Annotated in this window: 111 protein-coding genes and 3 tRNA genes (2 of these 114 running past the window's edge); 53 read left to right on the forward strand and 61 right to left on the reverse strand. The window is 69.2% G+C overall.

Going from position 1 to position 113,286, the window contains the following annotated elements:
- The 3 genes in view from FCG67_RS12820 to FCG67_RS12830 are tightly spaced (at most 48 nt apart) and all read right to left on the reverse strand, a layout consistent with a single transcriptional unit that may run on beyond the window.
- Positions 1–601, reverse strand: the 5' portion of a protein-coding gene (locus FCG67_RS12820; RefSeq protein ID WP_136910152.1) for a vWA domain-containing protein. The gene continues 842 nt to the left of window position 1, outside the view; the window shows 601 of its 1,443 coding nt (coding positions 1–601); the start codon lies at positions 599–601; the stop codon falls past the left edge of the window.
- 29 nt (positions 602–630) lie between these two features.
- Positions 631–1,509, reverse strand: coding sequence for an AAA family ATPase (locus tag FCG67_RS12825; protein ID WP_077042074.1), 879 nt, complete (start codon positions 1,507–1,509; stop codon positions 631–633).
- A gap of 48 nt (positions 1,510–1,557) precedes the next feature.
- Positions 1,558–2,865 (reverse strand): glutamate-5-semialdehyde dehydrogenase, encoded by a 1,308-nt coding sequence (locus tag FCG67_RS12830; protein ID WP_136910153.1) that lies wholly within the window; start codon positions 2,863–2,865, stop codon positions 1,558–1,560.
- A gap of 72 nt (positions 2,866–2,937) precedes the next feature.
- On the opposite strand from FCG67_RS12830, the gene FCG67_RS12835 reads away from it, so the two are divergent.
- From FCG67_RS12835 to FCG67_RS12860, 6 genes are all read left to right on the forward strand, one after another.
- Entirely contained in the window at positions 2,938–4,332 is a 1,395-nt protein-coding gene (locus FCG67_RS12835; protein WP_136910154.1) for an amino acid permease, read from the forward strand.
- A 30-nt stretch (positions 4,333–4,362) separates the two neighbouring features.
- The gene (locus FCG67_RS12840; protein ID WP_136910155.1) at positions 4,363–5,229 is read left to right on the forward strand and encodes a ribokinase; all 867 of its coding nucleotides are present in this window, start codon (positions 4,363–4,365) and stop codon (positions 5,227–5,229) included.
- 34 nt (positions 5,230–5,263) lie between these two features.
- Positions 5,264–7,372, forward strand: coding sequence for a RecQ family ATP-dependent DNA helicase (locus tag FCG67_RS12845; RefSeq protein ID WP_136910156.1), 2,109 nt, complete (start codon positions 5,264–5,266; stop codon positions 7,370–7,372).
- Between the two features lie 121 nt (positions 7,373–7,493).
- A complete protein-coding gene (gene ectA / locus FCG67_RS12850; protein WP_136910157.1) occupies positions 7,494–8,030 on the forward strand; it encodes a diaminobutyrate acetyltransferase in 537 nt (178 codons plus the stop codon).
- Entirely contained in the window at positions 8,027–9,289 is a 1,263-nt protein-coding gene (gene ectB / locus FCG67_RS12855; protein ID WP_136910158.1) for a diaminobutyrate--2-oxoglutarate transaminase, read from the forward strand. The genes ectA and ectB overlap by 4 nt, the downstream gene beginning before the upstream one ends.
- Positions 9,290–9,302: 13 nt before the next feature.
- Positions 9,303–9,701 (forward strand): ectoine synthase, encoded by a 399-nt coding sequence (locus FCG67_RS12860; RefSeq protein WP_136910159.1) that lies wholly within the window; start codon positions 9,303–9,305, stop codon positions 9,699–9,701.
- A 19-nt stretch (positions 9,702–9,720) separates the two neighbouring features.
- Here FCG67_RS12860 and FCG67_RS12865 read toward each other — a convergent pair whose 3' ends face one another.
- Both FCG67_RS12865 and FCG67_RS12870 read right to left on the reverse strand, forming a co-directional pair.
- The gene (locus FCG67_RS12865; RefSeq protein ID WP_136910160.1) at positions 9,721–10,164 is read right to left on the reverse strand and encodes a nuclear transport factor 2 family protein; all 444 of its coding nucleotides are present in this window, start codon (positions 10,162–10,164) and stop codon (positions 9,721–9,723) included.
- Positions 10,161–10,931, reverse strand: coding sequence for an SDR family NAD(P)-dependent oxidoreductase (locus FCG67_RS12870; protein ID WP_136910161.1), 771 nt, complete (start codon positions 10,929–10,931; stop codon positions 10,161–10,163). Before FCG67_RS12870 ends, FCG67_RS12865 begins: the two co-directional genes overlap by 4 nt.
- A 345-nt stretch (positions 10,932–11,276) precedes the next feature.
- Here FCG67_RS12870 and FCG67_RS12875 point away from each other — a divergent pair, with 345 nt between their 5' ends.
- Positions 11,277–12,200, forward strand: coding sequence for a D-isomer specific 2-hydroxyacid dehydrogenase family protein (locus FCG67_RS12875; RefSeq protein ID WP_136910162.1), 924 nt, complete (start codon positions 11,277–11,279; stop codon positions 12,198–12,200).
- On the opposite strand, the gene FCG67_RS24960 is transcribed toward FCG67_RS12875, so the two are convergent.
- On the reverse strand, positions 12,194–12,367 hold the full coding sequence (locus FCG67_RS24960) for a hypothetical protein (protein ID WP_169310510.1): 174 nt from the start codon (positions 12,365–12,367) through the stop codon (positions 12,194–12,196). The genes FCG67_RS12875 and FCG67_RS24960 overlap by 7 nt on opposite strands.
- Before the next feature lie 72 nt (positions 12,368–12,439).
- A complete protein-coding gene (locus FCG67_RS12880) occupies positions 12,440–12,931 on the reverse strand; it encodes a VOC family protein (protein ID WP_136910163.1) in 492 nt (163 codons plus the stop codon).
- Positions 12,932–12,999: 68 nt separating this feature from the next.
- Here FCG67_RS12880 and FCG67_RS12885 point away from each other — a divergent pair, with 68 nt between their 5' ends.
- A complete protein-coding gene (locus FCG67_RS12885) occupies positions 13,000–13,851 on the forward strand; it encodes an NAD-dependent protein deacetylase (RefSeq protein ID WP_136910164.1) in 852 nt (283 codons plus the stop codon).
- Between the two features lie 9 nt (positions 13,852–13,860).
- On the forward strand, positions 13,861–14,028 hold the full coding sequence (locus FCG67_RS24965; RefSeq protein WP_169310511.1) for a hypothetical protein: 168 nt from the start codon (positions 13,861–13,863) through the stop codon (positions 14,026–14,028).
- Between the two features lie 3 nt (positions 14,029–14,031).
- On the opposite strand, the gene proB is transcribed toward FCG67_RS24965, so the two are convergent.
- The 10 genes from proB to FCG67_RS12935 form a co-directional block, all read right to left on the reverse strand.
- Positions 14,032–15,132, reverse strand: a complete 1,101-nt coding sequence (gene proB / locus FCG67_RS12890; protein WP_136910305.1) for a glutamate 5-kinase — start codon at positions 15,130–15,132, stop codon at positions 14,032–14,034.
- A 20-nt stretch (positions 15,133–15,152) separates the two neighbouring features.
- Entirely contained in the window at positions 15,153–16,613 is a 1,461-nt protein-coding gene (obgE, locus tag FCG67_RS12895) for a GTPase ObgE (RefSeq protein WP_136910165.1), read from the reverse strand.
- A 131-nt stretch (positions 16,614–16,744) separates the two neighbouring features.
- On the reverse strand, positions 16,745–17,008 hold the full coding sequence (rpmA, locus tag FCG67_RS12900; RefSeq protein WP_031938324.1) for a 50S ribosomal protein L27: 264 nt from the start codon (positions 17,006–17,008) through the stop codon (positions 16,745–16,747).
- Between the two features lie 28 nt (positions 17,009–17,036).
- Positions 17,037–17,348: a 50S ribosomal protein L21 gene (rplU, locus tag FCG67_RS12905; protein WP_077042085.1), complete on the reverse strand. Its 312-nt coding sequence runs from the start codon at positions 17,346–17,348 to the stop codon at positions 17,037–17,039.
- A 241-nt stretch (positions 17,349–17,589) separates the two neighbouring features.
- On the reverse strand, positions 17,590–20,655 hold the full coding sequence (locus FCG67_RS12910) for a translation initiation factor IF-2 N-terminal domain-containing protein (protein WP_246045036.1): 3,066 nt from the start codon (positions 20,653–20,655) through the stop codon (positions 17,590–17,592).
- A gap of 426 nt (positions 20,656–21,081) precedes the next feature.
- Entirely contained in the window at positions 21,082–21,501 is a 420-nt protein-coding gene (gene ndk / locus FCG67_RS12915) for a nucleoside-diphosphate kinase (RefSeq protein ID WP_097211416.1), read from the reverse strand.
- An 18-nt stretch (positions 21,502–21,519) separates the two neighbouring features.
- Entirely contained in the window at positions 21,520–21,954 is a 435-nt protein-coding gene (locus FCG67_RS12920; protein WP_136910167.1) for a DUF4233 domain-containing protein, read from the reverse strand.
- Positions 21,951–23,387 (reverse strand): bifunctional tetrahydrofolate synthase/dihydrofolate synthase, encoded by a 1,437-nt coding sequence (folC, locus tag FCG67_RS12925; protein WP_136910168.1) that lies wholly within the window; start codon positions 23,385–23,387, stop codon positions 21,951–21,953. The genes FCG67_RS12920 and folC overlap by 4 nt, the downstream gene beginning before the upstream one ends.
- The gene (locus tag FCG67_RS12930; RefSeq protein WP_425467834.1) at positions 23,384–26,035 is read right to left on the reverse strand and encodes a valine--tRNA ligase; all 2,652 of its coding nucleotides are present in this window, start codon (positions 26,033–26,035) and stop codon (positions 23,384–23,386) included. Before FCG67_RS12930 ends, folC begins: the two co-directional genes overlap by 4 nt.
- A 74-nt stretch (positions 26,036–26,109) precedes the next feature.
- Positions 26,110–26,721, reverse strand: a complete 612-nt coding sequence (locus FCG67_RS12935) for a GNAT family N-acetyltransferase (protein WP_136910170.1) — start codon at positions 26,719–26,721, stop codon at positions 26,110–26,112.
- Positions 26,722–26,756: 35 nt separating this feature from the next.
- Here FCG67_RS12935 and FCG67_RS12940 point away from each other — a divergent pair, with 35 nt between their 5' ends.
- The 3 genes from FCG67_RS12940 to FCG67_RS24970 all read left to right on the forward strand — a co-directional run bounded on the left by FCG67_RS12940 (position 26,757) and on the right by FCG67_RS24970 (position 27,718).
- Entirely contained in the window at positions 26,757–27,083 is a 327-nt protein-coding gene (locus tag FCG67_RS12940) for a DMT family transporter (RefSeq protein ID WP_246045037.1), read from the forward strand.
- Positions 27,080–27,463 (forward strand): DMT family transporter, encoded by a 384-nt coding sequence (locus tag FCG67_RS12945; RefSeq protein ID WP_136910171.1) that lies wholly within the window; start codon positions 27,080–27,082, stop codon positions 27,461–27,463. The genes FCG67_RS12940 and FCG67_RS12945 overlap by 4 nt, the downstream gene beginning before the upstream one ends.
- Positions 27,464–27,547: 84 nt before the next feature.
- Positions 27,548–27,718 carry a hypothetical protein gene (locus FCG67_RS24970; protein ID WP_169310512.1) on the forward strand — a complete coding sequence of 57 codons (171 nt, stop codon included), beginning with the start codon at positions 27,548–27,550 and terminating at the stop codon, positions 27,716–27,718.
- Between the two features lie 17 nt (positions 27,719–27,735).
- On the opposite strand, the gene FCG67_RS12950 is transcribed toward FCG67_RS24970, so the two are convergent.
- A complete protein-coding gene (locus tag FCG67_RS12950; protein WP_136910172.1) occupies positions 27,736–29,136 on the reverse strand; it encodes a DUF222 domain-containing protein in 1,401 nt (466 codons plus the stop codon).
- 104 nt (positions 29,137–29,240) lie between these two features.
- Here FCG67_RS12950 and FCG67_RS12955 point away from each other — a divergent pair, with 104 nt between their 5' ends.
- A complete protein-coding gene (locus tag FCG67_RS12955) occupies positions 29,241–29,852 on the forward strand; it encodes a nucleotidyltransferase family protein (protein WP_136910173.1) in 612 nt (203 codons plus the stop codon).
- Positions 29,853–29,903: 51 nt separating this feature from the next.
- A complete protein-coding gene (locus FCG67_RS12960; protein ID WP_136910174.1) occupies positions 29,904–30,905 on the forward strand; it encodes a zinc-binding dehydrogenase in 1,002 nt (333 codons plus the stop codon).
- 24 nt (positions 30,906–30,929) lie between these two features.
- Here FCG67_RS12960 and FCG67_RS12965 read toward each other — a convergent pair whose 3' ends face one another.
- Positions 30,930–31,934: an iron-siderophore ABC transporter substrate-binding protein gene (locus FCG67_RS12965; RefSeq protein WP_136910175.1), complete on the reverse strand. Its 1,005-nt coding sequence runs from the start codon at positions 31,932–31,934 to the stop codon at positions 30,930–30,932.
- A 105-nt stretch (positions 31,935–32,039) separates the two neighbouring features.
- Between FCG67_RS12965 and FCG67_RS12970 the strand changes: the two genes are divergently transcribed.
- The 5 genes from FCG67_RS12970 to FCG67_RS12990 all read left to right on the forward strand — a co-directional run bounded on the left by FCG67_RS12970 (position 32,040) and on the right by FCG67_RS12990 (position 38,168).
- Entirely contained in the window at positions 32,040–34,352 is a 2,313-nt protein-coding gene (locus tag FCG67_RS12970) for an FdhF/YdeP family oxidoreductase (RefSeq protein ID WP_136910176.1), read from the forward strand.
- Positions 34,352–35,176, forward strand: a complete 825-nt coding sequence (gene fdhD, locus FCG67_RS12975) for a formate dehydrogenase accessory sulfurtransferase FdhD (RefSeq protein ID WP_136910177.1) — start codon at positions 34,352–34,354, stop codon at positions 35,174–35,176. Before FCG67_RS12970 ends, fdhD begins: the two co-directional genes overlap by 1 nt.
- 123 nt (positions 35,177–35,299) lie before the next feature.
- Positions 35,300–37,483 (forward strand): MMPL family transporter, encoded by a 2,184-nt coding sequence (locus tag FCG67_RS12980; RefSeq protein ID WP_136910178.1) that lies wholly within the window; start codon positions 35,300–35,302, stop codon positions 37,481–37,483.
- A gap of 21 nt (positions 37,484–37,504) precedes the next feature.
- Positions 37,505–37,735 (forward strand): YgaP family membrane protein, encoded by a 231-nt coding sequence (locus FCG67_RS12985; RefSeq protein ID WP_136910179.1) that lies wholly within the window; start codon positions 37,505–37,507, stop codon positions 37,733–37,735.
- A gap of 28 nt (positions 37,736–37,763) precedes the next feature.
- Positions 37,764–38,168, forward strand: coding sequence for a DUF302 domain-containing protein (locus FCG67_RS12990; RefSeq protein WP_136910180.1), 405 nt, complete (start codon positions 37,764–37,766; stop codon positions 38,166–38,168).
- Here the strand turns inward: FCG67_RS12990 and aroQ are convergent.
- The 6 genes from aroQ to FCG67_RS13020 form a co-directional block, all read right to left on the reverse strand.
- A complete protein-coding gene (gene aroQ / locus FCG67_RS12995) occupies positions 38,148–38,612 on the reverse strand; it encodes a type II 3-dehydroquinate dehydratase (protein ID WP_136910181.1) in 465 nt (154 codons plus the stop codon). The genes FCG67_RS12990 and aroQ overlap by 21 nt on opposite strands.
- A 160-nt stretch (positions 38,613–38,772) precedes the next feature.
- A complete protein-coding gene (gene clpX / locus FCG67_RS13000) occupies positions 38,773–40,053 on the reverse strand; it encodes an ATP-dependent Clp protease ATP-binding subunit ClpX (protein WP_077042099.1) in 1,281 nt (426 codons plus the stop codon).
- Between the two features lie 311 nt (positions 40,054–40,364).
- On the reverse strand, positions 40,365–41,027 hold the full coding sequence (locus tag FCG67_RS13005) for an ATP-dependent Clp protease proteolytic subunit (protein WP_027499880.1): 663 nt from the start codon (positions 41,025–41,027) through the stop codon (positions 40,365–40,367).
- Positions 41,028–41,073: 46 nt separating this feature from the next.
- The gene (locus FCG67_RS13010; protein ID WP_257017433.1) at positions 41,074–41,718 is read right to left on the reverse strand and encodes an ATP-dependent Clp protease proteolytic subunit; all 645 of its coding nucleotides are present in this window, start codon (positions 41,716–41,718) and stop codon (positions 41,074–41,076) included.
- Between the two features lie 91 nt (positions 41,719–41,809).
- Positions 41,810–43,165: a trigger factor gene (gene tig / locus FCG67_RS13015; RefSeq protein WP_077043770.1), complete on the reverse strand. Its 1,356-nt coding sequence runs from the start codon at positions 43,163–43,165 to the stop codon at positions 41,810–41,812.
- 78 nt (positions 43,166–43,243) lie between these two features.
- A tRNA-Pro gene (locus FCG67_RS13020) sits at positions 43,244–43,320 on the reverse strand.
- A 200-nt stretch (positions 43,321–43,520) separates the two neighbouring features.
- Here FCG67_RS13020 and FCG67_RS13025 point away from each other — a divergent pair.
- A tRNA-Gly gene (locus FCG67_RS13025) sits at positions 43,521–43,594 on the forward strand.
- A 61-nt stretch (positions 43,595–43,655) separates the two neighbouring features.
- Here the strand turns inward: FCG67_RS13025 and dinB are convergent.
- The 3 genes from dinB to FCG67_RS13040 all read right to left on the reverse strand — a co-directional run bounded on the left by dinB (position 43,656) and on the right by FCG67_RS13040 (position 46,415).
- On the reverse strand, positions 43,656–44,906 hold the full coding sequence (dinB, locus tag FCG67_RS13030; protein ID WP_136910182.1) for a DNA polymerase IV: 1,251 nt from the start codon (positions 44,904–44,906) through the stop codon (positions 43,656–43,658).
- 27 nt (positions 44,907–44,933) lie between these two features.
- Positions 44,934–45,494 (reverse strand): GNAT family N-acetyltransferase, encoded by a 561-nt coding sequence (locus FCG67_RS13035; protein ID WP_246045038.1) that lies wholly within the window; start codon positions 45,492–45,494, stop codon positions 44,934–44,936.
- 111 nt (positions 45,495–45,605) lie between these two features.
- Positions 45,606–46,415, reverse strand: coding sequence for an AraC family transcriptional regulator (locus FCG67_RS13040; RefSeq protein WP_136910184.1), 810 nt, complete (start codon positions 46,413–46,415; stop codon positions 45,606–45,608).
- Between the two features lie 83 nt (positions 46,416–46,498).
- Here FCG67_RS13040 and FCG67_RS13045 point away from each other — a divergent pair, with 83 nt between their 5' ends.
- Positions 46,499–46,909, forward strand: a complete 411-nt coding sequence (locus FCG67_RS13045) for an SRPBCC family protein (RefSeq protein WP_136910185.1) — start codon at positions 46,499–46,501, stop codon at positions 46,907–46,909.
- A 101-nt stretch (positions 46,910–47,010) separates the two neighbouring features.
- Positions 47,011–47,853, forward strand: coding sequence for a DUF1542 domain-containing protein (locus FCG67_RS13050; RefSeq protein ID WP_136910307.1), 843 nt, complete (start codon positions 47,011–47,013; stop codon positions 47,851–47,853).
- Between the two features lie 72 nt (positions 47,854–47,925).
- Here the strand turns inward: FCG67_RS13050 and FCG67_RS13055 are convergent, their stop codons facing one another.
- Positions 47,926–48,723 (reverse strand): Fpg/Nei family DNA glycosylase, encoded by a 798-nt coding sequence (locus FCG67_RS13055; RefSeq protein WP_136910186.1) that lies wholly within the window; start codon positions 48,721–48,723, stop codon positions 47,926–47,928.
- Positions 48,724–49,197, reverse strand: coding sequence for a ribose-5-phosphate isomerase (locus FCG67_RS13060; RefSeq protein ID WP_136910187.1), 474 nt, complete (start codon positions 49,195–49,197; stop codon positions 48,724–48,726). It abuts the gene before it with no gap.
- Positions 49,198–49,259: 62 nt separating this feature from the next.
- On the opposite strand from FCG67_RS13060, the gene FCG67_RS13065 reads away from it, so the two are divergent.
- A complete protein-coding gene (locus FCG67_RS13065) occupies positions 49,260–50,132 on the forward strand; it encodes a M48 family metallopeptidase (RefSeq protein WP_425467826.1) in 873 nt (290 codons plus the stop codon).
- Here the strand turns inward: FCG67_RS13065 and FCG67_RS13070 are convergent.
- Positions 50,129–50,452, reverse strand: a complete 324-nt coding sequence (locus FCG67_RS13070) for a hypothetical protein (RefSeq protein WP_136910188.1) — start codon at positions 50,450–50,452, stop codon at positions 50,129–50,131. The genes FCG67_RS13065 and FCG67_RS13070 overlap by 4 nt on opposite strands.
- A gap of 113 nt (positions 50,453–50,565) precedes the next feature.
- Here FCG67_RS13070 and FCG67_RS13075 point away from each other — a divergent pair, with 113 nt between their 5' ends.
- The 3 genes from FCG67_RS13075 to FCG67_RS13085 all read left to right on the forward strand — a co-directional run bounded on the left by FCG67_RS13075 (position 50,566) and on the right by FCG67_RS13085 (position 53,648).
- Positions 50,566–51,204 carry a TetR/AcrR family transcriptional regulator gene (locus tag FCG67_RS13075; protein WP_136910189.1) on the forward strand — a complete coding sequence of 213 codons (639 nt, stop codon included), beginning with the start codon at positions 50,566–50,568 and terminating at the stop codon, positions 51,202–51,204.
- A 183-nt stretch (positions 51,205–51,387) separates the two neighbouring features.
- The gene (locus tag FCG67_RS13080) at positions 51,388–52,590 is read left to right on the forward strand and encodes an LLM class flavin-dependent oxidoreductase (RefSeq protein WP_246045039.1); all 1,203 of its coding nucleotides are present in this window, start codon (positions 51,388–51,390) and stop codon (positions 52,588–52,590) included.
- Positions 52,587–53,648, forward strand: coding sequence for an alcohol dehydrogenase catalytic domain-containing protein (locus tag FCG67_RS13085; protein WP_136910190.1), 1,062 nt, complete (start codon positions 52,587–52,589; stop codon positions 53,646–53,648). Before FCG67_RS13080 ends, FCG67_RS13085 begins: the two co-directional genes overlap by 4 nt.
- A 68-nt stretch (positions 53,649–53,716) precedes the next feature.
- On the opposite strand, the gene FCG67_RS13090 is transcribed toward FCG67_RS13085, so the two are convergent.
- Complete coding sequence (locus tag FCG67_RS13090) at positions 53,717–54,328, reverse strand: DsbA family oxidoreductase (protein WP_136910191.1); 612 nt, start codon at positions 54,326–54,328, stop codon at positions 53,717–53,719.
- 213 nt (positions 54,329–54,541) lie between these two features.
- Between FCG67_RS13090 and FCG67_RS13095 the strand changes: the two genes are divergently transcribed.
- From FCG67_RS13095 to pepN, 4 genes are all read left to right on the forward strand, one after another.
- A complete protein-coding gene (locus FCG67_RS13095; protein WP_136910192.1) occupies positions 54,542–55,774 on the forward strand; it encodes an NAD(P)/FAD-dependent oxidoreductase in 1,233 nt (410 codons plus the stop codon).
- Positions 55,775–55,879: 105 nt separating this feature from the next.
- On the forward strand, positions 55,880–56,281 hold the full coding sequence (locus FCG67_RS13100; RefSeq protein WP_136910193.1) for a YciI family protein: 402 nt from the start codon (positions 55,880–55,882) through the stop codon (positions 56,279–56,281).
- Complete coding sequence (locus FCG67_RS13105; RefSeq protein WP_136910194.1) at positions 56,278–57,525, forward strand: RNA polymerase sigma factor; 1,248 nt, start codon at positions 56,278–56,280, stop codon at positions 57,523–57,525. The genes FCG67_RS13100 and FCG67_RS13105 overlap by 4 nt, the downstream gene beginning before the upstream one ends.
- 80 nt (positions 57,526–57,605) lie before the next feature.
- Positions 57,606–60,182, forward strand: a complete 2,577-nt coding sequence (gene pepN, locus FCG67_RS13110) for an aminopeptidase N (RefSeq protein ID WP_136910195.1) — start codon at positions 57,606–57,608, stop codon at positions 60,180–60,182.
- Positions 60,183–60,270: 88 nt separating this feature from the next.
- On the opposite strand, the gene FCG67_RS13115 is transcribed toward pepN, so the two are convergent.
- From FCG67_RS13115 to FCG67_RS13125, 3 genes are all read right to left on the reverse strand, one after another.
- Entirely contained in the window at positions 60,271–60,741 is a 471-nt protein-coding gene (locus tag FCG67_RS13115; protein ID WP_136910196.1) for a DUF5130 domain-containing protein, read from the reverse strand.
- Positions 60,728–60,985: an aa3-type cytochrome oxidase subunit CtaJ gene (ctaJ, locus tag FCG67_RS13120; RefSeq protein ID WP_097211443.1), complete on the reverse strand. Its 258-nt coding sequence runs from the start codon at positions 60,983–60,985 to the stop codon at positions 60,728–60,730. Before ctaJ ends, FCG67_RS13115 begins: the two co-directional genes overlap by 14 nt.
- Before the next feature lie 63 nt (positions 60,986–61,048).
- Positions 61,049–61,711 (reverse strand): HNH endonuclease, encoded by a 663-nt coding sequence (locus tag FCG67_RS13125; RefSeq protein ID WP_136910197.1) that lies wholly within the window; start codon positions 61,709–61,711, stop codon positions 61,049–61,051.
- 153 nt (positions 61,712–61,864) lie between these two features.
- Between FCG67_RS13125 and FCG67_RS13130 the strand changes: the two genes are divergently transcribed.
- Both FCG67_RS13130 and FCG67_RS13135 read left to right on the forward strand, forming a co-directional pair.
- Entirely contained in the window at positions 61,865–62,260 is a 396-nt protein-coding gene (locus FCG67_RS13130) for a globin (RefSeq protein ID WP_092667846.1), read from the forward strand.
- A gap of 67 nt (positions 62,261–62,327) precedes the next feature.
- Positions 62,328–63,917: a glycoside hydrolase family 13 protein gene (locus FCG67_RS13135; protein ID WP_136910198.1), complete on the forward strand. Its 1,590-nt coding sequence runs from the start codon at positions 62,328–62,330 to the stop codon at positions 63,915–63,917.
- Between the two features lie 6 nt (positions 63,918–63,923).
- Here FCG67_RS13135 and FCG67_RS13140 read toward each other — a convergent pair whose 3' ends face one another.
- The 9 genes from FCG67_RS13140 to FCG67_RS13180 form a co-directional block, all read right to left on the reverse strand.
- Positions 63,924–64,610: a DUF8185 domain-containing protein gene (locus tag FCG67_RS13140; protein ID WP_136910199.1), complete on the reverse strand. Its 687-nt coding sequence runs from the start codon at positions 64,608–64,610 to the stop codon at positions 63,924–63,926.
- Positions 64,603–65,031: an acyl-CoA thioesterase gene (locus FCG67_RS13145; protein WP_027499849.1), complete on the reverse strand. Its 429-nt coding sequence runs from the start codon at positions 65,029–65,031 to the stop codon at positions 64,603–64,605. The genes FCG67_RS13140 and FCG67_RS13145 overlap by 8 nt, the downstream gene beginning before the upstream one ends.
- A gap of 41 nt (positions 65,032–65,072) precedes the next feature.
- Positions 65,073–69,962 (reverse strand): NAD-glutamate dehydrogenase, encoded by a 4,890-nt coding sequence (locus tag FCG67_RS13150; RefSeq protein ID WP_136910200.1) that lies wholly within the window; start codon positions 69,960–69,962, stop codon positions 65,073–65,075.
- Positions 69,963–70,056: 94 nt separating this feature from the next.
- Positions 70,057–70,479: an acyl-CoA thioesterase gene (locus FCG67_RS13155; protein ID WP_136910201.1), complete on the reverse strand. Its 423-nt coding sequence runs from the start codon at positions 70,477–70,479 to the stop codon at positions 70,057–70,059.
- A 3-nt stretch (positions 70,480–70,482) separates the two neighbouring features.
- Positions 70,483–72,162, reverse strand: a complete 1,680-nt coding sequence (gene ettA / locus FCG67_RS13160) for an energy-dependent translational throttle protein EttA (protein ID WP_027499846.1) — start codon at positions 72,160–72,162, stop codon at positions 70,483–70,485.
- 111 nt (positions 72,163–72,273) lie between these two features.
- A complete protein-coding gene (locus FCG67_RS13165) occupies positions 72,274–73,440 on the reverse strand; it encodes a lipase family protein (protein ID WP_136910202.1) in 1,167 nt (388 codons plus the stop codon).
- A gap of 149 nt (positions 73,441–73,589) precedes the next feature.
- Positions 73,590–74,717, reverse strand: coding sequence for an alpha/beta hydrolase family protein (locus FCG67_RS13170; protein WP_246045040.1), 1,128 nt, complete (start codon positions 74,715–74,717; stop codon positions 73,590–73,592).
- Between the two features lie 74 nt (positions 74,718–74,791).
- Positions 74,792–75,262: a single-stranded DNA-binding protein gene (locus FCG67_RS13175; protein WP_136910203.1), complete on the reverse strand. Its 471-nt coding sequence runs from the start codon at positions 75,260–75,262 to the stop codon at positions 74,792–74,794.
- 163 nt (positions 75,263–75,425) lie between these two features.
- Positions 75,426–76,079 carry a TetR/AcrR family transcriptional regulator gene (locus tag FCG67_RS13180; protein WP_136910204.1) on the reverse strand — a complete coding sequence of 218 codons (654 nt, stop codon included), beginning with the start codon at positions 76,077–76,079 and terminating at the stop codon, positions 75,426–75,428.
- Between the two features lie 138 nt (positions 76,080–76,217).
- On the opposite strand from FCG67_RS13180, the gene FCG67_RS13185 reads away from it, so the two are divergent.
- The gene (locus FCG67_RS13185) at positions 76,218–77,174 is read left to right on the forward strand and encodes an oxygenase MpaB family protein (RefSeq protein WP_136910205.1); all 957 of its coding nucleotides are present in this window, start codon (positions 76,218–76,220) and stop codon (positions 77,172–77,174) included.
- Positions 77,175–77,177: 3 nt separating this feature from the next.
- Here FCG67_RS13185 and FCG67_RS13190 read toward each other — a convergent pair whose 3' ends face one another.
- Both FCG67_RS13190 and FCG67_RS13195 read right to left on the reverse strand, forming a co-directional pair.
- The gene (locus tag FCG67_RS13190) at positions 77,178–78,116 is read right to left on the reverse strand and encodes a serine/threonine dehydratase (protein ID WP_136910206.1); all 939 of its coding nucleotides are present in this window, start codon (positions 78,114–78,116) and stop codon (positions 77,178–77,180) included.
- Positions 78,113–80,143 carry a bifunctional copper resistance protein CopD/cytochrome c oxidase assembly protein gene (locus tag FCG67_RS13195; protein WP_136910207.1) on the reverse strand — a complete coding sequence of 677 codons (2,031 nt, stop codon included), beginning with the start codon at positions 80,141–80,143 and terminating at the stop codon, positions 78,113–78,115. Before FCG67_RS13195 ends, FCG67_RS13190 begins: the two co-directional genes overlap by 4 nt.
- A gap of 123 nt (positions 80,144–80,266) precedes the next feature.
- Between FCG67_RS13195 and FCG67_RS13200 the strand changes: the two genes are divergently transcribed.
- Positions 80,267–80,340 (forward strand) — tRNA-Arg (locus FCG67_RS13200).
- 35 nt (positions 80,341–80,375) lie between these two features.
- On the opposite strand, the gene FCG67_RS13205 is transcribed toward FCG67_RS13200, so the two are convergent.
- Both FCG67_RS13205 and FCG67_RS13210 read right to left on the reverse strand, forming a co-directional pair.
- Positions 80,376–81,803 carry a DUF2252 domain-containing protein gene (locus tag FCG67_RS13205; protein WP_136910208.1) on the reverse strand — a complete coding sequence of 476 codons (1,428 nt, stop codon included), beginning with the start codon at positions 81,801–81,803 and terminating at the stop codon, positions 80,376–80,378.
- Between the two features lie 138 nt (positions 81,804–81,941).
- A complete protein-coding gene (locus FCG67_RS13210) occupies positions 81,942–82,466 on the reverse strand; it encodes a DUF1269 domain-containing protein (RefSeq protein ID WP_246045041.1) in 525 nt (174 codons plus the stop codon).
- A gap of 481 nt (positions 82,467–82,947) precedes the next feature.
- Here FCG67_RS13210 and FCG67_RS24975 point away from each other — a divergent pair, with 481 nt between their 5' ends.
- The 3 genes from FCG67_RS24975 (at position 82,948) to FCG67_RS13220 (ending at position 85,106) form a co-directional block, all read left to right on the forward strand.
- Entirely contained in the window at positions 82,948–83,085 is a 138-nt protein-coding gene (locus tag FCG67_RS24975) for a hypothetical protein (RefSeq protein ID WP_169310513.1), read from the forward strand.
- Positions 83,086–83,398: 313 nt separating this feature from the next.
- Entirely contained in the window at positions 83,399–83,788 is a 390-nt protein-coding gene (locus tag FCG67_RS13215) for a hypothetical protein (protein WP_136910210.1), read from the forward strand.
- 175 nt (positions 83,789–83,963) lie between these two features.
- Positions 83,964–85,106 carry a N(5)-(carboxyethyl)ornithine synthase gene (locus FCG67_RS13220; RefSeq protein WP_136910211.1) on the forward strand — a complete coding sequence of 381 codons (1,143 nt, stop codon included), beginning with the start codon at positions 83,964–83,966 and terminating at the stop codon, positions 85,104–85,106.
- A gap of 60 nt (positions 85,107–85,166) precedes the next feature.
- Here FCG67_RS13220 and FCG67_RS24980 read toward each other — a convergent pair whose 3' ends face one another.
- The 4 genes from FCG67_RS24980 to FCG67_RS13235 all read right to left on the reverse strand — a co-directional run bounded on the left by FCG67_RS24980 (position 85,167) and on the right by FCG67_RS13235 (position 87,970).
- Positions 85,167–85,337, reverse strand: a complete 171-nt coding sequence (locus FCG67_RS24980) for a hypothetical protein (RefSeq protein WP_169310514.1) — start codon at positions 85,335–85,337, stop codon at positions 85,167–85,169.
- A gap of 113 nt (positions 85,338–85,450) precedes the next feature.
- Complete coding sequence (locus tag FCG67_RS13225) at positions 85,451–85,702, reverse strand: hypothetical protein (RefSeq protein ID WP_136910212.1); 252 nt, start codon at positions 85,700–85,702, stop codon at positions 85,451–85,453.
- A 14-nt stretch (positions 85,703–85,716) separates the two neighbouring features.
- Entirely contained in the window at positions 85,717–86,889 is a 1,173-nt protein-coding gene (locus FCG67_RS13230) for a fatty acid desaturase family protein (protein ID WP_136910213.1), read from the reverse strand.
- Between the two features lie 25 nt (positions 86,890–86,914).
- A complete protein-coding gene (locus FCG67_RS13235) occupies positions 86,915–87,970 on the reverse strand; it encodes a ferredoxin reductase (protein WP_211243201.1) in 1,056 nt (351 codons plus the stop codon).
- 187 nt (positions 87,971–88,157) lie between these two features.
- Between FCG67_RS13235 and FCG67_RS13240 the strand changes: the two genes are divergently transcribed.
- Together FCG67_RS13240 and FCG67_RS13245 are read left to right on the forward strand one after the other, a co-directional pair.
- Positions 88,158–88,781 carry a TetR family transcriptional regulator gene (locus FCG67_RS13240; protein ID WP_136910312.1) on the forward strand — a complete coding sequence of 208 codons (624 nt, stop codon included), beginning with the start codon at positions 88,158–88,160 and terminating at the stop codon, positions 88,779–88,781.
- 66 nt (positions 88,782–88,847) lie between these two features.
- Entirely contained in the window at positions 88,848–89,000 is a 153-nt protein-coding gene (locus FCG67_RS13245; RefSeq protein WP_211243186.1) for a hypothetical protein, read from the forward strand.
- On the opposite strand, the gene FCG67_RS13250 is transcribed toward FCG67_RS13245, so the two are convergent.
- Positions 88,975–89,691 (reverse strand): HNH endonuclease family protein, encoded by a 717-nt coding sequence (locus FCG67_RS13250; protein WP_246045042.1) that lies wholly within the window; start codon positions 89,689–89,691, stop codon positions 88,975–88,977. The genes FCG67_RS13245 and FCG67_RS13250 overlap by 26 nt on opposite strands.
- Positions 89,692–89,828: 137 nt before the next feature.
- A complete protein-coding gene (locus FCG67_RS24985) occupies positions 89,829–90,395 on the reverse strand; it encodes a hypothetical protein (protein WP_169310515.1) in 567 nt (188 codons plus the stop codon).
- A 163-nt stretch (positions 90,396–90,558) separates the two neighbouring features.
- Here FCG67_RS24985 and FCG67_RS13260 point away from each other — a divergent pair, with 163 nt between their 5' ends.
- A complete protein-coding gene (locus tag FCG67_RS13260) occupies positions 90,559–91,362 on the forward strand; it encodes a TetR/AcrR family transcriptional regulator (protein ID WP_136910214.1) in 804 nt (267 codons plus the stop codon).
- On the opposite strand, the gene FCG67_RS13265 is transcribed toward FCG67_RS13260, so the two are convergent.
- Both FCG67_RS13265 and FCG67_RS13270 read right to left on the reverse strand, forming a co-directional pair.
- The gene (locus FCG67_RS13265) at positions 91,344–92,327 is read right to left on the reverse strand and encodes an endonuclease/exonuclease/phosphatase family protein (RefSeq protein ID WP_136910215.1); all 984 of its coding nucleotides are present in this window, start codon (positions 92,325–92,327) and stop codon (positions 91,344–91,346) included. The genes FCG67_RS13260 and FCG67_RS13265 overlap by 19 nt on opposite strands.
- A gap of 78 nt (positions 92,328–92,405) precedes the next feature.
- A complete protein-coding gene (locus FCG67_RS13270; RefSeq protein WP_211243187.1) occupies positions 92,406–93,647 on the reverse strand; it encodes a PucR family transcriptional regulator in 1,242 nt (413 codons plus the stop codon).
- Positions 93,648–93,893: 246 nt separating this feature from the next.
- Here FCG67_RS13270 and FCG67_RS13275 point away from each other — a divergent pair, with 246 nt between their 5' ends.
- Together FCG67_RS13275 and FCG67_RS13280 are read left to right on the forward strand one after the other, a co-directional pair.
- Entirely contained in the window at positions 93,894–94,739 is an 846-nt protein-coding gene (locus tag FCG67_RS13275) for an alpha/beta fold hydrolase (RefSeq protein WP_425467827.1), read from the forward strand.
- The gene (locus tag FCG67_RS13280; RefSeq protein WP_136910217.1) at positions 94,736–95,317 is read left to right on the forward strand and encodes a DUF4203 domain-containing protein; all 582 of its coding nucleotides are present in this window, start codon (positions 94,736–94,738) and stop codon (positions 95,315–95,317) included. The genes FCG67_RS13275 and FCG67_RS13280 overlap by 4 nt, the downstream gene beginning before the upstream one ends.
- Here FCG67_RS13280 and FCG67_RS13285 read toward each other — a convergent pair.
- The gene (locus tag FCG67_RS13285) at positions 95,290–96,624 is read right to left on the reverse strand and encodes an MFS transporter (RefSeq protein WP_136910218.1); all 1,335 of its coding nucleotides are present in this window, start codon (positions 96,622–96,624) and stop codon (positions 95,290–95,292) included. The two genes, FCG67_RS13280 and FCG67_RS13285, sit on opposite strands and share 28 nt — an antisense overlap.
- 10 nt (positions 96,625–96,634) lie before the next feature.
- Entirely contained in the window at positions 96,635–97,843 is a 1,209-nt protein-coding gene (locus FCG67_RS13290; RefSeq protein WP_136910219.1) for an amidohydrolase family protein, read from the reverse strand.
- Between the two features lie 62 nt (positions 97,844–97,905).
- On the opposite strand from FCG67_RS13290, the gene FCG67_RS13295 reads away from it, so the two are divergent.
- The 4 genes from FCG67_RS13295 (at position 97,906) to cmrA (ending at position 102,836) form a co-directional block, all read left to right on the forward strand.
- Positions 97,906–99,279: a type I glutamate--ammonia ligase gene (locus tag FCG67_RS13295; RefSeq protein ID WP_136910220.1), complete on the forward strand. Its 1,374-nt coding sequence runs from the start codon at positions 97,906–97,908 to the stop codon at positions 99,277–99,279.
- Between the two features lie 90 nt (positions 99,280–99,369).
- A complete protein-coding gene (locus FCG67_RS13300) occupies positions 99,370–99,897 on the forward strand; it encodes a PadR family transcriptional regulator (RefSeq protein WP_136910221.1) in 528 nt (175 codons plus the stop codon).
- 87 nt (positions 99,898–99,984) lie between these two features.
- Complete coding sequence (locus FCG67_RS13305; protein WP_136910222.1) at positions 99,985–102,015, forward strand: NADPH-dependent 2,4-dienoyl-CoA reductase; 2,031 nt, start codon at positions 99,985–99,987, stop codon at positions 102,013–102,015.
- A 17-nt stretch (positions 102,016–102,032) separates the two neighbouring features.
- Complete coding sequence (gene cmrA, locus FCG67_RS13310; protein WP_136910223.1) at positions 102,033–102,836, forward strand: mycolate reductase; 804 nt, start codon at positions 102,033–102,035, stop codon at positions 102,834–102,836.
- A gap of 316 nt (positions 102,837–103,152) precedes the next feature.
- Here cmrA and FCG67_RS25185 read toward each other — a convergent pair whose 3' ends face one another.
- Positions 103,153–103,380 (reverse strand): RGCVC family protein, encoded by a 228-nt coding sequence (locus FCG67_RS25185; RefSeq protein ID WP_246045043.1) that lies wholly within the window; start codon positions 103,378–103,380, stop codon positions 103,153–103,155.
- 182 nt (positions 103,381–103,562) lie between these two features.
- Between FCG67_RS25185 and FCG67_RS13320 the strand changes: the two genes are divergently transcribed.
- The 6 genes from FCG67_RS13320 to lysA all read left to right on the forward strand — a co-directional run bounded on the left by FCG67_RS13320 (position 103,563) and on the right by lysA (position 109,678).
- On the forward strand, positions 103,563–104,621 hold the full coding sequence (locus FCG67_RS13320; protein WP_211243188.1) for an ankyrin repeat domain-containing protein: 1,059 nt from the start codon (positions 103,563–103,565) through the stop codon (positions 104,619–104,621).
- The gene (locus tag FCG67_RS13325; protein WP_136910224.1) at positions 104,611–105,180 is read left to right on the forward strand and encodes a DUF4274 domain-containing protein; all 570 of its coding nucleotides are present in this window, start codon (positions 104,611–104,613) and stop codon (positions 105,178–105,180) included. Before FCG67_RS13320 ends, FCG67_RS13325 begins: the two co-directional genes overlap by 11 nt.
- Positions 105,180–106,187 carry a YcxB family protein gene (locus tag FCG67_RS13330; RefSeq protein ID WP_136910225.1) on the forward strand — a complete coding sequence of 336 codons (1,008 nt, stop codon included), beginning with the start codon at positions 105,180–105,182 and terminating at the stop codon, positions 106,185–106,187. Before FCG67_RS13325 ends, FCG67_RS13330 begins: the two co-directional genes overlap by 1 nt.
- On the forward strand, positions 106,180–107,040 hold the full coding sequence (locus FCG67_RS13335) for a hypothetical protein (RefSeq protein ID WP_136910226.1): 861 nt from the start codon (positions 106,180–106,182) through the stop codon (positions 107,038–107,040). Before FCG67_RS13330 ends, FCG67_RS13335 begins: the two co-directional genes overlap by 8 nt.
- A 168-nt stretch (positions 107,041–107,208) precedes the next feature.
- Positions 107,209–108,243 (forward strand): beta-ketoacyl-ACP synthase III, encoded by a 1,035-nt coding sequence (locus FCG67_RS13340; protein ID WP_136910227.1) that lies wholly within the window; start codon positions 107,209–107,211, stop codon positions 108,241–108,243.
- A gap of 91 nt (positions 108,244–108,334) precedes the next feature.
- The gene (gene lysA, locus FCG67_RS13345) at positions 108,335–109,678 is read left to right on the forward strand and encodes a diaminopimelate decarboxylase (protein ID WP_136910228.1); all 1,344 of its coding nucleotides are present in this window, start codon (positions 108,335–108,337) and stop codon (positions 109,676–109,678) included.
- Here the strand turns inward: lysA and FCG67_RS13350 are convergent.
- Both FCG67_RS13350 and sigJ read right to left on the reverse strand, forming a co-directional pair.
- A complete protein-coding gene (locus FCG67_RS13350; RefSeq protein WP_136910229.1) occupies positions 109,675–110,865 on the reverse strand; it encodes an NAD(P)/FAD-dependent oxidoreductase in 1,191 nt (396 codons plus the stop codon). The two genes, lysA and FCG67_RS13350, sit on opposite strands and share 4 nt — an antisense overlap.
- A gap of 80 nt (positions 110,866–110,945) precedes the next feature.
- Positions 110,946–111,887 (reverse strand): RNA polymerase sigma factor SigJ, encoded by a 942-nt coding sequence (gene sigJ, locus FCG67_RS13355; RefSeq protein ID WP_136910230.1) that lies wholly within the window; start codon positions 111,885–111,887, stop codon positions 110,946–110,948.
- Positions 111,888–112,026: 139 nt separating this feature from the next.
- On the opposite strand from sigJ, the gene FCG67_RS13360 reads away from it, so the two are divergent.
- Positions 112,027–113,286, forward strand: partial view of an AMP-binding protein gene (locus FCG67_RS13360; RefSeq protein WP_342775485.1) — the 5' portion only. It continues 471 nt past the right edge of the window; only the first 1,260 of its 1,731 coding nucleotides appear in the window; its start codon is at positions 112,027–112,029; its stop codon lies off the right edge, out of view.

The following is a 113,286-nucleotide window of genomic DNA, read 5'->3' on the forward strand; positions in this document are numbered from 1 at the left end:
GCGCGGCGGTCCGGCGCGCGACCTCGGTGGCGTAGTCGCCGTCCGGGTGCTCACCGTTCACGCTGTTGCCGATCAGTCCGTCGAGGATCCGGGCGAGCAGCGTCTCCGGCGCCACATCCCGCAGCGCCTGGTAGGCGGAGAAGGACGGCCCCTTGGAGGACTCGTACTTGCCGAGCTCCTCGACGAGTTGCCCGGTGAGCAGCTCGGTCAACGCCAGCGACTCGGGCGATCCGTCGGCGAGCAGCCCGGCGATCAGCTCCCGCAGGGCGTCGAAGTCCACCAGACCCTCGGGGGTGCGCGGGATCGACACCTCGGCGCCGCCGTCCGCGCGCAGTCCCACACCTGCGGGGAACCAGAGGTCGAACAGCGCGTCGAAGGTCGCGCGGTGGGTCGGCCTGCGCAGCAGCGAACAGGCCAGGCCCTCGCGCAGCGACTCCCGGTCGAGCAGGTCGAGCACGGCCATCACCCGACCGGCGTCGACGGTTTCCGAGGGCCCGACCGCGATCCCCCGCTTACGCAGCGCCTCGACGAAGTCGACGAGGTGGCCGGGCAGCCCGTGCGGCGACGCGAGGGCACCGGGCGTGTGGGGCGTTGCGGCCATATCGGTTCCGTCCTCTCGGTTGCGGCGAGCTAGTTCAGCCGGAGTTCGGACGCCGCCCGCTGCTGATCGGACTGGTGCTTGAGGATGACGCCCATCGTGGCGCGGACCGCATCGTCGTCGAGCGTGTCCATGCCGAGCGCCAGCAGCGTGCGGCCCCAGTCGATGGTCTCGGCGACCGAGGGCAGCTTCTTGAGCTGCATGCCGCGCAGGACACGGATGGTCCGCACGAGCTGCTCGGCCATCGCCTCGGGCAGCTCGGGAACGCGGCTGGCGAGGATGCGCCGCTCGAGGTCTGCGTCCGGGAAGTCGAGGTGCAGGAACAGGCAGCGGCGCTTGAGCGCCTCCGACAGCTCGCGGGTCGCGTTCGAGGTCAGCACCGCGAACGGCTTGCGGGTGGCGACGATGGTGCCCAGCTCGGGGACGGTCACCGCAAAGTCGCTGAGCACCTCGAGCAGCAGGCCCTCGATCTCGACGTCCGCCTTGTCGACCTCGTCGATCAGCAGCACGGTGGGGTCCTCGCGGCGGATCGCGGTGAGCAGCGGCCGCGGCAGCAGGAACTCCTCGGAGAACACGTCCTGCTTGGTCGAGTCCCAGTTGTCGCTGCCCGCCTGGATGCGCAGGATCTGCTTGGCGTGGTTCCACTCGTACAGCGCGCGGGACTCGTCGACACCCTCGTAGCACTGCAGACGCACCAGTTCCGCGTCCGAGACCTGCGCAACGGCCCGGGCCAGCTCGGTCTTGCCGACACCTGCGGGCCCCTCGATGAGCAGCGGCTTGCCGAGCCGGTCGGCGAGGAACACCGCCGTAGCGGTGGCCTTGTCGGAGAGGTACCCGGTCTCGGCGAGCCGGGTGATCACCTCATCGACGCTCGCGAAGATCGGCGGCGTCGTCGGAAGTGCGCGGTCCACACTCGCTCCTTGTGCTTGTCGGGGTCTGTCAGTCCTGCGGGGCCGGCACTACACCGGTCGGGTGTGCCCGTCGCCCCAGACGGTCCACTTGGTGGAGGTCAGCTCGGGCAGGCCCATCGGACCGCGAGCGTGCAGCTTCTGCGTGGAGATGCCGATCTCCGCGCCGAACCCGAACTGCTCGCCGTCGGTGAACGCGGTGGAGGCATTGACCATCACGGCGGCCGCGTCGACCCGGGCGGTGAACTCGCGGGCCGCGGCCAGGTCCGCGGTCACGATGGCCTCGGTGTGACCGGTGCCGTAGCGGTTGATGTGGTCGATCGCGTCGTCGATCCCGTCGACCACCTTGAGCGCGACGTCGAGAGAGAGGTACTCCTCGGCCCAGTCCGCCTCGGTGGCGGGCACCTGTCCGGGCAGGTCACCGTGGATGATCACGCCCTGCGACTGCAGCGCCTGGGTCACCGCGGGCAACGCGGTCTCCGCGACGGCCTTGTCGATGAGGACGGTCTCGGCGGTGTTGCACACGCTCGGGCGGCGGGTCTTGGAGTTCAGCACGATCTTGACGGCCATCGGGAGGTCAGCCGCGGCGTGCACGTACACGTGGCAGTTGCCGACGCCCGTCTCGATCGTCGGCACGGTGGCGTCGCGGACCACGGCGTTGATCAGGCCCGCGCCGCCGCGCGGGATCACGACGTCGACCAGGCCGCGGGCCTGGATCAGGTGGGTCACGCTGGAGCGGTCCTCGCTGGAGAGCAACTGCACGGCGTCGGCGGGCAGGTCCTGCGCGGCGAGCGAGGCGCGCAGCACCTCGACGAGCGCGGCGTTGGAGTGCACAGCGGACGAGGAGCCGCGCAGCAGCGCCGCGTTCCCGGACTTGAGGGCGAGACCGAACGCGTCGACGGTGACGTTGGGGCGGGCCTCGTACACCATGCCGATCACGCCGAGCGGCACCCGCACCTGACGGATCTCCAGGCCGTTGGGCAACGTCGCGCCGAGGACCACCTCGCCGACCGGATCCGCGAGCCCGGCGACCTGACGCAGGCCCGCCGCGATGCCGCCGACCCGGTCGGCGGTCAGGCGCAGCCGGTCGAGCAGGCTCTCCTCCGTGCCGGTCGCCTTGGCGGCCTCGATGTCGAGGGCGTTGGCGGCGAGCACCGCGTCAGTGGCGGCGAGCACGGCATCGGCCGCCGCGTGCAGGGCCGCGTTCTTCTGCGCGGTCGTCAGCTGGGCCAGCACCCGCGACGCCACACGCGCGTTGCGGGCGGCCTCGTGGACGGCCGCGCGGGCCACGTCCCCGCGCCCGTCGTCGTCGCCCTTGGCAGCACCGTTCGTCTCCACCGTCTTGCTCACCGCGGTCATGAGTACAGGGTAACGACCGGCCCGGCGCATAATCGTTCAGCCCAAGTCGTTAACAGAGGAAATCAAGCTCCCATGACCCAGTCCCACACCGAGGTGCTCACCGAGGAACCGTCCGAGGGCTACAGCCGCGGGCTCAGTTCCCGGACCATTCAGATGATCGCCCTCGGCGGCGCCATCGGAACCGGCCTGTTCTACGGCGCGGGCGGCGCGATCGAGGAAGCCGGACCGTCGCTGATCCTGGCCTACCTCGCGGCCGGGCTGGTGATCTTCGTGATCATGCGGGCGCTCGGTGAGCTGCTCAGCTACCGGCCCGTCTCAGGGAGCTTCGGCGAGTACGCGGAGGAGTTCCTCGGCCGCTTCTTCGGGTTCGTCACCGGCTGGACGTACTGGGCGGTGTGGGTGGCCACCTGCATGGCCGAGATCACGGTGGCGGGCAAGTACGTCGAGTTCTGGTGGCCGTCCGTGCCGACCTGGCTGACGGCGCTGGTGGTGCTGGTCGTGCTGTTCGGCGCCAACCTGATCTCGGTGAAGCTGTTCGGCGAGGCCGAGTTCTGGTTCTCCGCCATCAAGATCACCGCGATCCTGGGCATGATCCTGATCGGCATCGGCGTGCTCACCCTCGGCTTCGGCCACGCCACCAACCCGACGGTGACCAACCTGTGGGCGGACGGCGGGGTGTTCCCCAACGGGTTCGGGGCCGCGCTGATGAGCCTGCAGATCGTGATGTTCGCGTACGTGGGTGTCGAGCTGGTCGGCGTGACCGCGGGCGAGGCGAGGGACCCGAAGCCGACCCTACGCAAGGCGATCAACACCCTGCCGTTCCGGATCGGCCTGTTCTACATCGGCTCGCTGGTGGTCATCATGTCGGTGGCGAGCTGGCGCGATTTCCACGCGGGCGTGAGCCCGTTCGTGGAGGTCCTACAGCAGATCGGCATCCCGGCCGCGGCGGGCATCATGAATTTCGTGCTGCTGACGGCGGCGCTGTCCTCGTGCAACTCGGGCATCTATTCCACCGGCCGGATGCTGCGCAGCCTGTCGCAGCGCAACGAGGCCCCGGCCGCGCTCGGCGCGCTCAGCAAGCGGTCGGTCCCGTTCGCGGGCATCACGCTGTCCGCGGGCGCGATGGTGATCGGCGTGATCGTCAACATCGTCTCTCCCGACCGCGCGTTCCTCTACATCACCTCGGTGTCCACGGTGGGCATCATCTTCGTGTGGGGCACCATCCTGGTCTGCCACCTCAAGTTCCGGGCGGCGGTCCGGGCGGGCCTGCTGCCTGCCGCGGAGTACCGCCTGCCGGGGGCGCCGGTGACCAACTGGTTGGCCCTCGCCTTCCTGGCGATGGTCGTGGTGCTGCTCTTCTTCAGCTCCGCGGGGCGCACCGCGCTGGTCGTCGGCGTCGTGTTCGGGGCCGCCGTGTGCGGCGGATACGCCCTGCTGCGCGCGCGTGTCCCCGCCGACACGAACTGAGAGCCCGCGGAACCCGGCTAGCCTCGGCCCATGTCCGCTCCCCGGATCACCGTCCTCGGCAGCATCAACATGGACCTGGTCACCACCACCCCCCGGCTGCCCGCGCCCGGTGAGACCATCCTCGGCCACGGCTTCTCGACCGGGCCGGGAGGCAAGGGCTCCAATCAGGCCATCGCCGCGGCCCGCGCGGGCGCCCAGGTGCGGTTCCTCGGTGCCGTCGGCGACGACACCTTCGCGCCGGAACTGAGGAGCGCGCTGGTCGTCGCGGGGGTGGACGCCACCCTGCTGCGCGAGACCGAGGGGCCGAGCGGGGTCGCGGTCATCTCGGTCGACGACTCCGGCGAGAACTCCATCGTCGTGGTGAGCGGCGCCAACGCCGCCCTGCGCGAACCGACGGACGCCGAACTCGGCGCGATCACCGACGCCGACCTCCTGCTGTCCCAGCTGGAGCTGCCGCTGGCCGCGGTGACCGCGGGCGCTCGGCACGCCCGGGCGAACGGGACCACGGTGATCCTCAACCCGTCGCCTGCGGCGCCCCTCCCCGACGAGCTGATCGCGTGCGTGGACGTGCTCGTCGTCAACGAGACCGAGGCCGCGCAACTCGGCGCCGAAACCCTGGCACGGGTGCCCGATGTGGTCACCACCCTCGGCGCACGGGGCGCGACCCTGCGCGGTCCCGGCGGGGTGCAACTGCGCAGCGAGCCGCCCGCCGTCGAGGTGGTGGACACCACCGGCGCGGGCGATGCCTTCGCCGGAACCCTCGCCGCGTGCTGGCACCTCGGGCGGGAGGTCGCGCTCGCCCGGGCCTGCGCCGCCGGAGCCCTCGCCACCACCAGGGCGGGGGCCGGCTCGGCGCCGACCAGCGCCGAGGTCGACGCCGCGCTCGGGCGGCAATGACCTGATGTCGTGGTCGTCGGGCACCATGGGAGCCATGACCACAGCCACCGAGCCCGCCACCCTCGATCTCCGCGCCGACGCGGAACGGCTGCTGCGCGAGCTCGCCGGCCCCGACGCCACGCTGCGCGAGGATCAGTGGACGGCGATCGAGGCGCTGGTGGTGCAGCGCAAGCGCGCGCTGGTGGTGCAGCGGACCGGCTGGGGCAAGTCCGCCGTCTACTTCATCTCCGCCAAGCTGCTGCGGGCGCGCGGCCACGGGCCGACCGTGATCGTCTCCCCACTGCTGGCCCTGATGCGCAACCAGGTGGCCTCCGCCGAGCGTGCCGGGGTCCGTGCCGCGACGATCAACTCCGGCAACGTCACCGAATGGGACGAGATCCACGCCGCCATCGCCGACGGGACCGTCGACGTGCTGCTGGTCAGTCCGGAGCGGCTGAACAATCCCGACTTCCGCGACCAGGTGCTGCCCTCGCTGGCCGCGGACGCGGGCCTCGTCGTGGTCGACGAGGCGCATTGCGTCTCCGACTGGGGCCACGACTTCCGTCCCGACTACCGACGGATCCGCACCCTGATCGGTGAGCTGGGCGAGGGCATCCCCGTGCTCGCCACCACCGCGACCGCGAACGACCGGGTGGTGGCCGACGTGTCCGCACAGCTCGGCGTCGGCGGCTCCGAGACCCTGGTGCTGCGCGGCGGCCTCGAGCGGGAGTCGCTGCGGCTGTCGGTGGTGCACATCGACGAAGCGAGCAAGCGCGCCGCCTGGCTCGGCCAGCAGCTCAGCCGGCTGCCCGGGTCCGGCATCATCTACACCCTCACGGTGTCTGCCGCCCGAGACCTGGCCGGGCTGCTCGCCGAGCAGGGCCACGAGGTGGCCGCCTACACCGGCCAGACCGACCCGGCCGAACGCGAGAGCCTCGAGGCCGACCTGCTCGAGAACCGGGTCAAGGCCCTGGTCGCGACGTCGGCGCTGGGCATGGGATTCGACAAGCCCGACCTCGGGTTCGTGGTCCACCTCGGCGCACCCTCCTCCCCGATCTCCTACTACCAGCAGGTCGGCCGCGCAGGCCGCTCCACGGACCGGGCCGAGGTGGTCCTGCTGCCCGGCTTCGAGGACCGGCAGATCTGGAGCTACTTCGCCAGCATCGCGTTCCCGCGCGAGCATCTGGTGCGCAGGGTGATCGAGGTGCTCGACGCCGAACGTCCGCAGTCCACCCAGGCGCTCGAACCGCTGGTCGAACTCAGCCGGAACCGCCTGGAGATGGTACTGAAGGTCCTGGACGTGGACGGCGCCGTCAAGCGGGTCCGCGGCGGCTGGATCAGCACCGGGCAGCCGTGGGAGTACGACGCGGAGCGTTACGGCCGGCTCGAGCAGGCCCGCGAGTCCGAGCAGCAGGCGATGGTCGAGTACCAGCGAACACCCATGTGCCGCATGGAGTTCCTGCGCCGCCAGCTCGACGACCCCGGCCTGTCCGCCGACCCGCAGCCGTGTGGGCGCTGCGACAACTGCGCCGGCCCCGCCCACTCCGCGGAGGTGGACGATGAGGCCATCGCGCGGGCGCGGGCACGACTGGACCGGCCCGGCGTCGACCTGGCCCCGCGCAAGCAGTGGCCGACCGGCCTCGCCAAGCTGGGTGTGCCGCTGTCCGGCAAGATCACCGACGGACCCGAGACGGGCCGGGTGCTCGGCCGCCTGTCCGACCTCGGTTGGGGACAGCGCCTGCGCACGCTGTTCGACGAGCCCGACGGCCCGGTGCCGGACGCGATCGTCGACGCCTGTGTCAAGGTGCTCGCCGCCTGGGACTGGCAGCAGCGACCGACGGCGGTGGTGGCCCTCGAGTCAGCGACCCGCCCCCAGTTGATCTCCTCGCTCGCCGACCGGCTCGCGACGGTCGGACGGCTCCGCAACCTGGGCCTTCTCACCAGGAATCCCGAGCGCCCCCCGGTCTCCGCGGCCAATTCCGCCTACCGCGTGGCCGGGCTGACGGGGGCCTGGCTGGCCCCGGATCTCCGCGACGCCGACGGCCCGATCCTGCTGCTCGACGACCTCGCCGACACCGGCTGGACGCTCACGATGGCGGCCCGCGAACTCCGCGCGGCGGGCGCCCCTGCCGTCCTGCCGTTTGCCCTGGCGAGCGTCAGCTGACCCCCTTGGTGTGACCAGGCTCACACAGTCGGGCTCACCAGTGCGGGAGCCGGGTCAGGGCATGCGGAATCGCCGGGGGTAGCTGAAATCCGTTGCCCCCATTGTTACGTTCGTTCGACAGATGAGCCCCGTTACAAAGAGTGCGACCCCGACCACCGCTCCCCGAGCGGTGACGACAAGGCAGCCCGAAATCGATGACGCCGTGCGCATGTGGGAGATTGCCCGCGATTCGCAGGTGCTCGATCTGAACTCAAGCTATGCATACCTGTTGTGGTGCAGGGACTTCCGTGACACATCCGTGGTCGCGGAGCAAGACGGCCGCGTGGGCGGTTTCGTCACCGGTTTCGTCCGTCCGGAAGACCCGCGGACGGTCTTCGTCTGGCAGGTGGCGGTCGACGAATCGCTGCGCGGCCGCGGAGTGGCCGCGGCAATGCTGAACGACCTGCTCGATCACCTCGCCCTCCAGGGCGTCACCAGGCTCGAAACCACGATCAGTCCGGGCAACGACGCGTCCCGAGCCCTGTTCTCGTCGGTGGCGCGGATGCGATACGTCGACATCACGAAGCGAGAACTGTTCACCACCAGCCATTTTCCCGATCAACACGAATCCGAAGAGCTCTACATCATCGGCGATGACACCACAGGAGTAGATCAATGACCACCCTGGAAGACATCAGCATCTTCGAAACCCTTGAGTCCGAGGTCCGCAGCTACAGCCGCAGCTGGCCGACCGTGTTCAGCTCCGCCTCCGGCTCCTGGATTCGCGCTGAGGACGGCCGCGACTACCTGGACTTCTTCGCAGGCGCGGGCGCGCTGAACTACGGCCACAACAACCCGGAGCTCAAGCAGGCCCTCGTCGACTACATCCTCGGCGACGGCATCACCCACAGCCTCGACATGTCCACCGTCGCGAAGCGACGGTTCCTCGAGACCTTCCAGCGGTACATCCTCGAACCGCGCGGACTCGACTACAAGGTCCAGTTCCCCGGCCCGACCGGTGCGAACACCGTCGAGGCGGCACTCAAGCTGGCCAGGAAGGTCACCGGCCGCGAGTCGATCATCAACTTCACCAACGCCTTCCACGGCATGACCCTGGGCGCGCTGTCGGTCACCGGCAACTCGATGAAGCGCGCGGGTGCGGGGATTCCGCTGGTACACGCCACCCCGATGCCCTTCGACAACTACTTCGACGGCGCCACCGCGGATTTCCACTGGTTCGAGCGGGTGCTGGACGATTCCGGCAGCGGACTGAACCGCCCCGCCGCGGTCATCGTGGAGACCGTGCAGGGCGAGGGCGGGGTGAACGTCGCGCGGCCCGAGTGGCTGCGTGCGCTCGCCGAACTCTGCCGGAGCCGGGGCATCCTGCTCATCGTCGACGACGTCCAGATGGGCTGCGGACGAACCGGGCCGTTCTTCTCCTTCGAGATCGCGGGGATCACGCCGGACATCGTCACGCTGTCCAAGTCGATCAGTGGCTACGGTCTGCCGATGGCCCTGACGCTGCTGCGGCCCGACCTCGACGTGTGGGCACCCGGCGAGCACAACGGCACCTTCCGCGGCAACAACCCCGCCTTCGTGACGGCGACGGCCGCAATCGAGCAGTACTGGACCGACGACACGCTGGAGCGCTCCACCGCCGCGAAGGGCAAGCGCATCGCGCAGATTTTCGCCAACCTGTCGGACCAGTTCGACGGGGTCAGCACCCGCGGCCGCGGCATGGTCCAGGGCCTGGTGTTCGACGATCCGGGCAGGGCGGTCAAGGTGTGCGGGCTCGCGTTCGACGAGGGCCTGTTGGCCGAGACGTCCGGCCCCTCCGACGAGGTGGTCAAGCTCCTGCCACCGCTGACGATCACCGACGCCGAACTCGACCACGGCCTGAGCATTCTCGCCGAGGCAACCGCCAAGGTCTGCGCCTGAGGAGGGACCGAAGATGATCGTCCGCACCACCGAAGAGATCACCGACACCGAGCGCGACATCACCAGTGCCGACGGGAACTGGCGCAGTAAGCGCATCGTGCTCGGCGCGGATCGCGTCGGATTCTCGTTCCACGAGACCACGATTCGGGCCGGATCCGTCAACGAGTTCCACTACGCCAATCACGTCGAGGCGGTCTGGCTGATCGAGGGCGAGGGCATCCTCACCGACCTGGACAACGGCGTCGTCCACCAGCTCGGCCCCGGATCGATGTACCTGCTGGACGGCCACGAGCGGCACCGCGTGGAGCCGGTCACCGAGATGCGCATGCTGTGCGTGTTCAACCCCCCGGTCACCGGCCGCGAGGTCCATGACGAGAACGGCGTCTATCCGCTGATCGAGATCGCCGGTTAGTCGTGGGCGGCGCAGCCGCCTATCCGGTCGTGATCGAGCGCTTGGCCAGGAGCCAGCAGCCGTCGACCTTTCGGAAGACATCGCGGTAGGTCCCCATGCTGGAGAGCCTCGGCGCGGTGGTGGTGTCGACGAAGAACTGCCAGACCGACTGCGCGCTGGCGGAGTCTTCGGAATCGAAGTCGATGGACACGCAGGAGCTCACATGTCGGGTCGCCGTGCCCGGACCGGCGATCCCGTCTGCCCGTCGACGGCGGACACCCTCTGCGATCGCCCTCCGGCCCTCGACGATCTGGGGTCCGATCGCGACGCTCGGTCCTGCGCTCGTCATCTCCCAGACCGCATCCTCCGTGTAGAGCTGGACGTAGTCGTCGATCGATCCCTCGTCGGCCAGATGAGCAACCCGCGCAACAAGCGATCGGATCACCTCGGACGGGCATTCGGGCGGGCAGGGCGTCCGGCTCATACGCCATATCCCCCATCGACATCGAGTTTTTGCCCGCTGATGAAGTCGGCGCGATCGGAAGCAAGGAAGCACACAGCCTCAGCGATGTCGTCGGCATCTCCGAATGTCCCCAGGGGAATGCGCTCTCTCGCGACGTCCAACGCGCGATCGTCCAGCTCGCCGTTCCCGATGAGCCTCGCGGCCATTCCATCGGTGGTCATTCCGGGACCGACACAGTTCGCTCGGACGCCGTACCTTCCTTCCTCAGCCGCGATTCCCCGGACGAGCGCTTCGACCGCCCCCTTGGGCCCGACCGACATCCCGTCCCGGACGGGATAACGTGCGGTCCCCGCGCTGGTGATGGCGACGACACTCCCCCTGGTTGCCCGCAGATGCGGCAGCGCGGCGTGGGTCGCGTTGAAGAAGCCGGCGACGTCGTTGACCACCTGGCGCTGGAAGTCGCCCGGGTCAACCTTGCTCAGATGCCGCATCGGCACGTGGGGGCCCGCCGCGTAGACGAGGGTGTGAATTCCACCGAACTCCGCCGCCACCTGCGCCACGACCTCGGAAGCCGAGGCGGCATCGGACAGGTCGAGCTGCCAGGTCTTCGCCCATCGACCATGCGTATGCGCGGTGGCGAGGACCTCGTCGAGTGCGCTCTGCGAACGGAAGTAGGTCAGCCCGACATTGCTGCCACGTTCGATGAACATCCGAGCAGTTGCCTTCCCCAGTCCGCCACTGGCACCGAGCACCAGCGCGGCTCCGGAACGATGACTGAAATCTCCCACCTGACTCCTCCTCGAGACGTTGTCGGACAAACCGCTGGAACGCCCCACGATGTGTGTGCGAGTCCAGACGGTGACCTGAGTAGTTGGTACCCCAGCACGGGAGAACAAGCAAGCGTTTGGTTGGCCGAATGAGGTCGGTGCACGCATGGCAGGGCCTCACCGTGCGGATTCGTACCCCAATGGCCTATGGGAACTTCCCGCCCACCGGGACGATTGCCCTCTGTCACCAGACCCCTTCTCCCCTGAGGGAATCCACGCGATCGATACCCTCAAGGCACAGTGCGCCCAACACAAGCCACCGTGGGTGAACAACCCTTGCCGGAACCGGCGCCCGAGGAGACAGATATGACGCCCGTGCCCATCGCCGTCGGCCCGCATGCCGACCCCCAGTTGATGGAGGCAATCGCCTCGGGCGGGGGCGAGTGGGCACCGATGGTCGACGCACAGGCCCTGGTCTGGGCGGCCGAGCCCGACCGGTTCCCCGACGAGCTGCCGGAGGCGATCCGATGGGTACAGCTGTACTCCGCCGGGGTCGAGGACTGGTTCACCGCCGGGATCATCGCTCGCCACCCAGGGATCGTGTTCACCTCGGCCGCGGGCGCGTTCTCCCCGACCGTCGCCGAGCACGCCTTCGCCCTGCTACTGGCCGGGGTCCGGGCATTGCCCGAGCAACTCGCTGCCACCAGCTGGCGGCAGCATGAGTTCTTCGGCAAGGTCGGGACGCTGCGTGGGAGCACGGTGACGATCCTCGGCGCGGGCGGAATCGGGCGCGCGTTGATCCCGATGCTCACCTCGGTCGGCGCGTCGGTGATCGCGGTCAACCGCTCCGGCCGGGAGGTTCCCGGCGCCACCGAGACCCTGCCCGCCGACCGAAGCGAAGAGGTCTGGGACCGCACCGATCACGTAGTGGTCGCGGCGCCCGCGACGGCCAGGACCCGACACCTGGTCGGCGCCGAGCAACTCGCCCGCCTCGGTGCCCACTCGTGGGTGATCAACGTGGCGCGCGGCTCCCTCGTCGACACCGACGCCCTGGTGAACGCGTTGCGGGACAATACGATCGGCGGCGCCGGGCTCGACGTCACCGACCCCGAGCCGCTGCCGGACGGCCATCCGCTGTGGAGCATGCCGAACGCGATCATCACCCCGCACTGCTCGAACCCGCCGTCCGTCCGGCCGCCCGCGTTCGCCGACCACGTCGCGACGAACGTGCGACGCTTCGTGGCCGGCGAACAACTGCTGGCGCGGATCGACCCGGTCGCGGGTTACTGAGCCCCTGACTCCTCGTCCGGAGTGGCGGCGGGCTTCGCAGGCGACACCCGGATCACGCCCGCGTCCAGGTCGAGTTCGAGGCGCGGCTGATACGTCTGCCCGTCGCCGTCCTGGCTTCCGTCGTTCTCCAGCTTCTTCCCCGGGAACAGCTCACCGATAACTCCCATGCGATCGACCGTACTCGCGGCGCGACCGGTCCGCCCGACCCTCAGGGTCGTTCCGCAGACTCCACTCGATGTTCAGGGCCGTTCCGCAGGCTCCACTTCCGTCGCCGGGTAGAAGAGCTCGCGGGCGCGACGGGCCACCTCCTCGGCGGGCACGTCCTCGATCTTCGTGCAGACCGCCCACCGGTGCCCGAACGGATCGAGGAACACCCCGTGCCGGTCGCCGGAGAACGTGTCCGCGACGGCGCTGACGAGGGTGGCGCCCTCGCGAACCGCCCGGTCAACGAACGCGTCGGAGTCCTCGACGTACACCACCACCGAGCTGTGCACCCAGCCCTGCTCGGGCGCCTTGAGCCCGTAGTCGGGCATGTCGTCGGACAGTTGCAGCATCGAGTCGCCGATCCTCAGCTCGGCGTGCATCAGGCCGCCGCCGGGCGCGTCCATCGCGTCCACGACCTCGGCGCCGAGGGCGCGGCGATAGAAGTCCAGCGCCGCCTGGCCGTCCTTGACGGCGAGGTAGGGCGTGAGGGTCCGGTATCCCGCGGGAACGGGGTTCACTGTGCTCATGCCCACCAGTGTCGAGCGAGGCACCCGATCCGGGATTGAAGATTTGCGACACGTCTAGCCTGGAAGCCATGTCCGCTCCCCTACTCGAGACCGCGGCGGCAGGCGAGGACCACGAGCGCCTGGCCGGCCTGGTGAGCGGCCGCCGCGTCGTCGCGCTGACCGGCGCGGGGATGTCCACCGACTCGGGCATCCCGGACTACCGGGGCCCCGATTCCCCGCCCCGCACCCCGATGACGTTCCAGCAGTTCATGGGCGACGCCGCGTTCCGCAGGCACTACTGGGCCCGCAACCACCTCGGCTGGCGACACATGGACGCGTCCCGACCCAACGCCGGACACCGCGCACTCGCCGCGCTGGAACGGGCGGGCGTGGTCGACGGCGTGCTCACCCAGAACGTGGACCTGCTGCACACCAAGGCGGGCAGCAGGAACGTCATCGACCTGCACGGCAGTTACGCGCAGGTGCGGTGCATGGGGTGCGAGACCCGGATCTCGCGGTTCACCCTCGCGCAGCGGCTCGATGCCGCAAATCCCGGGTTCGCCGAATCCGTCTCCGCGGCAACGGGAGTCGAGATCGCACCCGATGCCGACGCGGTGATCGAGGAGACCGCACACTTCGTGATGGTGGACTGCGAGCACTGCGGGGGAATCCTCAAGCCGGACATCGTCTACTTCGGCGAGAGCGTGCCCAAACCACGCGTCGAGGCGGCTTTCGCGATGGTCTCCGAGTGCGACCTGCTGCTGGTGCTCGGATCCTCACTGACCGTCATGTCGGGGCTGCGCTTCGTCCGCCGTGCCGCCAAGGACGACATCCCGGTCGTCATCGTCAACCGCGGCCCGACCCGGGGCGACGAGTTCGCGGCCCTCAAGCTGGATGCGGGCTGCTCGCAGGTTCTGACCGCCCTGATACCGCGTCGGTAGACTCCGGGCATGTCGAAGTTCAGCGACAAGGTGAAATCACTCTTCAGCAGGCGCAAGCCCGTCACCCCGGAAGATGCAGCCGACATCTCCGACTGGGTGAACGAGGGCGGCGCTCTCCACCCCGAGGGACCACCCAAGGTCGTCGGCGACCCGCAGGACAAGCCGAAGACCCCCTGACCGCTACAGCGGAACCAGGTCGTCCGCGTGCACTACGGGCCGCTGCAGCTCGGACGGCAGCTCGACCGTGGACCGACCCAGCATCTCGCCGAGTTCAGTCGAGTCGTACGCCACCACCCCGCGCGCGACCGGCGAACCGTCGGGCCCGAACAGCGACACCACGTCCCCGCCGTAGAACCGGCCGTCGACGCCCGTGATCCCCGCGGGCAAGAGCGACCGCCGCCGGTCCACCACGGCGCGCACCGCACCCGCGTCGAGATGCAGCCCACCCCGGGTGTCGGCGGCATGCCGCACCCAGAACTTGCGCGCGGACAGCCGGGTCGGCCGGGCCGCGAAGGCCGTGCCGACGCCCGCGCCCGTGAGCGCAGCGGCGGCATCGGTGGCCGCGGCGAGCAGCACCGGCACGCCGGAGTCGGCCGCGAGCCGGGCCGCGGACAGCTTGGAGGCCATCCCGCCGGTGCCGAGCGCTCCCCCGGACCCGGCAACCACGCCGTCGAGGTCTTCGGGGCTGGTCACCTCCGGGATCAGGGTCGCGCCGCCCTTGCGGGGGTCGCCGTCGTACAGTCCGTCGACGTCGGAGAGCAGGACCAGCGCGTCCGCCCCGACGAGGTGCGCGACCATCGCGGCCAGCCGATCGTTGTCCCCGAACCGCAGCTCCGTGGTGGCGACGGTGTCGTTCTCGTTGACGATCGCGACGGCACCGAGGGCACGAAGCCGGTCGAGGGTGCTCTGCGCGTTGCGGTGCTGGGTGCGCCGGGCGATGTCGTCGGCGGTGAGCAGCACCTGGCCGACGGTCCGCCCGTACCGCGCGAACGAGGTGCCCCAGGCATGCGCGAGCGCCAGCTGCCCGACGCTCGCCGCCGCCTGCTTGGTGGCGAGATCCCGTGGCCGCTTGGTCAGCCCGAGCGGTGCGATACCGGCACCGACCGCGCCCGAGGACACCACCACGACGTCGGAGCCGGCACGCATCCTGGCCTCGATCGCGTCGGCAAGGGCGTTCAGCGCCCGCAGGTCGATGCCGGACTCCATGCTGGTGAGCGCGGAGGACCCGATCTTCACGACCACGCTGCGCGCGGTCGCGATGGTGGCGCGGGTCTCCGACAGTGAACGGACCGCGTCGTCCATCACTGTTCTTCGGGATCCAGGCCCTCGAGGCCACGCCGGATCCGGTGCGCGTGCTTGCGCTCGGAGGCACCGATGCGGTCCACCTGATCGAGTCGCGGGTCGGTGCCGCGACCGGTGCGGGTCAGGTCGATGCCTGCCGGGGTCTGCGGCTCCCACTCGAAGCTGACATCGCCGATGGTGACGTAACAGCCGGGCTCGGCGCCGTGCTTGACCAACGCGTCCTCGACACCGAGCCGGGCGAGCCGGTCCGCGAGGTAGCCGACGGCCTCGTCGTTGTCGAAGGCCGTCTGTCGGATCCACCGCTCGGGCCGGACGCCGCGGACGATGAAGCCGCCGGGGGTCTCGGGATCGGCGACGACGGTGAAGTCGCTCGCGTTGGAGGCGATGGGACGGATCACCTGACGCTTCGGCTCCGCCTTCGGATGCGCCTCGCGGTACTCCTCGACGAGCTTGGCGAGCGCGAAGGTCAACGGCCGCAGCCCTTCCCGGCTCACGGCCGAGATGGTGAACACGGGCCAGCCGCGCGCCTCGAACTCCGGGGTGACCATCTCGGCGAGCTCGGCCGCGTCGGGGACATCCGCCTTGTTGAGGACCACAATGCGGGGCCGGTCGGCCAGGTCACCGAGGCTCGCGTCGCCGGAGAGTGCCGGCTTGTAGGCGGCCAACTCGGCCTCGAGCGCGTCGACGTCGGAGACCGGATCACGGCCGGGCTCGAGGGTCGCGCAGTCCACCACGTGTGCCAGCACCGCCGTCCGTTCGATGTGGCGAAGGAAGTCCAGTCCGAGACCGCGCCCCTGGCTCGCGCCGGGGATCAGGCCAGGGACGTCGGCGACGGTGAACGTGGTGTCGCCGCTGGAGACCACGCCGAGGTTCGGCACCAGCGTGGTGAACGGATAGTCGGCGATCTTCGGCTTGGCCGCCGAGAGCACCGAGACCAGGGAGGACTTGCCCGCCGAGGGGAAGCCGACCAGTCCGACGTCGGCCACCGACTTGAGCTCGAGGACGAGGTCGCGTTGAACGCCCTCCTCGCCGAGCAGCGCGAAGCCCGGCGCCTTGCGGGCCTTCGAGGCCAGCGCGGCGTTACCCAGTCCGCCGCGGCCGCCGGGGGCGGCGTCGAATCGGGTTCCCGTGCCGATCATGTCGGCGAGGACATTGCCGTCCGAGTCGAGGACGACGGTGCCGTCGGGCACCTTGAGGATCAGATCCTGGCCGTTTGCGCCCTCGCGGTTGCTGCCTGCGCCCTGCGTGCCGTTGCTCGCCTTGGCGTTCGGGTGGAAGTGGAAGTCCAGCAGGGTGTGCACGTTCTCGTCGACGACGAGCACCACGTCACCTCCGCGCCCGCCGTTGCCGCCGTCGGGACCGCCGAGCGGCTTGAACTTCTCGCGGTGAACGGAGGCGCAACCATTGCCGCCTTTTCCGGCGCTGACATGCAGCACCACGCGGTCAATGAATCGGGACATGACTGCCGGATCCCTTCCTCAGGGTGAAAAGCAAATAGGGGCGAGCAGGGTATGAGACCCTGGCCCGCCCCTACTGGGAGCTTAGAACTGTCATCAGTCACCGTGATGGTGACACGAGCGACGCAGCAGAATCAGGCCTCTGCGGCGACCGGAACGATGTTGACAGTCTTACGTCCACGCTTGGTGCCGAACTCGACCGCACCAGCGGAGAGAGCGAACAGCGTGTCGTCGCCGCCACGTCCGACGTTCACGCCGGGGTGGAAGTGGGTTCCGCGCTGACGCACCAGGATCTCGCCGGCGCTGACGGACTGGCCGCCGAAGCGCTTCACGCCGAGGCGCTGTGCGTTCGAATCGCGACCGTTACGGGAGCTGGATGCACCCTTCTTATGTGCCATGTCGAACCCTCCTGGGTACTAAAGCTGGTTACTTGATGCCGGTGACCTTGAGCACCGTCAGCTTCTGACGGTGGCCCTGGCGCTTGTGGTACCCGGTCTTGTTCTTGAACTTGTGGATGCGGATCTTCGGGCCCTTGGTGTGCTCGACGACCTCACCGGTGACCGAGACCTTGGCCAGCTTGGCGGCGTCGGTGGTCAGCTCGGAACCGTCGACGACGAGAACCGGGACCAGCGAGACAGCAGTGCCGGGCTCACCCTCGATCTTCTCGACCTTGACGAGGTCGCCGACAGCGACCTTGTACTGCTTTCCGCCGGTCTTGACGATCGCGTACGTTGCCATCGGAGGGCTACCCCTTGCTTCTTCGAACGTGCTCGCACGGCTTGAGCCGCGCGACTGGTCTGGTGTGCTTGCTACCTCGGGCAGGCCCGCCGCCGCCCTCGCGGGCGCAGCTGAGCCATATCGCCGGGTAGCGACCGGTCAAGGTTACGGGATGGAGAACCGCAGGGTCAAACTGGCACTCCGCAGGCTCCGCGCCCAGGTCAAACTGACGGTTCCCGACTCCCCCTCGACCGGCCGTCGGTCAGGCGTCGACGTCCGCCGGCGGTCCCGCGGGCCTGGCCGCGGCCCTTCGACGGGGCCGACGGGCCGGTGCCGCGGGTGCGCCGTCCCCCTCGACCGGTTCGGTCGCCGCGGTGGTCTCCGCGGCCTTCACCGGCTCGACAACCTTGGGTTCGACGACCTTCTTCTCGACGACCTTCTTCTCGACGACCTTTTTCTGAACGGCCTTCTTTTCGACGACCTTCGGCTCAGCCGGTTCGGGCGCCGCCTCGATCACGACCACGGCGCCGGCCTCGGCCGCCTCCGGGGTCTCGGTCGCGGGGGCCGCGGTGGCACGGGACGCACGCCGGGAACGACGCCTGCCCTTTGCGGGGGCCTCGGCGGGCTCCGGCGCGGCCGGGGCCTCCGGTTCCGCGACGACCTCCACGGCAACCTCCACGACCGGCTCCACGGCGACCTCGGCCACCGTCGGCTCCGGCGCGGTGGCCGCGGCTTCGCCTGCCTCCGGCTGATGCTCGGCGGCTTCGTCGTCGTGGTGATGCGCAGCCATCGCGAGCGCCACCGGGTGGGCACGCTTGACCGTCGCGTCGACCTCGACCGCGGGCGCCTGTCCGTTCTTGGGTGCGGCGGTCTCCGCGGCGCCGGACTTGTCGCGTCCACGCTTCTTGCGGCCGCCGGGCTCGCCCTTCGGCGCACCGGAACGCCCGGCGTCCTCGGAGGACCGCGCCTCGACCGGCTCCGCGTGCATGATGATGCCGCGTCCGTGGCAGTGCTCACAGTTGGTGGAGAACGCCTCGACCAGTCCGGTACCCAGCTTCTTGCGGGTCATCTGGACGAGGCCGAGCGAGGTCACCTCGGAGACCTGATGGCGGGTCCGGTCGCGGCCGAGCGCCTCGGTGAGTCGACGCAGGACCAGGTCCCGGTTCGACTCGAGCACCATGTCGATGAAGTCGACGACGATCATGCCGCCGATGTCGCGCAGCCGCATCTGGCGCACGATCTCCTCGGCCGCCTCCAGGTTGTTCCTGGTGACCGTCTCCTCGAGGTTGCCGCCCGCACCGGTGAACTTGCCGGTGTTGACGTCGACGACGGTCATCGCCTCGGTGCGGTCGATCACCAGGGTGCCGCCCGAGGGCAGCCACACCTTGCGGTCGAGTGCCTTGGCGAGCTGCTCGTCGATCCGCTTGGCCTCGAACACGTCGGGGCCGCCGTTGCCCTCGTACTTCTCGACCCGCGGCAGCAGGTCGGGTGCGACGGTCTTGATGTAGTTCTCCACCGTCGACCAGGACTTCTCGCCCTCGATGACGATCTTGGCGAAGTCCTCGTTGAACAGATCGCGGACGACCTTGACCAGCAGGTCAGGCTCCTCGTACAGGGCCTTCGGGTTACTCCCCTTGCCCTTGTCCGCGGCCGCGGCCTGCTTCTCGATCTCGTCCCACTGGGTCTGCAGACGCTTGACGTCGCGGGCCAGCTCTTCCTCGCTCACGCCCTCCGACGCGGTGCGAATGATGACACCGGCCTCCGGCGGCACGATCTCGCGCAGGATCTCCTTGAGTCGCTTGCGCTCGGTGTCGGGCAGCTTCCGGCTGATGCCGGTGGAGCTACCGCCGGGCACGTACACCAGGAATCGCCCGGCCAGGGAGATCTGCGTGGTCAGGCGGGCACCCTTGTGCCCGACCGGATCCTTGCTGACCTGGACCAGGACCTGGTCACCCGGCTTGAGGGCCTGCTCGATCTTGCGGCTGTTGCCGCCGAGTCCCGCGGCCTCCCAGTTGACCTCGCCGGCGTAGAGCACGCCGTTGCGGCCACGGCCGATGTCGATGAACGCGGCCTCCATCGAGGGCAGCACGTTCTGAACGCGACCGAGGTAGACGTTGCCGACCATCGACGCGGACGCCGAACTGGTGACGAAGTGCTCGACGAGAATGCCGTCCTCGAGCACCGCGACCTGCGTCAGGCCCTCCGCGTGCGCGCCGGTCTTCTCGCGGACCACCATGACGCGGTCGACGGCCTCGCGGCGCGCCAGGAACTCCGATTCGGTGAGGATCGGCGGGCGGCGGCGACCGGCGTCACGCCCGTCGCGGCGTCGCTGACGCTTGGCCTCGAGTCGGGTCGAGCCCGAGATGCCCTGGACCTCGTCCTTGACCCTGGCCTTGGTGCGCGGCTCACGCTCGTGCACCACGGTGGTGACGCCGTCTTCCTCGGTACCGGCGTCCGCACCATCGCCAGTGCCCTTGCGGCGGCGGCGACGACGACGGCGACGGCTCGATCCGTCCCCGGCCTCGCCTGCCTCCTCCGATTCCTCGGACTCGGCCGCTTCGGCCTCGGCCGCCGGCTCGGTGGGCTCGGCCTGCTCGGCGCCCTCGGCGGCGGGCTCGGCCGCGCCTTCGGACTCGTTCTGCTCGTCCTCGGACGCCTGCTCGCCCCGGCCGCGGCCGCGACCGCGACGACCGCGACGCCTGCGACGGCTCTGCGACTCGCCGCCGTCCTCGTCGGACTCGACCTCGGCCGCGGCGGACTCCTCGGTCACCGAGGTGTCGGCCTCCTGGACCGCCCGCTCGTCGTGACGCTCTTCGTGACGCTCCTCGTGCTCGACGACGGTGGTCACCTCGATGGGCGCGTCCTCGCTCGGCGCCGCTGCCACGCGGCGGGCGCGGCGACGACGGGGTGCGGCCTCCGCGGCGGCCGCGTCGGGCTGCAGGAACAGCGGGGCCTGGAACACGGGGGTGACGTCGGGAACGACGTGCACCTCGGGCTCGGCGATGTTGGTGAACAGCGACTTGGTGGCCTGCTCGGCGACCTTCTCGGTCGGCGCGGCGGCTTCGGGCTCCGCCGGGGTGACGGCCGCCGGCTCCGCCTCGGTGGCGGGCGACAGCGCGGCGTGCACCCGCTCGGCGAGAGCGCGGTCCACGCTGGACTGCGCGCTGCGCACCTCGGCGCCGAACTCGGCGACCTGGGCGAGCACCTGCTTGCTGGTCAGTCCCAGCAGCTTGGCGAGCGCATGCACCCGGATCTTCTCCGGGAAGGTCGGCACCGCATTCGCTGCGGATGAAGTCTGTGAATTTTCGGGCGGCGCTTGATCGGCCACGTAGTCTCCTCGGACCCCCGGGCGCGTCCACCCAGAGTCGTACTGGGTGTGAAGCGGCCACGCGAGGGCGCTCATTGTGTACTCATACCGGTGGGCATGAGATTGTCTGGTCTCGCCCCGCACGTCTCGCAGTGACCCGTTAAATCACTGCCAGCTCGCACGGCGCCTGGCTGGATGGCCGTACTCCCTGGTCCGTGCGCCTGATCATCCAGCGTGCCTGGGACCGCGAGGGATTTCCTGCGCGCCGTGGCAGCGATGATCGGGCATCGAACCGTGGTGTCATCCGATCGGGCCCGTATGGAACACATCGCGGGTCGACCGCCATCAGTATCCCACACCGGCGGGCCCGACCACGCCAACGGCGCACCGGCGCCGATTCAGCGCGGCGTGTTCGGACCTCTTGCGGGTGGTCGGGGGTGATGCGGACTAGCCGCGGGCGAGCTCCGGGAACCAGAGCGCGATCTCCCGCTCGGCCGACTCGACGGAGTCGGACCCGTGCACCAGGTTCTGCTGGCCGTCCAGTGCCAGGTCGGCGCGGATGGAACCGGGGACCGCCTTCTCGACCGGGTCGGTGCCGCCCGCGAGCTGTCGGAACGCCGCGATCGCGCGCGGGCCCTCGAGCACCGCAGCGACGAGGGGTCCGGACGTGATGAATTCGATCAGCCCCGGGTAGAAGGGCCTGCCCAGGTGCTCGGCGTAATGCTGGCCCGCCAGCGCCTCGTCCGCGGTCTTCATCTCGAGGGCCGTGATGGACAGCCCCTTCCGCTCGACACGGGAAAGGATTTCTCCTACGAATCGGCGGGCGACGCCATCGGGCTTGATCAGTACCAGGGTGCGCTCAGTCACGGCGGACAGCTTAAGGGGTCAGTCCCGCTGGCCCGGAAGCAGACCCTGTTCGATCCGGTCGGTGAGGTCCCGCTTGAGATACAGCAGGTAGGCCCACACCGCACCGAACAGCAGTCCCACCGCTCCGATGGCGGGGTGAACCGCGAAGCCGGCGATCAACGCCGCCTGCAGCGCGAAGTTGTACCCCATCGCCCACGGCTTGCCCTGCACACCGCCGCCGAGAATCATCAGCAGCGCGAGTCCGACCAGGTAGACGCCGGAGAGCCAGGTGATGCCGCCACCAACGGTCGCCACCACCGGCAGCGCCAGCAGCACCACGATCGCCTCCAGGATCAGGGTGCCCGCGCAGACCCCGCGGAAGCCCTTCCACGGGTCGTTGACCGGCGGACGGAAGCGCGGAGCGCCACCCTCCGCTTCGCCTTCGGGTGTGCTCGATCCCTCGGGAGTACTCACGCCGGGTCCTTTCCGAACAGGGTGCGGGCCACGCCCGCGGTGACCACCGATCCGGTGACCACGACGCCCGCCCCCGATACTGCCTCACCGGGCTCGGCGACCTCCTCGGCCAGCCCGATGGCGGTCTCGAGTGCGTCCGGGAGTGTCTGCGCCACCACCACGCGTTCGTCGCCGAACCGGGCCACCGCCAGGTTGGCGAGTTCCTCGACATCCATGCCGCGCGGAGATCCGTTGTGCGTCACGACGATCTCGTCGAACACCGGCTCCAGCGCGGTCAGGATCCCGGCCACGTCCTTGTCCGCCATCACCGCGACGACGCCGACCAGCTTGCGGAAGTCGAACTCCGCGACGAGCGCGGCGGCCAGTGCCTTCGCCCCGTGGGGATTGTGCGCGGCGTCGAGGAAGACGGTGGGCGCGCTGCGCACCCGCTCGAGGCGCCCCGGGTTGGTCATCGAGGCGAAGCCCTCCCGGATCGCGTCGACGTCGAGCTGACGGTCCGCCCCCGCCCCGAAGAACGCCTCCACCGCGGCGAGCGCGAGCGAGGCGTTGCGGGCCTGATGTTCGCCGTGCAGAGGCAGGAAGATGTCGCTGTAGACCCCGGACAGGCCTTGCAGTTCCAGTTGCTGTCCGCCGATCGCGATCCGGCGGGCCAGGACCTTGAACTCGGATCCCTCGCGGGCCACCGCGGCGTCGGCCTCGACGGCCCGGCGCAGCAGGACCTCGGTCACCTCCGGCGTCTGCTCCGCGAGGATCGCGACGGTGTCGCGCGGCACCAGCGACTCGGGCGCCTTCTTGATGATCCCGGCCTTCTCGGCGGCGATCCCGGCGATGTCACTGCCGAGGAACTCGACGTGATCGAGCCCGATCGGGGTGATCACCGCCACCTGACCGTCGATGACATTCGTTGCGTCCCAACGGCCGCCGAGCCCGGTCTCGACGACCGCGACATCCACCGGTGCCTCGGCGAAGGCCGCGAACGCCATCGCGGTGAGCACCTCGAACTTGCTCATCGCGGGGCCACCCGCCACCTGGGACTGGGTGTCGACCATCTCGACGTACGGCAGCAGCTCGCGGTAGGTGTCCACATAGAGGCGAGGCGAGATCGGCTTGCCGTCGATGCTGATCCGCTCGGTCGCCAGCTGCAGATGCGGGCTGGTGGTCCGCCCGACCCGACGGTGCAGGCGCGTCATAAGCGCGTCGATCATCCGGGTGACCGAGGTCTTCCCGTTGGTGCCCGCGACGTGGATGGCCGGATAGCTGTGCTGCGGCGAGCCGAGCAGGTCCATCAGGGCCGCGATGCGAGCGGTGGAGGGCTCGATCTTGGTCTCGGGCCAGCGCTGGTCGAGTTCGGCCTCGACGAGCGCCAGCTCGGCCAGATCGACGGGCGTGGGCTGCGATCCCCCGTCCCACTTCTCGGGTGTCTCGGCGTTCACGCCTGACCCTTCAGATCCATTGCCGCGAGCCGGGCGGTGATCCGCTCGACCTCCTCCGCGGCCAGGGTCTGCCGGGCACGGATCTTGTCGACCACGTTGTCCGGTGCCTTGCCGAGGAACGCCTCGTTGGACAGCTTGGCGGCGGTGCCCGCGAGCTCCTTCTCGGCCGCCGCCAGGTCCTTCTCGAGGCGCTTGCGCTCGGCGACCAGGTCCACGGTGCCCGAGGTGTCCAGCTCGACGGTGACGGTGCCGCGGCTGAGCCGCACCTCCAGCGAGGCCGTCGCGCTGAAGTCGTCGGCCGGATCCGTCAGCTTGACCAGGGAGGAGACCGCGGCCTGCTTGCCGTCCAGGTCGGCCACGGCGATCCCGCTGAGCCTCGCCGCCACCTTCTGGCCGGGGTTCAGACCCTGATCGCTGCGGAACCTGCGGATCTCGGTGACGAGCCGCTGGACGTCCGCGATGCGCTGCGCGGCAACGGCATCGGCGGCAGCACCGGTCGCGGTCGGCCACTCGGAGATCACCACCGACTCCCCGCCGGTCAGCACCTTCCAGAGGGTCTCGGTGACGAACGGCATCACCGGGTGCAGCATGCGCAGCAGCGCATCGAGGACATTGCCGAGCACGGCCTTGGTGCCCTCGGCCTCGGGACCGACGAACTGCACCTTGGCGAGCTCGAGGTACCAGTCACACACCTCGTCCCAGGCGAAGTGATAGAGCGCGTCGCAGGCCTTACCGAAGTCGTAGCGGTCGAACGCGGCGTCGACCTCGGCCTGGACCTGCTCGAGCCGGTCCAGGATCCAGCGGTCGGCGTCGGTGAGCTCGGCAGGCAGCGGCGCGGGCGCCGCGCCGTTCATCAGGGCGAACTTGGTGGCGTTGAACAGCTTCGTGGCGAAGCTGCGGGAGGCCTTCGCGTGATCCTCACCGACGGAGAGGTCGCTGCCGGGGTTCGCGCCGCGGGCCAGCGTGAAGCGCAGCGCGTCGGCGCCGAACTCGCGCACCCAGTCCAGCGGGTCGATGCCGTTGCCCTTCGACTTCGACATCTTCTTGCCGAACTCGTCGCGGACCAGGCCGTGCAGGAACACATCCTTGAACGGCACCTGCGGACCGGACTTGCCCTCGCCCGCGGTGATCGCGTCGTCCTCGGAGACGAAGGTGCCGAACATCATCATCCGGGCCACCCAGAAGAACAGGATGTCGTAGCCGGTGACGAGAACGCTTGTGGGGTAGAACTTCTCGAGCTCCGGGGTCTGCTCCGGCCAGCCCATCGTTGAGAACGGCCAGAGCCCGGACGAGAACCAGGTGTCGAGGACGTCGGGGTCCTGCTCCCAGCCCTCGGGCGCGGTCTCGTCGGGTCCGACGCAGCGGACCTCCCCCTCGGGTCCGTACCAGATCGGGATGCGGTGACCCCACCACAACTGACGCGAGATGCACCAGTCGTGCATGTTGTCGACCCAGCCGAACCAGCGCGGCTCCAGGCTGGCGGGGTGAATCGTGGTGTCGCCGTTACGGACCGCGTCGCCCGCCGCCTTGGCGAGCTCCTCGACCTTGACCCACCACTGCAGCGAGAGCCGCGGCTCGATGGACTCGCCGCTGCGCTCGGAGTGGCCGACGCTGTGCAGGTAGGGACGTTTCTCGGCGACCACACGACCCTGCTCGGCGAGCGCCTCGCGCACCTTCACGCGGGCCTCGAACCGGTCCATGCCGTCGAACTGCGTTCCGGTATCGGCGATCTTGCCGGTCTTGTCCATGATCGTGGGCATCGGCAGGTTGTGCCGCACGCCCATCTCGAAGTCGTTGGGGTCGTGCGCGGGGGTGATCTTCACCGCGCCGGTGCCGAACTCCGGGTCGACGTAGTCATCGGCGATGATCGGGATCTGCCGCCCGGTGATGGGGTGCTCGAGGGTGGTGCCGAGCAGGTGCTGGTAGCGCTCGTCGTCGGGGTGCACGGCGACCGCGGTGTCGCCGAGCATCGTCTCCACACGCGTGGTGGCGACGATGACGTGCGGCTCGTCGTCGTTCAGCGAGCCGTAGCGCAGCGAGACCAGCTCGCCCTCGACGTCCTCGAACTTGACCTCGATGTCGGAGATGGCGGTCTGCAGCACCGGCGACCAGTTGACCAGGCGCTCGGCCCGGTAGATCAGTCCCGCGTCATACATCCGCTTGAAGATGGTCTGGACGGCGCGCGAGAGGCCCTCGTCCATGGTGAACCGGTCGCGGCTCCAGTCGACGCCGTCGCCGAGTCTGCGCATCTGGCCACCGATGGTGCCGCCGGACTCGCGCTTCCAGTCCCAGACCTTGTCGATGAACAGCTCGCGACCGAAGTCTTCCTTCGTCTTGCCGTCCGCCGCGAGCTGCTTCTCCACCACGTTCTGGGTGGCGATGCCCGCGTGGTCCATGCCGGGCAGCCAGAGGACCTCGTAGCCCTGCATGCGCTTGCGGCGCGAGAGCACGTCCATCAGGGTGTGGTCGAGGGCATGGCCCATGTGCAGGCTGCCGGTCACGTTCGGCGGCGGCAGCACGATCGAGTAGCCGGGCTTGTCGCTGGTCGGGTCCGCCGTGAAGTAGCCGGCGTCCACCCAACCCTCGTACAATTCCTGCTCTACCGCGCTGGGGTCCCAGCTCTTCGGGAGGGCGTCGGCGGGGTTCATGGGGTCCTGCGGCACGGCACTGGTCACCCGGTGATTCTAGAGAACCCGCGGGGTCCCCCGACACCGCCGTCCGGTCAGCGAGGCGCCCGCCACATCGCCCACAGCGTCGGGCCACCGTTCGGGATGACGATCTCGCCCGTCACCTCGAAGCCGAATCGCTCGTAATAGGGGACATTCGACTCCTTGCTCGACTCCAGATAAGCGGGCGCGTGCTCGGCGTCGCACCGGGCCAGTCGGGAGTTCATCAGCGCTTTGCCGTGACCCGCGCCACGCACCGAGGGATCGGTGCCGATGGTGCTGAGATACCAGTGCGGCTCCTCAGGGTGCGCCTTCTCGACCGTCCCGGCGAACTCCGCCCCGACCATGATCCGGCTACCGAAGGCGCGGACCAGTCCGGGCAGCGCGCGCAGCTGGCTCAGCGCCGACTGCCGCCAGCGCCCCGGCGGGTCCCACATGGTGGCCCCTGCCACCGACCCGTCCGGTGCGAGCGCCACCTCGACGCCGCCGAGCGGCAAGTGATGGTGCCGGATGAGCGTCCCGAACAGCCGCGGCAACCCGGTCCGGCGCGAGCCGACGTCCGGCCACATCCATTCCATCACCGGGTCGTCATCGAAGGCCGCGGCCAGCACGCGTCCGGCGGCAGGGACGTCGGAGGGATCGGCGGGTCGAACCGTGACGGCGGCCATGGGCGTGACGCTACCGCCCCCGATACGTTGTAGCCATGACGATGGCATGGGTGTTTCTCTCGGTGGCCATCTGCGCGGAGGTACTCGCGACGAGCCTGCTGACCCGGACCGAAGGATTCCGACGACCCGGACCGACCGCGGTGGTCCTCGGCCTGTACGGCGTGGCCCTGTACTGCCTGTCGCAGACCCTGCGCACCCTCGATGTCGGTGTGGCGTACGCGGTCTGGGCGGGCGTCGGCACCGCCGCGATCGCCGCCATCGGGATGCTGGTCCTACGCGAACCCCGGTCCGCCGGCCGAATCCTCGGCATCACCCTGGTGGTGGCGGGCGTGGTCGCGCTCAACCTCGGCGGTGCCGGATGAGCGACCGCGTACGGGCGTGGGCCTTCCTCGCCACCGCGATCACCTGCGAGATCCTAGCCACCGTGTTCCTCGGCAGCACCGAGCAGTTCAGTCGACCGCTGCCCACGATCGCCGTCCTGCTCGGCTACGCCACCTCGTTCGCCTGCCTGGCCCAGGCGCTGCGGTCGCTGCCGGTGAGCCTGGCGTACGCGCTCTGGTCCGGGATCGGGACCGCGACGGTCGCGGTGATCGGTATCGCGTTCCTCGGCGAGCAGGCATCCGCGGCGAAGTTCCTCGGGCTCGCGCTGATCATCGCGGGCGTGGTGATCCTGAACCTGCGGCAGCCGGCGCCCGAACTGGGGGCGAAATCCGGAGCCCCTGTCGCCTCACGGGAAGAGTGAGGGCGTGCTGTCCGATCGTGTTGTAGATGTGCATGATCGCCCGGCGAGCATGTCGTGACGCCAGAGGCCCGCAGTCTTGAGTTGATGGTGCAGCGCGCACAGGCATTGAAGGTTGGCGAGGATGGTCCAGCCGCCGAGGGTCGGATCACGCCTGTCGAACGCGACGACGTGATCGATCTGACAGTCCGCGGCGGCGATCAGGCAGTCGGGGTGTCGACAGGCGCCATCACGCAGCCGAACGGCGGCGGCGAGTAGGTCGTTCGGCCGGTAGGTCAGGGCCCCCGGTGGCGGCTTGGTGAATCCACCGTGGCCGTCGGGGAACGCGGCAACGATCTGCGTGGGGTCGTTCGGTAGAGGTCGTCGATGGCGACGGCGGGCGAGACGATGCCCGGTTGCGGGAGCTTGCGGACCGGCAGCGCGATCGTGCCTGCGGAGAGGATCCGGCTCCTCAATACGAGCAGGCCGGAGTCAGGGGTCGGCCCGCGCCGAGCATCGGACTTGGGCGGACCATCGGCCTCGGATGGAACTGCGAGTGCACCGCGCGGATCTGGCGGGTCCGGTTCCTGCCCTCCGGATTCCTTCCCTGTCCCGGTCCGCGAGGGGTCCGGGTCCGCATCAACGGACTCGGCCTTCGACGCGGGCGCTGTACCCGATTCGTCGGTGGATTCGGTCGAATCGTTGGTCGCGTCGTCGGGGTTGACGCCGTAGTCGCGGTGCAGGCGTTCGAGCGCCCGGGCGGCGCAGTCGATGATCGCCTGCCAGGTGGCATCCCCGGCGATGGCACGGGCCTGCCCGGCGTCGAGGTATCCGTAGCCCTCGAGGTAGGCCGGGTTGTCAGCGAGGCCGAGCAGCGTCTCCAGCCCGCACGAGATGCTCAGATTGACCTGCGGCGCTGCGGGTTCACAGTTGCGGGTGGCCGCGCAGTCCTGGTCGCCGCACTTGCAGGTCAGGACCCTCCCGCCGTGAATCAGCACCATGAACGCGTCCGCGCACCGGACGTCGAGGGGGCGCGGATCGGCCCGGCACGCCGTCTTGGCGACCGTCACGATCAGACCCGCGACCGCCGCCATCTGAGTCGCCGTCAACGTCACCGACAACACAGCCATCCCGTGCGGCAGGCGGCGGGAGCGAACTTTGCGCTTGGCCTCGGCCTCGTCGCGGGTGCGTTGCACCCAGGCGGCGTCGTCCTCGATCAGCAACCGGTCGATCTCGATTCCGAGTGAGGCAGGTGCAAGTTGTCGCGCGGCGGACAGGATGTCCGCGTCCAGGCGCAGCACCGCAGCGGTGGCGGCCTTGCGGGTGTGCTCATCGATCACCCGGATCTTCGCCAGAGACACCTCACCAGCTGCGAAGGCGCCCCGAATCTCGGGCATCCGTTCAAGGGTGAATCCGAGTCGCATCAGTGCTGACACCGACCTGAAGGTGCTCGACAACGCCAACGCGACCTCCGCGATCGCAGACCGCTCCGCTTGCTCGGTATCGAACCCGGCACCGGGAGCACGATGGTCAAAGGTGCCACGAGAGTCGGCATACTCCATGATCTGCGCGATCAGGCGGGCCGCCGCCGCGTTCTCGACACGGGCAGTCTCGGAGATCGCGTCGAGCAGGGAACGCTCACGATCGGTCGCCACCGAAGCCGTCATGCCATCACCCCCCTCGAGCTGTTCGCTCATATGTTCGAGTTTACTCGGAAACCGCCCGCACGCAAGAGATTTGCGGAACCCGCGAACGCAACCTCCCACAACCGGGCCTTGCGCGATCGTGCGAGAGTGAACCCATGAGCTCGGCCACCGACAAGGAGCGACTACTCGGGATCGTGCTCGCGAATCCCGTGGCCCGAACGATCGTCGATCGCGCGGGCGCTCTCGGCATGAGCGACTGGTATCTCACGGCCGGCGGGGTCTTCCAGACGGTCTGGAACCACCTCGACGGCCGCGATCTCCGGGCAGGCATCGAGGATTACGACCTCTTCTATTTCGACGGGACGGACCTCGGTTACGCCGCTGAGGACCGGAAGATCAGGCAGGCGGGGGTCCTGTTCGGCGACGTCGAGGCGGCGGTCGAACTGCGTAACGAGGCGCGGGTACACCTCTGGTACGAGGATCGATTCGGCGTCCCAGGCGTCCCCTTCACGAGCTGCGCGGACGCGATCGACCACTTCGCATCCACCACCTGCTGCGTGGGGATCACACGCTCCCCTGCCGGTGAGCTCCAGGTCTACGCGCCCCACGGCCTCGATGATCTCTTCAGCATGGTGGTGCGACCCAATCCGATCCTGGCCCCGCGGGAGGTCTACGAGGCGAAGGCCGCCCGATGGCAGCGGGAATGGCCTGGGCTGACGGTCGTTCCATGGCCGGCGGCACAGACAGAGCCGGTGCCGCCGGGCTGACCGCACCCGCATCCCCGCGTGCGCGGAGCCGATCGGGACTAGCCTTCCCCCATGCGTGCAGTCGTGATCACCAAGCACGGGGACGCTGACGTCCTCCAAGTCCAGGAACGCCCGTCGCCGTCACTCCGGCCCGGCGCAGTCCGCATCGACGTCCGGGCAGCCGGCGTCAACTTCGCCGACGTGATGGCCCGACTCGGCCTGTACGCCGACGCCCCGCCGCTGCCGAGCGTCGTCGGCTACGAGGTCGCGGGCACGATCGGCGAGGTCGCCCCGGACGTCGTCGGCCTCGCCGTCGGCGACCGGGTGGTCGCGGGTACGAGGTTCGGGGGCTACGCCGAGCAGGTGTGTGCCGATGCTCGCGACGTGATCGCGCTGCCGGATTCGTTGAGCTTCGAGCAGGGCGCCGCCATTCCCGTCAACTATGCGACCGCGTGGGCCGGCCTGGTCGGTTACGCGAATCTCCGTGCGGGAGAGCGGGTTCTGATCCAGGCCGCGGCGGGTGGCGTCGGGATCGCGGCGACGCAGATCGCCAAGCACTGCGGCGCCGAGGTCTACGGAACCGCATCGCCGGGAAAGCACGACGCCATCCGTGGCTTCGGCGTCGACGTCGCGCTGGATTACCGGAAACGAGGGTGGGACAGCGGGCTTCCGCCGATGGACGTGATCATGGACGCGATCGGCGGGGAGTCACTGCGGCGGAGCTACGGCCAATTGCGTCCCGGCGGCAGGCTCGTCGCCTTCGGCGCCAGCTCTGTGGTCGCCGGAGACAAGCGAAACCTGTTGCGGGCGGCGCCGCAGGCCCTGCGGATGATGCGGGGCTTCAACCTCATCGACCAGATGAGCGAGTCCAAGACGGTGATCGGCCTCAACATGCTGCGGCTGTGGGACGATCGCGGCACCCTGGAGCCCTGGATCACCCCGCTGCGCGAGCTGATCGAGAACGGCGTCGTGGCACCCGTGGTGTCCGACGCCGTCCCGTTCGCCGACGCGCCAGAGGCCCATCGAATCCTGACCGAGCGTCGTAACGTCGGAAAGGTCGTCCTGGTCCCCTAGCGCGTCGTGCGAGTCTCGCCAGGATTACTTGGTGAGCAGCGGCGCGATCCGCGGCGGGATGTTCTCCAGCGCGTATGGCAGCGACAGGACGGTGCTCCAGGTCATCGCCTCGGCGGCCTCGTCCTCGAGGATGATCGTGCGGCCGTCCTTGACGACGTTCAGCTCCTGGTAGACCGGCGTCTTGTCGAGCTCGGCCCGCAGCTTGTCGCCGTAGCCGCCGCCCGCGTACCAGACCAGCAGGTCGGCGTCGGCGAGCGAGAGCTGCTCCGTGCTGATCGGGGCGAAGTTGGTGGTCGTGATCTGCTGCGTGACAGGCGGATTGACGAAGCCGAGTTCGGTGAAGAAGCGCACCTTCGGATCCTCCGGGCCGTAGACGCCGAACTGGCCGGGGCCCTTGAGCGCGCCCACGATCACCGTCTTGCCCGCGAACGCGGGGTTGGCGGCCGCGACATCGGTGAACTGCTTCTCGACGGAGGTCACCAGCTCCTTCGCTTTGTCCTGCTTGCCGAGCGCCTCGCCGATGATCCGGGTCTGGTCCTGCCACGGCACGCCGTAATCGGCGAACTCCTTGGGCTGCGCGACGGTCGGCGCGAGCGCACTGAGCTTGTTGTACTGGTCCTTGGTCAGACCGGAGTAGGTGCCGATGATCAGGTCGGGGTTGGTGGCGGCCACCTTCTCGACGTCGATCCCGGTGTTCGCGCTGCCGATGATCGCGGGCGTCGCGCCGGCCAGCAGGTCCTGCGCCCAGGGCCACACGGCATTCGGGTAGTTGCCGTACCAGTCGAAGACGCCGACCGGGGTGGAGCCGAGCGCCAGGATCGCGTCCTGGTCGTTGTATCCCACGCTGACCACGCGCTGCGGGTCGAGCGGGACCTGGGTCTCGCCGTACTTGTTGCCGATGGTCGCGCCGGTCCCGGCGGAGGCCGAACCTCCGTCACCGTCGCTGCTGCAGGCAGCGGCGAACGCGAGCAGCGCGCCCGACGTTCCGATCAGAAATCCCCGCCGCGTCAATTTACCGACGTCTGCCATCGACTCTCCTCCATCGTCACCAAAGCTAGGTAAGGCTAGCCGAAATAGTAGGCAGAGTGGGTCACCTCGCTTTCGGCGGGCCCGCCACGGGGCCACTATGTAGGCATGACTCGAAAGGGACCCGAACGCGACATCGACGAATCGGAGCTGGTCGTCACGCACAGCAAGGACCATGCGGCTGGCGTGCCCGCGGTCCTGGTGTCCCTGCAACGCGGCCTCGAGCAGATGGGCGCCGTCCGCACCGCCCGGACGCTGGCCAGGCTCAATCAGCGACACGGGTTCGACTGCCCCGGCTGCGCCTGGCCCGAGACGCCGGGGCACCGCAAGCCCGCGGAGTTCTGTGAGAACGGCGCCAAGGCCGTTGCCGAGGAGGCGACGCTGCGCCGCGTCGGTCCCGAGTTCTTCGCCGAGCACTCGGTGGCAGAGCTGGCCGAGAAGACCGACTACTGGCTCGGACAGCAGGGGCGCCTCGCGCATCCGATGGTGCTCCGCGAGGGCGCGACCCACTACGCGCCGATCGAATGGGACGAGGCCTACCGGCTCATCGCCGACCACCTGCGCGCGCTGCCCGGCCCCGACGGCGCCGTGTTCTACACGTCGGGCCGCACCAGCAACGAGGCCGCGTTCCTCTACCAGCTGATGATCCGCAGCTTCGGCACCAACAACCTGCCCGACTGCTCCAACATGTGCCACGAATCGTCCGGCAGCGCGCTCACCGAATCGATCGGGATCGGCAAGGGTTCTGTGACGGTGCCCGACCTCGAGTACGCCGACCTCATCCTCATCGCCGGCCAGAACCCCGGCACCAACCATCCCCGGATGCTCTCCACGCTGGAGAAGGCAAAGGGGAACGGCGCCAAGATCATCGCGGTCAACCCGCTGCCCGAGGCCGGGCTGCGCCGGTTCAAGGACCCGCAGAAGGTGGGCGGCGTGATCGGGCGCGGCGTCGACATCGCCGACGAGTTCCTGCAGATCCGCCTCGGCGGCGACATGGCCCTGTTCCAGGGGCTCGGGCGACTGCTGCTCGAGGCCGACGACGCGGACCCTGGCTCGGTGGTGGACCGTGCCTTCGTCGAGCAGCACTGCGCGGGTTTCGCCGAGTACGAGAAGAACGTCCGCGCAGTCGATCTCGACGTCGTCCTCGAGGCCACTGGACTCACGATGACGCAGTTGCGCGAGACCGCTGACGCGATGGCTCGTTCCGAACGGACGATCGCGTGCTGGGCGATGGGCCTGACCCAACAGACGCACGGGGTCGCGACCATCCAGGAGATCACCAACCTGCTGCTGATGCGCGGCATGATGGGCAAGCCCGGCGCGGGAGTCTGCCCGGTGCGTGGGCACTCCAACGTCCAGGGCGACCGCACGATGGGCATCTGGGAGAAGATGCCGGACTCGTTCCTCGACGCGCTGGACCGCGAGTTCTCGATCGTCAGCCCCCGAAAGCACGGCTGGGACACCGTCGCCGCCATCCGCGGCATGCGTGACGGCAAGGGCTCTGTCTTCATGGCGATGGGAGGAAACTTCATCCGGGCCACCCCGGACACCGAGGCCACCGAGGCCGCGCTGCGTTCGTGCGCGCTGACCGTCCAGGTCTCGACCAAGCTCAACCGCTCCCACGTGGCGACCGGGCGCACCGCGCTCATCCTGCCGACACTCGGCCGCACCGACAAGGACATCCAAGCGAGCGGGAAACAGATGGTGTCCGTGGAGGATTCGATGTCCATGGTGCACCTCTCGCGGGGCAACCTGACACCCGTCAGCGATCAGCTGCGCAGCGAGGTCGCAATGGTCTGCGAACTCGCCGAGCACCTGCTCGGCGCCGACCACTCGGTGCCGTGGGCACAGTTCAAGGGTGACTACGACCGCATCCGCGACTCGATCTCGCGGGTGGTGCCCGGCTGCGAGAACTACAACGAGCGGGTCCGGCGGCCCGACGGGTTCCAGCTGCCGCACCCCCCGCGCGATCGGCGCGAGTTCCCCACCAGCACCGGCAAGGCCAATTTCACCGCGAGTCCGCTGCAGTGGTTGCCCACTCCCCCCGGCCGGCTGATCCTGCAGACCCTGCGCAGTCACGACCAGTACAACACCACCATCTACGGGCTCGACGATCGCTATCGCGGCGTGAAGGGCGGCCGCAAGGTGATCTTCGTGTCCGCGGCCGACCTCGCGGAACTGGGCATTGCTGACGGCGCTGCCGTGGACATCGTCTCCGAGTGGACCGGCGCCGACGGGGTGCTGCAGGAGCGCCGGGTGCGCGACTTCCGGGCCGTCCAGTACAGCACCCCCAAGGGCAACGCCGCGGCCTACTACCCGGAGACCAACCCCCTCATCCCGCTCGATCACGTTGCCGCGAAGTCGAATACACCGGTTTCCAAGGCGGTGCTGGTGCGGCTCGAACCGGCGGGAGCACACTGATGGGTCGGGTCACCGCGCGCCGCCCGGTGCTGCGGATCACCGGCGGCGCCACGGTGCGCAGGCCGGACAGCCTGGCCGTGGAGGAACCGCTGGAGATCCGGATCGGCGGCCGATCGCTCTCGGTGACCATGCGCACCCCAGGGGACGACATCGACCTGGTACACGGGTTCCTACTGGGCGAGGGCATCATCGAATCGGCGTCCGACGTCTCGGTCATCCGGTACTGCGACGGCGTCGATGCCGACGGCGCCAACACCTACAACGTGCTCGACGTGGCGCTCGCGCCCGGGGTCCCGCCGCCGACCGGCGCCGATCGCCAGTTCCTGACCACCTCGGCATGCGGCGTCTGCGGCAAGGCCTCGCTCGAGGACGTCCGGGTGCGCTCGCGCTACGACCTCACCGCCCCCGACCCCGTGGTGACGCCATCGACCCTGGCGTCCATGCCTGCGACCCTGCGCGCGCGGCAACGGGTCTTCGACTCGACCGGCGGCCTGCATGCCGCCGGACTGTTCACCGCCGACGGCGCCCTGCTCGCGATTCGCGAGGATGTGGGCAGACACAACGCCGTCGACAAGGTGCTCGGCTGGGCGTTGACCGCCGACCGGGTGCCGCTGCGCGAGGCGATCCTGGTGGTCAGCGGGCGCGCCTCCTTCGAACTCGTACAGAAGGCCGTGGTCGCGGGTGTCCCGGTGCTGGCCGCGGTGTCCGCCCCGTCGTCGCTCGCCGTCGACCTCGCCACCGAGTCCGGACTGAGCCTGGTCGGGTTCCTGCGCGGCGAGACCATGAATGTCTACAGCGGCGAGGCCAGGATCAAGCTGGCCTGACGCCGCCCCCGACCACCCGCACCACCCCCCTGTGGCGCTTCTCGCATCCCTCCTGGATACCCCCTAGGGTATGGTCGATTCATACCGAACAGATACCCCCTAGGGCATATAGAGGAGATGCGCATGACGAGCAACACGGCCGAGGTGGACAAAACCCGGGCGGCGAGAGCGGATGGTGACGGCCAGCCGCCGACCGCGTCGACGGGGGGACTCCTCGGCCGACTGGGCGCGGCGATGGTCGGACGGGCGCGGTGGGTGTTCGGCATCTGGCTGATCGCCCTTGTGGCGCTCGGCGCCGCCGCGCCGTCGGTGTTCACCTCGCTGGCCGGCGCCGGCTGGCAGGCCAACGGCTCGGAATCCGTGCAGGTCCGCGAGCTCGCACAGGAGCACTTCGGCGGGAACTCCTCCGCCGCGGTGCAGGTCGTCGTGCACTCGGACACGCTCGCGGTCGCCGATCCGGAGGTGCAGCAGATCCTCGCCGACGCCACCGCGGTGTTCGCCGACGACCAGCGGTTCGGCGAGGTCATCGCCCCGCAGCCCGGCATGTCCATCAGCCCGGACGGGCACACCGGCATCCTGATCGCGGGCGCGAACGCAGGCACCGACGACATGGTCAAGGCCGTCGACGAACTCAAGGGCGAACTGGGCGAACTGTCCACGGATGAGATCGAGGTCTACCCCACCGGCGCGTCCGCGCTGTGGAGCGACTTCAACAAGGCCAATCACGACGCGATGATCCAGGCGGAGATGCTCTCCTGGCCGGTCACGCTCGCGATCATGGTGCTGGCGTTCGGGTCGCTGGTCGCGGCGGGACTGCCGCTGCTGCTGACCATGGCGGGCCTGATCGCCTCCGCGGGCGGGCTGGTCCTGCTCAACACGGTCACGCCGATCTCGGTGTGGGCCATGAACTTCGCGATGATGTTCGCCCTGGCGCTCGGCATCGACTACGCGTTGTTCATCGTGTCGCGATTCCGGGATGCGCTGAGCAAGAGCGGCGACCCGCGCGCGGCGGTCGCCGAGACGATGGACACCGCGGGCAAGGCCGTCGTCCTCTCGGGGCTGACCGTGCTCGTGAGCCTGTCCGCGGTGCTACTGGTCCCGGCGCCCGCGGTCCGGACGATGGCCGTCGGCATCATGCTCGCCGTCACCTTCGTCCTCGCGGCCACGCTGACCCTGCTCCCCGCGGTGCTCGGCAAGCTCGGCACCAAGGTCAACGCCGGCTCGCTCCCCTGGGCCGAGCGACAGCAACACCGCTCCCCGCGCTTCGCCGCATGGGGCAACCTCCTGCACCGCCGCCCCTGGCCGTTCGCGATCGGCTCGCTCCTGATCCTGATCGCGCTGTCGCTCCCCGTGCTCGGCCTGAAGGTCGCGATGCCGTCGATCGAGGTGGTCCCCTCCGACGCGCCGGTCCGGCAGGGCTACGAACTCGTCCAGGAACAGCTGGGCGAAGGCGCGCCAGGAATGCTGCAGATCATCGCCCCGGCGTCGGAGGCCGAGGCCACGGCCGGTGCCGCGGCCGCCGTCGACGGAATCGCGATGGTCACCCCACCGCAACAGACGATGGACGGCTCCGACCACGTGATGCTGCAGGCGATACCGGGCGTCGATCCCTCCGACGAGGCCATGGGCTCGATCCTCACCCAACTGCGGTCCGAGCTGCCCGAGCAGGCGCTGGTCGGCGGCGCACCGGCCGAGAACCTGGACTTGCAGCAGGCACTGAACGACTACCTGCCGCTGATCGTCGGGATCATCCTGGTGCTCGGATTCCTGCTGCTGCTGGTCGCGCTGCAGGCCCCGTTGATCGCCATTCTCGGCACCGTGGTGAGCCTGCTCTCGACCGCCGCCGCGTTCGGCGTGGCCAAGCTGATCTTCCAGGACGGGCACGGGGCCGGCCTGCTCGGCTTCACCCCGCAGGGGTTCCTCGACGGCTGGGGGCCGGTGTTCTTCTTCGCGATGATCTTCGCCATCGCAATGGACTACACGGTGTTCCTGCTGTCCACAGCGAAGGAACACTACGAGCGATCCGGCGATCCCAAGGTCGCGCACGTGGACGGCCTCGCACACTCTGGCCGGGTGATCGCCGCCGCGGCGGCGGTGATGGTGGCGGTGTTCTTCACCTTCGCGCTCGCCGAACCGCTCCCGCCGAAGGAGATGGGCATCATCCTGGGCGTCGCCGTCCTGCTCGACGCGGTGCTCATCCGCCTGGTCCTGCTTCCCGTGCTGCTGCGGCTGACCGGGCACGCCGCCTGGTGGTCGCCCGCCTGGCTGCGCCGGGTGCTGCCCGACATCAGCTTCTCGCACGGCTGACCCCTGAAAGGAGATCCAACAATGACCACACTTCCCCGCCACCACGGATGGACAGTCGAGCGGCTGGTTCCGCTCCTCGCCGGCACCATGGTCCTCCTCAGCGTCGCGCTCACCCTCGCGTTCTCGTCGTGGTGGTTGATCCTCACCGGATTCGTCGCCGCGAACCTGCTCCTGTATGCGACCGTCGGATGGTGCCCGGCCAGCCTGCTGATGCGGCGACTGGGCCTCAGACGACTCGACGACCCCGCGTGAACACCCCGATCCAGAACGGAGACAACTCATGAACCTGGCACTGTCGACGACACTGCGGACCTCCTTCGCCGATGCGGTCGAAAGGACCCGAAAGGCCCTTCAGGAACAGGGCTTCGGCGTGCTCACCGAGATCGACATGCGCGCGACCCTCAAGTCGAAGCTGGACGTGGACATGGAGGACTACCTGATCCTCGGTGCCTGCAACCCGCCGCTGGCGCACCGCGCCGTCACCATCGACCGGCAGATCGGATTGCTGTTGCCGTGCAACGTGATCGTTCGCTCCGATCCCGATGCCGACGGCACCATCACGGTGGAGGCGATGAATCCCGAACTGATGGTGCAGGTCACGGGCGAACCCGCCCTCGAAGCCGTGGCCGAGGAGGCGGGCGCCCGCCTGCGGGCCGCGATCGCCTCAGTCGGCGACGCCTCCTGACCCCCGTTGCCGTCGACAGATCCAGTCGACGGCAACGCGGTAGCCCTCCGGCCCGAGGCCGCACACCACGCCGTCGACGACCGACGACACCAGGGACCGGTGCCGGAACTCCTCGCGACCGTAGATGTTGCTGATGTGCACCTCGACCACCGGCACCCCGAGCGTGGCGAGGGCGTCGCGCAGCGCCACGGAGGTGTGCGTATAGCCACCCGGATTGATCACCACACCCGAGGCCTGCTCGCGGGCCTCGTGGATCCAATCGATCAGTACGCCTTCGTGATTGGACTGGCGCGCATCGATCTCACGGCCGTACTCGGCGGCGACCACGCGGCACAGGGCCTCCACGTCGTCGAGGGTGGCGAACCCGTACACCTCGGGCTCCCGCTGCCCGAGCAGATTCAGATTGGGTCCGTTGAGCACGAGGATCGGGCCTGCGGTCGCCATACGGGTCACGCTAGCTCGCCAACGACCCCGACAGACGGAGAACGGCCGGTGGGAATCCCACCGGCCGTTCTCTCGTGTCGCTGTGTCGCAGTTCTGGACTACGCCTACTTGTCGCGGCGCTGTGCTGAATTACGCCGACTTGTCGCGGCGCTGTGCTGAATTACGCCGACTTGTCGCGGCGTTCTGGCCGCTCGGGCTTGCGCGGGACGATCGTCGGCAGCACGTTGTCGTTGACCGTCTCGGCCGTCACGACCACCTTGGCGACGTCGTCGCGGCTCGGGATGTCGTACATCACCGGCAGCAGGACCTCTTCCATGATGGCGCGCAGGCCACGGGCACCGGTGCCGCGCAGGATCGCCTGATCCGCGACGGCCTCGAGCGCGTCCGGGGAGAACTCGAGTTCAACCCCGTCCATGTCGAACAGCCGCGTGTACTGCTTGACCAGCGCATTCTTCGGCTCGGACAGGATCTGCACGAGGGATTCCTTGTCCAGGCTGGTCACCGAGGCGACGACCGGGAGACGGCCGATGAACTCCGGGATCAGGCCGAACTTGATCAGGTCCTCGGGCATCACCTCGGCGAAGTGATCCTGGGTGTCCAGCTCGGCCTTGGAACGCACCTCCGCCCCGAAACCGATGCCGCGCTTGCCGACCCGATCGGAGACGATCCGCTCGAGACCCGCGAACGCGCCCGCAACGATGAACAGCACGTTGGTGGTGTCGATCTGGATGAATTCCTGATGCGGATGCTTGCGCCCACCCTGCGGGGGCACGCTCGCCTGGGTGCCCTCGAGGATCTTCAGCAAAGCCTGCTGCACACCCTCGCCGGACACGTCCCTGGTGATCGACGGGTTCTCGCTCTTGCGGGCGATCTTGTCGACCTCGTCGATGTAGATGATGCCGGTCTCGGCACGCTTGACGTCGTAGTCCGCGGCCTGGATCAGCTTGAGCAGGATGTTCTCGACATCCTCGCCGACATAACCCGCCTCGGTGAGTGCCGTCGCGTCGGCGATGGCGAACGGAACGTTCAGCATCTTCGCCAGCGTCTGCGCGAGATAGGTCTTGCCACAGCCGGTCGGGCCGAGCATCAGGATGTTCGACTTGGCCAGTTCCACGGTCTCGCCGCGGGCGTCGCGACCCTTGTCACCGGCCTGGATGCGCTTGTAATGGTTGTAGACCGCGACCGCGAGCGTGCGCTTGGCCGCGTCCTGACCGATCACGTAGTTCTCGAGGAAGTCGCGGATCTCGGCCGGCTTGGGCAGCTCGTCGAGCTTGACCTCGCTCGACTCTGCCAGCTCTTCCTCGATGATCTCGTTGCACAGGTCGATGCACTCATCGCAGATGTAGACCCCTGGTCCCGCGATGAGCTTCTTCACCTGCTTCTGACTCTTGCCGCAGAAAGAGCATTTCAGCAGGTCGCCGCCGTCACCGATGCGTGCCATCTCGTCAGGTCCCTACTTCCTTATCAGCGTGGTGACCATCCCCCACCCGAGCGTGTGAGTCGTCGCGACCCACATCCCTGGGCGGACAAAAGCCCCTGATGTGACCGTACCCGTAGTTTCGGAACGAGGTCGACCAGTTGCCGATGATTCGAATCGGCGCGCAGCCGAGGTGAATCTCCGACGACCGTGCCACCCCGATTCCGACCGGGGGTCCCAGCCTGACCGGTCGGCTCCCCGACACGCAACATCCGAACGAACGCGGCGTGTCGCGGAGCCCGACCGTCTTCTGTCGACCCGAAGGCCGACGACCACTACTTCTGGGCGGAGAGCTTCCGGTACTCCAGCACGTCGTCGATGATCCCGTACTCCTTGGCCTCCGCGGCCGTGAGGATCTTGTCGCGATCGGTGTCCTTGCGGATCACCTCGGCGTCCTTGCCGGTGTGCTTGCTCAGCGTCGACTCCATGAGCCGGCGCATCCGCTCGATCTCGGCGGCCTGGATCTCCAGGTCGGAGACCTGGCCCTGGATGCCGCCCGTGGACGGCTGGTGGATCAGCACGCGCGCGTTCGGCAGCGCCAGACGCTTGCCGGGGGTGCCCGCCGCGAGCAGCACCGCCGCCGCCGACGCCGCCTGCCCGAGGCACACGGTGGTGATGTCGGCCCGGACGTACTGCATGGTGTCGTAGATCGCCATCAGCGACGTGAACGAGCCACCGGGCGAGTTGATGTACATGGTGATGTCGCGATCGGGATCGAGCGACTCGAGCACCAGCAGCTGCGCCATCACGTCGTTCGCCGAGGCGTCGTCGACCTGCACGCCGAGGAAGATGATGCGCTCCTCGAACAGCTTGTTGTACGGGTTCGACTCCTTGACTCCGTAGCTGGAGTGCTCGATGAAGGAAGGCAGGATGTAGCGCGACTGAGCGCCGGCCGGTGCCTGGCCGCCGAGTGCACGGGGATCGAAGAGGTTGGTCATCAGTTCTCCAAGATGGTGTGGACGGGAGGTCGGAGGCGGTGGCGGGTCAGTTGCCCGCGCCGCCGGCCTGCCGTGCGCGGGAGACGACGTGGTCGACGAAGCCGTACTCGAGCGCCTCGGTCGCCGTGAACCAGCGGTCCCGGTCGGAGTCCGCGGTGATCTGCTCGACCGTCTGGCCCGTGTGCTCGGCGATGAGCTGAGCCATCTCACGCTTGGTGTGCGCGAACTGCTCGGCCATGATCGCGATGTCGGACGCGGTTCCGCCGATGCCTGCGGACGGCTGGTGCATCATGATCCGCGCGTGCGGCAGGGCGTAACGCTTGCCCTTGGTTCCCGCGGAGAGCAGGAACTGGCCCATCGAGGCGGCCAGACCCATACCGAACGTCGCGATGTCGCACTCGGCGAACTGCATGGTGTCGAAGATCGCCATGCCCGCGGTCACCGAGCCGCCGGGCGAGTTGATGTAGAGGGAGATGTCCCTGGTCGGATCCTCGGCCGAGAGCAACAGGATCTGCGCGCACAGCTTGTTCGCGATGTCGTCGTCGACCTGGGTACCGAGGAAGATGATGCGTTCCCGAAGCAGGCGCTCGAACACCGAGTCGCTGAGATTCAGACCAGAGGTGGCTGAAGTCATGGCGGGGCCCAACGAAGCCCCCGGGTTCTGTGAAGTCACGGTACCTGCCTTCTCCATAACTGAATTCGATGATTCTTGACACTGACACTAACGAACAGGGACGGCCCCGGAGTCCCGGTGCCGTCCCTGTTCGCTATTGGCGTGAAATCTAGCTCTCGTCCGCGGCCTCGGCCTCGTCCGACTCCGGGCTGCCGAACAGCTCCGCGGTGTCGACGGCCGCACCGGAGGTGTCCGTGACGGTCACCTGGTCGACGACGGTCGCGAGCGCCTTGCCGCGACGGACATCGGCGAACACGGCGCCGAGCTGACCGGCCTGCTGGACCTGCTGGATGAACTGATCCGGCGAGATGCCGTATCGCTGGGCCTGGAAGATGATCCGCTCGGTCAGCTCCTGCTGGCCGACCTCGGTGCCTGCCTCGTCCGCGATCGCGTCGAGCAGCAGCTGGGTCTTCACGGACTTCTCGGCAGCCTCGGTGGCGTCCTTGTCGAACTGCTCCCGACTGGTGCCCTGCGCCTCGAGGAGAGCGTTGAGCTGCTCCTCGTCGTGGTCGAGACCGTGCACGGCCTCGTGCAGCTGCGCGTCGACCTCGGCCTTGACCACGGTCTCGGGCAGCGGGACCTCGATGGTCTCGAGCAGCGTCTCGAGGACCTTGTCGCGGATCTGGCCGGCCTGCTCGACCTTGGCGACCCGGCCGACCCGCTCGCGCAGGTCGTCCTTGAGCGCGTCGAGGGTGTCGAACTCGCTCGCCAGCTGGGCGAACTCGTCGTCGGCCTCGGGCAGCTCGCGCTCCTTGACGGTGCCGACGGTGACCGTCACGACGGCCTCCTTGTCGGCGTGCTCACCGGCGACGAGCTTGGTGGTGAAGTCCTTCGACTCGCCGGCCTTGAGCCCGACGATCGCCTCGTCGAGACCCTCGATCAGCTGGCCCGAGCCGACCTCGTGGGACAGGCCGGACGCGGTCGCCTCCGGGACGGCCTCGCCGTCGATGGCGGCGGACAGGTCGATCGACACGAAGTCGCCGTCCTGGACCGCGCGCTCGACACCGGTGAGGGTGCCGAACCGCTGACGCAGCGACAGCAGCTGCTCGTCCACTGCCTCGTCGGTGATCTCGACGGGGTCGACGGTGACGGCGAGGGTGCTGTAGTCGGGCAGGTCGATCTCGGGGCGGACGTCCACCTCGGCGGTGAACGCGAGCAGCTCGCCGTCTTCGATCTTGGTGATGTCGATCTCCGGCTGGCCGATCGCCTTGACGCCTGCGGTGGTCACGGCCTCCGAGTAGCGCCCGGGAAGGGTGTCGTTGACGACCTGCTCGAGCACGGCGCCGCGGCCGACACGGGCCTCGAGGAGCTTGGCCGGGGCCTTGCCCGGACGGAAGCCGGGGAGACGGATCTGCTGCGCGAGGGCCTTGTACGCCTTGTCGAAATCGGGCTTGAGCTCCTCGAAGGGCACCTCAACGTTGATACGGACCCGCGTCGGGCTCAGCTGCTCGACGGTGCTCTTCACGGACATGCTCCTTCGTGTGGTCTTGCTCGTTGCGTCGCGGCCCTGATCTTCAGTTCCGCGCTGTTATGACGTTGTCCCTGGTCGGGGTGACAGGATTTGAACCTGCGACCCTCCGCTCCCAAAGCGGATGCGCTACCAAGCTGCGCTACACCCCGTTAGGTCCGCGACACGACGACCGCGCGGAAGATCCGCGTGGCTGCCGCCGTGGTGAATCCTACGGGTCACCCGTTCGTGAAATTCCCGGCCACCCGATTTGGCAGATCTCCGGCCACCCGATTGGCGAATCCTGAACTGGGTTGGGTACAGTCTCTCAACGCAGACGACATCGATGGCGATCCCAAGTTGTCGTGTGCACGGGGATGTAGCTTAGTGGTAAAGCCTCTGCCTTCCAAGCAGATGATGCGGGTTCGATTCCCGTCATCCCCTCCACGATGTACCAGCCCACCAGGCATTCGCCGGGTGGGTTTTTTCGTGCGCGAGGGCGGGTGCGCTAGTCGGGCAGGGTCGGCACCGTGACCCCCTGATCGCGGCCGAGCAGCACCGCCCTCGTGACGGCGGCCGAACCGAACCGGTCCCGCAGGCTGTCCAGGGTGGTGTCGAGTGAGCTGCTCGAGGGCTCACCGAACGGCAGCGTGAGTTGTTCCGCCCCGCCGTCCTCCAGGTTGGCGAGCGCCACCCCGACCAGGCTCAGGCCGCGATCGTGGATCGTCGGCATCGCCGCGGCCAGCAGGCCGCGCGCTTCGGCCAGGAGTACCGCGGTCTGCGAGGTGGCCTGCCCGAGGGTGTGCGAGCGGGTGACCCGGGTGAAATCGTCGAAACGCAGCCGCAGCACCACGGTCCGGCAGACCCGGTCCGCCGCCCGCAGCCGCTTCGCCACCCGATCGACCAGCGCGACGAGCGCCGCCTCGATGTCCTCTGGCGACTTCGGCCTCCGCCCCAGCGCGTGCTGCGCTCCGATCGACCGCCTGCGACGCCCGACCTGGACGCGACGCGGGTCACGTGCCCAGGCGAGCGCGTGCAGGTGCCTGCCCGCCGCTTGCCCCACCACCGACATCAGTTCGCGTTCGGGGATTTCCGCGATCTGCCCGACGGTGCCGATCCCGTAGTCACGCAGCTTGCGTGAGGTGACGGCGCCGACACCCCACAGTCGCTCGACCGGGAGCGGATGCAGGAACGCCAGCTCGCGGTCGGGCGGCACGAGCAGCAGCCCGTCCGGCTTGCCCACCGCGCTGGCCACCTTGGCCAGGAACTTGGTCCTCGCGACGCCGACCGTGATCGGCAGCCCGACCCGCTCGCGCACCTCCGCTCGGAGCCGGGCCGCGATCTCGACGGGGGTCCCGGAGACCCGCCGCAATCCCCCGACGTCGAGGAACGCCTCGTCGATCGACACACCCTCGACGAGTGGGGTGGTCTGCCGGAAGACCTCGAACACGGCACGGCTCGCCTCCGCGTACGCGGACATCCGCGGCCGGACGACCACCGCCTGCGGACACAGTCGCAGCGCCTGCGCCCCGCTGCCCGCCGTGCGGACCCCGTAGGCCTTGGCCTCGTAGCTCGCAGCGAGGACGACTCCGCCGCCGACGATGACGGGCAGGCCCCGCAGCGACGGGTCGTCTCGCTGCTCGACCGAGGCGTAGAAGGCATCGAGATCGGCATGCAGGATCGTGGCCTCGGCCCGGGCAGGCTCGGAGCCCGGACCGGCGGGCGAGGGCGGAGACGCTACACGATCGGACACGAACATATGTTCGCATCGGGCACCGACAGTCCGCTACCCCCGCGGACCCCGAAACATTCGCCACACCTCGGGTCCATCGTCGATCGTGATGTGCCCGGCGATCGAGAACCCATGACGCTCGTACAGAGGCAGGTTTCGGCGGGTCGCCGTATCCAGCCACACTGCGTGACCCGCGCGGTCCATCTCCGCGAGCCCGGCGGCGAGCAGATCGCCGCCCAGCCCACGCCCCTGCGCGCCACGGGCCACCCCGATCGTTGCCAGAAGCCAAGCGTCATCCCAGGAGCCCATCGCCGACATCTGCTCCTCCGCGTCCATCATTCGTACGAACCGGTCCCCATGCAGCTCGGCAATGGACGCGAGAACCGATTCGTCCGGAGGCGACACGTCGGGGGGAATGAAAGCGACCACGCCGTTCCGGTCGGCGTCGATATACGCGAGGCCATGCGGCACGGCCATGTGTTCGAGGTACAACCGTTGAAGCTCGGCCACCCGCTGCTCGTGCGAATCGGCTTGGACGCACCACGTCGTCCAGGGATAGTCGGCGAACGCCTCCCCGAGAACGGACGCTGCGCGGTCCAGATCGTCTGCGACCAACGGCCGAATCGAGAGTTCCATACCGCACTTCATCACGATCCACAGTCCCGACGAAAGTGATTATTCAGACATGGACCCGATGCGACGGGGCGACGCTCGGCGAGCGTTTCGTCAGGCCGACAGCAGCGCCCGCACCGCACCCGGGGTCCGGCCCAGGTGGGCGCGCATCGTCCTGGTCAGGTGGGCCTGGTCGGCGAACCCGAGGTCCGCGGCGAGCCCGGCGAGATCCCGCTCCCCGGCCTCGAGCCGAGCCAGCGCCCGGCCAACCCGGACCCGGTTGCGATACCGGGTGACGGAGACACCGGTGACCGCGGCGAAGTGACGACTCAGCAGGAACGGCGACACCTCAAGCGCGCCCGCCAGCGGGATCAGCCCGTCGGACCACGGGGCATCATCGAGGATCGCCTCCCTGGCCGCCGCGACCAATGTCCGGCCGCGCGGGCTGGACCGGATCCGCGCCGGTCCAGCGGTGTCCACCACGCGCTGAACCACCTCCCCGACGAGCCCCACCAGTTCCTCGGCGACCGCGAACCCGACGTCGCCGCTCCCCGCCGCCAGGAGCAGCCGCCGATGCCACAGCTCCACCCGGGCGTCGACGTAGAGATCCGCGGCGGGCCGCGCCTCTGGATCGCCCGCGATCGTGTGCCACAGCTCGGCGCCGATGTCGATCGAGGTGCAGAGGTCACCGCCGACGGGATGCGCGAACCGCTCTTCTTGGCCCGGTCGGCCGAGATAGGCGGTGGTCCGGTCCAGCACCGATTCGGCTCCGTCGGCTCGTCGCAGGAACCGTCCTGCCCGCACGAGCACCAGCCGGTGATCGTCGTGGCACTCCGGATCCGACCACGCAGCATGCTCGCCGGCACAGGTGACCGCCCAGGCACTGAACTGGGGCGACTCCGCGATCCGCGCCGCCGATTGCATGAGGAAAACGCTACGCGCGGCCCCCGACACGGAACCGCAAAAATGTTCAAGACGATCGGACCGGCGGAGAGCACTGTCGGGGCATGGCATACATACGCACCGAAACACTCGTCGACACCACCCCCGAGCGCGCATGGGATGCGCTTCGCGACTGGGGCGCGCTGCACGAGCGCCTGGCCGCCGGGTTCGTCACGAACACCACCATCGACGGGGGCGACCGGATCGTCACGTTCGGCGATGGCTCGGTCGTCCGCGAACGGCTGGTCGCGCTGGACGAGGCGGCCCGCCGACTGTCGTGGTCGATCGTCGGCGGACCCTACGAGCATCACAACGGGTCGGCCCAGGTGTTCGCCGAGAGCGATGGCCGCACCCGATTCGTCTGGATCGCGGACGTGCTGCCGGATGCACTGGCAGACCGCACCACGGCCATGATGGAGCTCGGTACCAGCGCAATTCGCCGAACCCTCGAGGGCGACCGGGTGCGCGGCGGGTAGCCGACGGGCTCGGGGGCGGCAGTTCCGCGGACGGCGGTCACCTCCGGATCGCCGGTAGGCTGGTGGGACTCGTCCGATTTGTCCCCATGGGAAGGCCCCCAGTGGAACTCCTCCTGATCCTCGCCGTCATCGGTGTCGTCGTGTTCCTGGTCATGAAAAGCCAGAAGCGCTCCGTCGGCCACACCGCCACCCAACTCGAGGACGCCAAGGCGGACGCGCGCCAGGCGATCGAGCGACTCGGCGGCCAGGTCTACAACCTGACCGGCACCGACATGGCCTCGAAGCAGGCCCTCGCCGACGCGTCCGAGCGCCACATCGCGGCCGGCTCGCAGATCGACCAGGCCAACAGCCCGGCACAGGCCCGCCTCGCGAAGCAGACTGCGCTGGAAGGCCTTTACTACATCCGTGCCGCACGAACGGCGATGGGGATGGACCCCGGCCCCGAGGTTCCGAGCATCGACGGCCAGCGCGCCGCGGGCGAGGTGACCGAGAACCGGGACATCGAGTTCGAGGGCCGTCAGGTCTCGGCTTCCCCGAACCCGTCCCCGCGCACCCCGAACTACTACCCGGGCGGTCGCGTCGCGGGTCGGCCCGTACCGGCCGGCTGGTACTCCGAGCCCTGGTGGAAGCCGGCGCTCGTCGCGGGCGCATGGGGCGTGGGCTCGATGTTCCTGTTCTCCGCGATGTTCGGCGGCATGGCCGGTGTGCCCTATGACGCGCAGGCCTTCGAGAGTGGCGCGGGCGACGGCAGCGACGCGGGCGGTGGCGATGCGGGCGGTGGCGATGCGGGCGGCGACGCAGGTGGCGAGGGTGGCGACGCAGGCGCCGACGCCGGCGGCGACACGGGCGGCGGCGACTTCGGTGGCGACGCCGGTGGCGGCGACTGGGGCGGTGGCGATTTCGGCGGCGGCGACTTCGGTGGCGGCGACTTCGGCGGCTTCTAGAACTGCTCTACGAAACTTCGGCAGGATTTCACCCGCTTTCCGGGCGAAATCCTGCCGAACTCGTATTGCGGCTCAGACCGCTTGGCAGGTCGGGCACCAGAACAGGTTGCGCGCCTTCATGACCGAGTGAGCGATCGGCGTGCCGCACACGCGGCACGCCGATCCCGTTCGGCGGTACACGTAGGTACGCGGCCGATCCTTGGCGTACGCCGGCTCGCCGTTGTCGTGCTCGGGGCGCACCACGTGCATCTTCCCCCGCCGGACGCCGACCTTCATCAGCGAGACGAGGTCGGTCCACATGGCATCCCATTCGGCCGCGCCCAGCCGCGCACCCGGGCGGTTCGGGTTGATCCCGTGCCGGAACAGCAGCTCGGCCCGATAGACATTGCCGACCCCGGCGATCACCTGCTGATCCATCAGCAGTGCGCCGATCGCGTTCTGCGACTTGGAGATCCGGCGCCACGCCCGCGCTGGGTCAGCGTCGGGACGCAACGGGTCGGGGCCCAGCCGGTCCTCCAGCGCGCGCAGTTGGGGCTCGTCGTAGATCTCGCAGGCGGTCGGCCCGCGCAGGTCGGTGCCGATCTCGGCCCCGACCATCCGCATGCGGACCTGGCCAACCGGCGTGCCCATCGGCAGCGGGAGATCGGTGAACTTGCCGTACAGCCCGAGGTGCACGTGCACGATCAGGCCAGACTCGTAGTGGTGCAGCAGGTGCTTGCCCCACGCCTCGGCCCGGACCAGGACCCGGCCGTCGACGCTCGCCGCGCCGGACTCGAACCTGCCCTGCGGGCTGGACACACGAACGGGAGCACCGGCGAAGTGTCGCTGGTGCTCCCGTGCGAGGCGGTGGAGAGTGTGACCCTCGGGCACTCAGGCCTCGGGCAGGGCCGGCGGCACGCCGGTGCGCTCGTACTCCGACAGGATGTCGATGCGCCGCTGGTGCCGCGCCTCGCCCGACCACGGGGTCTCGAGGAACGCGTCGACGATGGCCAGGGCCTCCTCGAGCGAGTGCATCCGGCCGCCGATGCCGATCAGCTGAGCCTTGTTGTGCTGGCGCGCGAGCTGGGCGGTCTCCACGCTCCAGGCCAGGGCGCAGCGGGCGCCGGGCACCTTGTTCGCGGCGATCTGCTCGCCGTTGCCGCTGCCGCCGAGCACGATGCCCAGGCTGCCCTCGTCCTCGACCACGCGACGCGCGGCCTCGACGCAGAACGCCGGGTAGTCGTCCACGGCGTCGTACACGTGGGCACCGCAGTCCACGGCCTCGTGGCCGTTCGCGGTGAGATGGTCCTTGATCTGGTTCTTGAGTTCGAAGCCTGCGTGGTCGGCACCTAGGTATACGCGCATGTGTCGATTCTGACAGGTCGGCGCGGCGAGCCCGGACCCGACCACGAATAGGGTTTGTCCACATGGAGCAGTTCCCACCCACGATCACGCATCACTCGCCCGTCCACCCGGCACCCGGATTCGCGCCGCCGCGGATGCTCCCGCCGCGAGGGCTCTCCCCGTGGGGAATGCCGATCCGGCACCACTTCGAGATCCCGCTGCTGGTCCTGTCGATCGCGACCACCGTGGTGGCCTACCTGGTGTCGATCGCACTGATCGCCTCGGGCGCGCTGGAGCCGTGGGTCGTCATCGTGCTGCTCGCACCGATCCTGCTGTTCTTCGCCCGCGGCCAGATGTACGCCGCGCAGCGCGTCAACGGCGTGAAGATGACGCCGACCCAGTTCCCCGACGGCTACCGGATGCTGGTGGAGGCGGCCGCGCGGTTCGGGATGCCACAGGTCCCCGACGGCTATGTCGTCCTCGGCAACGGTCAGATCAACGCGTTCGCGTCCGGTCACGGCTTCCGGCGGTACGTGGTGGTCTACAGCGACCTGTTCGAGATCGGCGGCCAGGCCCGCAATCCCGATGCGCTGGCGTTCATCATCGGGCACGAGGTCGGGCACATCGCGGCGGGCCACACCTCCTACTGGCGCCAGCTCGGCATGTTCGCCTCCAACTACATCCCGGTGATCGGGTCCTCGCTCTCACGCGCGCAGGAGTACACCGCCGACAACCACGGGCTCTGCAACCGCCCGCACGGGGCACCGGGGGCGATCGGCGTGCTCGCCGCAGGCAAGTACCTGATGAGCCTGGTCGGTTTCGACGAGATGGCGGACCGGGCCCGTACCGAGCGCGGGTTCTTCCCCTGGTTGGTGAACATCCTGTCCGGCCATCCGGTGCTGACCTGGCGCGCCGCCGCCCTGCGGGACCGCTCGCGCCACGGCCGGGTGTTCTAGCCGGAGACCTGCTCGCAGTGCGCTCGGACCCTGCGGTGGTCCGGATCCACCCAGCCCTTGGACTCCGCGTAATCGATCATCGCCACGAACCGGGGCAGCCAGCCCTCGCCTCGCAGGGGATGGCTGCGCACAGCCCCCTCGAGGGCGCCGATGTCGAGCCAGACGTGGTCGCCGTCGACGGTGCCCCACGCGCCCAACGCGGCGGCGGCCCGATCCCGGTCGCTTTCGCCCAGCACGGTGACCGCCAGACTCGTGAACTCGTCGACCCCCGTCAGTTCCACCGTCGCCTCGGCCTCGCGAAGGTCCACCTCGAGCTGCATCTCGTACCCGCTTCTTCCCAGGACCGACCACATAATTGGATCAGTTGATTGAATCGTTTGGCCTATTTGATGCCATGACCCCACCCATGTCAAGGGTGTGCGAAACTCTCGACATGTCCACCCCGAACCAGAACCGTCAGGGCAACGCCACCCGAATGCGCCTGGTGAAGGCGGCCGAGAAACTCTTCGCCACCCAGGGCGTGGACGCCGTGTCGATCCGGGCCGTCAACGCGGCCGCCGGGCTCGGGCCCGCCTCGGTGCACTACCACTTCGGGTCGAAGGACGACCTGCTGGCGGCGGTCCTCCTCGATCTCGGCGGCGCGGTCCGCGACCAGATCCGGATCAACGTGGACCGACTGGCCGCATCGCCCGTCCCGCCGACCGCGGACGCCCTGGTTCGAGCTGTCACCGAGCCCTATCTCGAACTCGTACTGCGACAACGTGTCCGGGGCATGCGGTGGGTCAAGATCATCGCGCAGATCTCCCAGGAGGGTCACCCGGCCCTCGAGGCCGCGGGCCAGCACGTCGACGAGAGCCTGCTCGATCAGGTCCGCCGCGCGTATCCACACTCCGACCCGGACCGCCTTCCGCTCCGCTGGGCGATCTCGGTGATGGGGTTCCTCCAGGCACTGGGCCGCGCCGACGAGTGGAGCCACGGCGCGGGCCGCCTCTCCCCCGAGGACCTGACGAGCTTCTACGAGGACCTCGTCGTCTTCGTCGTCGGCGGCGCCGACCGACTGCTCGGCTCCTGAGCCACCCGCCGGGAACCGGAATTCCGCACCTCCGCGCGGGTGTCCACTCAGCGGGAGATTTCTGGATCAGTTGATCCAGTTCGGTGATACAACTGCGGACAGGCGGATGTGATGCCGCTCACCATGAATGGCCGGCCGTCCTCGACGCCTCCCCCGGGAGGCCGGCACCCACCTGTCAAGGAGATGACGCTCGTGTGGACCACCGATTCGATCAACTTCGGCGCCTTCCTCGCGCCGTACCACCCGCTGAACGCCGATCCCGCGCTGCAGCTGCGGCGCGACATCGACCTCATGGAGCACCTCGATCACCTCGGATTCGACGAGGCGTGGATGGGTGAACACCACTCCACCGGCGCCGAGATCGTGCCCGCCCCTGACTTGTTCATCGCGGCGGCCGCGGAGCGGACCGAACGGATCCGGTTCGGCACCGGGGTCACCTCGCTGCCGTACCACCACCCACTAATCACCGCGGACCGGATCACGCAGCTCGACCTGCAGACCCGCGGCCGGCTGATCTTCGGCACCGGCCCCGGCAAGATCCCGCTCGACGCGCACATGATGGGGATCAATCCCTCGGACCAGCGCCGGATGCAGGGCGAGGCCCTCGAGGCGGTGCTGGCGCTGCTGCGCGGCGAGGTCGTGAACATGGAGACCGACTGGTTCACCCTGCGCGATGCCCGCGCGCAGCTGCCCACCTACAACCCGGCGGGCATCGAGGTCGCGACCGCCTCGACGATGTCCCCCAACGGATCGGTGCTCGCGGGGACCCACGGCCTCTCGCTGCTCTCGCTCGCCGCCAGCTCCCCCAGCGGCTTCGACGTCCTCGACCGCAACTGGGGCGTCTACGAGAAGGTCTGCGCCGAGAACGGGCACGTCGCCGACCGGTCCACCTGGCGGCTGGTCAACCCGATGTTCCTCGCCGAGACGCGGGCCGACGCGGAGCGCGCGGTGAGCCGCCGGATCGACTCGATGGCCGCCTACGTCAACCGGCAGACCGGGCAGAACCCGGACTGGGCACAGACCCCCAAGGGGATCATCGACCAGTGGCGCAATGACACCCTCGGCGAGTTCGGTCAGGCCATCATCGGCACCCCGGACGAGGCGATCGCCCAGATCGAGCGGCTGATCGAGAAGACCGGCGGGTTCGGCACCATGCTGATCCTGCACGTCGACATGGCGAACTGGGAGGACACCAAGCGCAGCTACGACCTGTTCGCCTCCGAGGTGATCCCGCATTTCAAGAACCGCAATGCCGGCCGCGAGGCCAGCCTCCAGTTCGCCGAGGACAACCGCGACTACCTGCTCGACGGCCTGATCGGCGCGATCACCAAGGCGCACACCGACTACTACGGCCAGCCCGCCGAGACCGCAGGAGCACAGGCATGAAGGCAGCACAGTTCAGCGACGGCGCGTTCACGGTCGCCGAGGTCCCGGATGCACCCGCGCTCGCACCCGCTCAGCTCCGCATCGACGTCACGGCCTGCGGCATCTGCGGCAGCGATCTGAGCATGTCGAAGGACCCCTGCCGGTTCGTGCACGTCGCCGAGAACGCGGGTTACCCGCTGGCCACCTTCGACACCGACCGGCCCGTCGTCCTCGGCCACGAGTACGCGGGCATCGTGTCCGAGGTCGGTTCGGCCGTCACCGATTTCGCCGTCGGCGACCGGGTGGCGGGCATCGGGCTGGCGACCGACACCACGACCGGTATCCCGAAGATCATCGGATTCTCCAACGAGTACCACGGCGCCTTCGGCGAGCACATCGTCGTCGACGCATTCTGGGTCCGGCACGTCCCCGAGGGGCTCTCGCTCGAGCACGCCACGCTGGCCGAACCGTTGCACGTCGGCGAGATGCACATGCAGCAGTCCGGCCTCACCCCCGCCGACTCGGCGCTGGTGATCGGTTGCGGCACCATCGGACTCGGCGCCATCGTCGCGGCCAAGGCCCGCGGGGCGCAGCTGGTGATCGCGTCCGAGCCGTCGCCGAAGCGGCGCGAGCTCGCCGCGAAGATGGGCGCCGACATCGTCGTCGACCCGAACGAGCAGGACCCCATCGAGCTGTGGAACCAGATGGTCGCGGAGGGCAACACCCTCGTGGGCCAGGCGGGCGCGGGCATCCTCATCGCGTACGAGTGCAGCGGCCGGGCCGGGATCCTGGGCACCCTGATGCACACGATGCCGTTCAACTCGCGGATCCAGGTGCTGGCGGCGCCGTTCGGCGACGAGACGATCATTCCGGTGGTCGGACAGTTCCGCCGGATCGCGATCAACTTCGGCCACGGCCCGTACGAGAACGCCTACGACATCACCCTGCAGCGGCTGGCCGACGGCGAGATCGACGCCGAGGCCATCATCACCGGCCGGGTCGGGCTCGAGGGTGTCGCGGACGCGTTCACCGCACTCCGCGACCCCGACGCGCACGTGAAGATCCTGGTGCTGCCCTAGGCGGCTCCGCCGCCCGTGCGCGGTTGACGAGTGCAGAGACTCGTCAACCGCGCACGGGCGCGTAGCGCCTACTCGAAGGAGGGGTCCTCGGTCCTGGTGCGCTTGAGCTCGAAGAAGTGCGGGTACGACGCCAGCGCGACGGTGCCGTCCCAGACCCGGCCGGCATCCTCGCCGCGCGGGATGCGCGAGAGCACCGGACCGAAGAAGGCGACGCCGTTCACGTGGATGGTCGGGGTGCCGACATCGGGACCGACGGCATCCATCCCGGCCTTGTGGCTGCGACGCAGGTCCTCGTCGTGCACATCAGTGTCGGCGGCCGAGGCCAGGTCGGCGGGCAGGCCCACCTCGGCCAGCGCCTCCGCGATCACGACCGGGAAATCCTTGTTGTTCTGATCGTGGATCCGGGTCCCCATCGCGGTGTACAGCGGCAGCAGCACCTCGTCGCCGTGTTCCTTGGCCGCGGCGATCGCGACCCGGACCGGACCCCACGCCTTCTCCATCATCGCCTGGTATTCCTCGGGCAGATCGCGCCCCTCGTTCAGGACCGCAAGGCTCATGACGTGGAAATTCGCCTCGATGTCACGGACCTTCTCGACCTCGAGGATCCAGCGCGAGGTGATCCAGCACCACGGGCAGAGCGGGTCGAACCAAAAATCGGCGGTATCCCTGGTTTCACTCACGGGCTGCTCCCCTGTCTTCTCGTCGCGGCTGTCGGCGCGCTCGTCTGGTGGGGACCCGTCACCGACGGGTCCATTCGTAGGCAACCATCGATCGGACCGAATGCTTCCCGGCCGAGAAGCCCCCTACCGGATGACGGTCGGCAGTAGGGTCGACAGCAGCGCCATCAGGACCGTTTTCGTCACAATGCAGTGTCTCGAACGGAGTGTGAGGACATGTCACCGAACCGTACGTTCGTGATCGTCGGCGGCGGGCTCGCCGGAGCGAAGACCGCGGAAGCCCTGCGCGAGAAGGATTTCGACGGCTCGATCGTCCTGCTCAGCGCGGAGGACCACCTCCCCTACGAGCGGCCACCACTGTCCAAGGAACACGTGGCGGGCAAGAAGGCCCTCGCCGACTTCACCGTGCATCACGGCGACTGGTATCGCGACCACCACGTCGACCTGCGGCTCGGCACCACCGCCACCGCCCTCGACCGCGACGCCCACGAGGTACGACTGCCGGACGGCTCGACGCTCGGCTACGACAAGCTCGCGCTGGCAACCGGTTCGCGCTCGCGGCGACCGCCGATCCCGGGTTCCGACGCCGCGGGCGTGCACTATCTGCGCACCATCGAGGAGTCCGACGGCCTGATCGGTGCGCTGGCTGCGGATTCTCGCCTGGTCGTGATCGGCGCCGGGTGGATCGGGCTCGAGGTCGCCGCGCAGGCCCGCGAGCGCGGTGTCGTCGTCACGGTCGTCGAGGCCGCGACGCTGCCGCTGCTCGGGTCCCTCGGCCCCGAGATGGGCACGGTCTTCGCGGAACTGCACCGCGAGCACGGCGTCGACATGCATTTCGAGGCCACCGTGGAGGAGATCACCGCCGACGCCGGGCGGGTCACCGGGGTCCGCCTCGCGACCGGCGACGTGCTGCCCGCCGACGCGGTGCTGGTCGCGGTCGGGGCGCAACCGAACGTCGAACTCGCCGAGGAGGCCGGGCTCGCGGTGGACGGCGGGGTGCTCGTGGACGCGGGCATGACCACGAGCGACCCCGACATCGTCGCGGTCGGCGACATCGCGGCGCAGCAGCACCCGGTGCTGGGCACCAGGATTCGCGTCGAGCACTGGGCGAACGCCCTCAACCAACCCGCCGTCGCCGCGGCGACGATGCTCGGCAGGCCCGCCGCGTACGACAACCTGCCCTACTTCTTCACCGATCAGTACGACCTGGGCATGGAGTACGTCGGATACGCACCGACAGGCGGGTACGACAGCCTCGTCGTGCGGGGCGACGTGACCCGGCGCGAGTTCGTCGCATTCTGGCTGGGCCGGGACAACAGGGTGCTGGCAGGCATGAACGTCAACGTCTGGGACGTGACCGACGCCGTCAAGAAGCTGATCACCGCGGGCGAACCGGTCGACCCGGCCCGCCTGGCCGATGAGTCGACACCACTCGGCCAGATCATGTGATCTGAATCACATCCATCCCGCGCATAAGTGTGTCGGGAGGGCCCGCCCGGCTCCGTCCTACCCATGAGAGCGCCACGCGGGCGCACCCGACCGAAGGAGCCGACAATGAAGTACATGCTGATCAAGACCTACAGCGAGGCCGCGTACTGCGATTCCCCGATCCACGAGTGGGAGCCGAAGGACATCGAGGCGCACATCGACTTCCAGCGCACGCTCGGCGAGCAACTGGCCGCATCCGGCGAACTGGTCGAGGCGCAGGGGCTGGCCGGGCCGGACCAGGCGCGCATCGTCAGCTCCGACGGCCGCTCCGCGCCGGTGGTGACCGACGGGCCGTTCCCGGAGACCAAGGAATTCCTGGCCGGGTACTGGATCGTCGACGTGGACAGCGCCGAGAGGGCGGTGGAGATCGCCGCGCAGGCCTCGGCGGCCCCCGGACCCCGCGGAAAGCCGATCGGTGAGTACATCGAGGTGCGCGCGATCATGAGCGCCCCGCCCGCCGATCAGTGACCTTCCCACCCTCCGAAGACACCGAGGACCTGCTGCGCGAACTCCGGCCGCAGGTCCTCGGTGCCCTCGTCCGACGGTTCGGCGACTTCGCCGCCGCCGAGGACGCGCTCCAGGAGGCGCTCGTCGCCGCCGCCGCGCACTGGCCCAGCGACGGTCTGCCCGACAATCCACGCGGCTGGCTCATCCAGGTCGCCCACCGTCGCATGACCGACGCCATCCGCGCCGACGCGGCCCGACGGAACCGTGAGACCGTCGCCGCCCTGCGGGAGCCGAACCGGCCTGCCGACATCGCCACGCCCGATCGGGACGACACGCTCACCCTGTTCTTCCTCTGCTGCCATCCGGCGTTGTCGCCCGCGAGTGCGATCGCACTGACGCTGCGCTCGGTCGGCGGGCTCACCACCGCCGAGATCGCGCGAGCCTTCCTGCTGCCGGAAGCGACCATGACGCAGCGGATCACCCGCGCCAAGAAGCGGGTGGCCGCCCTTGATCGGCCCTTCGCGGTGCCGGAGTCCGGGCAGTGGCACGAACGCCTCGGCGCGGTGCTGCACGTGCTGTACCTGATCTTCACCGAGGGCCACGCCAGCACGTCCGGCCGGCAGGTGCGTCGCGCGGACCTCTCGGCGGAGGCGATCCGGCTGACGCGGGCGATCCACCGCCTGCTGCCCGACGATCCCGAGGTCACCGGACTGCTCGCGCTGATGCTGCTCACCGACGCGCACCGCGCCGCGCGCACCGGACCGCGCGGGGAACTGGTCCCGCTCGCCGAGCAGGATCGCAGGCTGTGGGATCGCGAGGCGATCGCCGAGGGCGTCCGGCTGACCACGGCGGCGATCGGGCACGGGCTGACCGGCCCCTATCGGATCCAGGCCGCGATCGCCGTGCTGCACGCCCAGGCTGCGAGCACCGAGGACACCGACTGGGTCCGCATCCTCTCGCTCTATCGTCTGCTCGAACGCATCGCCCCGAACCCGCTGGTCACCCTGAACCTCGGGGTCGCAACCGCCATGGCGCACGGTCCGTCCGCGGGCCTGGACCTGATCGCCGCCCACCAGGACCAGCTGTCGGGCACCCATCGGCTGGCCGCCGTCCGAGCCCACCTGTACGAGATGGCAGGCGATACGCCCAGCGCCGTCGCCGACTACACCGTCGCCGCGAACACCACCCCCAGCGTCGCCGAACGGGACTACCTCATCCTGCGCGCGGCCCGCCTGCGCGGCGAAGTCGGGACTGACCGGTCGTGAGCGTGCGCATCTCGTGATGGGATGGACTGAGAGGTCAAGCCTCGACACACATCCGTCCCCGATCACGAGGAGCGTCCGACGTGGCCCCACCGAACCTGACCCGCGAGCAGGCAGCACAGCGGTCCGCGCTGTTGAGCGTCGACAACTACCGCATCGAGCTGGACCTGACCGACGGTGACGGCAAGCCCGGCGAGCACACCTTCTCCTCCCGCACCACGGTCACCTTCGGCGCGGCGGCGGGCGGCGACACCTACATCGACCTGATCGCGACCGCGGTCCGCAGCGCCACCCTCAACGGCGCTGCCCTCGACGTCACCGGGTACGACGAGTCCACCGGCATCGCGCTGACCGGCCTGGCCGAACGCAACGAGCTGATCATCGAGGCGGACTGCGAGTACTCGCACACCGGCGAGGGCCTGCACCGCTTCGTCGATCCCGCCGACGGGTCGGTCTATCTCTACTCTCAGTTCGAAACCGCCGACGCCAAGCGGATGTTCGCCTGCTTCGACCAGCCCGACCTCAAGGCCACCTTCGACGTCACCGTGACCGCGCCGACCGACTGGCAGGTCATCTCGAACTCGGCCGTGGTCGAAACCCTCGCCGCCACACCGGGACTGCATCAGTTCCGCACCACCCCGAAGATGAGCACCTACCTCGTCGCCCTGATCGCCGGGCCGTACGCGCGGTGGACCGACAGCTACACCGACGAGCACGGCGACATCCCGCTCGGCATCTACTGCCGCGCCTCGCTCGCCGAGCACATGGACGCCGAGCGGCTGTTCACCGAGACGAAGCAGGGCTTCGGTTTCTATCACCGCAACTTCGAGGTGCCGTACGCCTTCGGCAAGTACGACCAGCTGTTCGTCCCCGAGTTCAACGCGGGCGCAATGGAGAACGCGGGCGCGGTGACCTTCCTCGAGGACTACGTGTTCCGCTCCAAGGTGACCCGGGCGTCCTACGAGCGCCGCGCGGAGACGGTGCTGCACGAGATGGCGCACATGTGGTTCGGCGACCTCGTCACCATGACGTGGTGGGATGACCTGTGGCTCAACGAGTCCTTCGCGACGTTCGCGTCGGTGCTGTGCCAGTCCGAGGCCACCGAGTACGTCAACGCCTGGACCACTTTCGCCAACGCCGAGAAGTCCTGGGCGTACAGGCAGGATCAGCTGCCCTCAACCCACCCCATCGCCGCCGACATCCCGGACCTCGCCGCGGTCGAGGTGAACTTCGACGGGATCACCTACGCCAAGGGCGCGAGCGTGCTCAAGCAGCTCGTCGCGTATGTCGGGCTCGATCCGTTCCTGGCCGGCCTGCGCGCGTACTTCAAGGAGCACGCGTTCGGCAACGCCACCTTCGACGACCTGCTCGCCGCGCTGGAGCACTCCTCCGGCCGGGACCTGTCCGACTGGGGCACGCAGTGGCTCAAGACCACCGGGCTGAACATCCTGCGGCCGGAGTTCACGGTCGCCGAGGACGGCACCTTCTCGTCCTTCGCCGTGCTGCAGGGCCGCGCGGAGCCGGGCGCGGGCGAGTACCGCGTGCACCGCCTCGCCGTCGGCATCTACGACGAGGTGGACGGCAAGCTGGTGCGCACCGAGCGCATCGAGCTCGATGTCGACGGACCGCGGACCGAGGTGCCGGAGCTGGTCGGGGTCGCCCGCGGCAAGTTCGTGCTCGTCAACGATGACGACCTCACCTACTGCTCGGTGCGGCTCGACCCGGATTCGCTGGCCGTCTTGATCGAGCGCATCGGCGACATCGCCGAACCGCTGCCGAGGACGCTGGCGTGGTCGGCGGCCTGGGAGATGACGCGGCAGGCCGAGCTCAAGGCCAGGGACTTCGTCGAACTGGTGCAGCGCGGCGTCGGCGCGGAGACCGAGGTCGGGGTGGCGTCGCGGTTGCTGATGCAGGCGCACGCCGCGCTCGGCAGCTACGCCGAGCCCGGCTGGGCGAACGACACCGGCTGGCCCGGCTTCGCGAACCGGCTGCTCGAGCTGGCCAGGGAGGCCGAGCCGGGTTCCGATCACCAGCTGGCCTTCCTCAACTCGCTGACCTCGGCGCGCCTGCAGCCCTGGCACACCGAGGTGCTGCAGGAGCTGCTCGACGCCGATCCGGCGACCGTCGGGCTGCCGGGGCTGGTGGTCGACACCGACCTGCGCTGGCGGTTGGTGCAGGCGCTGGCGGTTGCGGGCGAGGTCGATGCGGACGGCCCCGAGTCACCGTTCATCGACGCCGAGGCGCAGCGGGATCCGACCGCGGCCGGTGTCCGGCAGGCGGCGGTCGCACGGGCGGCCCGGCCGCAGGTGGCGGTCAAGGAGCAGGCCTGGGCCACGGTCGTCGGCGACGACTCCGTCCCGAACATCACCGCCCGCGCGATCATCGGCGGCTTCGCGGCGCCGGGTCAGGGCGAGCTGCTCCAGCCGTACGTGACCCGGTACTTCGCCGACATCGCGGATGTCTGGGCGCGCCGCTCCAGCGAGGTGGCGCAGACCGTGGTCGTCGGGCTGTACCCGGCCTGGTCGATCACCGAGGCCTCGGTCGCGGCGGCCGACGACTTCCTGGCCGGTGACCATCCGCCCGCGCTCCGCAGGCTGGTGGTCGAGGGTAAGGCCGGGATCGTGCGCGCGCTGCGGGCCCGCGCCTTCGACGCCGGCTGACCACCCCCGGAAACGACTGAAGGTGCCCCTCACGCGGAGAACCGCGTGGGGGGCACCTTCAGTTGAAGCGGAGTGTGCCGGGGTGTGACTAGCGCACCGCGATGGCCGCGCTCATCACGCGGATCGCGCTGACCAGGCCGTCGATCAGGTCGGCCTCCCCGAAGGAGGACACAGCGGCGGTCACGCCGAGCTGCACGACCCGGTCGGTGACCCGATCGGCGACCTTCCGCCCGGAGCGGATCTCGATGGCGCGCTGGTTGGGCGAGACCGCGATCAGCACCGAACGGTCGGCCTCGGGGGTCTTCGGGAACAGCGCGTCGGCGCCCGCCGCGGTGTCCTCGCCGAGATCACCGATGTACGCGTTGAAGCGCACCTTGGTGGACCTCGTGGCGTCGGTCATCGCATCGTCGAGGGCCACCAGCTCGTCCACGCTGAACGGCAGATCGTCGTACGGATCGCCGACGCGGTGCACGTTCGAGACGCGACCGCTCGCGGTCACCACCGAGCCCACCGGGAGCTCGGACTCGATCACCGCCGGGAAACTGCTACCACCTGCCACTTGCCGAACCTCCGATCAGATCTGCGGATCCGGACTCGATGGCCGCGTGCCCGCCGTGGTGACCGACCGTCACCTCGTCGACCGCGGACCACAGCACCGGCTTGTGGGTCCATTCCTCGTCCAGCGAGTAGTGCGCGGGGGTGGTGCCTGCCACCGGCTTGGCCAGGTAGCACAGCCCCGCGATGATCGCCGTGATGAGCGCAGGAATCCCTACGAAGATCAGCGATGTCTCAAGAATGCTCACGTCCCAAACCGTAGCCCAGTGCGCCACAAATTGTGCCGTCGGGGCCACCTCGAGATCGGACGTTTACGCAGCGCCCTCGCCGAGGTAGCGCAACCACACCGGGTCGAGCTCCTTGGTGCTCGCCAGCAGCCGCCAGTGCTGCCCCTTCGGCGGCACAAGGGCGGCCCGCAACGTCCAGCCGAGCTCGCTGAGCAGCTTGTCGGCCTTGCGGTGGTTGCAGGGCGCGCAGCAGGCAACGCAGTTCTCCCAGGAGTGACCGCCGCCCCGACTGCGCGGGATCACGTGATCCACGGTCTCGGCCTTGTCGCCGCAGTACGCGCACCGGAAGCGGTCCCTGTGCATCAGCGCGGCCCTGGTCATCGGGATCCGGGCCCGATAGGGCACCCGCACGTAGTTGCGCAGTCGGATCACGGAGGGAACCTGCACCGACCAGCCGGCGGAATGGATGACCTGCCCGTCCGGGTCCTCGTGGACGGCGCTGGCCTTCTCGCACACCAGCAGGACGACGGCCCGGCGGACGGGGAGCGCGGTGAGCGGCTCGTAGGTGGCGTTGAGAAGCAGCACCCGGCGCTTCACCCAGGAAGGAACCGCGTCGTCCTCACCTGGGGTCGAGGGTCTCAGACCCTCGTCTATCACTTGCAGCGGAGAAGCCCCCGATCCCCGCGGCAGGCGGGCATCAGTGGGCTGGAGTTGTCGGTGCGCTCGGGCGCTGTGCGAGTTCTTCATGCGACCTCCGGGAAGATTGCTCCCAAGTTGACCACGGATGGCCTGCGCGCGCACGTCCATTTGGTACAAAGATGCAGGACTTTCGGTGAACAACCGATGACAACACGAGCGCGTCGACGTCACGGCGCGAGTACGGGCACAATGGACGCCGACATGACTGATGCCGAAGTGAGCTTCTATGAAGCGGTGGGCGGAGCCGAGACGTTCCGCAAACTGACCGCGCGGTTCTACGAGGAAGTGGCGAAGGACGAGATCGTCCGGCCCCTCTACCCGGAGGAGGACCTCGGACCGGCCGAACGCCGGATGCGGATGTTCCTCGAGCAGTACTGGGGCGGCCCGCGAACCTACTCCGACGAGCGCGGACACCCCCGGCTCCGGCTACGGCACCAGCCGTTCCGGATCGGTCCGCTCGAGCGCGACGCGTGGCTGCGGTGCATGCACATCGCGATCGCGTCGATCGACGAGGCCACCCTCGACGAGCCGCACCGCCGCGCCCTCATCGACTACATGGACATGGCCGCCGCCTCGATGGTGAACTCGCCCGTCTGATCGGTTCGAACCGGCGACAACCCGCCGAAGTCGTGCTGCCCGGCCGGGTTTGGCACTATGGGTCCCTGTGACCACTGACGAGACCGTGCCGGAGACAACAGATCCCTGGTGGACGAACGCGGTCTTCTATCAGATCTATCCGCGTTCCTTCTCCGACTCCAACGGCGACGGCGTCGGCGACCTGGGCGGCGTCCGCGACCGGCTCGGGTATCTCGAACTGCTCGGCGTCGACGCGATCTGGCTGAGCCCGGTGATGCGCTCGCCGATGGCCGACCACGGCTACGACGTCTCCGATCCGCGCGACATCGATCCGCTGTTCGGCGACCTCGAGGTGATGGACGCGCTGATCGCGCAGGCGCACGCGCGGCGGATCCGGGTCACCATGGACCTGGTGCCGAACCACACCAGCGTGGAGCACCCATGGTTCGCGGCCGCGCTCGCGGCCGGGCCGGGCAGCCCCGAGCGCGCCCGCTACCACTTCCGCGACGGCCTGGGCGAGGACGGCGCCGAGCCGCCCAACAACTGGCCGAGCATCTTCGGTGGGCCCGCATGGACCCGGGTCACCGAACCGGACGGCTCCCCCGGCCAGTGGTACCTGCACATCTTCGCGCCCGAGCAGCCGGACCTGAACTGGGACAACCAGGAGGTCGCCGACGACCTCGCGGCCACGCTGCGGTTCTGGCTGGACCGCGGCGTCGACGGTTTCCGGATCGATGTCGCGCACGGCATGGCCAAGCCGGAGGGCCTGCCGGACTACGACTGGGAATCCAACCGGCTCCTGAGCAACGACGACAACGACCCGAGGTTCAACAACCCCGGCGTGCACGAGATCCACCGCGGCCTGCGCAAGGTGATGAACGAATATCCCGACACGGTGGCCGTCGGCGAGATCTGGGTGCGCGACAACGAGCGCTTCGGCGAGTACATCCGGCCCGACGAACTGCACCTGGGCTTCAACTTCCGCCTCGCCGAGGCCGAGTTCGGCGCGGACAGCCTGCGCGAGGCCATCGAGAACTCGCTCGGCGCGGTGGCCGCGGTCGGCGGCACCCCCACCTGGACGCTGTCGAACCACGACGTCGAGCGCGAGGTCACCCGCTACGGCGGCGGCGAGATCGGCCTGGCCAGGGCCCGCGCCATGGCTGTCGTCGAGTTCGCGCTGCCAGGGGCGGTCTTCATCTACAACGGCGCGGAGCTCGGGCTGCCGAACGTCGACCTCCCGGACGAGGCGCTGCAGGATCCGGTGTGGGAGCGGTCGGGGCACACCGAACGCGGACGCGACGGTTGCCGGGTCCCCGTGCCGTGGGAGGGCGCGGCACCACCGTTCGGCTTCAGCTCGGCGGAGACGTCGTGGCTGCCGATGCCTCCGGAATGGGCCGATCGCACCGTGGAGGCGCAGATCGAGGATGTGACGTCCACGCTGTCGCTGTACCGGTCCGCACTCGAGCTGCGGGCCCTGCGACCGGAGTTCTCCGGCGACGAGATCGATTGGTACGGAAGCCCGTCCGGCTGCCTGGCCTTCCGCCGACGCGGCGGGTTGGTCTGCGCGCTGAACGCCACGGATGCGCCCATCCCGCTGCCGCCGGGGGAACTGCTGCTCGCCAGCGCCCCGCTGGTGAACGGGGAGCTGCCCCCGAACGCGGCGGCCTGGCTGGTCTGACGGGCGTCAGCGGCGAACGGTCAGCCCGATCTCGCCGCCTCGCCTGCTGAACACGGTGCCGAAGCGTGCGTCCAGGCGCAGCCAGGTCTTGGTCGCGCGCACCCGCACCATCTCGGCCGCGTCGATGCGCTCGAGATCGACGGCCGCGGTCATCGGATCCGAGCTGACCTGCGGGATGAATCCCATTGCGGCCAGCGCGAACACCGTGCGCATGGACACCCCGACGACCTCGCCCGCACCCTCGACGCTGAGCACCTCCTGCGCGAGCAACGAGGAAGGCGGGCCGTGGCTGCTGCCGTGCTCCTTGGCCAGCGCCGCGCCCTGCTGAGCCAGGTCGATCAGTACCCGGGCCGGAACGTCGTCGATGTGCGCGAAGCCGGCCTCCGGCGGCAGGGCGCCCCGCCAGGCCGAATCCATCGAGAAGCCGGGGTCGATGTCGGCGCCCGCGGCCGCGGTCACGCCGCGCAGCAGTCCGTCACCCGCGGCGGAGGTGTCGTCCGGGCTGATCCGCCCGGAGACGACCCGCGCGGCGAGCGCGTCGAAACCCGTCGGGGCGAAGGCCACCAGCCGACCCTCGTCCCGCTGCCGCATCCGGACGATCACCGCCTCGTCCAACCGGATCGCCTTGGTGAGGAAGGTCGCGAGGTTCTCCCGTTCGCCCGCGTCCGGAATGGTCAGGACCCGCTCATGCACGCTTCCACTGCTCCAGGTACTCGCGCTCGGGTGCGGTCAGCCTGCGCAGCCGCTGGGTGTCGATGTCGAAGGCGGCGATCTGCGTGGAGGCCACGATCGACGGCGCCGAGTCCGGCGCGGCGCCGCCCGCCCGCACCTCGTACCCGATGGTGAAGTCCACGGCGCGGACCGACTCGATCCACATGAGCACATCCAGGGGGCCGTCGTCGTGCCGCAGCTGGCCGCGGTAGCGCACGTGCAGGTCGGCGATCACCGCACCGTCCCGGAGGGTGACCGTCGGCCTGCCGTCCTCGAACAGCCACGGGATGCGCGCCTCCTCGAGGAGGGTCACCATCCTGGCGTGGTTGATGTGCTGGAAGACGTCCATATCCGACCAGCGCACGCCGACCTTCGTGTGGAAGCCGACCGCAGCCGCGGTCACCGACCCTGACGTTTCGACGCTCAAACTTCGATCCCTTCCGATCAGGTGCCCGCTCCGCGCACCATGCTGCGAACCTGACGCGCCGCCACCGAGAGCGTCGCGAGGTCAAGCGTCCCAGACTCCGCGATCTCGCCGAGCGCTGCCCTTGCCCTACTCAGCCGGGACGAGTTCGACGACTCCCAGTCCAGGATCTTCTCCTCGGCCGTCTCATCCGGTTCCCCGCCCGCGAGCACATCGAGGGTGAGTGAGCGCAGCGAGCTGTACAGGTCGTCGCGCAACGCGAGCCTGGCCAGCGAATGCCACCGGTCACCGCGCTCGAGACCCGAGATGGCGGTGAGGAATCCGTCGATGCCGAGACGCTCGTCGAGCGCGTAGTAGAGCTCACCGACCTCCTCGACCTCGCGATCGCTGATGTCCGAGATGTCGATGATGTCGAGCGACGGGAACCCGTCGAGCAGGCCGTACACCCGCCGCGCGAGCGGCTCGGGGCAGCCGTGCTCGACCACATGGGACATCCGGGTGGTGAGGTCGGTGACGTGATGCCCGCGCAGCCAGTTCGGGAGTTTCGGGGTCATCGCGCGGACCCGCGCGGCGTACCGGTTGATCTCCGCGCCAACGGCGACCGGCTGCGGACGGTTCGACAGCAACCACCGCGCCGCCCGGTCGAGCATCCGGCGCGATTCCAGCGTCAGCTCGTCGGCCACCATCGAATCGATGGGCGCCTCGCGGATGTCGCTCCACACCGTACGCAGGTCGAAGATCTCGGTCGCCGCGGTGAAGGCTCTGATGGAGTCGGTACTGCTGGCGCCCGCCTCCTCGGCGAGCCGGTACGCGAAGCTGATCCCGCCGAAGTCGATCGCCTCGTTGGCCAGGATGGTGGCCACGATCTGGCGGCGCAGGCGGTGCGACTTGATCTGCCCGGCGAACCGCTCGCGCAGCGGCCGCGGGAAGTACCTGGGCAGCCGCACCGCGTAGGTGTCGCTGTCGGGCAGTTCGCTGGCGAGCAGATCGTCCTTGAGCGCGAGCTTGACGTGGGCGAGCAGGGTGGCCAGCTCCGGAGAGGTGAGGCCGGTGCCCTCCTGCAGCCTCTCCTCGATCTCGATGGGTCCGGGCAGGGCCTCGATCTCCCGGTCCAGCCCGCGACGGGCCTCGAGCGCGGCGAGCTGGCGCGCGTGCACCCCCAGCATCGCCGGGGCGTCGGCGCGTGAGGTGCCCATCAGGTCGTTCTGGTCGATGTTGTCCCGCAGCACCAGACGCGACACCTCGTCGGTCATCGAGGCGAGCAGGCCGTTGCGCTCGGCCCCGGGCAACGCGCCGCCGCTGACCGCGGTGTCCAGCAGGATCTTGATGTTGACCTCGTGGTCGGAACAGTCGACGCCCGCCGAGTTGTCCATGGCATCGGTGTTGATCCGGCCACCCGCGAGGTCGTACTCGATCCGGCCCCGCTGCGTCACCCCGAGGTTGCCGCCCTCGCCGATCACCCTGGCGCGCACCTCGTTCCCGTTGACCCGCACCGGATCGTTCGACTTGTCGCCGACATCCGCATGGGTCTCCGTTGTGGCCTTGATGTAGGTTCCGATCCCGCCGTTCCAGAGCAGGTCGACGGGCGCGCGCAGGATCGCCCGCACCAGCTCCGGCGGTGACAGCTCGGTGACATCCTCGTCGAGGCCGAGCGCCGCGCGCGCCTGCGCGGTCAGCGGCACCGACTTGCGCAAGCGGTCCCACACCCCGCCGCCCGCGCTGATGAGGGCCGGGTCGTAGTCCGCCCACGAGGAACGCGGCAGTGCGAAGAGCCGTTCCCGTTCGAGGAAGGACCTCGAAGCGTCCGGGTCGGGGTCGAGGAAGATGTGCCGGTGGTCGAAGGCCGCGACCAGCCGGATGTGCGGGCTGAGCAACATCCCGTTCCCGAAGACGTCGCCGCTCATGTCGCCGATACCCGCGACGGTGAAGTCTTCCGACTGGGTGTCGATCCCCATCTCCCGGAAGTGCCTGCGCACACTCACCCAGGCACCCTTGGCCGTGATCCCCATGGCCTTGTGGTCGTAGCCGACCGAGCCGCCGGACGCGAAGGCGTCACCGAGCCAGAAGCCGTACCGCGCCGCCACATCGTTGGCGAGATCGGAGAACTGGGCGGTGCCCTTGTCCGCTGCCACGACGAGGTAGGTGTCGTCGCCGTCTCGTCGCACCACGCGGTCCGGTGGCAGCACCACCCCGCTCGCGGGTTCGACGTTGTCGGTCACGTCGAGCAGGCCGGAGACGAACAACCGGTAGCAGGCCTGTCCCTCCGCGAGAAATGCCTGCCGGTCCGTCGACGGGTCCCCGGTCACCGCTGGCGGCCGCTTGACCACGAATCCGCCCTTCGCGCCGACCGGCACGATCACGGCGTTCTTCACCGCCTGCGCCTTGACCAGGCCGAGGATCTCCGTCCGGAAGTCCTCCCGACGGTCCGACCAGCGCAACCCACCACGGGCAACCGGACCGAATCGCAGGTGCACGCCCTCCACCCGCGGCGAGTAGGCGAACACCTCGAAACGCGGTCGCGGTTTCGGTAGTTCGGCGATCTGCTGGGGGTTGAGTTTGAACACCAGGACGTCGCGGGGATCGCCTGCCTCGTCGGTCACGTAGTAGTTCGTCCGCAGCGTGGCCAGGACGAGTCCCAGCATCCCGCGCAGGATCCGGTCGGCGTCGAGGCTGACCACCTCGTTGATACGGTCGCGCAGCTCGGCAGCGAGCTCCTCCGCTCGCTGCGCCGAGGCCAGGTCGGGATCGAAGATCGACCGGAACAACTCGACCAGGAGCCCGGTCGTCTGACCGTGCTCGATCAGGACCCCCTCGATGTGGAATTGGCTGTACGGAAATCCCGCCTGGCGCAGGTACTTCGAGTACGCGCGCAAAACGGTGGCCTGCCGCCACTCGAGGCCGGCCCGCAGCACCAGCTCGTTGAACCGGTCGGGTTCGGACCGGTCGTACCAGACGGCGGTGAAGGCGTCGGTGAACCGGTGCTGGAGGGCGAGCGCCCTCGTCGACTCGAAGGTCCGATCCGCCTCGTCCAGCTCCGAGTCCAGGTTCTCCCCGACCGTCGCATCGACCAGCTCGGGAGCCGCGGACAGCCCGAAATCATAGATCCAGCACGGCAGCCCGTCCGGGCGAACCACCCGGTACGGCCGCTCGTCGAGCACCTCGACTCCGAGGCTCTGCAACACCGGCAGCACCTGGCTGAGCGAGACCCCCGCGCCGCTGATGTACAGCGTGAAGCGCCACTGACCCGGTCGGGCGTCCTTGTGCCGGTACAGCTTCAGATCGATCGCCTCGCCTGCCAGTGCCTCCAGTCGCACGATGTCCCTGACCGCTCGCGCGGCGTCGAAGTCCTGCTTGTAGGCCTCGGGGAACGCCGCGGCGAAACGCTGCGCGGTCACCGAGGTCACCGAGGGCTCGGCCGCGACGGCGTCGAAGAGGTCGTCCTCCCACGCCCTGGTCGCCGCCGCCAGCATCGACTCGATCCGGTCGCGGTCGCCGGCCGAGAGCTCTGCCGACGACGGGGGCACGTCCGGCCCCTTGTGGATCGTGAAGTGCACCATCGCGAGATCCGACTCGGTGACCCTCGCGCTGTACTCCAGCATCCCCCCGCCCAGTTCCCGCAGCAGAATCGACTGCATCGCCAGGCGAACCCGCGTGGTGTAGCGGTCGCGCGGCAGGTAGACCAGCGCGGACGTGAACCCGCCGAACTGGTCGTCCCGGAGGAACAGCCGTACCCGCCTGCGCATGCCGATGGCCAGCACGGAAGTGATGGTCTCGTACAGGGTCTCGGTGTCACTGGAGAACAGCTCGGTACGGGGGAAGGACTGGATGACCTCGAGCATCCGCTGGCCGGAGAACGAACCGATGTCGAATCCGGCCCGTTCGATCACCGTGCGCGCGCGTCGCTCGATGACCGGGATGTCGAGCACGTTCTCGTGCAGCGCGGTCACCGTGAACACGCCGACGAACCGGTGCTCGCCGGTGATCGCGCCGTCACCGTCGAGACCGGTGACGGAGACGAAAAACGGGTACACCGATCGGTGCACGGTCGCGGGCGCCGCCCCCTGCGCGAGCAGCAGGATGGGGCGGTCGACACTGAATTCGGGTGCGGGCAGGTCGATTCGGTGATCGGCCACCGATGCCGCACCGAGCACCCCCAGCCCGCTCTCGGGCACGATGTGGGCAAGCGGACGCCCGTGTTCGCCCGGATCCCGGAACTCGTACCGCCGGTAGCCGAGGGTCATGAAGTGCCCCTCCGACATCCAGCGCAGCAGCGCGGCGGTGTCCCTGATGTCGACCGCCCGGTACCCCTGGGGTTCGCGTTCCGCGAGCGCGTCCAGATGCTCGGCGAGCACCAACTGGCCGTAGCGCATCGCGTCGGCATCGGCGATCACCTGCCGCACATCCGACAGCACATCCCTGACCGCGTCGCCTGCGCCTGCGAGCGCGTCCGGGTCGGTGGTCGGATGCAGCAGGACGAGCATCCAGGACTCGGTGAGCATTCCGGCTCCGGCCGCCGTGCCGTTGACGAGCACGTCGAGGAGGCCGCCGTCCGGATCGCGCCGGACCTGGAAGACCGGATGGATCAGCTCGGTGACCGTGATACCGAGGCGGGCGAGCAGCGCCATGACCGACTCGACCAGCAGTGGCATGTCGTCGGTGATGATCTGCACGGCCGGCTGGCCGGGGAGCGGCTCGAGCACCCGCGACACCGCCTGGCCGACCGGGCGATGCGAGGCCAGTTCGAGGTGGGTGCCGAACACCCTTTCGGCGTCGGCGCTCGGGCGACCGGGCGACCCCGCCCAGTCGATGTTCCGGAAGTACACATCGCGGACCCCGTCGAGGCGGGAGACGAGGTCAGCGGGCAGGCCCATCGAGGCCCCGTGGTCGAAGCGATCGGCAGATCTGGTCATCTCGCGGCCCACTCCCCTGGTCGAACTGACGTGACGGGTGTGCACGTCCGAGCCTAACCGCGGGGAGCGGGACGAGAGGTGAACTGACGGCGCCCTAGCGCACCGTTTCCGTGATCGCGTACTCCGACAGCACCGATCGCTCCAGTTCCGTGAGCGGAACCGACGTTTCGGTCTTCACGTCGAACCGCACCATCACCGCGTCCGCGACGCCACAGGTGACCCCGTGGACGTCGCGGAACACGTGACGGACGCCGAACGATGAGTTCCCGACCGCGAGGACGGACACCTCGACGGTGACCGGGCCCGACTCGTCGGTGATGGGCTTGAGGAACTCGATCTCCACCTTGCGCACCACCATCGCCGACGGACGCACGCCCGCAGGGAAGACGCGCTCGCGGAAGAACTTCACCCGCGCTTCCTGCGCGTACTCGAGGAAGAGCGTGTTGTTCACGTGGCCGAGGCGATCGGAATCGCCCCAGCGCACCTGAACCTCACAGGTGAAGACCTTGTTCGGCACTTCCTAGCCCCGGGTGAGCTTGCGGTGGGTTACCCGGTGCGGCCGGGCCGCGTCGGCACCGAGCCGCGCGACCTTGTTCTCCTCGTACGCCTCGAAGTTGCCCTCGAACCAGTACCAGGCCGCCTCGTTGTCGCCGAAGGCACCTTCCCAGGCCAGGATGTGCGTGCAGGTCCGGTCCAGGAACCAGCGGTCGTGCGAGATCACCACGGCGCAGCCGGGGAATTCCTGCAGCGCGTTCTCGAGCGAACTGAGGGTCTCGACGTCGAGGTCGTTGGTCGGCTCATCGAGCAGGATCAGGTTGCCGCCCTCCTTGAGGGTCAGCGCCAGGTTCAGCCGGTTGCGCTCACCACCGGAGAGCACGCCCGCGGGCTTCTGCTGATCCGGGCCCTTGAACCCGAAGGCGCTCACGTACGCGCGCGAGGGCATCTCGTTCTGGCCGACCTCGATGAAGTCGAGTCCGTCGGAGACCGTCTCCCAGACCGTCTTGGTCGGGTCGATGTTGGCCCGCGTCTGGTCGACGTAGCTGAGCTTGACCGTCTCGCCGACCTTGACGGTGCCCGAGTCCGGCTCCTCGAGCCCGACGATGGTCTTGAACAGCGTGGTCTTACCGACGCCGTTGGGACCGATCACGCCGACGATGCCGTTACGGGGCAGCGTGAACGACAGGTCTTTGATCAGCAGTCGGCCGTCGAAGCCCTTGTCGAGGTTCTCGACCTCGACCACGACATTGCCCAGGCGCGGCGGGGTCGGGATCTGGATTTCCTCGAAGTCGAGCTTGCGGTGCTTCTCGGCCTCCGCGACCATCTCGTCGTAGCGGTCGAGGCGAGCCTTGCTCTTGGCCTGGCGGGCCTTCGCGCCGGAACGGACCCAGGCGAGCTCCTCCTTGAGGCGCTTCTGCAGCTTCTGGTCCTTCTTGCCCTGGACCTCGAGACGCGCGGCCTTCTGCTCCAGGTAGGTGGAGTAGTTGCCCTCGTACGGGTAGAGGCGGCCGCGGTCGACCTCGCAGATCCACTGCGCGACGTGATCGAGGAAGTACCGGTCGTGGGTAACAGCGAGGATGGCGCCGGGGTAGGCGGCCAGGTGCTGCTCGAGCCACAGCACGGACTCGGCGTCGAGGTGGTTGGTGGGCTCATCGAGCAGCAGCAGGTCGGGCTTGCTCAGCAGCAGCTTGCACAGCGCGACGCGGCGCTTCTCACCGCCGGAGAGGTGGGTGACGGGCTCGTCGGCCGGCGGGCAGCGCAGCGCGTCCATCGCCTGCTCGAGCTGGGAATCGATCTCCCAGGCGTCGGCGTGGTCGAGCTTCTCCTGGAGCTCGCCCATCTCCTCCATGAGCTCGTCGGAGTAGTCGGTGGCCATCAGCTCGGCGATCTCGTTGTAGCGCTTGAGCTGCACCATCGTCTCGCCGAGGCCCTCCTCGACGTTCTCGCGCACCGTCTTGGTCTCGTCGAGATGCGGCTCCTGCATCAGGATGCCGACGGTGGCGCCCGGCGCGAGGAACGCCTCGCCGTTGCCCGGCTGGTCGAGTCCGGCCATGATCTTGAGGATGGAGGACTTACCCGCGCCGTTCGGGCCGACGACACCGATCTTCGCGCCCGGGTAGAAGCTCATCGTGACGTCATCGAGGATGACCTTGTCGCCGTGCGCCTTGCGCACCTTCTTCATCGTGTAAATGAACTCCGCCATGGCGACCAGAGTATCGGGACGACCGGCAACGCCCCAATCCGCTCGGGCCTACGGCTCGATCTGCGGCGAGCCACGACCGAGTCGCGACCCGCCGCAGGTCAGCCAGGGCGTTCAGGCAGTGCCGAACAGCGACCGGACGAACGCGGTCGTATCGGGCAATGCCTCGAACACCGACGGGCCGTGGAAGGCGTCGTAGGACCGGAACGTCACGGGCTGGCCCGTCAGTTGCAGGTCAGCTGCGAGCTTCGCGCCAAGCGGATACGGGACCGTCTGGTCGCGCAGTCCGTGCCCGATGAACACGGGCCTGTCGTAGCCTGTCGTGGGTACCGCGAGGTAGTCGCGCAGCGCCGAGCGGAACAGCTCGTTGTCGAGCGGTCGGCTGATCATCTCGCCAACCCCGAACGTTCCGGCGCGCTCGCGGAGCGGGAGGAAGCACAGGCTCTCGGAGGCCTCGACGAGGTCACGACCGGCCGGGGTGAGGTAATCGTCGAAGGGCAGGTCCGGGCGCGCGACCTTCAGCCCGTCGACCACATAGGCGGCGAACGCGGTGAGACCGTTCAGGCCGAGGTTCGGGAACCCGGGGCCGCCGAGCGGGAAGAGGAGCTCCAGGTTGGCCGGGGTCCCGGTGGCGACGGCTCCGCGGTAGTCCAGCTCCGGCGCGTACTTCGTCGCCTCGTGCGCCGCGAACATGGCGGCGTGCCCGCCCTGCGAGTGCCCGATGGCCACCCACGCGGTCGACAGCTCCGGCGTCACCTCGCGGGCGGCCCGGACCATGTCGATCACCGAGCGACCCTCGCTGCGCCCGTGCAGGTACGCATGGGTTCCCTCGGTGCCGAGCCCCACATAGTCGGTAGCGACCACGGCGTAGCCCTGCGCCAGCCACGCCGAGACGTAGTCGCGGGTGAGCGAGGTTACGTCGAACCCCAGCGCGGGTGCGCAGTCGTCACCGACGCCCGTGGTGCCGTGTGCCCAGGACACCACCGGCCAGCCGCCCGCGGGCGCGGTCCCGTTCGGCAGGTAGACGGCTCCGGTGCTGAGCGCGGGCGCGCCCGTCGGACCCTCGGTCCAGTACGTGAGTTGACGGGCTCCACTGGCTGCCCCGCCGACCTCCGCCGCCACCGGCAGGGCCTTGTCGGCCACCACGGTGCCGGGTTCGCGGACCGGATCCGCCGCGGCTTGCCCGGCCGCCGGGGCGGCCAGGACCATCAGCGCCAGCGCGGCCGCGCCCGCATGCAGACCGAGGCGTCGCCCAGCAGCGCGACCGAATTCGAACTTCATCGTGTTCCCCACCCTTGTGTGTTGTGTGTTCGGTCCCCCATCGCGGGCTCCGGACTCGGTGCAGCGTAGTACCCCGGCGCGGTCGCGACTCGCAAAAACAAGACACTCGTCCAGTCACCAGTCGCCGCTGCCGTCTCACGGGCGGCCGGTCACCGGATCAGCGGCTCGACGAACGCCATGGAGTCGGCCGACGAGGCCCCGAGGCTCTCGCCGTGCCCGGCACCCGGGTACGCGATGAACCACACGTCCGAACCGGAGCGTTGAAGGTCCGTGACCAGCTTCAGCGTCAGCACGATCGGCACCACGGTGTCGAGGGTGCCGTGCCCGATGAACAGCGGCCGGTCGTACCCACCGGTCGGCACCCCCAGATAGTCGGCGAGCGCCGCTCGGATCTTGTCGTCGCCGAGCGGCCGCGAGAACAGCTCACCCACCTGCACCCCCGCGACCTGGGGAGCAAGCTCGGGTGAGCAGAGGCGCTCCGCCAGCCCCGCCAGTTCCCGTCCGCGCGGCGACAGGTAGCTGTCGAGGTCCAGGTCGGGTCGAGCCGACCGCAGCCCGACGATGGCGAACAGGGAGAACGTGGTCAGCCCACGCAGGCCGAGGTTGGGGAAACCCGGACCACCAAACGGAAACAGCTGTTCGAGGTTCGACGGCGCACCGATCGCGACCGCGCCGCGGTAGTCCAGGTCCGGTGCGTACGTCGTCGCCTCATGGGCTGTGTGCAGGGCCGCGTGCCCACCCTGCGAGAGCCCGATCGCCACCCACCTCGGCGAGACCCCCGCGTCGATCGTCCTGGCCGCCCGCACCATGTCGATCACGCTGTGCGCCGCGGCCTTGCCGTCGAGATACGGCAGCACGCCTGGCGTCCCGAGACCGATGTAGTCCGTCGCCACCACCGCGTACCCCCGCGCCAACCAGGCCTGGAGGTAGGCGGACTCGATGGCCTGCGGCCCGGTCATCGAGGGCGCGCACTGATCGGACACCCCGATCGTTCCGTGCGCATAGGACACCACCGGCCAGCCGCCCTCCGGGGCCGGCCCCGGAGGCAGATACACCGCCCCGGTGCTGGTGGCGGGGGCACCCCAATGGTCGGCGGTGACGTAGGTGAGGCGGTACGCCCGCCCGGTCCCCGGGATCCAGAGTTCTCTCGGCATGTCCTGCACCGCGATCACCGATCCGGGTGGTGCGGGCGCCGCCGCGGCGGTGCCGGATCCGACCGACACAGCGGTCATCGCGGCGACGATCAGGACCACGACCAACAACCTCAGGCGTGCCATGCGAGCCGCCCCCTCACCTGACGGGAAGACTCCTCAGCCTATGCCGCCGCCGTGACCGAAATGCCCGTTATCGGTCAGCTCGCCCGGAGCGCCGGATCGAACCCTGCCCCCGCGAGGTCCCCTGGATCGCGCTCCGACTCCCCGGCCCCCAGGTCCGCATCCGGCTCGACGGACTGCGACGCCTTGGGCGCACGATCGAGCCTGGCTCGGCAGCGAGCCAGATCGGGGCCGACCGCGCTGGCGCGCATCTCCAGGTCGGCGCGGTCCACCCCCTCCTTGGTCGTGTACTCGTTGGTTCGCAGCTGCCCACAGGCGATCACCGGGTCGCCCTTCATCAGCGAGGCGCCGACGCCAGCCACCAGCCGTCGCCAGCAGGTCACCGTCAGGTAGAGGGTGCCGCCGTCGGTCCACTCCCCGGTCGAGCGGTCCTGCCGCCTGGTGTTGCTCGCCATCCGAAAGCTGAGCACCTCCTCCCCCGAGTTCGTCGGCCGCTTGACCGGATTGGTGATCACGGTGCCGACCACCGCCGTGTGCGTCTCGTACATGTCGTTCCCCCTTGGCATCCGTGGGCCACGCGGCCCCTCGATGCCAGCGTCCCCCGTCGGGTCGCCGGATTGTGGCCGCGGACGAATCTGTGGATGAACGGATGGGGCGTCCACAGATCCGCGAAAACGGTCACACGGGAAGGCCGTTCGTCTCACCGGCGTGCTAGCGGGTGGACGGTCCCGAGGTGATCGTGGCGGCCAGCGCCCCCGCGTAGGTGACGAGTCGCTCACTCGAATAGGTGACGGGATCACTGACCGCGAGCCTGCCGAGCATCTCGGCGAACGAGAGCATCGTGTGGGCCAGCAGCACCGGGTCCAGACCGGCCAATGCGGGCTCCAGCGCGATCCCCGTCCTGGCCAGTTCCTCCGCCTTCACCAGCACCGCCGCCCTGGAGGCGCGGAGGTGTTCCTGATACTCGACCGGCGCCTGGTCGGGCGCGGTCAGGATCAAGCGCCACCGGGTGGGGTTCGCCACCACGACGCGCACGAACGAGGACACCGTTCCGGCGTAGGCCGCTGCCGGACCCAGCGTGCTGAGGTCGGTCGGCATCGCCGCCATCACCTGCTCGATCGCGCGCCGGTGTTCGCGCTCGAGCAATGCCGCAACCAGCTCCGCACGGGTACGGAACACGTTGTACAGCACCGGTTTCCCGACGCCGGCCTCTGCCGCGACGGCCTCCATGTTCAGCTCGTACAGGCCCGACCGCCCTGTCACAGCCACCGCGGCGTCGAGCACCTGGTCGCGGCGCTGCTCCGGCGGCAGTCGCGGCGCGTACTTGCGTCGCGGACGCTCATCCGCCGTCTGCACTCTCGTCATCGATCCACCTCCGCGTCCACCTTAGAGATCGCCGCGCGCGGTCATTCCCCACGGAGCCAATGCTACGCAACCGTTGTATTCACCAACGGCAATTGCTACGGTCGCGTTGTATTCACGAACCGCGCCGGAGGAGACACGATGAGCGAACCCCGCATGCTGGCCGACAGAGGCTGGCCGTTCGATCCCGCACGCAGGCGCGAGGACAACGGATTCTTCGGGCCGGGATCGCCGACGTGGAAGGTCTGGACCAACCCGACCGCCCTGCTCGGGTTTCAGCGCTCGGTCACCCTCGAGCACTTCGATCCCTTCCTGACCGCCGCGGTCGCCGACGCCCAGGGGATCTACCTGGACCCGACGGGGCGTCTCGACGGCACCCTCTCCTACTTCCTGATCGTGGCGGTCGGCGACGCCCGGTCGGCCATCGAGACGTCCGAACTGCTGATGCGGGTGCACGCGAAGGCAACCGGGATCGAGCCGATCAGCGGGCAGCGGTACAGCGCCAACAGCCCCGACAGCCAGCTGTGGATCCACGTCACCGGCTGGCACTCGGTGCTCAAGTGCTACGAGATGTTCGGTCCCGGACCGCTGAGTCCCGACGAGGAGGCCCGGTACTGGGCCGAGTGCGCCGTCGCCGCCGAACTGCAGACCTGCAAGCCCTCGGACATCCCGCGCTCGCGCGCCGAGGTGCACGAGTACTTTTCCGCCGTGCGCCCTCGCTTGTGCACCTCCGAGCGGGCCATCGAGGGCATGCACTACCTGCTGCGCACCCGCTTCGGGAAGGGCCGGCTCGCTCTGTGGGCGATGAGTCGGCTGATGGCCCCCGCGACGGTCGCCACCCTCCCGAGGTGGATGCGGGAGCTCGGCGATTTCGATCAGCCCGCCGTGGTCGACCGGGTCATCACGCCGCTCGCCAGGGCCGCCGTGCGCGCCACGAGCAATCCGCGAACCGAACTGGCCGTCGTCAAACGCCTACTCCCGGCGACCCATTCGGTCCTCGATCAGCACTTCAACGGGGCGCCGCCGGTGCGCGCGGAGACGGTCACCCCGTCGGCGGCCCGTGAGCGCTACGGGGCTCGGGCGGGGCGGCCCGCGTAGCGACTAGCCCGTGGGCAGCGTTGTCGGGTCCGTGTTGGCGCCACAGATCACGGCGGCGACCCGCTCCCCCTCCGCAGGCGTGTAGGCGCCGCCGAGCAGGGCTGCGATCGGCGCGGCCGCCGCATGCTCGACCGCCAGCCGGAACTCGCGCCACAGCAGGTTCCGTGCCTCGGCGATCGCCTCGTCCTCGACCAGCACCGAGCCGATCCCGGTCCGGCGGGCGACGTCCATGGCGATGTCACCGAGTCGGGTCGCACCGAGCGAATCGGCCGCGATGCTGTCCACCGCCACGTCCACCGGGGAGCCGGCGGCGAGCGCGGAGCTCAGGGTCGGTGCGCCGCTCGGCTCCACCCCGACGACGGACTTCTCCCCCGCGAGCGCGGCGGCGATCCCCGCGACGAGTCCGCCGCCACCGACCGCGACCAGCACCGTGTCGGCCTCCGGCACCTGCTCGGCCAGCTCGAGACCGATCACCCCCGCACCCGCGACCACATCGGGCAGGTCGTAGGCGTGCAACTGCTGGGCACCGCGCTGCGCGGCGATGGCCGACGCCCGGATGTAGGCGTCCGCGTAGCGCTCGCCGTCGAGCACGACCTCGGCGCCGAGCGCGCGCAGCCGATCCACCTTCACCGTGGGCGCCGCGGCCGGGACGACCACCGTGCAGGCGATCCCCAACATCCCGGCCGCCGTGGCGGCCGCGATCCCGGCATTGCCACCGGACGCGATCACCACCGGCGAATCACGTTGCGCCCCATCCCGGTTCAGCATGGCGTTGAGGCTGCCGCGGATCTTGAACGAACCACCGAGCTGCAGATGCTCGAGCTTGAGCGCGACCGGGATGTCACCGCCCGGCGTCGGCAGGACCACCCGGAGCACCGGGGTCCGCCGAACCCGGGGACCCACCCGCTCCCGCGCGGCGAGCACCTCCTCGCGGGTGGTCACCGACCGGCTTCGTGGTCGCGCCGCGCCAGCTCCGCGAACATGGCGTTGTGCGCCGCGAGCTCGGCGTCGTCATCGCGGTCGGCCGCACGGTCGACCCGCTTGGCCGTCTTCTCGTCGCTGCGCGACCACTGCACCAGCAGCGCCAGCATCACCAGTACGAGCGGGATCTCGCCGGTGGCCCAGGCGATGCCGCCGCCGAGCCGCTGATCGCCGATGAGGTCGGCGTTCCAGTCCAGGCCGAGCGCCCGGTAGTACCAACCACCCATCACCTCGCCCATGCTCATCAGCGCGATGCCGAAGAAGGCGTGGAACGGCAACGACCCGAACACCATCGCCAGCTTGGTGATCGGCTGCAGGGTGCGCGGCGCCGGGTCGATGCCGATGACCACCCAGTAGAAGAGGTAGCCGCTCAGGATGAAGTGCACGTTCATCAGCATGTGCGCGCCGTGCGAGTCGAGCGTGGCGCCGAAGATGCCGCCGAGGTACAGCGCGTAGAAGCCGCCGACGAAGAGCACCGAGGCCACCAGCGGGTGGGTCAGGAAGCGGGACACCGGGCTGTGCAGCGCGGCGAGCAACCACTCGCGCGGACCGGGCACCCCCTTGGGCCCGGCCGGGGACAACGCGCGCAGCGCAAGGGTCATCGGGCCGCCGAGCACCAGCAGCACCGGCGCGAGCATCGACAGCGCCATGTGCGCACCCATGTGCACGCTGAACACCGCGGGCGAGTACCTGCCCAGCCCGGACGAGGTGGCGACCAGGAGCGTCGCGCAGCCCAGCACCCAGGCGATCGTGCGGCCGACCGGCCACGTGTCCCCGCGCTTGCGGAGCCGTCGCACGCCGAGCAGGTACACCACCGCCATGACGATGGCCGCGGTGCCGAAGATGAGGTCGAAGCGCCAGTCGAACGCGAGCTTCGCGAACGTCGGCGGGCCGTCGAGGTTGTAGCCCAACTGCACCTCGGTCGGGGTCGGGTTGATGTTCTCCGCTGGTGGCGGCGTCCGGCCGAGGCCGACGGCGATGCCGATGGTCGCGGCGAAGATGATGGCCTCGCCGCCCGCGAAGCGGATCAGCGGGCCACGGGCCGTCGGGTCGGCGGCCAGGGCGGGCAGCGCGCTGCGCCGCTGCAGATAACCGAACACGCCAAGGACCACCAGCGCGACGGTCTTGGCCACGAGCAGCCAGCCGTAGGTGCTGGTGAACAGCGCGCTCAGCGGCAGCCGCACCAGTCCGTTGAGGACACCGGAGATCGCCATCACCACGAACGCGACCGTGGCGACGTTCGAGAACCGGCGCGTCGCGACGTCGGTGTACGCACCCCGCCTGCGCGCGTGCGCGAGCAGCGCGAACAACCCGCCCGCCCACAATGCCGCGGCGACGAGGTGCCAGATCAGGCTGTTGGTGGCCAGGTCGTGCGATCCGCCGGAGGAGGAGTGCCCGGTCAGCGCGAGCGGGATCAGGGTAGCGACGCCGAGCAGCAGCAACGCCGGGGTCCAGGACCAGCGCAGGACCAGCCGCGTGCCCACCGCGAGCAGCACCGCCAGGATCGCGGTCGACCGCCACGCCCCCGCGAGTTCGATCTGCGGGATCGCCTTCCAGAGGTTGGCGGGCTGGATGGCCGCGCTCAGCGGCTGACCGGAGGTGTCCGAGACCGTCAGCGGCACCAGGACGAGCGCACAGGCCGCCCAGACGATTGCGGCGTTCGACGCGGTGCGCACCGCCCGGTAGCCGTCGACATCGAGCACCCCGCTGCGCTGCGGCGGCACCAGGAAAGCGGCGAGCAGCAGCGACCCGATCGCGAGGACGGCGGCGACCTCACCCGCGGCCTTCACCGCAGGCAGCCCGTACGTGGTGAGCGGTCCCGGGTCGGGGATGCCGAGCAGCACCAGCGCGTCCGACGCGGACAGCCCGACGATGATCGCCGCGACCAGCCCCGCGATGATCCCGAGCGTGACGAAGATCGGTACCGAGTTCTCCCCCGCCCTTCGGATCGGCGACGGGGCGGAGGGGGCGAGCTCGGGTGATGCCATGCCCACAAGGGTAGGAGGCGCGCGCCTGTCGGGTTCGTCCAGGTTCGCCGACCCGTAAGCGAACCTATCGAATATTGGTCATGGTTACCGGTAGACTCCGGACCCGATCCTTCGCGGGATCACGCCTCCGTAGCTCAGTTGGATAGAGCAAGAGCCTTCTAATCTCTAGGTCGCAGGTTCGATTCCTGCCGGGGGCGCTCACGTGTGCAAGAAGCGGCGCTCCGGTCGCGGTTCACTCCCGGTGCGCGGCGATCCGGCCATCGGCGATAGCCTCCAGCAGCGCGGCGTGGTCGCGGGCGTTCTGGTCGGCGTAGGTCTCGGCGAATTCTGTCAGTGCCTTGTCGAAGTCGTCGTCCGAACCGAGGTACCCGGCGATGGCGAACCGGTCACCCGCGCGTGCATGCGCGAACGCGAGGACACGGGCGCACAGCCGGCCGTAGAGGGCCATCAGGTCGGCGGACATGGTCTCGATGACGGCTGAGCCCTTGCCGTCGCGCAGTTGACGGACGTAATAGTCCCGGACGGTCCCGTTCACGTCGGGCCCCTGCTGCCAGCCCAGGAGGATGTCGCTGGCGCTCTGGATCACCCGCTGTCCGGCCACGACGCGTTCGCCCTGGTTCGGATAGGACGGACCCTCCAGGTATCCGGCAAGGACCGACGGCACCGCTTCCTTGGCCTGCAGGAACAGCGGGTCGCCGCCGGGACCGAGAAGGAGGATGATCCAGGCCCTGGTGCCGACGCTGCCGACGCCGACGACCTTCCGTGCCGTCTGGACGTATTCGAATCGATCGAACAGAACACGTCGGGCGGGTTCGAGGGTGTCGCGATACTCGCGTAGTCGCTGGATCATCTCGCGGTTGATCCGCTCGGCTTCGGTGTCGCTGAGGATCTCCTCGATGGGGACGATCAGCGGCGGTGCGCTCACGATCCGCGGTTGCCCGTCAGTCGTCGTGGTCAGTTTGGACAGCGCCTGCATGCTGTCGCGGCCCCAGGATTTGCGGATCGTCTTCTGGACACGCTTGCGTGTCGAGGAGTCCAGGACCTCGCGGAGCTCGTCCAGCTGCGCGGTCGCGTCTATGTGGGAGTAGCAGACCGCGAGTTCGCCGCGGGCGGCCTGGTAGGTCATCGTTTCGCGGTACTCGGCCGCGCACGCGCGGGCGATCCGTTTGCGCTGTTTGCCGGTGAACCCGTTGTCGCGCCCGGCGACGGCGAGGCTGGCGATGAGTCGCTTGAGGTCCCATTCGAACGGTCCGGGATAGGTCTCGTCGAAGTCGTTGACATCGAAGGCGAGTTCGCGTTCGGGTGTCGCGAAGAGCCCGAAGTTGCTCAGGTGGGCGTCCCCGCAGAGCTGGGTGTACAGACCCGTGGTCGGGGCGTGCGCGAGGTCGTCGGCCATCACCAGCGCGGCGCCTCGGAAGAACGCGAACGGCGAATCGGCCATCCGCCCGTACCGGATGGGGAGGAGTTCGGGGACCCGGGTGGAGGCCTGGGACTCGAGCAGTCCGATCGGGTCACGATCGCCGGTCGGCGCATGTTCGGCGATGGCGCCGAACGGGATCCGGCGCCGAACCTTCTCGCCGTGTTCGAAGCCGGCGGCCCGGGTCAGGCGGCCGACCGCACCGGCGGGTCGCAGGTCGGAGAGAGTGTCCAGTTCTGTCATGGTGTGCTCCCTTGAATTGCTGTCGTCCGCGGGTGTGGCCTGGGTTGCAGCCTGCGCGGCCGCGGCGGCGGGCGCCTCCCCCGATGAGGGTGATCCGCCCGACCGCCGGACCGTGCGGTTCTCAGGACCTGGACGTTCTCAGGACTTGGACGCCTCGTCGATCTCCTTGCTGACCTGCTCGGTGTCCGCCTCGAGCTGCTTCTTCGTCACCTTGGCCGCGCGTTTGAGCGCCCTCTCGACCCGCGCCTCGACATCCGTCGCCGCGATGACGATCAGCCCGCTGTCACCCGCGTCGAGCAGCTCACCCACCTCCTTGAGGTCGGAACGGCTCATCCCGGCCGCGACGTGCCCGCCGAGCGCCCCGAGCCCGGCGCCGCCCGCGCCGCCCAGCAACAGGCCGGCCCCGAGGCCGACGGCCGGGAACAGCGCCACCAGCGCACCCCCGACCAGGCCGATGCCGAGTCCGCCCCAGGCACCCTGCCGGGTCGGCTGCTCGTGCTTCTTGACGATCTTGACCTTGCCCTTGTCCGTCCGGGTGATGACGGCCGCGTCGTAGGTGTCGACCAGGTGGAGTTCGACATAGAGGTCGTGAATGGCGTCGTAGTCGGCGATCGCGGCGTCCTCCGAGTCGTAGACCGCCGCGAGCAGAGCGAATGTATCCATGGCCATGGGTTCCTCCAGAGGGTTGTGTCCGGCACTGGGTCGTCGTCCGGCTTCCAGCCTCGGCACCCGCGGCCCGGGTGGCATCCCCCAAAACGGGTGACCAACGCGCGAGCGTCCCGCCGACGACCGCAAACGGCCAAAATCGGTGGCGAATTCCTGCAACATTGAACCAAGACCCGGCGATATACAGGGTTGAGGTGAGTCCCCATGACGGACAGTTACGCCGCACGGCGAACCGGAGCGGGCAGTGGACCAGACCGCGGGCATTTCGCGGTGGCCACCTGCCGCTCGCCACCGCCGCTGCGAACGCGCGTTCCCTGATCGCGCCCAAGGATTCCGGATCGCCCCGCGCGGTCGACGGAAGTCAGATAGGCGTTGCCGTCCTCACGAGCGGTGGGCGGGAATTGCTCGACTGGTGCGCCTCGCGTTCAGTTGCGATCACACCGCTCACCCGTGAAATACCCATGAAGGTGGCAAGAAGATGGACCTCGAAATGCTCGAGAAGCTGATCGATCTCATGAGCAAAGTGATGGACATGATGGGCGGCATGCAGGGCGGAGGAGGCGGCGGCGCCGGTCCCCTTGGCAGCCTCGGCGGAGGCGGCAGCCTCGGGTCGTGATCGAGCGCCCCTGAAGGAAAGGCTCTCGGCCCACTCGGCCGGGGGTCTTTTCTCGTCGCAATGCCTGGTGACCGCGGACGAGGGGTGCGATCTCCTCGGTTCCAGTCGTGGACAGGCGATCACCGCGCTAGTGTTTTTACCTGACTCTTGGCGACTCCGTGGAGGTGCGCTATGGAAGTGGCCGCACCTTACGGCGCGATCCGAGCTCTCACTCCTGCGCGAAGTCCGTCGCCCCCAGCCGCCGACACGAACTGCCGACTCTACGGCGACTGAATTGGATCATGGCCATCCAAACCAGTATTGGAGTCCTGCAATGAATCCGACCAAATCTCTTGCCGCGTCTGCGCTCATCGTCGTCGCCCTCGGCGCCGGAGCTGGAACCGCCTACGCCCAGCCTGCGCTGCCGCCCCCGGGCGCCGAAGCCGTCTCGGATGCGATCTGGCCCGACAATCCCAACAAGCAGTCCGCCTTCGATGCCTTCGCCACCGAGGTCGCCGTCGGGTGGGGGAACGGCGGCGCGCAGGGCGCGCTGATCGGACTCGGCGTGGGCGCGGGCGTCGGGTGCCTGTCGATCTTCCCCAACTTCATCGCCGGGTGCATCGTGGGCGGCGTGATCGGCGCCGGCGTCGGCGCCGTCAACGGGATCAAGGACTCCAACCCCAAGGTGATGCCCGCCTTCGACAAGCTCCTGGCGACACCCTGAGGTCGGGCGTGGCGATTCGCGGTGCTGATCCCGGCGCCGCGATCTCGTCCATCTGCGTCGGGCGAAACGAGGCGTGCCCTAGACTCCGACCGAACGCCATCGCACAATCGTTCGAAGTCACGCCGCCCGTGGCCCACGGCCTGCAATAGGCAGGCATCACCAGTTAAGGGCGCACTTGAACCAGCTCAGTCTCGGAATCACGTCGGAGTCACGCAAGGAAAACGAGCACCGGCTCCCGATCCACCCCCTGCACCTCGAGCGAATCGATGCGGGGCTCCGCGAGCACATCTACCTCGAGCGCGGGTACGGCGAACACTTCGGGATCCCCGATGAACAGCTGGCCCCCCTCGTCGCGGGCCTGCTGTCTCGCGAGCAGCTCATCGCGACCTGCGACGTCGTCCTGATCGCCAAGCCACTCGCGGAGGATCTCGCGCAGCTGCGGGAGGGCCAGGTGCTGTGGGGCTGGCCGCACTGTGTCCAGGACGCGGCCGTCACCCAGCTGGCCATCGACCGGCGGCTGACCCTGATCGCCTTCGAGGCGATGAACCACTGGACGGCCGACGGATCGCTCAGCCTGCACGTCTTCCACAAGAACAACGAGCTGGCCGGCTACTGCTCGGTGCTCCACGCCATGCAGATCGCCGGATCGACCGGCGACTACGGTCGCCGCCTGCGGGCCGCCGTGATCGGCTTCGGCGCGACCGCCAGGGGCGCGGTCACGGCGCTGAGCGCGCACGGCGTCCACGACGTCGAGGTGCTGACCGTCCGCGGGATCAGCGCCGTCGGCGCGCCCATCCACTCCGCCCGGATGGTGCAGTTCGATCACGACGACGCGGACCCGCGCCGCAGCCACGCCCACACCGAACGCGGTCGCGTGCCGGTGGCGGGATTCCTCGCCGAGCACGACATCATCGTCAACTGCGTCCTGCAGGACACCGACGCGCCGCTGACCTTCCTCACCGACGAGGACCTCGATTCGCTCACACCTGGCACGCTGATCGTCGACGTATCCTGCGACGAGGGAATGGGATTCAGCTGGGCGAGGCCGACGTCGTTCACGCAGCCGACCTTCGAGGTCGGCAACAATGTCGTCTACTACGGCGTTGACCACAGCCCGTCCTACCTGTGGAACTCCGCCACCTGGGAGATCAGCGAAGCGCTGCTCCCCTATCTCGCGACCGTGCTCGGCGGGCCCGTGGCCTGGGATGCCGACACGACCATCCGGCGGTCCATCGAGATCCGTGACGGGGTCGTCCAGAATCCCAGCATCCTGTCATTCCAGGAGCGCTCACCGGATTATCCGCACATCCGGCTCTGACGATGGCGTGGTCCGCGCCGACGGCAGTCGGTGCGGACCCGCGCTCCCAATCTGCGCGCCCTACTTCGTGGCGCCCTTGCGCACCACCGTCAGCTTGTGCAGCCGCGAGGAGATCCGCTTGTCGTCGCTGCCCCGTAGCAGGGCGATTCCGGAGCGGATCTCCTCCACCGCCCAGGTGCCGGCAGTATCCGAAATATGCACCAGGTCGCCGACCTGAACTGCCTCACTCATCGCCGTTCTCCGCATCCACTACTCCAGGCGGGCACGTGTCATCGTCCCGCCGATCATCATCAGCTGGATCAATTATCACGCGCCGGGTGCGGGGTGCCGCAGACGGGCGGCGACTATTTGCCTGCGGGGCCCTCGCCGGCGTCCGCGTCGCCGGCCGGGACGTCCGCTTCCTCGTCGGCAGCGTCCGCCTGCGCCCGCTTCGACGCCTCGCGCATCTCGATGCCGTCGGTGATCCAGTCGCCGATCTCGCGGGTCACGTCCCGGACCGCGCCAGCGATGATCATCGCGATCTTGCCGACGTGCGTGGCCCCGGACTCCGTCAGCTCCTGCACGGTGTCCTTGCGTCGCTCGAACTTGCTCACCATGGACGCGTCACCTCTCACGCTGTGGCCTTCTGACGTTCGACGATAACACCGGGAGCGGACTGGGAGCCGGTCAGGAACGGCGGCAACGCGAGCTTGAAGATCTTGCCCCACACCGATCCGATCTGCTTGAAGAAGCCGCCGGTGTTGTACGGCAGACCGTGCTTCTCGCACAGCGCCCGCACGTGCGGCGCCATCTCGGGATAGCGGTGCGCCGGGATGTCGGGGAACAGGTGGTGCTCGATCTGGTGCGAGAGGTTGCCGGACATGATGTGGAACAGCGGGCTGCCCTCGATGTTCGCGCTGCCGAGCATCTGCCGCACGTACCACTGCCCCTGCGTCTCCTCCGCGGTCTCCTCCTCGCTGAAGGTCTGCACTCCCGTCGGGAAGTGCCCGCAGAAGATGATCGAGTAGGTCCACAGGTTCCGAACCAGGTTGGCGCTGGCGTTGCCGAGCAGGGTAGTCACGAAGAGTGGGCCGGTCAGAGCCGGGAACACGATGTAGTCCTTGAGGACCTGGCGACCGGCCTTGCGCCACATGCCCTGCAGCAGCGGCTTGACGTCGTGCCATTTCCGTTTGCCCTTGACGATGTTCTCGGTCTCGAGGTCATGCAGCATCACGCCCCACTCGAAGAAGACCATGAGCGCGAACGCGTACACCGGGTTGCCCAGGTAGTACGGATTCCACTTCTGGGCATCGTCCATCCGCAGGATGCCGTAACCGATGTCGCGGTCGCGTCCGACGATGTTGGTGTAGGTGTGGTGCATGTAGTTGTGCGAGTGCCGCCACTGGTCCGCGGGGCACACCGTGTCCCATTCGAAGTCCCGCGAGTTCAGGCCCGGTTCGCGCATCCAGTCGTACTGGCCGTGCATGACGTTGTGGCCGATCTCCATGTTGTCGAGGATCTTCGAGATGCCGAGGGCACCGACGGCGGCGAGCCAGAACGGCGGCAGGAACCCGAGGTACATCAGGCCGCGGCCGGCGACCTCGAATCCACGCTGGGCCTTGATGATCTTGTAGATGTACTCGCGGTCCTGCTCGCCGAGATCGGCGACGACCCGGGCGCGCAGCTCGTCGAGTTCGCGTCCGATCTCCTCGACCTGCTCGTAACTGAGCACGATCGGGGCGGTGGTCTCTTCGTTCTTCGCGCCGCCGAGGAACGGCAGCGTCGGGATGGACAGTCCGAGCATGGGAGTTCTCCTTGGTCGAAGGTGATCAGATATCGACGGAGACGTCGCCGACGGCCGCCGAGATGCACAGCTGGATCGGCTGGTCGGGGTCGGAGTCGGTCTCGCCGGTACGCAGGTTCCTGGTGCAGCCGGAGGTCTTGACCGCGGTGCAGGAGAAGCAGATCCCCATCCGGCACCCGTACTCGGGAGTCAGACCGGCGGCCTCCGCCTGTTCCAGCAGGCTCGCGCCCGAGTTCTGCGCGGTCACCCCGGACGAGCTGAACGTCAGCTGGCCGGTGGCGTCCTCGTCGGCGGCGACCGGGGCGGCGAACTCCTCGGTGTGCAGCCGATCGACCAGCCCGATCCGGTCGTAGTGCTCGCGGACCCCCCGCATCAGCCCGGGTGGGCCGCACAGGTAGGTCTGGGCCTCGCCGTGCCAGGACGCCGCGGCCTCGAGGTGCTCGCGCCCGAAGAAGCCGTGCAGGTCACCGCCGTCCGATTGACCGGTGTAGGCCAGCACGACCCGCACGTTCTCGCGGCCCGCCGCCAGCTGAGCCAGCTCGTCGCGGTGGGCCACGTCCCGCTCGGTGTCGGCGTAGTGCAGGAAGGTGATCTCGCCGTCGTGCCCCTCGTCCAGGAGGGTGCGCAGCATCGACAGCACCGGCGTAATGCCGCTGCCACCGCTGATGAGCAGGATCTTGTCAGGCCTGCGAGCGGGCATCCGGAACACCCCGTCGGCCTGCGACAGGCTCAGCACCAGCCCGGGGTGGGCGTTGGTGTGCAGGTACTGCGACACCAGGCCCTGTGGGTGCGCCTTGACTGTGAGCTCGATGCGGCCGTCCGAACGGTACTGCGAGCAGGCGGGCGAATAGCACCGCGTGTGCCGGACACCGTCGATCACGACCCCGATCTGGACGAACTGACCGGCCTCGAAGCCCCGCCACTGCCGGGTGGGGCGCAGCGTGAGGGTCACGGTGTCCGCAGTCGTGCGGCGCACCTCGGTGACCTCGGCCCGCAGGTCGCGCACGGTCGCCATCGGGTTCAGGAGCTCGAGGTAGCGGTCGATCTGGTGCGGGGTCGCCATCGCCTCGAAGAGCGACATCAGCGAGAGCCGGCGGATTCCGGTTCGGGTCTGCAGGGTCACCACGGCCTCCTTGCTTGAGAGTTTCAGTGAACACTCGTACACAAACAAGTGTGTCAGGAAGTACCAGGTAGATGTCAACCCCAAGGGCCATGTGACGCCGATTACAGACCGGTCGTACACAGAACAAGTGAACACACATACACTGATGACCGTGACCGAACCGGAGAGCAGGGCCGAACGCAAGGAGCGCACAAGAACGGCGCTTCTCGACGGATCCCTCGAGCTGCTGGAGGACCGAAGTTTCGCGAACCTGAGCCTGCGCGAGGTCGCCCGGTCGGCCGGGATCGTCCCGACCGCGTTCTATCGGCACTTCGCCTCGATGGACGACCTGGGCGTCGCCCTGGTCGAGGACAGCATGCGAATGCTGCGGCGGATGCTGCGCGAGGCCCGCCGCGACCCGAGCGCCAAGAACGCGGGCGCGTCGCTGGAGATCCTGCTGCGGCAAGTGCACGCGCACGAGGGCCAGTTCCGGTTCCTCAGCCGCGAACGCTACGGCGGCGTCGTCGAGGTGCGGCGGGCCATCGCCTCCGAATTGCGTTTGTTCGCAAGCGAACTCACCATCGACCTGTCCCGGGTGCCGGGCCTGTCCGAGTGGGAGGTCGAGGACCTCGAGATGGCCGCCGATTTGATCGTCAACACAATGATGTCCACCGTCGTCAACGTCCTCGAGGTGGACCAGCGCGACGAGCGCGAGGTGATCGCGCGCGCCGAACGCCAGCTGCAGCTGATCATGATCGGGATGGGCGGCTGGCGGTCCGGGCCGCGGTAGGCACTTCCGACCACGGAGTTCAGCGCCCGGCCGAGCGCCGGGTCGGGTTTCTTCACGCCGTTGATCATGCTGATGACCGAACTGGCCGACCCGACCGAGCCGTTGGCGCTCCTCGAAGCCCGGGCGATCGCCACCCTCGTCGGAGTCGCCGCGGGCGTCGCGGTCGCGGTCGTCACCCACCGACCTCGGGTCTCTAGCAGGACGAGAGCACTCGCGTGATCGCGTCCTTCTCGGCCTGGGTGACCCACAGCCGGTAGGCGGCCTTGACCTCGACCTGCTTCGAGACGTAGGTGCACCGGTACGGCTTCGCCGGCGGCAGCCACGTGGCAGCGTCGCCGTCCGACTTCTGCGCGTTCGTCGGGCCGTCGACCGCGAGCAGGTTCCGCGGATCGTTGGCGAAGTCCCGACGGGTCGACTCGTCGAGCTGCTGCGCACCCTTCTGCCAGGCGTCACTGAGCGCGACCACGTGGTCGATCTGGACCGCGCTGGAGGTGCCCGAACCGCGGGTGAACGCGATCGACTTGCCGGTGTACGGATCGTGCAGGGTGCCGGTGAGCACGATGCAGTTCCTGGTCCCCGGCTTGACCGTCGTGTCGACGAGGTCGCGGGCCAGGATGTCGTTGCGGGTGTCGCAGCCGTTCCTGCCGCCAGCGACGGTGACATCGTCGGTCCAGGACGGTCCGAATTGATCCCGCGAGTATCCCGTCTTGGGTGCCCGGCCCTTGACCGGGATCGTCTCCAGCGCGGCGAGGGTGGCCGCAACCCCGTCGGCCTGGGCGCTGCCGGAGTCGCCCGCGCTCCCGGTCGGCATCGCCTCCGCCGCTGGAGCAGCGCAGCCGGTCAGGGCCAGTGCGGCCACCGCGGTGGCGATCAGGAAGAGACGCGGACGGACGGCCGAACGAAAACGCAAGGGGGAACTCCTGTTCGAGGTGTGAGCGGGCCGCCCAGTATGGCGCACAAAGGGGTCGGTCCCCGCGCGACGCGCGGGGACCGACCCCTTTGTTGACCCACATCACGGACCTGGTGCGGTCCCGATGCGCATCGCGGCTAGCGATGATCCCGGACGATCGGTCCGGACTGGTCGCGATGGTCACGGACGATCGGTCCGGATCCATCGGAAGGCCCGACGATCACGCCACCGGGCGGGTTCGGGTCGACCCCGTCTCCCCGATGATCACGAACGACGGGATCGGACACCGGGCCAACGGGTCCCGGTTCGACCGGGTCCACCACCGGACCGGGATCCACCGGCCCTGCAGGCGGTGGGACCACCGGATCGGCCACTTGTCCGCCGGGCTTCGGGCCTGCCGGGCCGCTCGGGTTCTGACCCACCGGTCCGACCGGATCGGCACCCATGGGCCCGACCAGACCCGGGACCGTCGCCGCGTCGACCGGTGCCACAACGGCACCCTGCCCCACACCGCCACCCGTGGCGCCGCTCGTGTCCGAGCCCGGCACGACCGCTCCTCCCGGCCCGACCGGGGAGTTCACGCTCGTCGCAGTTCCCGGATCGGTGTGCGACGCGATCGACACGGCACCGACCCCGGCGAGGGCGATGGCGGCGACCGCCGCGGCTGAGGCGATGATGGTGCGGGTCATGGTGGTCTGGCGCATGGGATGTCGCTCCGTTCGGTTCGGTATCGGGTTCGAATTCAAGAGTCGCCCGCGGCGCCGTCCGCCGAAACACACCCAAGGGTGAGCAATCCGCTCCCTCCGCTACCCCGACGGGGCCCGCCGCAGCACCGCCACGGACTGAGCAGGCGGGAAAGCGAGGAGAATGGCCGGCGTGACGTCAAAAAAGGAGGGGCCCTCCGATCCGGCCCGCACCCTCGGACTGCTGTGGGGGCTGCGCGGGAAGGCCGGACGCAAGGGCTTGACCGTCGAGGCGATCGTGGCCGCGGGCATCGAACTCGCGGACGCCGAGGGCCTGGACGGTGTCTCGATGAGGCGCGTCGCCGACCGGCTCGGTTCCGGTGCCATGTCGCTGTACACGCACGTACCGGGCAAGGACGACCTGATCGACCTGATGCACGACAGCGTGCTCGGCGGCCTCTACGCGGATCTCGACGAACCCGCCCTTGCACCGGGCGGATGGCGCGGCGGCCTCGCGTTCATCGCCGCCCGCAACTGGGATCTCTACCAGCGCCACCCCTGGATGCTCCAACTCGTCGGGATGCGTCCCGTCCTCGGCCCGAACACCGTTCGCAAATACGAGGCCGAACTGCGACCGCTGGACGGAATCGGCCTCTCCGACATCGAGATGGACTCGGTCCTGACGCTGGTGTTGACCCATGTGGTCGGGACCGCCCGCCTGCTCGTCAGCGTCGGCGCGACCGCGGAGAAATCCGGGCTGACCGACGCGCAGTGGTGGGACCTCGTCTCGCCGACCCTCGAACGACTGATGGACCCCGCCGAGTTCCCGGTGTCCGGGCGGGTGGGCGAGGCGGCCGGGACCGAGTTCGAGTCCACCGGCGACCCGGTTCACGCGCTCCGATTCGGGCTCGACCGCATCCTCGACGGCGTCGCGGTCCTGATCAACGAACGGACGCCGTCGGACCCGGGTCAGTCGGAACCGGAGTAGTCATCGGGGGCGTTCAGGTCGATCTCCGCGACCACGCCCCTGTGATCGGAACCCGGCAGGTCCACCGCCTCCGCGTTCACCGCGACCGCCCCGGAGACCAGGATGTGGTCGATCCCCAGCACCGGGGGCCACCAACGGTCGGCCGGATAGGTGCGCAGCACACCGGCGCCGGACTGCTCCGCCGCGTCGCTGTACCCGTCGCCGATCAGTGCCCGGAACTGCGCGTGATCGTAGGTCGCATTGAGATCGGCGCCCATGATCACCGGCTCGCCGCGCCCGCGGAGACCCTGCAGGATGTCGCGCACCTGGCCCATCTCCTGGGACCACGTCGTCGTCTGCGGGCGGGGCCACGGTGGCAGCGGATGTGCCGCGACCATCATGAAGGGCCGCTGCTCCGGTTTGTGCACCCGCACCGAGACCATGTTCAGCACGAAACCCATGTGCTCGGTCTCCTCGCTGATCGGGTGTCGGCTCCAGATCCCGGTCCCGCCGCCGCCCCACTCCATCGGTCGCAGGTACCGGTACGGCAGCTCGGCGTCCAGGCCGGCGGCCCCGAGTTGCGGGATCGCGCCGTCGGTCAGCTCATTGACCGTCAACACGTCGACACCACGCGAGCGGACCTGCGCGACAAGGGCTTCCGGGTCGCCCTGCCCGAAGAGGATGTTCGCCTGCATCACCGTCAGCTCCGGATCACCGTCGGAGGCACGGTCGCCCAGGTACAGCGGCAGCTGCGTCCACGCCGCGGCCGCCACCACCACTGCCGCGACCGCCGTCCCGACCCATTGGCGCGTACAGGCCAGCGCCGCAAGGCCGACAACGCCGCACGCCATCAGGAACGGCGCGAACGACGCGAGCACGACGAGCACGGTGGCCGTCGAGTCCAGGTAGTGCGCGAGGACACCAACCGCGGCCGCCAGCACCGCCGCCAACCCGAGGGCCGTCACCGTCCATCGAACCCACCGCATCGAATCCCCCTCGTGGTCGCGGCACCGGATCGCCGCGAGCCCTCCACTATGCCCGAGACGGTCCGCAGGGCCCTCCGCTCAGCCGAGCGCCCTGCGTGCCGCCAGCGCCGCCCCCACGTGCGGGAGGTCGGCGGGGTCCGCCGGGTTCAACCCCGTCAGCTCCGCGACGCGCCGCATGCGGTAGTCGACGGTATTGGCGTGTACCTGCAGCACGGACGCCGTCGCACGGCGGTTCAGCCCGCTCGCCACATAGGCCTCGAGAGTCTGCATCAGCTCCGGCCTCGCGACCAGTGGCTCGAGCAGGCCTGCCAGTTCGGGGTGTGCGGGGCTCGGCCTGCTCAGCTGATACTCGAGCAGCACGTCGCGCAGCCGGTACAGCCCGGGCGGGCGGCCCGATCGCGAGATGAGCGCGATGATCTCGGCCGTCTGGTCCACCGCCGCGGGCACCTCGGCCGGCACCGCGACCAGCGCCGCCGCCCGGATCTCGGTGCCCACCACCGCCTGCGCGCGATCGATCATCCGTTTCAGCGCGTCCCAGTCCGGCGGGTTCCCCGGACACGGGATCAGGGCCGTCCCACCGCTGCTGTCGATGACGGTGAGCGCGGGCTCCCCGGTGATCCGGTCCAGCTCGGCCTGCAACCTTCGCAGCTTCCGCCTGCCCGCCACCGTCCCGCTGACGCCGTCGCCGCGCTCGTCGACGTGCTCCCCGATCGACAGGCTCATCGCGAGATAGTGCGGGGCGAGGCGGAGCCCGGTTCGCTGCGCGATGGCGTCCAGGGGCTCCCCCCCGACCAGCGCGGCCATCAGCGAGCGGCGGCCGGAGTTCTCCTGACTGTCCATGATCTGACGCTCCTCGAGGTACGACGAACTCACCTCGAGGGTCAACTGGCGCAGGAAGTCGAGCACCATCACCATGATCGTCTGTACGTCGCCGATGTCGCCGGGTTCCGCGTCGGCGAACAGCTCCTCGGCCGCCATCCCGATGCCGACGTGGTACGCATGCAGCACGGCATCGAGTGGGACGCCCTCCTCCGCGCGTCGGGCCGAGGAGTTCCGCTGTTCGACGAACTCGGCCTTGCGCCCGGGCCGACGCTCACGGACGAGCGTCGCGAACAGTTCCATGTTGTGGTGCACGATGTCCGCGATCTCGCCCTGCACCACCTCCTGCGGCAGCTCCTTGTAGATCGGCAGGTCGTCGGCGAGACGCTCGATCACCGCGGCGGTCAGGTCGGTCGCTGCGGCGTCCAGCCAGTTCGCCACCGACCGTCCGGCGATTCGCAGGGGCTCGTCATCGCGGACCCCACCATTGGCAATCGTCACTGTTCACTCCCGAAAACCCCTCGAGTACCACGCCGGGTCACCTGGTACCAAAAGATACTTAGCATGCTTCCGGAACCGGACGAACCGGATCGGCCGATGCGCTCACCTCATCGTCACAAACCCCGGCACACGGCCGGAGGGGGCACGGGAGGGGCCGCCACGAATGTCGCCCTTTTCGAGGCCCGAGCGGTAATCTCAGCCCATACCGGGTATGCAACGACGAGCGTTGAGGGACAAATGGATTCCGTGGACGATCGTACTCACACCGCAGTGACCGCCGGCGGGCTCACCTTCGACGTCGAGGACTCCGGTCCCGCCGACGGCACCCCGGTCCTGCTGCTGCACGGCTTCCCGGAGACCTCGGCCTGCTGGCGCCCGCTCACCCCGCTGCTGACCGCGTCCGGACACCGGGTGATCGCGCCGTCGCAGCGCGGCTACTCCCCCGGCGCCCGACCGGTCGGCGTCGAGCATTATTCGATCGAACTGCTCGGCGCCGATGTGGTGGCCCTGATGGACGCCAGCGGCATCGCGTCGGCGCACCTGGTCGGGCACGACTGGGGTGCGGTCGTCGCCTGGTGGCTCGCCGCACATCACCCCGAACGCGTCGAGAGCCTGACCGCGGTGTCCGTTCCGCACCCGTCCGCGTTCGGCTGGGCGCTGCGCGAGGACGCGGACCAGCAGAAGCGGTCGCGCTACATCAGTGTCTTCCGCAATGGCCAGGTGGCGGAGAAGTTGCTGCTCGATGACGACGCCAAGCGCCTGCGCGCGGCGTACGGCGACCTCGACCCCGATCAGATCGCAGAATACGTGCGGGCCCTCACCGAGCCGGGCGCACTCACGGCCGCGCTGTCCTTGTACCGCGCCATGCGCGCCGACTTCGGCGGTATTCCCTCGGTCCGGGTGCCCACCACCTACGTCTGGGGCTCCGCCGACGAGGCGCTCGGCCGCGCGGGCGCGGAGCGCTGCGGCGAATTCGTGGACGCCCCTTACCGTTTCGTCGAGCTCGACGGCGTCAGCCACTGGATTCCGGAACAAGCACCCGACGCGCTGGCCGAAGCGGTCCTCGCGCGAATCGAAGGGAACGAAGAATGAGCGGTATCGCGGTACTCCTGGTCGGTGTCGTCCTCTGCTTCTGGGGCATCGGCTCGTTGCACGTCGCGGTGCTCGCCGCCGGCTTCGGGCTCGGCTGGCTGATCGCGGACCTGTTCAACGCCTCGCTGACGACGCTGATTCTGTTCGCGCTCATCGGCGCCGTGGCCTCGTGGGTGGTCACCACGCTGATCTTCAAGTTCTCCGCCTACTTCATCGGCGGCCTGACCGGCGCGATGGCGGGCGCGAAGATCGCGGACGTACTCCAACCCGGGGACAACAACTGGGCGCTCAGCGGGATCGTGATCCTCGCGGTCGCTGTGGCGTCCGCGTTCCTCGCCGACAAGTACCGGGCCCGGGCGCTGCTGTGGCTCACCTCGATCGGCGGCGCGAGCATGATCCTGGCCGGCCTGGGGCGCACCAGCGACACCCTTGCCTTCCTGCACGAACCGGAGGCCGGTTGGGAGCAGATCACCTCGACCCTGCTCTGGATCGCGCTCTCGGCGGCCGGCTGGATCGTGCAGCGACGGCTGTTCGCCGACAAGCTCAAGATTCAGACCGACGAGGGTTCCCGGCGGTAGTCGCGCTCGGGCGCCCGCACCGGCAGCACCGCCGCCAGCCCGAGCGCCAGCACCACGAGCAGGCCGACGATGCCGGCCCGATCGCTGGCGAAGAGCCACGCGAACAACCCGAACAGGGTCGGCGCCAGGAACGAGACCGCCCGGCCCGTGGTCGCGTAGAGGCCGAACATCTGCCCCTCCCTCCCGGTCGGGGTGATCCGCACGAGGAAGGTCCGCGACGCCGACTGCGCGGGACCGACGAACACGCACAGCAGCAGTCCGAAAACCCAGAACGCCACCGGACCCGAGACCACCAGCAGGATCCCGCCCGCCACCAGCATCGCGGCGAGCGAGGCGACGATGACCGTCTTCGGGCCGAGGGTGTCGTCGAACCGACCGGCCGCCAGCGCCGCGACCCCGGAGACCACGTTCGCAGCCACGCCGAAGAGCAGCACATCGGATGCCGCGATGCCGTAGACGTTGACCGCGAGAACCGCGCCGAAGGTGAACACCCCGGCCAGGCCGTCGCGGAAGAGCGCGCTGGCGAGCAGGAACCCGACGGTGCGGCGATCCGCCGTCCACAGCTCCTTGAGATCGCGCCACAGCACACCGTAGGACGCCAAGAACCCCGCTTGAGCGGCTCCGGGGTCGGCCTCCGTCCGGGGCAGCTCCGGCACCGCGACCAACACGGGGATCGCGAAGGCCGCGAACCACAGTGCCGCCACCAGCGCCACCATCCGGATGTTGAATCCCCCGTCGGTGCTCAGTCCCAGCAGTCCGCGGGTGTCGCCGTCGCCGACGATGAACCCGAAATAGCAGACCAGCAGCAGCACGATGCCGCCGAAATAGCCCATCGCCCAGCCGAACCCGGACACCCTGCCCACGTTCGCCGGGGTGGACACCTGGCGCAGCATCGCGCTGTAGGGCACCTCGGCGAGCGTGAACAGGACCGACCCGACGCCGAGCAGGGCCAGCCCGGCCCACAGGTACTGGTACCGGTCCTCGATCAGGAACATCGCCGCCATCACGACCACCACCGCCGCGGTGAGGAACGCGAGCGAGCGCCGCCGGTGCCCGGTCGCGTCCGAGCGCTGCCCGGTGACCGGCGCCAGGACCGCGATCAGCAGGCCGGAGGCGCCGAGCGACCAGCCGAGCCACGTGCTCGCCGAGATCGAACCCGGCAGGTCGTCGCCGACCGCGTCGGTGAGGTACACGGAGAAGACGAACGTGACGATCACGGCGTTGAACGCGGCCGAGCCCCAGTCCCACAGCCCCCACGCGAAAACCTGCTTGCGGGTGACGCCGGTACCGATCGCCGCGGGGCCCATGACCGCGAGCCTAGGCGAGCGAACCGCGTCCGGCGCCCCCGTCGTCGAGACCGTATACGCGGCGGGCGTTCTCCGCGGCGATCAGGTACGCGATCCGCTCCGCGTCCCGCTCGGACCAGGCATCGCCCTCGACTCCCGCCGCCAGGAAGCCCGACAGCGCGCGGCGGAACAGCATGGCGCTGACGTGGAACAGCTCCGGCAGCCCGTAGCCGTCGGAGGAGAACAACACCGAACCGAAGGGCGCGAGTTCGAGCAGTTCGGCCACCACCTGGCCGGCCCGGCTCCCGACGTTCTGCACCGCGAGGCCGACGTCGACGAAGACATGGTCGAATACCTGCGCCAGGCAGCCCGCGTTCCGATGAAAGGGGTAGGTGTGCAGCAGCATGATCGGTACCCCGAGACCGGCCGTTGCGCGCAGCAGTGGCGCCAGCAGCAGCGGATCGCAGCGGCCGAGATCCGCGTCGGCATCGCCGAATCCGGTGTGGAACTGGATCGGCCGACCGAGATCGACGGCGGTCCAGATCAGGAACCGGATCAGGGTCTCGTCGGACAGCCGGATCGGCGCGCCCCGTTCGATCCCGGCCGCCCACCGCGCGGCCGCGGCGGCCACCTGGTTCGTGGGCGGACGATCCGGGGCCAGATCCAGACCGACGCGATACGCGGCGATCGACTTGAAGCCGATCGCGGTCGCCGCCGCGGCCGCCAGCCGGTCCCGGCAGGCCTCGACGAAATCGCCTGTTTCATGGGTGGCGATCACCCGCTCCGCGACCGTTTCGAGCCGGACGATCTCTCGCGCCGAGGCCCCGGCACAGGCGGCCAGCTCGTCCGGTGAGGTCAGTCCGTCGGGCCGAAAGCCCGTGTCCACGAGGAACTCGGAGATCCCGGCGCCCCGCAACAGGCGCCGGGCCACCTCGTCGGAGCCGAGCGCGGCGCGGCGCGCGAGGTAGTCGTCGGCGGGCGCGTGCGGCGGCAGGTCGAGTACGGGGCCGCACAGGCGCCGAACCGCGAGCCCGACCTGGGTGTCGAACAGCGTCCCGTGCAAGCGACCGGGGGCATCGGCCTCACAGAGCAGCGATTCGAACCCCGCCCGGTCGAGTGGGCCCCGCACGATCCCGTGGCAGTGATGGTCGACGAGCCCCATCTGCCCGACGAGTTCCTCCAGGCGCTGTTCGCCCGATCTCGATGGCCGCGCCGACGTATCGTCTGAGGATCGTGCCATGACCGCCATTCTGCCGCTGAACGGCAATCGCCGCTGATCAGAGACCGCGCGAAGGAGCCGCAATGGACCGGGACGAGCGTGAGCGGCGGGCCGCGGAGGCAGGCCCGATGGCGGCCCGGCTGGCCGATCAGGGCGTGGTCGGGGTGGCGCTGACGTGGGTCGACAACAGCGGGATCACCCGGGTGAAGGCGGTCCCGGTCGATCGGCTGGCGAACGCCGCGGCCTGGGGCGTCGGCGCGTCGCCGGTGTTCGACGCGTTCGCGACCGACGATTCGATCATCGCGGGCCGCTGTGCGGGTGGGCCCGTTGGTGACCTGCGGCTGATGCCGGACCTGAACCGGGCCGTCGCCCTCGCCGCGCAGCCGGGCTGGGCGTGGGCGCCCGCCGACCGCTACACGCAGGACGGCATTCCGCACCCGCAGGATGCCAGGGACGTCGCCCGTCGCGCGGTCGCGGCACTGGCCGACGCCGGCCTGACCGCGAAGTCCGCCATCGAGGTGGAGTGGACCCTCGGCCTCGACCAGGACGACTTCGTGCCCGCCACCCGCGGGCCCGCCTACGGGTTCACCCGGCTCGTCGAACACTCGGACTACCTGGCCGACCTGCTCACCGCGCTGCGCGAGCAGGGCGTCGCGGTGGAGCAGATCCACCCCGAGTACGCGGCCGGTCAGTACGAGCTGTCCGTCGCCGCCGAGGATCCGCTCGGCGCCGCGGATACCTTCGTGCTGGTACGCGAGACGATCCGGGCGCTGAGCGCCGGCCGAGGCCTGCGCGCCTCCTTCTCCCCGAAGGTGGTCGCCGATGGCGTCGGGAACGGCGGCCACGTGCACCTGTCCGTCTGGCGCGGCGGGGTGAACCTGCACGACGGCGGCGACGGGCCCTGCGGCTTGACGGACGCCGCGGAGTCCTTCGCGGCGGGCATCCTGCACCGGCTGCCCGCCCTGCTCGCCGTCGGCGCACCCTCGGTCGCGAGTTACCTGCGGCTCGTTCCCGGCCACTGGGCGGCTCCGTTCCAGGCGTGCGGCCACGAGAACCGCGAGACCGCGCTGCGCCTGATCACGGGCAGCCGCGGCGAGGAGGGTCGCGCGGCCAACCTGGAGGTCAAGGTCCTCGACCAGTCGGCCAACCCGTACCTGTGCATCGCCGCGCTGATCTTCGCCGGCCTGGCCGGGCTCTCCGAGCGCTCACACCTGCCCGGGCTGGTGGACGTGGACCCGGCCGGGCTGAGCGAGGACGAACGGGCCCGGCTCGGGATCCGGGCGCTGCCGGGCACCCTCGCCGAGACCACCGACGCGTTCGAGGCCGACGCCGTGCTGGGTGCGGCGCTCGGGCCGGAGCTTGCGGCCACGGTCGCCGACCTCCGACGCGCCGAGGTCGCACGCTTCGCCGACTCGAGCCCCCAGGAGATCGTGGCCGCGCTCCGCTGGGTCTTCTGACCGTCTTGGGCCGGCGTTCGCCGGCAGGAAGAAACTTATGAGCTATGAACTCAGTTGCATAGTCTCCTCGTTGCATAGATACTCGATCCCGTGGCACTCGAACATGCGCTGTTGGTCTCGCTCTCCGAACACTCCGGGTCGGGATACGAGCTCGCGCGGCGATTCGACAAGTCCATCGGCTACTTCTGGAACGCCAGCCACCAGCAGATCTACCGCGTCCTCAAGCGCATGGACGAGGCCGGCTGGGTGGACGGCGAGACCGTCGGCCAGGACGGCCGTCCGGACAAGAGGGTCTACCGCGTCAGCGATGCCGGCCGCGCCGAGCTGCGACGGTGGATCGCGGAACCGACCGAGGCCGGCAACCTGCGCAACGAGCTGGCCGTGAAGATCCGCGCCGCCTCCTACGGCGACCTCGACGACGTGCGCGCCGAGGTCGGCAGGCACCGCGACGACCACGCCCGGCGGCTCGAGGTCTACCGACTGATCGAGAAGCGCGACTTCCCCGCACCCGACCGACTTTTCGGCACCGACCTGCACCAGTACCTGGTCCTGCGCGGCGGCATCCGCGTCGAGGAGGGCTTCACCGCCTGGTGCCAGGAGGTGCTCGATGCGCTGTGAACCCTGGTCGCTCCGTGGGCTCCGCTCCTGCACCCCTGACCCCGACCCCACCACTCCAGCCCGAGTCCGACCCGAAAGGCCGCCCACGTGAGCAACCCGTACCCGAACCTGTTGTCCCCGTTGGACCTGGGCTTCACCACGCTCCGCAATCGCGTGGTGATGGGCTCGATGCACACCGGGCTCGAGGACCGGACTCGCGACATCCCGAAGCTCGCCGCGTATTTCGCCGAGCGGGCCCGCGGCGGCGTCGGCCTCATCATCACCGGCGGCTACGCGCCGAACCGCACCGGCTGGCTGCTGCCCCTCGGGGCCAAACTCACCACCCGCAAGGCCGCGAAGCTGCACCGCGAGGTCACCGACGCCGTGCACGCCGAGGGCGGCAAGATCGCCCTGCAGATCCTGCACGCGGGCCGGTACTCCTACCAGCCGCTGAGCGTGTCGGCCTCCTCGATCAAGGCCCCCATCAACCCCTTCCGCCCCCGCGCGCTGACCGGCCGCGGTGTCGAGAGCACCATCGGCGACTACGTGCGCTGCGCGGAACTCGCGCAGTCCGCCGGCTACGACGGCGTCGAGATCATGGGCGGCGAGGGGTACTTCATCAACCAGTTCCTCGCCGCCCGCACCAACAAGCGCAAGGACAAGTGGGGCGGCAGCGCCGAGAACCGGCGTCGCTTGGCGGTCGAGATCGTGCGGCGCACCCGCGCGGCGGTCGGGCCGAACTTCATCATCGTCTTCCGGCTGTCCATGGCCGACCTCGTGGAGAAGGGCCAGACCTGGGACGAGATCTCATCCCTGGCAACCGAACTCGAGGATGCCGGCACCACGATCATCAACACCGACATCGGCTGGCACGAATCTCGGGTGCCGACCATCGTCACCTCCGTGCCGCGGGCCGCATTCGTCGAGTTCACCGCCAAGGTCGCCGCGGCCGTGTCGATCCCGGTCTGTGCGTCGAACCGGATCAACATGCCGGAGGTCGCCGAGGAGATCCTCGCCCGCGGCGACGCCGAGCTGATCTCGATGGCCCGGCCGATGCTCGCCGATCCCGACTGGGTCCGCAAGGCCGAGACCGATCGCAGCGACGAGATCAACACCTGCATCGCCTGCAACCAGGCCTGCCTCGATCACGCATTCGTCCGCAAGAACGTGTCCTGCCTGCTCAACCCCCGCGCCGGCCGCGAGACAGAGCTGGTGCTGGCACCCACGAGGCGGGCGAAGAGCGTGGCGGTCGTCGGCGCCGGACCCGCGGGCCTGTCCGCGGCCGTCGGCCTCGCCCAGCGCGGCCACACCGTCGAACTCTTCGAGGCGGGCGCCGAGATCGGCGGCCAGTTCGGCATCGCCCGGCGGATCCCCGGCAAGGAGGAGTTCGCCGAGACGATCCGCTACTACACCCGGCAGCTGGAACTGAACGGCGTGAAGGTGCACCTGGGCACCCGGGTCGATGCCGGCCGGCTCGCCGAGGGCGGGTACGACGAGGTGGTCCTCGCCACCGGCGTCACCCCGCGGATTCCGAGCATCCCCGGCATCGACCATGCCAGCGTGCTCTCGTATGCCGAGCTGGTCCGTGACGGCAGGCCCGTGGGCGACCGCGTCGCGGTGATCGGCGCGGGCGGCATCGGCGTCGACGTCTCCGAGTACCTCACCCACGCCAGCTCCCCCACCCTCGACCTGGACGAGTGGAAGCGGGAGTGGGGCGTCACGGTGTCCGACACCGCGCCCGGCTCGCTCACCGCGCCCGCGACCGAGCCGTCTCCGCGGGAGGTGTACCTGCTCCAGCGCAAGCCCGGCCAGATCGGCGCGCGACTCGGCAAGACGTCCGGCTGGGTGCACCGGGCCGCCCTGAAGAAGAAGGGCGTGCACCAGCTCTCGGGTGTCAACTACGAGCGGATCGACGACGAGGGGCTGCACATCACCTTCGGCGAGAAGCGCGAACGCCCGCAGGTCCTCGCCGTCGACACCGTGGTGATCTGCGCGGGCCAGGAATCGGTGCGTGAGCTCGAGGGCGACCTGGCCTCGGCCGGGGTGACGACGCACGTGATCGGGGGGGCGGACGTCGCGGCCGAACTGGACGCCAAGCGGGCCATCGAGCAGGGCACCCGCCTCGCTGCGGCGATCTGACCCGCTAGCCTGAGCCCGTGAGCCTGCCTACCCCCACCCCTGATTCCCGCGCGGTCGTGACCGGCGCCTCCTCCGGCATCGGCGAGGCGCTGGCCACCGACCTGGCCGCGCGCGGATACTCGTTGATCCTGGTGGCCCGTCGCGGCGACCTGCTGGACGCGCTGGCGGCCAAGCTGACCGCGGCGCACGGCGTCGAGGTCGAGGTCCGCGCGGTCGACCTGTCCGATCGGGACCAGCGCGGCGCCCTGGTGGACGAGCTCGCCGAGCGCCCGATCAGCATCCTGTGCAACAACGCCGGAATCGCCACGTTCGGCCCGGTGTCCGAACTGGACCCCGCCTACGAGCGGGCCCAGGTCGAGCTCAATGCCGTTGCCGTGCATGACCTCACGCTCGCCGTGCTGCCCGGAATGCTCGCCCGGGACTCCGGCGGCATCCTGATGGTCGGATCGGCGGCGGGCAACATGCCGATCCCGAACAACGCCACCTACGCGGCCACCAAGGCGTTCGTGAACACCTTCTCGGAGTCGCTGCGCGGTGAGCTCACCGGAACCGGCGTGCACGTCACCCTGCTGGCCCCCGGCCCGGTGCGTACGGAGATCCCGGACCCGGCGGAGGCCTCGATCGTCGACAAGCTGGTCCCCGATTTCTTCTGGATCTCCAGCGAGTACACCGCCAAGCTGTCGCTGGACTCCCTCGCGAAGAACAAGATGCGCGTGGTGCCGGGCATCCTGAGCAAGGGCATGTCGGTGGCCGGCCAGTACAGCCCGCGCGCGGTGGTCGCGCCGATCGTCGGCACTTTCTACAAGAAGCTGGGTGGCTAGGGGCCTGCGGCCAGGTCTCCAGGCTCCCGTGCCGAGAGCTTGTGGAAACACATCGCTTTCACAAGATAGCTAGGCTAAGTTCTTGGCTACGCCGGACAATCGGCGATGAGGAAAGTCGGAGGACACCGTGGAATTTGTTGGCTCTGTCGCCGGTATTGCGCAAATGGTCATCGGCACCATCCTCGCCAACACCGGATCGGGCGGTTCCGGCTCCGGCTGGTGAACGCACCACCGGATTCGGCTCGCTGCCCGCGAGCCGAATCCGGTCGAAGTATCGCCACTCGGCTCCGCCCCCCGCCGGTGGTGAATTTCTCGTTCAGTACCGGGTGTAGTGGTGCCCGATCACCTGGTCACCGGCGCAGATGCATTTCCGCTCGAGGTGACGGTCCGTGGTCGCGGCGCAGAACCGGATACCGAGCGCATCGTGGGACTCCAGGCTGTGCGGGCACACCGGGCAGGAGGGCGACGATTCCAGCGCCTGAGCAGGGCCGGGTGACGCGGAATCAGTGTGAGAATTCGACACATCGGTCGGGTTCGACGCCATGGCGGCGCTCCAGTTCTCGGCCCTTCGCCTGCGGACCGGTTGGGCGCCGAGGACGACATGGCTTGACCGCGCATATACGAATTGCCCTCGACATCCACGACGCTACTCTTCCCCGCCTGCCGCTCCGGTTCCGCCCGATGATCAACTACCCGGGCAGATGGACCCGATACAAGGAGGCCCTCGTGGCGAGGCGTAGGACCCTGCCGAAGGATTTCGACGAGAAGCTGAAGACCGAATCGCTTGTCGATCTGAAGGCGGTGTTCGACAAGACGATGCTCGATGCTCGCGGCGGATCCAGCAAGCAGACCGCCATCGGATTCGTCGAGTGCCCGGACGAGCTGATCATCTGGCTGGTCGAGCAGGGACTCGATGTCGACGCCGCGGACCTCTATGAGGACACCCCACTCTGGACGAGAGCATCGAGGGGGCGCGCGGAGCAGATCCCGCTCCTGCTGTCGCTCGGGGCGGACATCCAACGACCGAACCGGTATGGCGACTCGCCACTGCACGCCGCCACGGGAGGTCAACGCCCCGACGCGACGAGGGTGCTGCTCGGACACGGCGCCGACGCCCAAGCCCTGAACGGCAGGGGCGAGACCCCGATGCTCTCCGGCCTCCGACGCACGCAGAACTTCGTCATCCCGGGCATGGCCCGCGTCGCGAAGCTACTCCTCGACGCCGGGGATCCCGTGACCGAGGAGATGCGTGCCGCGGTGACCCGGATCGGCACCGAGTTCGAGTTCCACCGGGACAGCTTCAACCCCGACTTCCTCGACGAGACCGATGCCGGCCTCGCGGAGCTCTACCGGTTGTTCGGCGTCACGCCCGTTGCCGCGCGCCAGCGGCACGACGGCGTCTCGCAGATCACTGTCCCCGCGGGCGCGTGGCAGGACCAGCATCAGGCGCTCTGGGAACTGCTGGTGCCGTCGAACGGCCCTGCGACGACCGTGCAGGGCGAGGTGGTCCGCCTGACCGGACGGATCGCGCGAGAGATCCTCGACGACGGAAGCCCGAACTGGGATCGCGACTTCACATACATGCTCGCCGCGCTACCCGAGCACTACGCAAGCGGAAGCCCGCTCCCGACCGGCGAACTGAGGGAAGCCCAAAGCCTCGCACGGGCCTTGCGGTCCGGCAACGGAGATGATGCGCAGGTGTATCGCCTGAGCGAACTCGCGGTCGTGTGGGTCACATCGAATCCGACACCGGTCCCGCTGGGGAAGCCGAACTATGAGCGTTGACTTCGACGAGCTGGAGCTGCGTCTGATGCGCGAGTTCCTGGAGAGTGCGTCCGCGACCGAGTGGTTGGTGACTGCACTCGCGATGAACTACGACGGCAAGTCCGAGCTGATCGCATGGATGGCCGCGCATCCGAAGCTCGATCGTGCCACCGCGGCGGCCTTGTACTGGTACTCCCAGCCCGGTTACCACCAGAGGTTCCGCAGCGAGGCAGACGTGCCGTCGGTCAATCGCTCGGGGTGGGCGAATGTGCATGCGCTGCAGGGCCGTGTCGTCTCCGGCACGGTGGCGGCAGCCGGTGCGTCGTTCGACCCGGCGAACGATCTCTCGACTCCGACCGGGAATCCGAAGCATCCCGGCGAGGACTGGACGGCGGAAGCACTCGGCGCACACGACCATCCGGGATGGCTGATCCCTCCGGTCATGTTCGAGTCCGTCACCGGAGACGACGTCGACATCCGCGGATACGTGGAGTCCAACGGATGGAACGAGGGGATGCCGCCCGCTGTGCTCGGAGAGCTTGAAGCTGCATGGCAGACCGAAGGTGAGGACGACGAATGATGACCAGCTATGACGAAGTCGAGAACGCCGTTCGTGAGTGCGCAACCCACGCCACCGCCGCGGCGCAGTTCGCGTTCGGGGTCGCGGTCACGCGGGACCTGCTCACAGCGGACGGCGTGGCTGCGGCAGCGGTAGCCGAGCTGACGGAGGCCGGAGCACGCGCCGTCAGCGCGGCGACCGACGGAGCGGGTACGGCGTCTGCCGAGCAGTTTCGGGCATGGATCCTGGAGATCGACGAGGGCGATCTGTCGAATGGCGACATGGATCCGGATCTCCTGCGCGCGATCACCGCACTCGAGGCGTGGGCCGCCTATCTGGAGGAACGATCGTCGGAGCGGATCGCCGCACTCGGCATCTCTCTGCTCGAGCAGGCGGACTTCCGGGCGAGTGGGGCACCGTTGGATGACTTCCTCGCGCCGCAGGAGACTCGGCAGGCGTTCGAACGGATTCGTGCGGCGCTCACCGGGCAGGCAATGCATGGAGGAGAAGCACAGGCCGCGTTCGAGAACAGCATCACGATCGATGCCGCGGACAAGGCAGCGGTCCGGCAGGCGTTTGTCGATGCGTCGGTGTCGCGTCGCGTACGGATCGCAGGCGCGATCGCGCTCCCGATCGCGCTGGTCGTCGGCATTGTGTCGGCGGTGTCGGGTCGCCCCATCGGGGTATTCGCATTCGGGGTGATCGCAGCCCTCATGCTGCTGCTTGTCGTCTTCGGAGTCATCCTTCGTCGCGTTGCCACCAAGGCAATCGAAGACGGCATGGGTGTCGGATCGCGACTCACGGTGCGGATCGACGCAGACGGCCTGGGGTTGGACGGCAGGTTCGGATCATCGCGCGCGCCGTGGAATTCGCTCTCCAGCGCGGCGCGCATCAAGGACACCATCGTGTTTCGGAACATGGCGGGGAAGGCGGCGTTCTTCGTGCCGGGTCGCGCGCTCGACGACACCGCACTTGAACTGGTCGAGAAGTACATCGAGCGGGATCGGACAAGGACCGGAGATGAGTGACGAGGGTCGCGACCAGGCGTGGCGGGACGAGCTGATCCGCCTGGGCGGCAGCATCCATCAGGACGAGGCGGGGCCGCTCAGCGAGGAGGAGGACGCCGTCCAGCAGGCAGGCATCGATCGGTACCTCGCGATGCTCGATGCCCTCGACGGGCGGTCCATCGAGGCCGAATCCATCGAGGCGATCCTGTGGTCGTTGCACCCGCTCGAGGACTACGGCATCTACGAGGCCGCCTACGGCGTGCTCTCGCAAGCCGATCCGGCAACGGGTGGAGCCGCCACCGCCCGGGTGCTGCCGAACTGGCTGGAGTCGCGCGGGGATCACGACAGCATCCGCACCGGCTCGATGTTCGTCACGGGCAGCGAGGACACGACCCGCGCGTTCCTCACGGTGACCGATACCTGGGGCGATGTGCAGCGCGCGCTCGTGCGCCGAACGCTCGGCCGCTGGGTCCGTGACGACGAGGGGTGGGAACCGATCCACGAGGCACTCGGCGGCACGAACAGGAAGCCGCTGCTCGATCCGATCCCGGACGACTGGCCCGAGGACTGGAGATCCGCGGCCGAGGCATTCCGCGAGAGCGGTCGGGTCGATCGCGCCTGGACGAACGAGAAGGACTTCCCGAGCAACTTCGACCGCGTGTTCGCGATCATGGAACTCGGCCACGGCGCGCGTTGGCGGGAGGTCCCCGACTTCCTCAACGCGCTGCTCATGCGTCGGAGGAACGAGCTCCCGAAGTTCATCGGTGCGCTCGCCGCGCTCGCTGACGATCGCCGCGAACGCATCGTCATGGCCGTCAACGCCGCACGCCCGGACACCGCCGAGTACCTGCGCGGGCTCCTGGAGAAGCGATGAGGGCTGTTGATGCCCTCGACCACCTCGCGGTTGGCGCGGAATGAGCCGCCATCTAGGAGCCACTCCCTAGGGGGCGATCGGCGCCCCCTAGGGTGCCTATCGCCGGGCCAGGCCAGGACCCACGCTGAAGCGGCCAGGCAACATCCGCGCCGCATCAGGAGATGAACGATGGCCGCCCCGATCACCGCCACCACCGGCTCACCGCACAGCGCCATCATGGGACTGGGCGTGTATCGCCCGTCCCGCATCGTCGACAACGCCGAGATCTGTCAGAGCATCGACTCCAGCGACGAGTGGATCCAGACCCGCTCCGGGATCAAGACTCGGCGGTTCGCCGGGCCGGAGGAGTCGATCCTCGAGATGTCCGTCGCGGCGGGACACCGGGCGCTGGCGTCGTCGGGGGTGGCGCCCGAGCGGATCGGCTGCGTGATCGTCGCGACGTCGACCTACCTCTACCAGTCGCCCGCCGTCGCCCCGCAGATCGCGCACCGACTCGGCATCTACGGGGCCGCCTTCGACGTCTCGGCGGGGTGCGCCGGCTTCTGCCATTCCCTCGCGGTCGCCTCCGACCTGGTCCGCGGCGGCAGCGCGGAGCATGTCCTGGTCATCGGCGTCGAGCGGATGAGCGAGTGCCTCGACCTGACCGACCGGACGACCGCGTTCATCTTCTCCGACGGCGCAGGGGCCGTGGTGGTGGGACCGTCGCACACTCCCGGGATCGGACCGGTCGAGTGGGGCTCGGACGGGTCGCAGGCGAACGTGATCTGCCAGGCCCCGTCCTGGGACGTCTACCGCGACAACCCCACCGGACCGCGGCCGACCGTCAAGCTGGACGGGATGGCCGTGTTCCGTTGGGCGGCATTCGAGATGGAGAAGGTGGCCAGGGCCGCGCTCGACCGGGCGGGCGTCGCGCCCGAGCAGCTGGACGCCTTCGTCCCGCACCAGGCGAACCTCCGGATCACCGACATCATCGCCAAGCGCCTGGGGCTCTCGCCCGATGCCGCGGTCGCGCGCGACATCGTCGACTCCGGGAACACCTCGGCGGCGTCGGTACCGCTGGCGATGGACACGCTGCTCCGGTCCGGTGAGGCCCCCGCGGGCGGCACGGCGCTGCTGATCGCGTTCGGGGCCGGGCTGTCCTACGCCGCCCAGGTGGTCAGGCTGCCCGCGCATGGCGATTGTCAGGATGACGTCAAGCCGTGACGGGTCGGCGTCAAGGTCGCGTCAGGGGCCGCGTCCACACGCACGAACACGAGTACTCCGGAGGGTGAACCACCACCCCTAGGAGAACCCGGTGACCCTTCTCGACATCTTCCCGTCACTCCGCTCGGCCATGTCCCCGCGGCTCGATCCCGCGGTGTGGCCGATCAACACCCACCACGACGAGCACGGGCGGATCACCGTCGGCGGCGTCGCGCTGGCCGATATCGCCGACCAGTACGGAACTCCGAGCTACGTGATCGACGAATTGGACGTCCGGCATCGCTGCCGCACCTACCGCGAGATCTTCCCGGAGGCCGAGATCGCGTACGCCGGAAAGGCGCTGATGACCCGGGCGCTCGCCTCCTGGGTGAGCCAGGAGGGCCTGGCCCTGGACGTGTGCTCGGCCGGGGAACTGGCCATCGCCCTGTCGGCGGGCGTCGACGCACGCCGGATCATCATGCACGGCAACGCCAAGACCCCCGCCGAACTCACCGCCGCCCTCGACGCGGGCGTCGGCCGCATCGTCATCGACTCGTACACCGAGATCGTGGTCCTCGGCTCGGCACTCGACCACAAGCAGGACGTCCTGGTCCGGGTCACCCCGGACATCGACGTGCACGGGCACCGCGCGGTCCGAACCGGTGTGGCGGACCAGAAGTTCGGGTTCCCCATCGAACACGGCCAGGCGGACGCCGCGATCAAGCGGGTACTCGACCAGCCACACCTGAACCTGATCGGCCTGCACTGCCACCTTGGGTCGCAGATCACCGATGCCGAGCACTTCGGCGCCGCGGTGCACCGGATGATCGCCCAGATGGCGCAGGTGTACCACGATCACGGACTGATCCTGACCGAGCTCGATCTCGGTGGCGGCCATGCGGTCTCGTACGGATTCGACGACGCGCCCCTTGACCTCACCCAGCTCGCCTCGACCATCGAGGACGCGCTCGACGAGGCCTGCGCGCGGCACCGGTTCCCGCGACCGCGGATCACCCTCGAACCGGGCCGTGCCATCGTCGCCAGGTCGGGCGTGACGGTGTACCGGGTCGTGTCGGTCAAGCACATCGAGGGCGGGCGCACCTTCGTCTGCGTCGACGGCGGCATGAGCGACAACCCCCGCGTCTGCCGCTATGCGGCCAGGTACAGCGTCGCCCTCGCCAACCGGCATCCGGTGGGCGCCCAGATTCCGGTCACGGTCGCGGGACGACACTGCGAATCCGGCGACGAGCTGGCCGTCGACGTCTCCCTGGCCGCGGAGGTGCGCCCCGGCGATGTGCTGGCGATCCCCGGCACCGGCGCCTACCACCACGGCCTGGCGTCCAACTACAACTCGGTCGGCAGGCCGCCGATCATCGCGGTGTGCAACGGCTCGGCTCGCGAACTGATCCGTCGTGAGACGATCGACGACCTGCTCCGAAGGGAGTCCTCGCTCTAGCCGCGCGACCGGGTGACGAGGTCGGACACCACTTCGTCGGTTGCCGCGAGGTGCCGGCGGCGGCTGGGCAACAGCAGGGTCGGATGGCCGATGCTCCAGGCCGCACCCGCGCAGACGAACTCCTTGATCCGTGCGGCGGCCCTGCCCGTGATGGCACTGGACTTGGCCCGATCGTCGGGTGTCACGAGCTGGATGATTCCATCGCGGCGCCCGAGGCTGATGCACTGGAAGTTGTAGCCGATCGTGGTCTCGGGAACCGCGCGACCGGTCAAGCGTGCGGCGAGGGCATCGGCGGCCTGCCACGCCATCGGTCCGCCCGAGGCACAGGACATCCGCAGTGGCTTACCGCCCGCGCCTTCGGCGAGCGCGGCGTCGCCGACGGCGTAGACATCGGGGTGCGAGACCGAACACATGCTGGCGTCGACCACGATCCGCCCGGTGTCGGACACCGTCAGCGTGCTGGCGGCCGCGATCGGGTGCACAGCGAAGCCCGCGGTCCACACGGTCAGGTCGGCCGGGATCTCCCTTGCGGCGCCGTCGATCACGGCGCCTGCGGCGACGCGCGTGATATCGATGTGGTCGTTGACCGTGATGCCGAGTCGGCCGAAGGCGCCGCGCAGATGACGCTGGGCCTTCTCGCTCAGCCAGTCACCGACGCCTCCGCGGGCGGCGATCGAGACCGCGAGATCGGGGCGGGTCTCGGCTATCTCGGTGGCGGCTTCGATGCCGGTCAGGCCGCCGCCGACGACCACAACCGGTGCGCCCGAATCCAATTCGCTCAGCCGCGCCCGCAGCCGCAGCGCGGCCTGCTTGCCTGCGACGCTGTGGGCGTGCTCGGCGACACCGGGGACGCCGTGGTCGGCCCCGGTGCTCCCGAGGGCGTAGACGAGGCTGTCGTAGCCGAGGGGGTCGGCGCCCGCGAGATCGACGGTCTTGCGATCGACGTCGACTCCGGTGACCAGCGCGGTCACGACCCGCACGCCGGTGCCGGCGAAGGTGTCACGCAGCGGGCGGGGGCGCAGATCCTGACCGGCCGCGAGCTGGTGCATGCGCACCCGTTCGACGAAGTCGGGGTCGGCATTGACGAGGGTGATCAGGGCGTCGTCGCTGTGCAGTCGCTTGGCGAGACGACCGGCGGCGGTGGCTCCGGCGTACCCGGCTCCGAGGACGACAATGCGGTGCTTCATGGCTCGCTCCTATCGATGTGGACTCACCTCCTGAACCGGATAGGCGCGCGATCCCTGACACGGACGCTGTGTGATGTGGGTCACCAGGCGACATCGAGGGGGCTGTGCGGGCCCTCTGCCTCCCATTGACTCGAGATTCGGCCCAGCTTCTCGGGGTTGACCTGGATGTGGACCGCCGCGATGCCGTCAGGGGTGACGTCGAGGGCGAAAACGGCGAAAACCCGCTCACCGACCTGCGCCAGCACCCCGGGACCGCCGTTGACCACGCAGGCGTAGAACACCGGATCGCCACCGACATAGCGGCGCTTGGCATCGGTCAGACGGAACGCATGGGCCAGGTAGCGCGCGATCTCGAGCGCGCCGAGCACCGGCGTCCTACGGGCCGGGATCCGGCCACCGCCGTCGGCCACACTGACCGCGTCGTCGGCGAGCAGTCGGATCAGCGGGTCGGTGTCGCCGCTGAGGACCGCCGTGAGGAATTCTTCGACGATCCGCTGCGCGGCGGCCGCGTCGACCGTGGTGCGAGAACTCCCGGTGACGTGCTGCTTGGCCCGCCGGTAGATCTGCTGACAGTTCGACTCGCTGAGGTCGAGGATCTCGGCGATCTCGCGGTGGGAGTGACCGAACGCCTCGCGAAGCACGTAGACCACGCGCTCGTTGGGCGAGAGCCGCTCCATGAGCAGGAGCATCGCGAGGGAGACCGACTCGCGCTGCTCGGCGGTGTCGGCCGGACCGAGCATCCGGTCTCCACCCAGCACCGGCTCCGGAAGCCACTGTCCCACATAGGTTTCCCGCCTGGCCCTGGCCGAGGTGAGCTGATTCAGACAGAGATTGGTGAGCACCTTCGTCAGCCACGCCTCGGGCACCTCGATCCGGTCCCGGTCCGCCGCGTGCCAGCGCAGGTAAGCGTCCTGCACCGCGTCCTCGGCATCACCTGCCGACCCGAGCAGCCGGTAGGCGATCGCCTCCAGGCGACCCCGGGAGGCCTCGAACAAATCGGCCTCGTCGGCACTGAGTGTCATCGCCCCATGGTCGGCCATGCGCGCGGGCGATGTCCACCCACAGCCACCGACACGAGCGGTCGGGTACCCATTGGCACGATCCTTACCGCCGAGTAAGTTACCGGGGGGCTGTGGCCGTCGCCGCAGCGGAATACCCCGCGTGAGTGAGGACACCGCCGAGATGCCGAGCGTTACCGGAGCAACCGACCTACTCAAGGGACTCGTCCCCGTCACCAAGGCGGGCATCGTCGGACCGATGGGCCCGAGCAGGCTCGCCGGCGTCGTCTCCGCCTGGTACCAGTGGGACTTCACCGCGGGGGGCCTGCTCGCGGTGGCCGCGCGCCGCGACGGCGACCGGATCGCCGTCATCGACGACCGCGGGCCGATCAGCTACCGGCGCCTCAACGCGGACGCCCGCGCGCTCGCCGGCGCGCTATACGAGCGAGGGCTACGTGAACGCGGGCGGATCGGCATCCTGGCCCGCAACCACCGCGGCTTCCTGATCGCGATGGGCGCGTCCGCCCGGCTCGGCACCGACCTGGTGCTGCTGAACACCGGGGCCTCGACCACCCAGCTCGCAGAAGTGCTCGCGGAACAGAAGATCGACTGGCTGCTGGTCGATTCCGAATTCACCCCGTTGCTGACGGACACGGCCCCCAGCGTCGCGGTCTTCGCCGACGCGGAGCCTGCGGAGCGTCCAAACTGCGCCGACGCGGAGCCTGCGGAGCGTCCAAACTGCGCCGACGCGGAGCCTGCGGAGACTGCGGAAGTTTCCGCAGACGCGGACCGGGTGCGCTTCGAGGACCTGCTCGCGGGCGGGCGGCGGACCACCGCGCCGCTGGCTCGCCGTCCGAGGCGCGGCCGGATCGTCGTCCTCACCTCCGGCACGACGGGCACCCCCAAGGGCGCCAACCGGCCGGAACCGCGCAGCTGGATGCCCGCGTCCGCCCTGCTCTCCCGACTGCCCCTGCGCAGCGCCGAGACCACCGTCGTCGCCTCGCCGATCTTTCACACCTGGGGCCTGGCCGCCGCCCAGGTCGGACTGGCCCTGCGCTCGACGATGGTGCTCGCCCGCCGATTCGACCCAGCCGCCACCGTGACCCAGATCGCCGAGCACCGGGCCACCGCGCTGTGGGTGGTGCCGACGATGTTGCAGCGGATCACCGACCTGCCCGCCGGTGATCGGGACGTCGATCTCTCCACGCTGCGGGTGATCGCGGCCAGCGGCTCGGCGATCCCGACCGGGGTGGTGCACAAGACCTTCGAGGTGTTCGGGTCCGTGCTGTACAACTTCTACGGCTCAACGGAGGTGAGCTGGGCGTCGATCGCGCAGCCGCACGAGCTGCGTGCGCACCCCACCACCGCCGGCCGTCCCCCGCTCGGGACCGTCGTGCGGATCCTCGACGATCGCGGCCACGAG

This window comes from Rhodococcus oryzae, assembly GCF_005049235.1.
Classification (GTDB): domain Bacteria; phylum Actinomycetota; class Actinomycetes; order Mycobacteriales; family Mycobacteriaceae; genus Rhodococcus_G; species Rhodococcus_G oryzae.

Bases quoted from the DNA above. Each gene is read 5' to 3' on its own strand.
- FCG67_RS12830 (WP_136910153.1), bottom strand. From the start codon at position 2,865: ATGACCGCGGTGAGCAAGACGGTGGAGACGAACGGTGCTGCCAAGGGC.
- FCG67_RS12835 (WP_136910154.1), top strand. From the start codon at position 2,938: ATGACCCAGTCCCACACCGAGGTGCTCACCGAGGAACCGTCCGAGGGC.
- FCG67_RS12840 (WP_136910155.1), top strand. From the start codon at position 4,363: ATGTCCGCTCCCCGGATCACCGTCCTCGGCAGCATCAACATGGACCTG.
- FCG67_RS12845 (WP_136910156.1), top strand. From the start codon at position 5,264: ATGACCACAGCCACCGAGCCCGCCACCCTCGATCTCCGCGCCGACGCG.
- ectA (WP_136910157.1), top strand. From the start codon at position 7,494: ATGAGCCCCGTTACAAAGAGTGCGACCCCGACCACCGCTCCCCGAGCG.
- ectB (WP_136910158.1), top strand. From the start codon at position 8,027: ATGACCACCCTGGAAGACATCAGCATCTTCGAAACCCTTGAGTCCGAG.
- FCG67_RS12860 (WP_136910159.1), top strand. From the start codon at position 9,303: ATGATCGTCCGCACCACCGAAGAGATCACCGACACCGAGCGCGACATC.
- FCG67_RS12865 (WP_136910160.1), bottom strand. From the start codon at position 10,164: ATGAGCCGGACGCCCTGCCCGCCCGAATGCCCGTCCGAGGTGATCCGA.
- FCG67_RS12875 (WP_136910162.1), top strand. From the start codon at position 11,277: ATGACGCCCGTGCCCATCGCCGTCGGCCCGCATGCCGACCCCCAGTTG.
- FCG67_RS24960 (WP_169310510.1), bottom strand. From the start codon at position 12,367: ATGGGAGTTATCGGTGAGCTGTTCCCGGGGAAGAAGCTGGAGAACGAC.
- FCG67_RS12880 (WP_136910163.1), bottom strand. From the start codon at position 12,931: ATGAGCACAGTGAACCCCGTTCCCGCGGGATACCGGACCCTCACGCCC.
- FCG67_RS12885 (WP_136910164.1), top strand. From the start codon at position 13,000: ATGTCCGCTCCCCTACTCGAGACCGCGGCGGCAGGCGAGGACCACGAG.
- FCG67_RS24965 (WP_169310511.1), top strand. From the start codon at position 13,861: ATGTCGAAGTTCAGCGACAAGGTGAAATCACTCTTCAGCAGGCGCAAG.
- obgE (WP_136910165.1), bottom strand. From the start codon at position 16,613: ATGTCCCGATTCATTGACCGCGTGGTGCTGCATGTCAGCGCCGGAAAA.
- rpmA (WP_031938324.1), bottom strand. From the start codon at position 17,008: ATGGCACATAAGAAGGGTGCATCCAGCTCCCGTAACGGTCGCGATTCG.
- rplU (WP_077042085.1), bottom strand. From the start codon at position 17,348: ATGGCAACGTACGCGATCGTCAAGACCGGCGGAAAGCAGTACAAGGTC.
- FCG67_RS12930 (WP_425467834.1), bottom strand. From the start codon at position 26,035: ATGAACCCCGCCGACGCCCTCCCGAAGAGCTGGGACCCCAGCGCGGTA.
- FCG67_RS12935 (WP_136910170.1), bottom strand. From the start codon at position 26,721: ATGGCCGCCGTCACGGTTCGACCCGCCGATCCCTCCGACGTCCCTGCC.
- FCG67_RS12940 (WP_246045037.1), top strand. From the start codon at position 26,757: ATGACGATGGCATGGGTGTTTCTCTCGGTGGCCATCTGCGCGGAGGTA.
- FCG67_RS12945 (WP_136910171.1), top strand. From the start codon at position 27,080: ATGAGCGACCGCGTACGGGCGTGGGCCTTCCTCGCCACCGCGATCACC.
- FCG67_RS24970 (WP_169310512.1), top strand. From the start codon at position 27,548: ATGGTGCAGCGCGCACAGGCATTGAAGGTTGGCGAGGATGGTCCAGCC.
- FCG67_RS12950 (WP_136910172.1), bottom strand. From the start codon at position 29,136: ATGAGCGAACAGCTCGAGGGGGGTGATGGCATGACGGCTTCGGTGGCG.
- FCG67_RS12955 (WP_136910173.1), top strand. From the start codon at position 29,241: ATGAGCTCGGCCACCGACAAGGAGCGACTACTCGGGATCGTGCTCGCG.
- FCG67_RS12960 (WP_136910174.1), top strand. From the start codon at position 29,904: ATGCGTGCAGTCGTGATCACCAAGCACGGGGACGCTGACGTCCTCCAA.
- FCG67_RS12965 (WP_136910175.1), bottom strand. From the start codon at position 31,934: ATGGCAGACGTCGGTAAATTGACGCGGCGGGGATTTCTGATCGGAACG.
- FCG67_RS12970 (WP_136910176.1), top strand. From the start codon at position 32,040: ATGACTCGAAAGGGACCCGAACGCGACATCGACGAATCGGAGCTGGTC.
- fdhD (WP_136910177.1), top strand. From the start codon at position 34,352: ATGGGTCGGGTCACCGCGCGCCGCCCGGTGCTGCGGATCACCGGCGGC.
- FCG67_RS12980 (WP_136910178.1), top strand. From the start codon at position 35,300: ATGACGAGCAACACGGCCGAGGTGGACAAAACCCGGGCGGCGAGAGCG.
- FCG67_RS12985 (WP_136910179.1), top strand. From the start codon at position 37,505: ATGACCACACTTCCCCGCCACCACGGATGGACAGTCGAGCGGCTGGTT.
- FCG67_RS12990 (WP_136910180.1), top strand. From the start codon at position 37,764: ATGAACCTGGCACTGTCGACGACACTGCGGACCTCCTTCGCCGATGCG.
- aroQ (WP_136910181.1), bottom strand. From the start codon at position 38,612: ATGGCGACCGCAGGCCCGATCCTCGTGCTCAACGGACCCAATCTGAAT.
- clpX (WP_077042099.1), bottom strand. From the start codon at position 40,053: ATGGCACGCATCGGTGACGGCGGCGACCTGCTGAAATGCTCTTTCTGC.
- FCG67_RS13005 (WP_027499880.1), bottom strand. From the start codon at position 41,027: ATGACCAACCTCTTCGATCCCCGTGCACTCGGCGGCCAGGCACCGGCC.
- FCG67_RS13010 (WP_257017433.1), bottom strand. From the start codon at position 41,718: ATGGAGAAGGCAGGTACCGTGACTTCACAGAACCCGGGGGCTTCGTTG.
- dinB (WP_136910182.1), bottom strand. From the start codon at position 44,906: ATGTTCGTGTCCGATCGTGTAGCGTCTCCGCCCTCGCCCGCCGGTCCG.
- FCG67_RS13040 (WP_136910184.1), bottom strand. From the start codon at position 46,415: ATGCAATCGGCGGCGCGGATCGCGGAGTCGCCCCAGTTCAGTGCCTGG.
- FCG67_RS13045 (WP_136910185.1), top strand. From the start codon at position 46,499: ATGGCATACATACGCACCGAAACACTCGTCGACACCACCCCCGAGCGC.
- FCG67_RS13060 (WP_136910187.1), bottom strand. From the start codon at position 49,197: ATGCGCGTATACCTAGGTGCCGACCACGCAGGCTTCGAACTCAAGAAC.
- FCG67_RS13065 (WP_425467826.1), top strand. From the start codon at position 49,260: ATGGAGCAGTTCCCACCCACGATCACGCATCACTCGCCCGTCCACCCG.
- FCG67_RS13070 (WP_136910188.1), bottom strand. From the start codon at position 50,452: ATGCAGCTCGAGGTGGACCTTCGCGAGGCCGAGGCGACGGTGGAACTG.
- FCG67_RS13075 (WP_136910189.1), top strand. From the start codon at position 50,566: ATGTCCACCCCGAACCAGAACCGTCAGGGCAACGCCACCCGAATGCGC.
- FCG67_RS13080 (WP_246045039.1), top strand. From the start codon at position 51,388: ATGACGCTCGTGTGGACCACCGATTCGATCAACTTCGGCGCCTTCCTC.
- FCG67_RS13085 (WP_136910190.1), top strand. From the start codon at position 52,587: ATGAAGGCAGCACAGTTCAGCGACGGCGCGTTCACGGTCGCCGAGGTC.
- FCG67_RS13095 (WP_136910192.1), top strand. From the start codon at position 54,542: ATGTCACCGAACCGTACGTTCGTGATCGTCGGCGGCGGGCTCGCCGGA.
- FCG67_RS13100 (WP_136910193.1), top strand. From the start codon at position 55,880: ATGAAGTACATGCTGATCAAGACCTACAGCGAGGCCGCGTACTGCGAT.
- FCG67_RS13125 (WP_136910197.1), bottom strand. From the start codon at position 61,711: ATGAAGAACTCGCACAGCGCCCGAGCGCACCGACAACTCCAGCCCACT.
- FCG67_RS13130 (WP_092667846.1), top strand. From the start codon at position 61,865: ATGACTGATGCCGAAGTGAGCTTCTATGAAGCGGTGGGCGGAGCCGAG.
- FCG67_RS13150 (WP_136910200.1), bottom strand. From the start codon at position 69,962: ATGACCAGATCTGCCGATCGCTTCGACCACGGGGCCTCGATGGGCCTG.
- ettA (WP_027499846.1), bottom strand. From the start codon at position 72,162: ATGGCGGAGTTCATTTACACGATGAAGAAGGTGCGCAAGGCGCACGGC.
- FCG67_RS13165 (WP_136910202.1), bottom strand. From the start codon at position 73,440: ATGAAGTTCGAATTCGGTCGCGCTGCTGGGCGACGCCTCGGTCTGCAT.
- FCG67_RS13170 (WP_246045040.1), bottom strand. From the start codon at position 74,717: ATGGCACGCCTGAGGTTGTTGGTCGTGGTCCTGATCGTCGCCGCGATG.
- FCG67_RS13175 (WP_136910203.1), bottom strand. From the start codon at position 75,262: ATGTACGAGACGCACACGGCGGTGGTCGGCACCGTGATCACCAATCCG.
- FCG67_RS13180 (WP_136910204.1), bottom strand. From the start codon at position 76,079: ATGACGAGAGTGCAGACGGCGGATGAGCGTCCGCGACGCAAGTACGCG.
- FCG67_RS13185 (WP_136910205.1), top strand. From the start codon at position 76,218: ATGAGCGAACCCCGCATGCTGGCCGACAGAGGCTGGCCGTTCGATCCC.
- FCG67_RS13195 (WP_136910207.1), bottom strand. From the start codon at position 80,143: ATGGCATCACCCGAGCTCGCCCCCTCCGCCCCGTCGCCGATCCGAAGG.
- FCG67_RS13205 (WP_136910208.1), bottom strand. From the start codon at position 81,803: ATGACAGAACTGGACACTCTCTCCGACCTGCGACCCGCCGGTGCGGTC.
- FCG67_RS13210 (WP_246045041.1), bottom strand. From the start codon at position 82,466: ATGGATACATTCGCTCTGCTCGCGGCGGTCTACGACTCGGAGGACGCC.
- FCG67_RS24975 (WP_169310513.1), top strand. From the start codon at position 82,948: ATGGACCTCGAAATGCTCGAGAAGCTGATCGATCTCATGAGCAAAGTG.
- FCG67_RS13215 (WP_136910210.1), top strand. From the start codon at position 83,399: ATGAATCCGACCAAATCTCTTGCCGCGTCTGCGCTCATCGTCGTCGCC.
- FCG67_RS24980 (WP_169310514.1), bottom strand. From the start codon at position 85,337: ATGAGTGAGGCAGTTCAGGTCGGCGACCTGGTGCATATTTCGGATACT.
- FCG67_RS13225 (WP_136910212.1), bottom strand. From the start codon at position 85,702: ATGGTGAGCAAGTTCGAGCGACGCAAGGACACCGTGCAGGAGCTGACG.
- FCG67_RS13230 (WP_136910213.1), bottom strand. From the start codon at position 86,889: ATGCTCGGACTGTCCATCCCGACGCTGCCGTTCCTCGGCGGCGCGAAG.
- FCG67_RS13235 (WP_211243201.1), bottom strand. From the start codon at position 87,970: ATGTCGCTCTTCGAGGCGATGGCGACCCCGCACCAGATCGACCGCTAC.
- FCG67_RS13240 (WP_136910312.1), top strand. From the start codon at position 88,158: ATGACCGTGACCGAACCGGAGAGCAGGGCCGAACGCAAGGAGCGCACA.
- FCG67_RS13245 (WP_211243186.1), top strand. From the start codon at position 88,848: ATGCTGATGACCGAACTGGCCGACCCGACCGAGCCGTTGGCGCTCCTC.
- FCG67_RS24985 (WP_169310515.1), bottom strand. From the start codon at position 90,395: ATGCGCCAGACCACCATGACCCGCACCATCATCGCCTCAGCCGCGGCG.
- FCG67_RS13260 (WP_136910214.1), top strand. From the start codon at position 90,559: ATGGCCGGCGTGACGTCAAAAAAGGAGGGGCCCTCCGATCCGGCCCGC.
- FCG67_RS13265 (WP_136910215.1), bottom strand. From the start codon at position 92,327: ATGCGGTGGGTTCGATGGACGGTGACGGCCCTCGGGTTGGCGGCGGTG.
- FCG67_RS13280 (WP_136910217.1), top strand. From the start codon at position 94,736: ATGAGCGGTATCGCGGTACTCCTGGTCGGTGTCGTCCTCTGCTTCTGG.
- FCG67_RS13285 (WP_136910218.1), bottom strand. From the start codon at position 96,624: ATGGGCCCCGCGGCGATCGGTACCGGCGTCACCCGCAAGCAGGTTTTC.
- FCG67_RS13290 (WP_136910219.1), bottom strand. From the start codon at position 97,843: ATGGCACGATCCTCAGACGATACGTCGGCGCGGCCATCGAGATCGGGC.
- FCG67_RS13295 (WP_136910220.1), top strand. From the start codon at position 97,906: ATGGACCGGGACGAGCGTGAGCGGCGGGCCGCGGAGGCAGGCCCGATG.
- FCG67_RS25185 (WP_246045043.1), bottom strand. From the start codon at position 103,380: ATGGCGTCGAACCCGACCGATGTGTCGAATTCTCACACTGATTCCGCG.
- FCG67_RS13325 (WP_136910224.1), top strand. From the start codon at position 104,611: ATGAGCGTTGACTTCGACGAGCTGGAGCTGCGTCTGATGCGCGAGTTC.
- FCG67_RS13330 (WP_136910225.1), top strand. From the start codon at position 105,180: ATGACCAGCTATGACGAAGTCGAGAACGCCGTTCGTGAGTGCGCAACC.
- FCG67_RS13335 (WP_136910226.1), top strand. From the start codon at position 106,180: ATGAGTGACGAGGGTCGCGACCAGGCGTGGCGGGACGAGCTGATCCGC.
- FCG67_RS13340 (WP_136910227.1), top strand. From the start codon at position 107,209: ATGGCCGCCCCGATCACCGCCACCACCGGCTCACCGCACAGCGCCATC.
- FCG67_RS13350 (WP_136910229.1), bottom strand. From the start codon at position 110,865: ATGAAGCACCGCATTGTCGTCCTCGGAGCCGGGTACGCCGGAGCCACC.
- sigJ (WP_136910230.1), bottom strand. From the start codon at position 111,887: ATGACACTCAGTGCCGACGAGGCCGATTTGTTCGAGGCCTCCCGGGGT.